General features: G+C 58.7%; 86 protein-coding genes, 1 tRNA gene and 1 pseudogene. 43 read left to right on the forward strand and 45 right to left on the reverse strand.

Annotation, left to right across the window (positions count from 1 at the left end; translation table 11 throughout):
- The first annotated feature begins 313 nt into the window (after window positions 1–313).
- From BP846_RS05630 to BP846_RS05645, 4 genes are all read left to right on the forward strand, one after another.
- On the forward strand, window positions 314–757 hold the full coding sequence (locus BP846_RS05630) for a tetratricopeptide repeat protein (RefSeq protein WP_292393265.1): 444 nt from the start codon (window positions 314–316) through the stop codon (window positions 755–757).
- A 298-nt stretch (window positions 758–1,055) separates the two neighbouring features.
- Complete coding sequence (locus BP846_RS05635) at window positions 1,056–2,408, forward strand: mannose-1-phosphate guanylyltransferase/mannose-6-phosphate isomerase (protein ID WP_292393267.1); 1,353 nt, start codon at window positions 1,056–1,058, stop codon at window positions 2,406–2,408.
- A 128-nt stretch (window positions 2,409–2,536) separates the two neighbouring features.
- A tRNA-Gln gene (locus tag BP846_RS05640) sits at window positions 2,537–2,609 on the forward strand.
- A 383-nt stretch (window positions 2,610–2,992) separates the two neighbouring features.
- The gene (locus BP846_RS05645; RefSeq protein WP_292393269.1) at window positions 2,993–4,180 is read left to right on the forward strand and encodes a cation:proton antiporter; all 1,188 of its coding nucleotides are present in this window, start codon (window positions 2,993–2,995) and stop codon (window positions 4,178–4,180) included.
- A 154-nt stretch (window positions 4,181–4,334) separates the two neighbouring features.
- On the opposite strand, the gene BP846_RS05650 is transcribed toward BP846_RS05645, so the two are convergent.
- The 10 genes from BP846_RS05650 to BP846_RS05695 all read right to left on the reverse strand — a co-directional run bounded on the left by BP846_RS05650 (window position 4,335) and on the right by BP846_RS05695 (window position 15,847).
- A complete protein-coding gene (locus tag BP846_RS05650; protein WP_292393272.1) occupies window positions 4,335–4,802 on the reverse strand; it encodes a ferritin-like domain-containing protein in 468 nt (155 codons plus the stop codon).
- Window positions 4,803–5,004: 202 nt separating this feature from the next.
- Complete coding sequence (locus BP846_RS05655) at window positions 5,005–6,840, reverse strand: threonine--tRNA ligase (protein ID WP_292393274.1); 1,836 nt, start codon at window positions 6,838–6,840, stop codon at window positions 5,005–5,007.
- Window positions 6,841–6,986: 146 nt separating this feature from the next.
- Window positions 6,987–7,544 (reverse strand): dCTP deaminase, encoded by a 558-nt coding sequence (dcd, locus tag BP846_RS05660; protein WP_292393276.1) that lies wholly within the window; start codon window positions 7,542–7,544, stop codon window positions 6,987–6,989.
- Window positions 7,545–7,571: 27 nt separating this feature from the next.
- A complete protein-coding gene (locus tag BP846_RS05665) occupies window positions 7,572–8,273 on the reverse strand; it encodes an RNA methyltransferase (RefSeq protein ID WP_292393278.1) in 702 nt (233 codons plus the stop codon).
- Between the two features lie 3 nt (window positions 8,274–8,276).
- Window positions 8,277–8,969: a phosphoglycerol geranylgeranyltransferase gene (locus BP846_RS05670; RefSeq protein ID WP_292393280.1), complete on the reverse strand. Its 693-nt coding sequence runs from the start codon at window positions 8,967–8,969 to the stop codon at window positions 8,277–8,279.
- Window positions 8,970–8,974: 5 nt separating this feature from the next.
- Window positions 8,975–11,770 carry a DNA topoisomerase I gene (locus BP846_RS05675; RefSeq protein WP_292393283.1) on the reverse strand — a complete coding sequence of 932 codons (2,796 nt, stop codon included), beginning with the start codon at window positions 11,768–11,770 and terminating at the stop codon, window positions 8,975–8,977.
- A gap of 6 nt (window positions 11,771–11,776) precedes the next feature.
- Entirely contained in the window at window positions 11,777–13,192 is a 1,416-nt protein-coding gene (gatB, locus tag BP846_RS05680) for an Asp-tRNA(Asn)/Glu-tRNA(Gln) amidotransferase subunit GatB (protein WP_292393284.1), read from the reverse strand.
- Window positions 13,189–14,490, reverse strand: coding sequence for an Asp-tRNA(Asn)/Glu-tRNA(Gln) amidotransferase subunit GatA (gene gatA, locus BP846_RS05685; RefSeq protein ID WP_292393286.1), 1,302 nt, complete (start codon window positions 14,488–14,490; stop codon window positions 13,189–13,191). The genes gatB and gatA overlap by 4 nt, the downstream gene beginning before the upstream one ends.
- Entirely contained in the window at window positions 14,491–14,760 is a 270-nt protein-coding gene (gene gatC / locus BP846_RS05690; RefSeq protein ID WP_292393288.1) for an Asp-tRNA(Asn)/Glu-tRNA(Gln) amidotransferase subunit GatC, read from the reverse strand.
- The gene (locus tag BP846_RS05695) at window positions 14,750–15,847 is read right to left on the reverse strand and encodes an asparagine synthase C-terminal domain-containing protein (RefSeq protein WP_349680757.1); all 1,098 of its coding nucleotides are present in this window, start codon (window positions 15,845–15,847) and stop codon (window positions 14,750–14,752) included. Before BP846_RS05695 ends, gatC begins: the two co-directional genes overlap by 11 nt.
- Window positions 15,848–15,975: 128 nt before the next feature.
- On the opposite strand from BP846_RS05695, the gene BP846_RS05700 reads away from it, so the two are divergent.
- From BP846_RS05700 to BP846_RS05720, 5 genes are all read left to right on the forward strand, one after another.
- Window positions 15,976–16,266, forward strand: coding sequence for a nucleoside recognition domain-containing protein (locus BP846_RS05700; RefSeq protein ID WP_292393290.1), 291 nt, complete (start codon window positions 15,976–15,978; stop codon window positions 16,264–16,266).
- A 232-nt stretch (window positions 16,267–16,498) separates the two neighbouring features.
- Window positions 16,499–16,936: an FKBP-type peptidyl-prolyl cis-trans isomerase gene (locus BP846_RS05705; protein ID WP_292393292.1), complete on the forward strand. Its 438-nt coding sequence runs from the start codon at window positions 16,499–16,501 to the stop codon at window positions 16,934–16,936.
- Between the two features lie 170 nt (window positions 16,937–17,106).
- On the forward strand, window positions 17,107–17,775 hold the full coding sequence (locus BP846_RS05710) for a flavodoxin family protein (RefSeq protein ID WP_292393294.1): 669 nt from the start codon (window positions 17,107–17,109) through the stop codon (window positions 17,773–17,775).
- A 289-nt stretch (window positions 17,776–18,064) separates the two neighbouring features.
- Window positions 18,065–18,340 carry a ferritin family protein gene (locus BP846_RS05715; protein ID WP_292393296.1) on the forward strand — a complete coding sequence of 92 codons (276 nt, stop codon included), beginning with the start codon at window positions 18,065–18,067 and terminating at the stop codon, window positions 18,338–18,340.
- A 251-nt stretch (window positions 18,341–18,591) separates the two neighbouring features.
- Window positions 18,592–18,993, forward strand: coding sequence for a cupin domain-containing protein (locus tag BP846_RS05720; protein ID WP_292393298.1), 402 nt, complete (start codon window positions 18,592–18,594; stop codon window positions 18,991–18,993).
- Between the two features lie 185 nt (window positions 18,994–19,178).
- Here the strand turns inward: BP846_RS05720 and BP846_RS05725 are convergent, their stop codons facing one another.
- Both BP846_RS05725 and BP846_RS05730 read right to left on the reverse strand, forming a co-directional pair.
- On the reverse strand, window positions 19,179–19,442 hold the full coding sequence (locus BP846_RS05725; protein WP_292393300.1) for a hypothetical protein: 264 nt from the start codon (window positions 19,440–19,442) through the stop codon (window positions 19,179–19,181).
- 118 nt (window positions 19,443–19,560) lie between these two features.
- Window positions 19,561–20,649 carry an AI-2E family transporter gene (locus BP846_RS05730; RefSeq protein WP_292393301.1) on the reverse strand — a complete coding sequence of 363 codons (1,089 nt, stop codon included), beginning with the start codon at window positions 20,647–20,649 and terminating at the stop codon, window positions 19,561–19,563.
- Between the two features lie 179 nt (window positions 20,650–20,828).
- Here BP846_RS05730 and BP846_RS05735 point away from each other — a divergent pair, with 179 nt between their 5' ends.
- A complete protein-coding gene (locus BP846_RS05735) occupies window positions 20,829–22,325 on the forward strand; it encodes a potassium/proton antiporter (RefSeq protein WP_292393303.1) in 1,497 nt (498 codons plus the stop codon).
- A 74-nt stretch (window positions 22,326–22,399) separates the two neighbouring features.
- Here the strand turns inward: BP846_RS05735 and BP846_RS05740 are convergent, their stop codons facing one another.
- Both BP846_RS05740 and BP846_RS05745 read right to left on the reverse strand, forming a co-directional pair.
- Window positions 22,400–24,928, reverse strand: coding sequence for a PAS domain-containing protein (locus BP846_RS05740; protein ID WP_292393305.1), 2,529 nt, complete (start codon window positions 24,926–24,928; stop codon window positions 22,400–22,402).
- A gap of 370 nt (window positions 24,929–25,298) precedes the next feature.
- A complete protein-coding gene (locus BP846_RS05745) occupies window positions 25,299–26,069 on the reverse strand; it encodes a DUF169 domain-containing protein (protein ID WP_292393307.1) in 771 nt (256 codons plus the stop codon).
- 198 nt (window positions 26,070–26,267) lie between these two features.
- Between BP846_RS05745 and BP846_RS05750 the strand changes: the two genes are divergently transcribed.
- From BP846_RS05750 to BP846_RS05795, 10 genes are all read left to right on the forward strand, one after another.
- A complete protein-coding gene (locus tag BP846_RS05750) occupies window positions 26,268–26,714 on the forward strand; it encodes a hypothetical protein (RefSeq protein ID WP_292393308.1) in 447 nt (148 codons plus the stop codon).
- A gap of 140 nt (window positions 26,715–26,854) precedes the next feature.
- The gene (locus BP846_RS05755) at window positions 26,855–27,475 is read left to right on the forward strand and encodes a hypothetical protein (protein WP_292393309.1); all 621 of its coding nucleotides are present in this window, start codon (window positions 26,855–26,857) and stop codon (window positions 27,473–27,475) included.
- A complete protein-coding gene (locus tag BP846_RS05760) occupies window positions 27,475–27,603 on the forward strand; it encodes a hypothetical protein (RefSeq protein WP_292393311.1) in 129 nt (42 codons plus the stop codon). Before BP846_RS05755 ends, BP846_RS05760 begins: the two co-directional genes overlap by 1 nt.
- Window positions 27,600–28,229: a DUF1673 family protein gene (locus tag BP846_RS05765; protein WP_292393313.1), complete on the forward strand. Its 630-nt coding sequence runs from the start codon at window positions 27,600–27,602 to the stop codon at window positions 28,227–28,229. The genes BP846_RS05760 and BP846_RS05765 overlap by 4 nt, the downstream gene beginning before the upstream one ends.
- Window positions 28,220–28,921 (forward strand): hypothetical protein, encoded by a 702-nt coding sequence (locus BP846_RS05770; RefSeq protein ID WP_292393314.1) that lies wholly within the window; start codon window positions 28,220–28,222, stop codon window positions 28,919–28,921. The genes BP846_RS05765 and BP846_RS05770 overlap by 10 nt, the downstream gene beginning before the upstream one ends.
- On the forward strand, window positions 28,921–29,652 hold the full coding sequence (locus BP846_RS05775) for a DUF1673 family protein (RefSeq protein ID WP_292393316.1): 732 nt from the start codon (window positions 28,921–28,923) through the stop codon (window positions 29,650–29,652). Before BP846_RS05770 ends, BP846_RS05775 begins: the two co-directional genes overlap by 1 nt.
- Window positions 29,649–30,128: a hypothetical protein gene (locus tag BP846_RS05780; RefSeq protein WP_292393318.1), complete on the forward strand. Its 480-nt coding sequence runs from the start codon at window positions 29,649–29,651 to the stop codon at window positions 30,126–30,128. The genes BP846_RS05775 and BP846_RS05780 overlap by 4 nt, the downstream gene beginning before the upstream one ends.
- Before the next feature lie 97 nt (window positions 30,129–30,225).
- Window positions 30,226–31,071 (forward strand): ABC transporter ATP-binding protein, encoded by an 846-nt coding sequence (locus BP846_RS05785; protein WP_292393320.1) that lies wholly within the window; start codon window positions 30,226–30,228, stop codon window positions 31,069–31,071.
- Between the two features lie 90 nt (window positions 31,072–31,161).
- Entirely contained in the window at window positions 31,162–32,322 is a 1,161-nt protein-coding gene (locus BP846_RS05790; protein ID WP_292393322.1) for a hypothetical protein, read from the forward strand.
- Window positions 32,323–32,389: 67 nt separating this feature from the next.
- Window positions 32,390–32,812, forward strand: coding sequence for a pyridoxamine 5'-phosphate oxidase family protein (locus BP846_RS05795; protein WP_292393324.1), 423 nt, complete (start codon window positions 32,390–32,392; stop codon window positions 32,810–32,812).
- Between the two features lie 17 nt (window positions 32,813–32,829).
- On the opposite strand, the gene BP846_RS05800 is transcribed toward BP846_RS05795, so the two are convergent.
- From BP846_RS05800 to BP846_RS05815, 4 genes are all read right to left on the reverse strand, one after another.
- Window positions 32,830–33,582, reverse strand: coding sequence for an ABC transporter permease (locus BP846_RS05800; protein ID WP_292393326.1), 753 nt, complete (start codon window positions 33,580–33,582; stop codon window positions 32,830–32,832).
- Window positions 33,566–34,537: an ABC transporter ATP-binding protein gene (locus tag BP846_RS05805; protein WP_292393328.1), complete on the reverse strand. Its 972-nt coding sequence runs from the start codon at window positions 34,535–34,537 to the stop codon at window positions 33,566–33,568. The genes BP846_RS05800 and BP846_RS05805 overlap by 17 nt, the downstream gene beginning before the upstream one ends.
- Before the next feature lie 69 nt (window positions 34,538–34,606).
- Window positions 34,607–35,578 carry a 6-phosphofructokinase gene (gene pfkA, locus BP846_RS05810; protein WP_292393330.1) on the reverse strand — a complete coding sequence of 324 codons (972 nt, stop codon included), beginning with the start codon at window positions 35,576–35,578 and terminating at the stop codon, window positions 34,607–34,609.
- The gene (locus BP846_RS05815; protein WP_292393332.1) at window positions 35,575–36,786 is read right to left on the reverse strand and encodes a phosphoglycerate kinase; all 1,212 of its coding nucleotides are present in this window, start codon (window positions 36,784–36,786) and stop codon (window positions 35,575–35,577) included. The genes pfkA and BP846_RS05815 overlap by 4 nt, the downstream gene beginning before the upstream one ends.
- 724 nt (window positions 36,787–37,510) lie before the next feature.
- Between BP846_RS05815 and BP846_RS05820 the strand changes: the two genes are divergently transcribed.
- Window positions 37,511–38,533, forward strand: a complete 1,023-nt coding sequence (locus tag BP846_RS05820; RefSeq protein WP_292393334.1) for a PIG-L family deacetylase — start codon at window positions 37,511–37,513, stop codon at window positions 38,531–38,533.
- A gap of 441 nt (window positions 38,534–38,974) precedes the next feature.
- Here the strand turns inward: BP846_RS05820 and BP846_RS05825 are convergent, their stop codons facing one another.
- Window positions 38,975–39,364 carry a PRC-barrel domain-containing protein gene (locus tag BP846_RS05825; RefSeq protein WP_292393336.1) on the reverse strand — a complete coding sequence of 130 codons (390 nt, stop codon included), beginning with the start codon at window positions 39,362–39,364 and terminating at the stop codon, window positions 38,975–38,977.
- Between the two features lie 96 nt (window positions 39,365–39,460).
- Window positions 39,461–39,691: a hypothetical protein gene (locus BP846_RS05830; RefSeq protein ID WP_292393338.1), complete on the reverse strand. Its 231-nt coding sequence runs from the start codon at window positions 39,689–39,691 to the stop codon at window positions 39,461–39,463.
- A gap of 236 nt (window positions 39,692–39,927) precedes the next feature.
- Between BP846_RS05830 and BP846_RS05835 the strand changes: the two genes are divergently transcribed.
- Together BP846_RS05835 and BP846_RS05840 are read left to right on the forward strand one after the other, a co-directional pair.
- Entirely contained in the window at window positions 39,928–41,037 is a 1,110-nt protein-coding gene (locus BP846_RS05835) for a TIGR04013 family B12-binding domain/radical SAM domain-containing protein (RefSeq protein ID WP_292393440.1), read from the forward strand.
- A 3-nt stretch (window positions 41,038–41,040) separates the two neighbouring features.
- Window positions 41,041–41,682 (forward strand): metallophosphoesterase family protein, encoded by a 642-nt coding sequence (locus BP846_RS05840; protein ID WP_292393340.1) that lies wholly within the window; start codon window positions 41,041–41,043, stop codon window positions 41,680–41,682.
- On the opposite strand, the gene cyaB is transcribed toward BP846_RS05840, so the two are convergent.
- Together cyaB and BP846_RS05850 are read right to left on the reverse strand one after the other, a co-directional pair.
- Window positions 41,672–42,199, reverse strand: a complete 528-nt coding sequence (gene cyaB / locus BP846_RS05845; protein ID WP_292393342.1) for a class IV adenylate cyclase — start codon at window positions 42,197–42,199, stop codon at window positions 41,672–41,674. The genes BP846_RS05840 and cyaB overlap by 11 nt on opposite strands.
- Window positions 42,200–42,241: 42 nt before the next feature.
- The gene (locus BP846_RS05850; RefSeq protein WP_292393344.1) at window positions 42,242–43,762 is read right to left on the reverse strand and encodes an AAA family ATPase; all 1,521 of its coding nucleotides are present in this window, start codon (window positions 43,760–43,762) and stop codon (window positions 42,242–42,244) included.
- A 237-nt stretch (window positions 43,763–43,999) separates the two neighbouring features.
- Here BP846_RS05850 and BP846_RS05855 point away from each other — a divergent pair, with 237 nt between their 5' ends.
- The 5 genes from BP846_RS05855 (at window position 44,000) to BP846_RS05875 (ending at window position 50,139) form a co-directional block, all read left to right on the forward strand.
- The gene (locus BP846_RS05855; protein ID WP_292393346.1) at window positions 44,000–44,716 is read left to right on the forward strand and encodes an FKBP-type peptidyl-prolyl cis-trans isomerase; all 717 of its coding nucleotides are present in this window, start codon (window positions 44,000–44,002) and stop codon (window positions 44,714–44,716) included.
- 93 nt (window positions 44,717–44,809) lie between these two features.
- The gene (gene rqcH, locus BP846_RS05860) at window positions 44,810–46,708 is read left to right on the forward strand and encodes a ribosome rescue protein RqcH (protein ID WP_292393349.1); all 1,899 of its coding nucleotides are present in this window, start codon (window positions 44,810–44,812) and stop codon (window positions 46,706–46,708) included.
- Window positions 46,705–47,730, forward strand: a complete 1,026-nt coding sequence (locus BP846_RS05865) for an mRNA surveillance protein pelota (protein WP_292393351.1) — start codon at window positions 46,705–46,707, stop codon at window positions 47,728–47,730. Before rqcH ends, BP846_RS05865 begins: the two co-directional genes overlap by 4 nt.
- Before the next feature lie 267 nt (window positions 47,731–47,997).
- Window positions 47,998–48,360 (forward strand): hypothetical protein, encoded by a 363-nt coding sequence (locus BP846_RS05870; protein WP_292393354.1) that lies wholly within the window; start codon window positions 47,998–48,000, stop codon window positions 48,358–48,360.
- A 6-nt stretch (window positions 48,361–48,366) separates the two neighbouring features.
- Window positions 48,367–50,139: a ribosome biogenesis/translation initiation ATPase RLI gene (locus BP846_RS05875; RefSeq protein WP_292393356.1), complete on the forward strand. Its 1,773-nt coding sequence runs from the start codon at window positions 48,367–48,369 to the stop codon at window positions 50,137–50,139.
- Between the two features lie 61 nt (window positions 50,140–50,200).
- On the opposite strand, the gene BP846_RS05880 is transcribed toward BP846_RS05875, so the two are convergent.
- From BP846_RS05880 to BP846_RS05945, 14 genes are all read right to left on the reverse strand, one after another.
- Complete coding sequence (locus BP846_RS05880; protein WP_292393358.1) at window positions 50,201–51,394, reverse strand: hypothetical protein; 1,194 nt, start codon at window positions 51,392–51,394, stop codon at window positions 50,201–50,203.
- Window positions 51,379–51,870 (reverse strand): chemotaxis protein CheD, encoded by a 492-nt coding sequence (locus tag BP846_RS05885; protein WP_292393360.1) that lies wholly within the window; start codon window positions 51,868–51,870, stop codon window positions 51,379–51,381. Before BP846_RS05885 ends, BP846_RS05880 begins: the two co-directional genes overlap by 16 nt.
- A 17-nt stretch (window positions 51,871–51,887) precedes the next feature.
- Window positions 51,888–52,502: a chemotaxis protein CheC gene (locus BP846_RS05890; RefSeq protein ID WP_292393363.1), complete on the reverse strand. Its 615-nt coding sequence runs from the start codon at window positions 52,500–52,502 to the stop codon at window positions 51,888–51,890.
- A 12-nt stretch (window positions 52,503–52,514) separates the two neighbouring features.
- Window positions 52,515–54,455 carry a chemotaxis protein CheA gene (locus BP846_RS05895; RefSeq protein ID WP_292393365.1) on the reverse strand — a complete coding sequence of 647 codons (1,941 nt, stop codon included), beginning with the start codon at window positions 54,453–54,455 and terminating at the stop codon, window positions 52,515–52,517.
- Window positions 54,448–55,482, reverse strand: a complete 1,035-nt coding sequence (gene cheB / locus BP846_RS05900; protein WP_292393367.1) for a chemotaxis-specific protein-glutamate methyltransferase CheB — start codon at window positions 55,480–55,482, stop codon at window positions 54,448–54,450. The genes BP846_RS05895 and cheB overlap by 8 nt, the downstream gene beginning before the upstream one ends.
- A gap of 2 nt (window positions 55,483–55,484) precedes the next feature.
- Window positions 55,485–55,847, reverse strand: coding sequence for a response regulator (locus BP846_RS05905; RefSeq protein ID WP_292393369.1), 363 nt, complete (start codon window positions 55,845–55,847; stop codon window positions 55,485–55,487).
- A 69-nt stretch (window positions 55,848–55,916) separates the two neighbouring features.
- Window positions 55,917–56,723, reverse strand: coding sequence for a CheF family chemotaxis protein (locus BP846_RS05910; protein ID WP_292393371.1), 807 nt, complete (start codon window positions 56,721–56,723; stop codon window positions 55,917–55,919).
- Between the two features lie 31 nt (window positions 56,724–56,754).
- Window positions 56,755–57,807: a hypothetical protein gene (locus tag BP846_RS05915; RefSeq protein WP_292393373.1), complete on the reverse strand. Its 1,053-nt coding sequence runs from the start codon at window positions 57,805–57,807 to the stop codon at window positions 56,755–56,757.
- Window position 57,808: 1 nt separating this feature from the next.
- Complete coding sequence (flaJ, locus tag BP846_RS05920) at window positions 57,809–59,407, reverse strand: archaellar assembly protein FlaJ (protein ID WP_292393375.1); 1,599 nt, start codon at window positions 59,405–59,407, stop codon at window positions 57,809–57,811.
- A 2-nt stretch (window positions 59,408–59,409) separates the two neighbouring features.
- On the reverse strand, window positions 59,410–61,263 hold the full coding sequence (locus BP846_RS05925; RefSeq protein WP_292393377.1) for a type II/IV secretion system ATPase subunit: 1,854 nt from the start codon (window positions 61,261–61,263) through the stop codon (window positions 59,410–59,412).
- A 3-nt stretch (window positions 61,264–61,266) separates the two neighbouring features.
- Entirely contained in the window at window positions 61,267–62,004 is a 738-nt protein-coding gene (locus BP846_RS05930) for an ATPase domain-containing protein (protein ID WP_292393379.1), read from the reverse strand.
- An 11-nt stretch (window positions 62,005–62,015) separates the two neighbouring features.
- Window positions 62,016–62,489: a flagellar protein FlaF gene (locus BP846_RS05935; RefSeq protein WP_292393381.1), complete on the reverse strand. Its 474-nt coding sequence runs from the start codon at window positions 62,487–62,489 to the stop codon at window positions 62,016–62,018.
- Window positions 62,490–62,491: 2 nt separating this feature from the next.
- Window positions 62,492–63,001 carry a flagellin gene (locus BP846_RS05940; RefSeq protein WP_292393383.1) on the reverse strand — a complete coding sequence of 170 codons (510 nt, stop codon included), beginning with the start codon at window positions 62,999–63,001 and terminating at the stop codon, window positions 62,492–62,494.
- 3 nt (window positions 63,002–63,004) lie between these two features.
- On the reverse strand, window positions 63,005–63,796 hold the full coding sequence (locus tag BP846_RS05945; protein ID WP_292393385.1) for a hypothetical protein: 792 nt from the start codon (window positions 63,794–63,796) through the stop codon (window positions 63,005–63,007).
- A gap of 487 nt (window positions 63,797–64,283) precedes the next feature.
- Here BP846_RS05945 and gmd point away from each other — a divergent pair, with 487 nt between their 5' ends.
- The 14 genes and pseudogenes from gmd to BP846_RS06015 all read left to right on the forward strand — a co-directional run bounded on the left by gmd (window position 64,284) and on the right by BP846_RS06015 (window position 79,690).
- Window positions 64,284–65,315, forward strand: coding sequence for a GDP-mannose 4,6-dehydratase (gene gmd, locus BP846_RS05950; protein ID WP_292393387.1), 1,032 nt, complete (start codon window positions 64,284–64,286; stop codon window positions 65,313–65,315).
- Window positions 65,316–65,490: 175 nt separating this feature from the next.
- On the forward strand, window positions 65,491–66,426 hold the full coding sequence (locus tag BP846_RS05955) for a GDP-L-fucose synthase family protein (protein WP_292393389.1): 936 nt from the start codon (window positions 65,491–65,493) through the stop codon (window positions 66,424–66,426).
- Window positions 66,423–67,688, forward strand: a complete 1,266-nt coding sequence (locus BP846_RS05960; RefSeq protein ID WP_292393391.1) for a UDP-glucose dehydrogenase family protein — start codon at window positions 66,423–66,425, stop codon at window positions 67,686–67,688. The genes BP846_RS05955 and BP846_RS05960 overlap by 4 nt, the downstream gene beginning before the upstream one ends.
- Window positions 67,688–68,554: a UTP--glucose-1-phosphate uridylyltransferase GalU gene (gene galU, locus BP846_RS05965; RefSeq protein ID WP_292393393.1), complete on the forward strand. Its 867-nt coding sequence runs from the start codon at window positions 67,688–67,690 to the stop codon at window positions 68,552–68,554. The genes BP846_RS05960 and galU overlap by 1 nt, the downstream gene beginning before the upstream one ends.
- On the forward strand, window positions 68,551–69,477 hold the full coding sequence (locus BP846_RS05970) for an NAD-dependent epimerase/dehydratase family protein (RefSeq protein ID WP_292393396.1): 927 nt from the start codon (window positions 68,551–68,553) through the stop codon (window positions 69,475–69,477). Before galU ends, BP846_RS05970 begins: the two co-directional genes overlap by 4 nt.
- Window positions 69,474–70,310, forward strand: coding sequence for an ABC transporter permease (locus tag BP846_RS05975; protein ID WP_292393398.1), 837 nt, complete (start codon window positions 69,474–69,476; stop codon window positions 70,308–70,310). Before BP846_RS05970 ends, BP846_RS05975 begins: the two co-directional genes overlap by 4 nt.
- A gap of 1 nt (window position 70,311) precedes the next feature.
- Window positions 70,312–71,559 (forward strand): ABC transporter ATP-binding protein, encoded by a 1,248-nt coding sequence (locus BP846_RS05980; RefSeq protein WP_292393400.1) that lies wholly within the window; start codon window positions 70,312–70,314, stop codon window positions 71,557–71,559.
- A gap of 95 nt (window positions 71,560–71,654) precedes the next feature.
- Window positions 71,655–72,848, forward strand: coding sequence for a CapA family protein (locus tag BP846_RS05985; protein ID WP_292393402.1), 1,194 nt, complete (start codon window positions 71,655–71,657; stop codon window positions 72,846–72,848).
- Between the two features lie 29 nt (window positions 72,849–72,877).
- Window positions 72,878–74,494 (forward strand): hypothetical protein, encoded by a 1,617-nt coding sequence (locus BP846_RS05990; protein WP_292393404.1) that lies wholly within the window; start codon window positions 72,878–72,880, stop codon window positions 74,492–74,494.
- Window positions 74,495–74,722: 228 nt separating this feature from the next.
- The gene (locus BP846_RS05995; protein ID WP_292393406.1) at window positions 74,723–75,376 is read left to right on the forward strand and encodes an FkbM family methyltransferase; all 654 of its coding nucleotides are present in this window, start codon (window positions 74,723–74,725) and stop codon (window positions 75,374–75,376) included.
- 418 nt (window positions 75,377–75,794) lie between these two features.
- Window positions 75,795–76,730, forward strand: coding sequence for a glycosyltransferase (locus tag BP846_RS06000; RefSeq protein ID WP_292393408.1), 936 nt, complete (start codon window positions 75,795–75,797; stop codon window positions 76,728–76,730).
- Window positions 76,727–77,968, forward strand: coding sequence for a glycosyltransferase family 4 protein (locus tag BP846_RS06005; protein WP_292393410.1), 1,242 nt, complete (start codon window positions 76,727–76,729; stop codon window positions 77,966–77,968). Before BP846_RS06000 ends, BP846_RS06005 begins: the two co-directional genes overlap by 4 nt.
- 61 nt (window positions 77,969–78,029) lie before the next feature.
- Window positions 78,030–78,314: pseudogene (locus BP846_RS06010) on the forward strand (glycosyltransferase); the annotation flags it as partial.
- Between the two features lie 116 nt (window positions 78,315–78,430).
- Entirely contained in the window at window positions 78,431–79,690 is a 1,260-nt protein-coding gene (locus BP846_RS06015) for a glycosyltransferase family 2 protein (protein ID WP_292393412.1), read from the forward strand.
- Between the two features lie 2 nt (window positions 79,691–79,692).
- On the opposite strand, the gene BP846_RS06020 is transcribed toward BP846_RS06015, so the two are convergent.
- The 7 genes from BP846_RS06020 to BP846_RS06050 all read right to left on the reverse strand — a co-directional run bounded on the left by BP846_RS06020 (window position 79,693) and on the right by BP846_RS06050 (window position 86,026).
- Entirely contained in the window at window positions 79,693–79,839 is a 147-nt protein-coding gene (locus tag BP846_RS06020) for a hypothetical protein (RefSeq protein WP_292393414.1), read from the reverse strand.
- A 168-nt stretch (window positions 79,840–80,007) separates the two neighbouring features.
- Entirely contained in the window at window positions 80,008–80,904 is an 897-nt protein-coding gene (locus BP846_RS06025) for a glycosyltransferase (RefSeq protein ID WP_292393416.1), read from the reverse strand.
- Entirely contained in the window at window positions 80,885–81,604 is a 720-nt protein-coding gene (locus BP846_RS06030) for a class I SAM-dependent methyltransferase (RefSeq protein ID WP_292393418.1), read from the reverse strand. The genes BP846_RS06025 and BP846_RS06030 overlap by 20 nt, the downstream gene beginning before the upstream one ends.
- Window positions 81,594–82,646 (reverse strand): polysaccharide deacetylase family protein, encoded by a 1,053-nt coding sequence (locus BP846_RS06035; protein WP_292393420.1) that lies wholly within the window; start codon window positions 82,644–82,646, stop codon window positions 81,594–81,596. Before BP846_RS06035 ends, BP846_RS06030 begins: the two co-directional genes overlap by 11 nt.
- Window positions 82,647–82,666: 20 nt before the next feature.
- Window positions 82,667–83,788 carry a DUF354 domain-containing protein gene (locus BP846_RS06040; RefSeq protein ID WP_292393422.1) on the reverse strand — a complete coding sequence of 374 codons (1,122 nt, stop codon included), beginning with the start codon at window positions 83,786–83,788 and terminating at the stop codon, window positions 82,667–82,669.
- Window position 83,789: 1 nt separating this feature from the next.
- Window positions 83,790–84,938, reverse strand: a complete 1,149-nt coding sequence (locus BP846_RS06045; protein WP_292393425.1) for an N-acetyl sugar amidotransferase — start codon at window positions 84,936–84,938, stop codon at window positions 83,790–83,792.
- Between the two features lie 137 nt (window positions 84,939–85,075).
- Window positions 85,076–86,026 carry a glycosyltransferase family 2 protein gene (locus tag BP846_RS06050; RefSeq protein WP_292393427.1) on the reverse strand — a complete coding sequence of 317 codons (951 nt, stop codon included), beginning with the start codon at window positions 86,024–86,026 and terminating at the stop codon, window positions 85,076–85,078.
- A 570-nt stretch (window positions 86,027–86,596) separates the two neighbouring features.
- Here BP846_RS06050 and BP846_RS06055 point away from each other — a divergent pair.
- Window positions 86,597–88,423 carry a hypothetical protein gene (locus BP846_RS06055; protein ID WP_292393429.1) on the forward strand — a complete coding sequence of 609 codons (1,827 nt, stop codon included), beginning with the start codon at window positions 86,597–86,599 and terminating at the stop codon, window positions 88,421–88,423.
- A gap of 527 nt (window positions 88,424–88,950) precedes the next feature.
- On the opposite strand, the gene BP846_RS06060 is transcribed toward BP846_RS06055, so the two are convergent.
- Window positions 88,951–89,637 carry an archaellin/type IV pilin N-terminal domain-containing protein gene (locus BP846_RS06060; protein WP_292393431.1) on the reverse strand — a complete coding sequence of 229 codons (687 nt, stop codon included), beginning with the start codon at window positions 89,635–89,637 and terminating at the stop codon, window positions 88,951–88,953.
- An 11-nt stretch (window positions 89,638–89,648) separates the two neighbouring features.
- The gene (locus tag BP846_RS06065; protein WP_292393434.1) at window positions 89,649–90,230 is read right to left on the reverse strand and encodes an archaellin/type IV pilin N-terminal domain-containing protein; all 582 of its coding nucleotides are present in this window, start codon (window positions 90,228–90,230) and stop codon (window positions 89,649–89,651) included.
- Window positions 90,231–90,272: the final 42 nt, after the last annotated feature.

The raw sequence follows: 90,272 nt of genomic DNA on the forward strand, positions 1-90,272 counted from the left end.
GCCGGAATAGGGTGGGCGTTACCGGAGCCCGATAACGGAAATTTTCGGTAGTGCTCCAGTATATAACTGATAATTGATTTTGAGAGGATCCGACCGAATTACGTTGGGCAACAACCTGTACTCATGACAAAAACTCGCACGGCAAGAGTGTTTCTATTATCAGTTGTTTTTTAGAGCACTACCAAATTTTCGGTCGGATCCACCGAGATCGATTATCAGTTCTATGCTGGAGGCACTCCCCTCACTCCAGGGCGCGATGGGTGCAGGAACTTATATATTGTCACTCCGCAGTATGGGTGCGAGGTGCCAACGTATGCCCCAATTGGTTACACCGGATATACCCCGGAAAGGTGATGACAGAGACGCGTTACGGGCGTACAACGACGTAATGGCGGAGGACCGGCACGATCCCACAGCCCTGAACAACAAGGGTGTGGCGCTCGAACGGCAGGGCCGCTACGAGGAAGCACTGGCCGCGTTCAGTGCGGCGCTCCTCTACGACAACGATGATGTCTACGCCTGGAACAACCGGGCTGTGATCCTCGCCCGGCTCGGTCGCCCTCAGGAGGCGGTGCTTGCGTGCAGACAGGCGCTCGCGGTCGACCGGTCGTGCATCTTCGCCTGGGTTACCTACGGCATGGTGCTCGGCAGGATTGGAAGATATCAGGATGCTGAATCGGCTCTTGCGGTCGCAGAAGACCTCGACCCGCAGGCCCGGGCGCTCTACCCCGGAAACTCGACGATGACCCGGGCGTGAGCGGAAACATCATCTTTTTTGAACCGCGACGATGCAGCCGACAGGCTCCCCTTCCCGATGCCGTGATGAGGGTTGATGCATCGCCGGGCGCTATATGTGCTGTTGCCCCCGGGTCCGGGAGGTCGATAGTCTTCTTAAGCGCCGGTCCTGTACGTATCGCTCCCGACCAGCCCGGATCGGTTCGTTCATATCGTCGGGCCGCCGGGTTCGTTCGGACCCCTCTGGAAACCCTACGCTTTTATCTTCCTTATCGTAATAGAGTAATACAATCGAGTGCCCTCCGGCACGGAGTCATCCCATGAAGACGCTCATTCTTGCAGGCGGGAGCGGCACCCGCCTCTTCCCGCTATCGAGGGAACACTACCCGAAACAGTTCATCCCGCTGGTCGACGACGAATCCCTCTTCCAGAAGACGGTGAAGAGGGCGCTCCTCTTCTCCTCCCCGCAGGATATCGCCATCGTCACCAACACGGAGCACAGGTTCCTGGTCCGGGACCAGCTTGCCGCCATCGGATGCGACTCACGGGTCCTCGTGGAGCCGGTAGGCAAAAACACCCTGCCGGCGATCTACTACGGCGTCCGGGAGGTCACCCGGGAGGGCGAATCCCAGACTGTCGCGGTGCTGCCCTCGGACCACCTGATCACCGCGACCGGGCCGTTTCATGAGGCGTTCCGCCGGGCGGAGCGGCTCACAAAAGACTATCTGGTGGTCTTCGGGGTGCGGCCGACATCGCCCCACACCGGCTACGGTTACATCCGCCCGGGTGAGCCTCTCCGGGACGGCTCGCTCGTGGACGCCTTTGTGGAGAAACCCGACCTTGCGACCGCCGAGATGTATGTCGCCGACGGCTACCTCTGGAATTCCGGCATGTTCTGCTTTGATGCCGGTCTCTTCCTTGCCGAGTGCGAGGCGTGCGCACCTGAGGTGGTCCGGGCGTTCGAGCACCCCATCGAGGAGGCATACAGGGCAGCCCCCGCCCTCTCCATCGACTACGGGATCATGGAGAGGACCCGGCGGGCGGCGGTCGTGCCGCTTGAAGCCGACTGGAACGATGTTGGGAACTTCGACGCTCTCTACGCCACCCTGCCGAAGAACGGAGACGGCAACGCCGTCAGGGGCGAGCATATGGGTATTGACTCCTCCAGGAATCTGATCATCGCCGACCGATTGATCGCCACCGTCGGGGTCCATGACCTTGCTATCGTCGAGACGAAGGACGCGATCCTGGTCGCCGCCCGGGATGAGGCCCAGCGGGTGGGTGAGATCGCAAAGGCTCTCCGCGAGAAGGGGGACTCCCGTGCGCTCTTCCACACGCAAGTCCACCGGCCCTGGGGCTCCTATACGAACCTCGAAGAGGGGCAGTCCTACAAGATCAAGCGGGTCACCGTCCCCCCGAAACGCCGCCTCTCCCTCCAGATGCACCACCACCGCTCCGAGCACTGGGTGGTCGTCACCGGGTGCGCCGAGGTGACGATCGCCGACGCGACCTATCTCCTCCGGAACGGCGAGTCCACCTTCGTCCCGGCGGGAACGGTCCACCGGCTCGCGAACCCAGGCCTCCTGCCGCTTGAGCTGATCGAGGTGCAGATCGGGGAGTACACCGGCGAGGACGACATCGTGCGGTTCGAAGACGACTTCGATCGGACGTGAGCGCCGGGCATCCCGGTATCCCCCCTCCGGCTCTCCGTTTACCCACGACCAAACCGATATAATCCCGGAATGCATAGAATATAAGGACTGGTACCTATGGTCTCCGGCGGTCCTGGTCTGTTTCTGTCACCCCCGTAGTGTAGTGGTCAATCATGCAGGACTTTGGATCCGGCGACGGCGGTTCGAATCCGCCCGGGGGTATGCGAGTGTCGTATTCAGTATCTCTAGTGCATCGATTCCAAATTATCGGACTTATTTAGTACTCGTCTCCCCTCCCGATGGGGCTGGTGCCGGATCCGGATCTTCCCCGGGCTCTCCCCCTGCGGTGGACCGTGGTGGCTATCGCCATGGGGGGAGAGGCTGACGGGGAGGGGGCCTGCTCCCTCCCCTGTCTCCACTCTCCAGGTATGCCGGTAAACCCCACCCCGCCCGGCCTCCGGCCTCCTCCCCCGCCCTGGGGGCGGGGGAGACCTCCTCGAAACTCTCCGAGTTTCTCATGCTCCCTTCGGTCGCACTCCCCGGCCCTGCAACTTCCCCGGGTTCCACGCAATTCTTAAGGTCTCCCTCCAAAATCATGGATAACCATGGAAAGCGCCGCCCTAGCAATTGAGATCCAGATGAGCCTCCTCCTCTTCCTCGCACTCGCCGGCTACCTTGTGGCATCCCGAATCAACCAGTCAGCGACGATCGGGGCCATTCTCGTGGGGGTCCTGGTCGGGCCGAGCGTGCTCGGCCTGATCACCTACACGGACTTTGTCCAGAGTCTGGCCCACCTCGGGGCGATCATCCTCCTCTTCGTCATCGGTTTTGAGTTTAATATAAGGGATATCATTGATGTGCGTTACGGTGTCATCGCGTTACTCGGCGTGGTCATACCGTGGATAGGTGGCTATGCCACCACCGTCCTCTTTGGGTTCGACTTCGCGAGCGCGGTCTTCGTCGGCACAGCGCTGACCGCGACGAGTATTGCTATCACCGCAAATGTCCTCAAAGAGATCGGTGTGCTCCAGACCGGGGTAGCGAAGGCGATCATCGGCGCCGCGGTCATCGACGATGTCCTCTCCCTCCTGGTGCTCGCCATCGCCACCGACCTGGTGGTGACCGGGGATGTCTCCGTGGTGTCGGTTGTCCTGATGCTCGCGAAAGCCGTGGGATTCATCGTCATCGCCGGTGCTGTCGGCTACTTCGGGATACGAAAGGCCATTGAGCGGATGGACGCAACTTCTCTGGCACGGAAGTATCCTGAGTTCATCTTCATCTTTGCCCTGATGATGGCGTTCCTCTACGCAATGCTCGCCGATCTTGTGGGGCTTTCGGGGATCATCGGCGCGTTCATCGCCGGAGTCGCCTTCGCCGGCGTCGAGCTCCAGCAGAGCAAGGGTGTCAAGGAGGGCGCCGAGTATTTCCAGATCATATTCGCCTCGATCTTCTTCGTATCGCTCGGGATCCTCGCGGATGTCCGTGCACTCACGCCCGACATGGTTCTCTTCCTCCTGGTGCTGACTCTCGTTGCCATCGTCACCAAGGTCATCGGGTGCGGCCTGCCGGCCCGGATGATGGGGATGTGCCGGGAAGACTCCCTCATCATCGGGTTCGGGATGGCGCCGCGGGGCGAGGTGGCGATGATCGTCGCGCTGATAGGGCTGAATTCAGGGCTTATCGGTCAGGGAGTCTTTGTGGTGGTCGTTCTGATGAGCCTGCTGACCACCATCATCACACCGATTGTCTACCGGAACTGGTTCTTCAAGGGCGCGTACTGCGCCACGGAGTAAACCGGGCCGGTCGCCCGAAGCGGGGCGCGGGAAGGAGGAGGTTAGGAAGGCGCCCGCCTGAACGCGCCCCCTATTTCTCTTTTGATAATCGCAGGGCTGGGGGCGGCACGCCTGCTCCCGGCAGGAAAAAGAGAGGCGGGATTGCAGCCCCGGATCACCAGGCTTCTGGAAACGCCATGTTGGTATAGATATCCTCGAGGCGTGCCTTGTGCCCCCGCTCCATCGAGGCGAGGCTCTCGAATAACTCGATCTGCTCTGGATCCACGCTCAGTCCTGCAAGCTGGGTGTACATCTGCATTGCGTCGAGTTCTTTCCGGATAGCGATAACGAGGCCGTCGAGCGGTTTTAAGTCGGCCGAGAGCGGGGGGGTCGCGAGGGCGTCGGCGACCTTGTAGTCCCGCTTCGTGTTGAACCCGAGTTTTGCAGGTTCTTTCAGGAGAAGGCCCTCAAGAGTCTTTCTGTGTTTGCTCTCCTCACCGGCAAGCTCGTTGAAGAGGTCTTTTAAGCTCTCATCCGTGACCTTCTCCCTGACCGTGCGATAGAAGGTGTAGGACTCAATCTCTCTCTCGATGGCGTTCGATATGATAGAGCGGTACTCTTCGGTATCCATGACTTCATGCACCGGTGGGCAGTAGTCTCCGGAGGCTTTAATCTTTTGGGGCGGCCCGCGCTGTATCGCGCCGCTATGGGGGTGGGAGCCGGATGATACCCGCCCTGAAACGTCACACTGGGGAGATGAGTCCGGACTGAGTGGGTGCTGAGATAAACAGGAGATGAGGGGGCCTTGCCCCAAAGGCAATGCCCGGGCTACGAAAAAAGGGTGGTTAGATGAACCGGGGCTTCTGGGAGAGGAGCCGTGGGGTGTAGAGCGGGCGGAAGGGTTTTCCGGCGGTCTCCATCTTCACCGCCTGGATGAGTTCGTCCTCGCTCATAATCTCCTTGTAAGGCTTCTTCTTCTCCGAGAGTTTCCGGATGGTGACCGTGAGCCTGCCGGTCTCGGCCTCCTGGTCGCCGATCACCGCGACGTAGGGCGCCCAGTCCATCCCTGCCTCGCGAACCTTCTTGTTCACGCTCTCTTCCCGGTCGTCGACGTCCGCCCGGATGCAGGCAGCGTTCAGGCGGGCACCAATCTCCTCGGCGAAGCAGATATGCCGCTCCGCCACCGGGACCAGCCTGACCTGCGTCGGGGCGAGCCAGGTCGGGAACGAGGGGACCTCCTGGACCCCGGTCTTCTCGAGCAGCGCGCAGATCACCCGCTCGATCGAGCCCGTCGGCGAGCAGTGGAGGATCGGGGGATGGACCTCCATTCCCTCCGGGGTGTAATACTTGATATCGAACCGGTCTGCGCTCTCGACGTCGATCTGGACCGTCGGGTTCTCGATTGGCCTGCCCTGTGCATCGATCGCCGCGAGGTCTGCTTTAGCGATCCAGTAGTGTGTCCGCTCCGAGAGGACCTCGATCAGCATCGGCACACCTGACTTCGCGACGATCCCCTTCACCCAGAGTTCATACTGGTCAAAGAAGTCCCGGGTGCACCGGAAGACCCCCACGAGCGGGGTCTCGAGGTCCTCGCCGCTCTTCCAGCCTATCGCGAGCTGCTCCTCGAAGGCCGCAAGTGCGCCGTCCGCGTCCCGGCAGAGGGTGTGCATATCGGGCATCGTGAAGGCGCGGAGCCGCTTGAGTCCGATCACTTCCCCCTTCTGCTCGTGCCGGAACGAGTAGGTCGAGAGCTCGTAGAGCTTCATCGGGAGGGTGTTCGGTGAGATATGCATATCGTGCATGATGGAGAACATGCCGAAACACGCCGCGAACCGGAGCATCATATCGCGGTTGCCGCTCTTGAACCGGTACTGCCGTTCCCCGAACTTGGCGGCGTGCTCCGCGATCGCCTGGTCGCCGAGGTCATACATCACCGGGGTCTCTACCGGCATGCCGCCGTACTCGAGCACCCGTGCAAGGACGTAGTCAGCGAGGAGATCCCGGATCAGCTTGCCCCGGGGCATCCAGCGGAGGTTCCCGACGTCCGAGCGCGGCTCGTACTCCACGAGTTCCTTGGCCCGCATCAGGTCCACGTGGACCGGCTCGACCCCTTCCGGCCCCGGATACCCGAGTTCCTTCCGGATCAGGGAGGCGAGGGGTGTGTTCTCCTCCGCGTAGATGGCCGCATCTTTGCGTTCCCCTTCGGGAGTGAAGACGAAGAACTCATGCTGGATCTCTTTCTTCGGGGCAGCCGCTGCTTCGCCGGGCACGATCGTCCGGGAGAGTTCCGAGAGCGGGTGGCCTTTGCAGGAGAGCGAGAAGGCCTTATACCAGCCGAACGGGGCCCGTTTCACAACAAAGTCGCCCTCCCCGGCAACGGTCTCCTCGATACCCCGGAGAGCGCTCACCGCCGCTTCCGGCGATGCAAGGTCGGAGGAGAGGTGGGCATAGGGGTAGATCATGATATTGGTAGTGCCGAGCTGCCGGGCAGTGGTGATGATCTCGTCCGCCGCCTGCCTGACGGCATCCCCGATATTCTCCTCATCGACAGACTCAACCGCACAGAAGACGGCGAGCGCCTCATCAAGGGCGTCTTTTGGGACGACGTCCTCTTCGGCGACCTTCGTCTTCTTCCGGGCCTCGTATTCGATATGATCAGAGTGGATTAGAAGGAGTCGCATTGTTATCCCCAGTTGAATCGTTCAATATCTGTTTTCCTGCTATATAGTGCATAACGCTCTCCGGGCGGGAGCACATGACGTCCCGCCCGCCCCCTCAGCGCCGGGAGGCGGAATGCGCGAGTTTGCCGGACTCCCGGTGGTATGCATCACGCGCGGCGCGCATTCTCGTGGTAGCGGGAGAGGGTCGCCTGCTGCTGGTCCATGTACTTCGCATCCCTCTTCATGTTGTACGGGCGCGCGGCGCGATCCGTGCGGTAGAAGACTAACTGCCCGATCGGCATCCCTGCGTAGACCCGGACCGGCCGTGAGTTCACGTTGCACATCTCGAGCGTGATCGTCCCCCGGAACCCCGCGTCGATCCAGCCCCCCGTCTGGTGGAGCTCGATCCCCAGGCGGGCGATGCTGCTCTTCCCCTCGATGCTTGCCACGACGTCGTCGGGGAGTTCGATCGTCTCCAGGGTCTCGGCGAGGAGGAACTGCCCCGGAGCAAGGACGACAGAGTCGCCCACCATCTCCTCAACGTTCGAGCAGACGCTATCCTTCTCGTAAGGGTCGATCACGGTCTCCCCCGGGACATACCAGACGAAGTGCGAACCGAGCCTGATATCCAGGGAATTGGGCTGGATCAAGCCGGGATCATAAGGTTCCACCCGGATATACCCGCGCCTGATGCGATCTTCTATCTGCCAGTCGACAAGAATCATGCTCCTAGATCTCTCCTTTAAGCCGGTTTATTCTTTGTTGTTTTCGAGATGCCACTCCGTCCGGCGCATCAGCCCGTGAAGTGTGCTCACCTCGCGGATGGTCAGTTTCGTTCGGCCGAGCACCCGGCGGAGGATGATCATCGTGTTCTCCCGCTTGAAGTCCGGGTGGTCTATCCGGTCGAGGAACGCACCGAAGTGCCGGTAGAGCGAATCCATCTCCACCGGCCCCGCGAGGGGATAGGCTCCGCGGGGCAGGTCCGCAAGTTCGTAGCAGAGGATGCCCACCGCGTGGGAGAGGTTCAGGATAGGGTACACATTCGATGTCGGGATGGTACAGATCAGATTTGCCCGCTTCAGTTCCTCGTTTGCGAGGCCCCAGTTCTCCCGCCCGAAGAGGACCGCGACCGTTCCGTCGATATCGGCGACGGCCTCCCGGACCTCCGCCGGCGCGTAGTAGGGCATCCGCATCGGGGTGCAGACGGACTTGCTCACCTCGCCGGTCGTCGCGACAACGAAGTCAAACTCGCGGTAGACCTCGTTGACCGTCATCCGGCGAGCTCCTTCCAGGACATCCCGGGCATGAGAGGCGCGCATCACGGCATCGTTGCCGAGCGGGCAGGGGTTGACCAGCACCAACCGGGTAAACCCGAAGTTCTTCATCACCCGGGCGGTAAACCCGACGTTCCCCTCGTAGAGGGGCTCGACCAGGACGATTGAGACCTCAGGCATGCCTCACTGCACTGCCCGGACCGTCGCCCGGAGCACATCAACCCCTTCCTCGTAGACCGCGTTACCCACAACAATCGTGTCGGCAATGCGGCCCATCTCCGCCGCCTGCTCCGTCGAGCGGATCCCGCCGCCATAGTAGAGGGTGGCATCCTCGATCGCTTCGGATGCCGCCTGCACGATTCTCGGGTCCCCGTAGGTCCCGCTGTACTCGATGTAGACGATTGGGAACCGGAAGTAACGGTCCGCCACCTCCACGAACGCGGCCACATCCTCCTTCGCGAGGGTGCAGTCCGCCCCTGTCACCCGTCCGACGGCGGAGTTCGGGTTGAGGACGATGTAGGCCTCAGGCACCACCTTCTCCCAGTTAACGCTGCTCGCATGGCGAAGCCAGGCGTAGTGCTTCCCGATGATCCAGCGGACGTCATTCGTGTTCATTACGCTCGGCACGAAGAGGTGGTCGATCGCCCCGTCGAATATGGCGCAGTCGGGGCTCGCCGGCTCCACTACCAGCGGCAGTCCGTAGGCAGAGACCAGATCCAGGAGTTCGCGGAGGTTCTCCTGCGTCACGTTCAGGGTGCCCGAGAGCATCAGGGCGTCGGTCCCGCTCGTCACGATCTCCTCGACGACGCCCGGCGGTAGGTGTTTGTCGGGGTCCAGTTTCGTCACGTGTGCCCAGGTCTTCCAGTTCGCGTGCATAAGTGTCACTTCAGATGGCTGATGTAGTCGTAGAGTCTGGCCTTTGCTATACCGGAGATGGAGGAGACCTCCTCCGGGTCGGCCTCACGAAGCGTGGCGGCGTCATAGATTCCCGCAAGGTAGAGCCTCTCCACGGTCGCCTCCCCGATACCCGGAACCTCCAGGAGTTCTTTTCGCCCGCGTTCGAGCGCCACCCTGGAGATTTTTGCCGGGGTGGGGCGCCCGAGGTGCCTGCAGACCGTATCTACATGTTTATGTACGGTCTCCGGATTAATGCCGGTTTTGCTTGAGAGGTAGGGAATGGGGAGGTAGCAGAGGTCATCGGGACTCGCGACGCCTGCGGCCTGGTACTTCTTCAGGCTGACCGCGGGCATCCCGGCCTCCCTGAGGACGCGCTCGTTGCAGAGTCCCCGGGCTGCCTCCAGGAGCTCGCTCGCCCCGGCATCGCCGATGCCGGCCTTTTTCAGGGCGGCGGGATCCACCCGGGAGAGTGCGCGGATATCCCCGATCCCCTGCTCGAGGAGACTTCTCGCGATCTTCGCGTGGCTTCGGCCCTTCCTCGGCGGGACAATCTTCCGGATGAACTTCCTGAGTTCCGAGCGGCGCCGGAGGACCTCAAGCGCATCTTCTGCCTCCTGGATGAGCCGTCCGGCCCCTTCGGCGTCGACACCGACGATCGCCGCGAGATCTCCGGGTTGCATGCCCGCGATCTCGGAGACCGTGTAGATATGGTGCTCATGCAGACGCTGCACGATGTCGTCGGCCATCGAGGGCATCATCCGGAGTGCCTCGACGTTCGAGGCGATATGGCTGCAGAGCGGACAGCCTATTGTCCAGGGCGGGGAGCCCTTCCGGATCAGGCGGACGTGGGAGAGCCCGTGCTCCGGGCAGGTCTCTTCAATCCGGATCGCCCGTCCCCAGGTGCTGCCGGGCAGGCTGATGTTGAACCGGCACTCCGGGTAGCCGGTGCACCCGATGAACTGCGAGACGCCAAGGTGCCGGATCCGGAGATCGTGGCCGCAAGCGGGGCAGGGGCCGAGGGTATGCTCCTCTGCGGTCTGCTCCATGATCTCCCCGCCGATCTCCTTCTCATGCGCCTCAAGTTTGTCAAAGACCCGGTGGAGCATCTCCCGCGACTCGCCGATGACATCGTCACGAGAGCGCTGGCTCTGCTTGATGAGTTGCATATGCTCTTCAAGCGTCCGGGTCATCTCGGGCTCCGTGATCGTATCCGCGTGGTTGTCGAGCGCGTCCGTGACGGCTCGCCCAACGAGCGTCGGGCGGAGGGGGTTCCCCTCCACGTAGCGGCGGGAGACGAGTTTGCCGATCACCTCGTGCCGGGTGCTCTTCGTGCCGAGACCGAGTTCCTCCATCACCTGGATCAGCCGGCTCTGGGAGTAGCGCGCCGGTGGCTGCGTCTGCTTCTCCTCGAGGTTCACCTTCTGGATCGGCAGCCGTTCGCCCGGGGTAAACGCCGGGAGAATATTCTCCTTCGCCTCCGAGTAGGGGTAGACCCGGCGCCACCCGGCGGAGAGGAGTCGGCCGCCCGTAGCCGTGTAGGGTTCTCCGGATGCGTCAAACGTGCATTTGGTGGTCGTCCACGTCGCGTCGGGGGAGAGGGTCGCGAGGAACCGCCGGACAATGAGTTCGTAGACCTTCCACCGGTCCTGACCGAGGGCCTCACGGGTCGCCGCCCCCGCAGGATGGATCGGCGGGTGGTCGGTGCTCTCCTTCTTGCCCCGGGTCGGGACCTCTCGCCGGTGCTGCTGCACCCAGGCAACATCCGCATCGAAGACCCCTCCCCGGAGCGTCTCGAGGACCCCGTTCAGGTCCAGGGACTTCGGATAGACCGTGTTGTCGGTCCTCGGGTAGGATATGTACCCGTTCATGTAGAGGTCTTCGGCGATCCGCATTGCGTTCGCTGCCGAGAGACCCAGGCGACTCGCCGCGACGATGAAGGTCGTGGTGTCGAACGGTGTTGGCGCCCGGTCGTTCTTCTGTCCCTCTTTCACGTTCGTGACCACAAGCGGCTCTTTTGTTCCCGCTTCTGCAGCGAGGGCCGCCTCGTGGTCGGTGAACCGCCCGGCAGTATGCCGCGCCTCCACCGGTTGGCCGTCCTTCTCGGTCGCAAGCGAGAGCATCCAGTAGGTCTGGGGGACAAAGTTCTCGATCTCGCGCTCCCGGTCAACGATCATGGCAAGCGTCGGGCTCTGGACGCGGCCGACGGAGAGGATGTCCCTGCCGCCCCGCCGGGCAGCGAGGCTGATGAACCGGGTCAGCGACGCCCCCCACATAAGGTCGATCGCCTGGCGGGTCTCGCCGGCTGCCGCGAGAGCGAAGTCGAGGTCGGTCAGGTTCTCGAAAGCGGACCGGATCTCCGCCGGCGTTATAGCGGAGAAGCGGGCCCGGTTGATCCTGACCGAGGGGTTCACCGCACGGACGAGCTCGTAAGCCTCCTTACCGATGAGTTCCCCTTCGGTATCGTAGTCGGTAGCGATGGTGACGAGATCTGCCTTCTTTGATAGTTTCTGGATAAGACTGACTATCTTCTTCTCGGTCGGCTTCTTGACGGTGCCCGCATCGATGAGGCTTCTTGGGGTGTTGATCTCGCTCCTCCAGTTCGTGTAGCCTGGCTCGAAGTCCACCTCCACCACGTGCCCTTTGAGGCCCACCACCGTCTTGTTATCGAAGGAGTAGGTGGATACGCTCCCCTCTTTCACCGCCCTCACCTTCTCATTGCCCGCGAGGAGCTGCGCGATCCGGTTTGCCGATATATTCTTCTCTGCGATGATCAGGTGCACTGCGGATTACACCTCGCCTATATCGATTGATTCAGATACGATTCGCCCGAGTTCCCGCGGGTCCGCCCGACCGCGGGTCTCCTTCATCACCTGCCCCACGAGGAAGTTTAAGGCGCCTGACTTCCCGTTACGGTAGTCCTCCACCGCCTGCGGGTTGGCGGCGATAACCGCCTGCACGGTCGCGGTGAAATCGTCTCCCATGGTCTTGCCGAGGTTCTCACGCTTCACGATCATGGCAGGCATCTCACAGGGCCTGCCCGCGGCGCAGGCATCCAGCATCTCTCGTAGCACCTGGACGCCGGCCGCATCAGTGATGGTCTCCGACTTGAGGAGCCCGAGGAGTTCCGCAATGCGGCCGGGCGGGACGGCGGCGATGCTCATGTTGCGGTAGTTGAGCTCCCCGAGGAGGATATCGGCCACCCAGGTGGCGGCGAGCGCCGGATCGAGATGAGCGACCTCCTCATAGAAGTCGGCGAGTTTCGGATCGCCGGTCAGGGTCCGGGCGTGGTTGAGCGATATGCCGTACTGCACCATGAACCGGTTCTTTCGGGCGACAGGAAGTTCCGGGAGGTCGATCTCCGCCACCCACCCCGCGACACGGAGCGGCCGGAGGTCTGGCTCGGGGAAGTAGCGGTAATCGTGCTCCTCCTCCTTGCTGCGGGAGGAGGTGGTGATCCCGCGCCCCTCCATGAAGTGCCGGGTCTCTCTCGTCACCGTCTGCCCGCGCCGGAGCAGGTTCTTCTGCCGGGTCACCTCGAAGGTGAGCGCCTTCTCGACACCCCTGTAGGAGGATATGTTCTTGACCTCAACCCGGACTGAGCCCTCGAGCGATATGTTTGCATCCACACGGAGGGACCCCTCCCGGTCGCCGTCGAAGACACCGAGGTACTCGAGGATCGTCCGGAGTTTGTTGAGGAACCGGCGGGCCTCCTGCGGGGAGCGCATATCCGGCTCGGTGACGATCTCAAGGAGCGGTATGCCGGACCGGTTGTAGTCGACGAGCGAGTATTTCGATCCGCCGCTGACATGGACGAGCCTCCCCGGGTCTTCCTCGAGGTGCACCCGGGTGATCCGGACGATCTTTTCGTGCCCCTCATCGTCCTCGATCTCGACTGTGCCGGCGACCGCGAGCGGCTTGTCGTACTGGGTGACCTGGTAGGCCTTCGGGAGGTCGGGGTAGAAGTAGTTCTTCCGGGCGAACTCTGACTCCTCCAGCACCTCCATATCGAGGGCTTTTGCCACACGGAGGCCGTACTCGACCGCCTTTCGGTTCAGGCGCGGAAGCGCCCCGGGAAGCCCGAGGCAGACCGGACAGCAGTGGGTGTTGGGCTCGTCGTCGCGGTAGTCCGTCGAGCACCCGCAGAAGAGCTTCGTCGCTGTCGCGAGCTGGACGTGGATCTCAAGTCCGACGATCGTCTTCATCTCCTCACCTCCTGCTCGTAGGCAAAGGCAGCGTCGACGACACGCTCGTCCTCAAACTGCCTTCCCATCAACTGGAGGCCCACGGGGAGGCCGTCCACCCTGCCGCATGGGACTGATATTGCCGGGATTCCGGCGAGGTTCGCCGGTGCCGTGAGTATGTCGGCGAGGTAGAGCGAGAGCGGGTCGGTCTTCTCACCGAGCCGGAAGGCCACAGTAGGCATCGTCGGGCCGGCGATGACGTCTGCGTCGCGGAGGGCCCGTTCGAAGTCCTGCCGTATGTTCCGGCGGGCCACCTGCGCCTTCGCGTAGTACCTGCCGGCGTAGCCGGCCGAGAGGGCGAAGGTGCCGAGCATGACCCGGCGCCGGACCTCGGTCCCGAAGTTTGCCTGCCGGAGTTCCTGGTAGGCCTCGTGCCAGGTCTTTCGGGTATCGACCGCCGGACCGTAGCGGACGCCGTCGAACCGCGCGAGGTTCGAGGAGGCCTCGCCCGTGCAGATGACGTAGTAGGCCGCAAGCGCATACTGCATGCCGGGGATGCTCACCGGGACTGTATCGGCCCCGAGGTTATCGAGGACGCCGATGGCGTCCCGGACCGTCTCCGCGACACGGGGGTCCACACCCTCCCCGAAGTACTCCTCAGGTATCCCGATCCGCAGGCCCGCAATGTCGGCCGAAGGCTGGTGGTCATACGGCCGGTCGAGCATCGTCGAGTCGCGCGGGTCGTACTTCGCAATCACCGACATAAGTCTCGATGCGTCCTCCACTGTCCGTGCCATCGGTCCGATCTGCTCAAGGGAGTTTGCGTAGGCGACGAGGCCGTAGCGGGAGACCCGGCCGTAGGTGGGTTTGAGTCCCACGATCCCGCAAAATGCCGCGGGACAGCGGGTGGAACCACCGGTGTCGGTGCCGAGCGCCATCGGGACGAGGCCTGCGGCGACTGCGGCGGCGCTCCCGCCTGATGACCCGCCGGGTACCCGTTCCGTGTCCACCGGGTTCCTGGTGGGGCCAAACGCGCTCGTCTCGGTGGTGGAGCCCATGCCGAACTCGTCCATGTTGGTCTTGCCGACGATCGCGGCCCCTTCTCTCCGGAGGAGTTCCACGACGTGGGCGTCGTAGGGTGGGATGTAGCCCTCAAGGATTCGCGACCCGCAGGTGGTCTGTATGCCCGCCGTGGATATGTTGTCCTTGACCGCGACAGCAACGCCGGCGAGCGCACCGTCGCCGAACGGTGCCTCGCGGCAGGTGGTTATGAAGGCGTTGTAGCGGTCGTCCGGCAGGAAATTCAGGGATCCTGCCACTCACATCACCCTCGGGGCCTTGATGAACCCGTTCTCGGTCGACCCGGCGTTTGCGAGGACCGCCTCCTGCGAGAGGCAGGGCCGGGGTTCGTCCTCCCGGAAGACGTTCGTGATCCCGGCGTCAGGGGCGTTTTCTCCCTGTACAGCGTCGAGAACCTCAAAGTATTCCAGGATCGCGTTGAACTGTCTGGTGAATTCCGGCACCTCATCTTTCGATATGCCGATATCCGCAAGTTCTGCTATATGCTCAATATCGCTCTCAGTTATCATGTTCCGCCCTACTGATCTCCGTTAAGTACCCTTGTACCGACTTTTTATAACCATTTTGACGAGAGAGGCGTTGTATCGTCATCCATATTCCGCTACCGTATTGCATCGCTTTCTTCTCGGCCCGGGCAATTTCCGCGGGAATGTGCCGTTCTGCGACAACCCGCAGGGGATGCTTTCTCACCCCTCCGCGCACCTTCTCGCCCGCCGGGATAGCCCGTGCTGCGCGCACCACCCGGACGTCGATGTAGGGCATCGAGAAGTATACCCCATGGAGCGCCGCCACCGCCTGGTCTCGCGCTCTCTGGCGTGGGTGGTCCGCAACGTCCCGCTCGAGTTCCACCGCGAGGTCCGGCGAGGAGAGGTAGCGGGCGTAGCCGCCGAAGAGCTCGTCGGCCCCCTGCCCGGCGAGGATCCGGGTATAGCCGTGCTCGGCGGCCCGGGCAGCGACAAAGAAGAGGGTCGTCGCGATCGATGCCTCGACCGGATTTGTCGGATCGGGAATCACCCGGACCACCCGGGCGAGCGCCTCTGCGACCTCCTCGTTTGTCGGGGTGACGATCTCAAGGTCAAGCCCCATCATCCGGGCTGCTTTCCCAGCCCATGCGATGTCGTGCGACCCCTCGGTCCCCACCGCCACGCAGGGGAGGCGGGCAAGCCCGGCGATGAGGGCCGAGTCGACGCCGCCGGAGAATGCTACTGCCCCCTCGTCGCTCCGGAGGTTGACCGCAGTGATTATCGCCTCCTCAAGGCTGCAGGGCAGGGGATCCGGGGCTATCCGGCCCACCTCGCGACCGCCGCAGCAGACGGTCCCGGGCGGGACCGGGCCGGGCATGATGCCGAAGGCGTCGCGGGCGGTGCAGTCGTTCCAGGTGAGCAGGAACTCGCCGCCGCACCGGGAGAGCGCCTCCGGCCCCGCCTCGAGCATCCGCTCCACGTCGGCAGGGGAGAGCCCCACCCCGTCACGTTCTATCCAGCCCTTCAGGTTCATGGTCGGTGTATCCTGTAATCCGGCAGGTGGTTGCCATGAGGCGACGGCAGTGCCGTCCGCCCCAAAAAACGGATCATCGTCTGTGTTTGCACTGGTCAACTATAAATATACCCAAAATGTCCGGCGCAAAATGCGCGGCATTCAAGCGATTCCGGCCGGATATGCCCCTCCCCACCGGGCGGAGACATAGACCCGGACCAGGCGCAGGGTTACGGACCCGATCCCGGTTGCTCCGGAGGAAGGCGCTCCGACGGGTCGTCCCCGTCACCCTGGCCGCGCTGATCGTCTTATCACTCCTCTCCGCAACGGGGGTCATGGATGGCGTCGCCGCCGCGTTCGACCCGCTCCTCAGGGCCGTTGGTCTCCTGGGCGAGAGTGCCGCGGCGCTCGTGGCCCAGTTTGTTACCCTGAAGGATGAGTATCCTGCACTCTGGTTACTCGTTCTGGTGATACGTGGTATGTCATTATTCAGGCAGAACAGATCGTTTCTGAGCCAAAACGTGAAGGACGATCGGTAGGTATCGACGTTGGCCTGAACTCATATGCGGTCGATAGTGATGGTGCAGTAATCGAAAATCCTCGCTTTTATGAACAATCGTTAGGCAAGATCAAGAATATTGTCCATGATAGCCGGGAAGCCCCGCCCGAGAGCGCGGGGTAGTTCACCAGCGGTCATTTAGGGGCATGCTCCGGAGATCCATTATTTTCGAATGAATTAAAGCACCGCCCCGACAAACCGATCAGACACCTATGGCACCCGTGACAGACGGCGACACCCTGCTCCTGCATTTCACCAGCACCCGCCCGGACGGTGAGGTTTTTGAAGATACCCGAATGCGTGAGCCGGTTCAGGTGACTCTCGGAAAGCGCCAGATCAACCCCCTCTTTGAGGAGGCGCTGATTGGAAAAGAGCCGAACGAGATGGTAACCGTTGTGCTGCCTCCTGAGAAGGCCTACGGGAAATTTCGCAGGAAACTCGTGGTCACGATAAAGCGCAAGAAGCTGAAACTCGACCACGAACCGGTACCCGGGGAGTTCCTCAGGGTGGAGGTGATGGGAAAACCCTGCCTGGTGACCGTGGTCGACGTGGACGAGAAGAGCGTGACGGTCGACGCCAACCATCCGCTTGCGGGGGAGACGATCACTTATACGATCACGGTCGCGGCAATCCTTCCCCGGATAGGCTAGGTCCTCGTGGAAGCGCCGCTCGACCGGGCTATGAGGATGCTCCTCCACAAGGAAAACGTTGCATCCGGCGAGATCGCCTCTCTGACCCGGAAAGATATGCAAGCCGGAACCTGCTGACAAGTTTCATAAGCCCGTGCGATCGTTACGCGCCATCGTTCGGAGTTGTCACCATGAAAATAATCGGTATCAACGGGAGCCCCCGGGGCGAGAGAAGCGCTACCATGCGGCTCATCGCAGCGGTCCTTGAAGGCGCGGAGGAGAAGGGTGCAGAGGTCGATGTCGTGAACCTCATAGACCTCGACATCAGGTTTCGCAACGCCTGCAGCGCCTGTTTCCAGGAAGGCAGGTGCGCCGAGGAGGACGATTTCCCGGGACTGTACCAGAAGATCAAGGCCGCCGACGGGCTCGTGCTCGGGTCGCCCGTGTACTTCGATCTGGTCACCGGCCAGATGAAACTGCTCATCGACCGGATGGCCGACGGGATCCAGTGCCAGGCGCTCTCCGGGAAGTATGGGTGCTCGGTCTCCACATCGGGCGATCACGCCGAGCAGACGGTCGTCACGTACCTGAACCATGTTCTCCAGATGCTCGGCGCGACGCCGGTCGGCGGCGTGGGGGTCGCGACCGGGAAGGACCAGCATGCCCTGATCCGGGCGGAAGAGGATGCACGTGAACTCGGGAAGACACTCGCCGAAGCGATCCGGACCCGGCGACAGTACCCGGAGATCGAAGCATTCCACCAGCGGTTCCAGAAAAAGTTCAATGCGGTCATCACCGGGGCAAAACCCGAATGGCCGGGCGATTACGAGCACTGGGTCGACCAGGCATGGGTCTGGTGAACCCGCGACAACTCGAAATTCGTCTCGGATCGTTGGTCCCGTGCATCACCCGGGCCCGGCCCGCCGACCCGTGTTGCGGGTCAGCGCTGGCCCCTTCCGGAAAGCTGGGGGAGGACAGGTCCTCCCCAGGTGGTCCCCCTCCAGTGACGGCCGCGTCAACCGCCGCCCCAACGTATATAACGCTTGGGTGCATGAGCCCCGAAGAGAGACCCGCTCTGTCGGGCCTCTGAGCAGCCATAGGAGGTCATGAGGTATGCCTGATTTTACAAACCCGTTTGCCGGAAACCACATGGAACGCAGACTGGACCGGGGAGAACTTATCCGGACGATCCGGTTCTCGATCGCCGCCGAATACGAGGCGATCCAGTTCTACGACCAGATCGCTGAATCGACCGACGACCCGCTGGTCCAGAAGGTGATGCGTGATGTCGCAAACGAGGAGAAGGAGCATGCAGGAGAGTTTCTGCGACTTCTCCGGGAGATCGAGCCCGCCGAGGATGAGTTCTATCAGCACGGCTACGCTGAGGTCGAGGAGATGATCGAGGAGTTGAAGGGCGGGAAGTGATCAGCGTTCCCGGTCACCTCTATGCCGGGATCACCCAGCCGCCCGGCCGGGAAACGTTGAACGCCCATCCACAATGAAGGCAGGTCGTTTCCGCCCGCAGCCAGAACGCCGGTGGGTGAACCGTCTGTCGGGAACCGCCCGTTGAGCATTCCATGCCCCGCTTCAGTGCAGTGACCAAAATAATGAAATACTGGGGGTACTCAAGATTGGAGCGTTAATGATCACCCCCGACAATCGGGAGGCTTGTGAAGATGAAGAAAGGATTTGTAGCAGATATCGAGAAAGAAACCGTAAAGAACACTGATTTCCGCAGGGTCCTCTATACGGGGAAGTTCAGCCAGCTCGTGCTGATGTGCCTCAAGCCCGGTGAGGAGATCGGCGAGGAAGTGCATGACGACGTCGACCAGTTCTTCCGGTTCGAGGAAGGGGAAGGGGCTGTCGTGATCGACGGCGTGAAGCACACCGTCAAGGACGGCAGCGCCGTGGTCGTGCCGAGCAGCGCGAAGCACAACGTGCTCAACACCTCAAAGACCGCCAACCTCAAGCTCTACACGATCTACTCCCCCCCCGAGCACCAGGACAAGGTCGTGCGAAAGACTCGTGAAGAGGCCATGGCCAAGGAAGAGCACTTCGACGGGAAGACGACGGAGTAACTCTTCCCCGAGAGACTCAAACGTTCAATCCCTATTTTTAGCAGTCGTTACCTCGACGTCAGCGCGAATGTGCCCCTCCGTTCAGGACGGTTCCCCCGCACTGGCACGCTGTCTCCTGGAGGTGCCCGTCCCCTCCCTCCCGGGAAAGAGCAAGCCTACGGCCTGCTGCCCCAATGATGAGATAGTCACTCCCGTTCGATCTCGCCGCCTGCCTCCCGGATCGTCGTCTCGATGTGCCGGAGCAGGTCGGCGTCGTGGGTGGCGAAGTCGAGCATGGGAAAGCCCGCCACGAGGGGGATGGGCTTGAAGATCGCAAGCGGCGCTTCTCCGCCCTTTTCCGGGCTCTCGCCCGGGGCGATGACGGCGGTCGTCCCATCAGCCCAGACGGCGAGGTTCCCGTAGCCCTGTGCATCCCAGATCTTCCGAATAATCTCACGCGTGTAGAGCATCCTCTAGTCCCGGAAGAGAGCTGCCCGGAGAAGATATCAACCTTCCGTGACGGTAGCGCCGGGCATAGCAGGAAGAGCACCCCTATCCCCGGCAAGGGTGGGGGTCTTTAGAGGATACTTACCTGGCCGGCGGCGCGTCGCCCACCCTGCTCTCTATAGGGGGCGCTTGCTCTCCTGCAAAGAGATGGTCGACACCCAGGATCGTGTTCACCCACGCCCAGTCGTCGCTCGACTGGATGACCGAGAGAACGATGAGCGTGAGCGGAACGGCGAAGATCATCCCCGCAACACCGAGAATCCATCCCCAGAAGATGACCGAGAGGACGACCACAAGGGCAGGGATATCGAAACGCCTCGATGCGAAGTGCGCAAAGATCGGGTTCTCCACGAGCGCATTTAAGACAACGACGGCGGCAATCACTGCGACCGCCCCCCAGAGCCCAAACTGCAGCCAGGCAAAGAAGATCGCCGGGAGTGCCGCGATGATCAGGCCGATGTAGGGGATGTACGAGAGCAGGAACGTCAGCACTCCCCAGAGAACGGCTGAATGCACCCCCATAACCCAGAGGAACGCACCGAAGAGGAAGCCGTGGACGAGGTTTGCCTCGGTCCTGACGATGACAAAATCGATCAGAAACCTGCTCATGCGAGAGAACGCCTCGACGCTCTCGGACCTGATTCCCGTCACCTTCCGTATACGGCCGGGCACCCGCGGTACCTCAAGGAGCATAAAAAGGGTCGTTACCGCTATGAAGAAGAGGTAGAGGAGAAGGTCTGCGAGGCTTATGGCGGATGAAGAGAGGATTCTGGCAAATCCCTGCAGGTCGATCGAACCTGGGGAGATCGAGCCCGTGCTGACCCCGAATCTCTCGAATACGGCGAGGATCTCCGAGATTCTTATGGTCAGCACCTGCTGGTAAAGGGGGAGACCCGATATCAGGCTTTCAAACGAGAAGAAGACAAGATAGCAGACCAGCAGGACTGCAAGGAAGGCGATGACGGCGACCACGCCGACGGCGGCGACTTCGGGGAGGCCCCTCGAGCGGAGCGCTTTCGTCGCGGGATACGCGAGCATGGCGAGGATCAGCGATACGGCGACGATGGTGGCGATGTACGAGATCAACTGGACTCCGACGATGAGGAATACCGCCGCCGTCAGCAGGAGTACGGTGCTTGCGGACCGGGAAAGAGTTGGAGTTTCTGCCATCCTGAGTGACGTGTTTTAACGGCGACTATATGAATGCAGCGAAATGCACCGGAACCCCCTGCCGTATCGATTCTCCGTGGAAGCGTCAAGGTTCGCCGGCAAAACCGTAGTTCAGCGTACCCGCTCAAAACAACGAGGAGTCAATATTAAGGCGCCTTGAGCATGAGTTATATCCACAGATGGTGCTCACCCTCGAAATCATATTTCTCGGCGTATCGTTGCTCTTCCTGATCAGCATCATTGCAAATAAGTTCTCAGAGAGGCTCGGCGTCCCTGCGCTCCTCATCTTCCTCGTCGTCGGTATGCTGGCGGGTTCCGAAGGGCCGGGCGGTATTCCGTTCGACGATCCGGTGATTGCCCAGACGATCGGGGTTATTGCACTTGCATACATCCTCTTCTCCGGCGGCCTCGACACCCGGTGGGAGCAGATCCAGCCTGTTCTCTGGCCGGGGATCGCCCTCTCCACGGTCGGCGTTGTCCTGACCGCGGTCCTGCTCGGCGCATTTGCCGTCCTGGTCCTTGGCTTATCCCCGCTTACGGGCTTCCTTCTCGGGGCGGTTGTCTCGTCCACCGATGCGGCAGCGGTCTTTTCGGTCCTCCGCATGGCAAGAGCACGCCTGCAAGGAAACCTGCGGCCATTCCTCGAGTTTGAGTCGGGGAGCAACGACCCCATGGCGGTCTTTCTCACTACCGGTATCATCGCTCTGATCCTTACTCCGGGCTCATCGGTGCTTGCTCTCATCCCGATGTTTGTGCAGCAGATGGTAGTCGGAGGCCTGCTCGGCTACGGGCTTGGCAGGTTCGTCGTATTTCTCATCAACCGCCTTAAACTGGAATCCGAGGGACTGTATCCGGTGCTCAGTCTCTCCATGGTGCTGCTGACGTACGGACTGACCGCTACCGTTGGGGGAAACGGATTTATTGCGGTCTACGTCGCCGGGCTTGTCATGGGCAACAGCATCGTCGTCTATAAAAAGAGCCTGATCCGGTTCCACGACGGGATTGCATGGTTGATGCAGATCGTTATGTTCCTTGCGCTCGGCCTGCTCGTCTTCCCTTCAGAGCTTGTACCGGTGATCGTTCCCGGCGTTCTCACCGCCTTCTTCCTGATCCTGGTTGCACGGCCGGTTGCCGTCTTGCTCACACTTCTTCCCTGGAAGATGCCGATGAACGAGAAGGCCCTGGTCTCCTGGGTGGGGCTGCGGGGGGCCGTCCCGATCATCCTCGCGACCTACCCCCTTGTTGCAGGAGTGCCGGACGCAGATATGATCTTTAATATCGTCTTCTTCATCGTCCTCGTCTCGGCGCTTGTTCACGGGACATCGATCCCCTCCGTCGCCCGGTGGCTCGGCCTTGCCGCTCCTCTCCAGGAGAAGCGCAAACTCTCCCGGGAGTTCGATGTGGATCCCGATACACCCAGCGAACTGATCGAGCTCGTTATACCTCCCGACGCCCCGGCTGTCGGGAAGCAGGTCGTCGACCTCGGGTTACCAAAAGGCGCGCTCATCATCCTCATGCAGAAAGGGGATGAACGGTTTGTCCCGGGCGGCAGCACCGTCATCGAGGCCGGCGATACGCTCCTCCTGCTGACGACCGACGACCTGGTGGAGAATGTCCGCGCCAGATTCTCGAGCGAAGGGGAATCAAACGATACGTTCCGCTCCAGAGCAGGCTGAATGGGTGAAGGGGCGTAAGGCTGTCCGACGTCGCCGGATGATGCCGGACGGTCACCGACCCCCCTGTGTTGGATTCATCCCGGAATGCTATCGGAAGCTGCCCGCACGGGGCCGGGGGGGCGAGGACCTCTGCGGTCATTCTGGAGATCTCGATCCCGCTCCGCCAATTTGAGCGTGAACCTGAACGCCGCCCCCTCACCCGGGCATCCCCGGAGTCGGTCCTCGATCCAGATCCGTCCACCGTAGCGCTCGGTGAGCGTCCTGCAGATGAAGAGGCCGAGCCCATCGCCCCTCCCCCGGGCTTTCCCCCGCTCGAACCGGTTGAAGAGTTTCTCCTTCACGTCGTCGGGCACGCCAGGTCCGTTATCTTCCACCGAGACCAGCACCTCATCGTCCCGCTCCTCCGCCCTGACGACGATCTCCACGTCAGGGCTGCCGAACTTGACGCTGTTGCCGATGAGGTTCGTAAAGATCGTCGGCAGGAGGTTGTCCGCCAGGACCTCGAGCGGCGGAACCTCCTGCCGTATCGATGCTCCACGGAAGCTTCTGATCTCCTCCCTGACGATCGCGTTGAGGTCCACCGGCGATAATCCCGCCGATCTGGTGTGAATCCGCCGGATCGTCGCCACGTTCATGAGAATCTCAGTGCTCCGCGCGATGCTGTCGTGGAGTTTCCGGGCGTAGGTCTTCTCGGTGCCCTCGAGCAGGTCGAGCATGAGATCAGCGTAGATCCCGGAGACATTGTTCGCGTTCCTGATATCGTGCGTCATGATGTCCAGGTAGAGGTTCGCCTCCCGGTGGGCCTCTTCGAGACTGGCGATCAGCCTGTTCCGCTCCTCCTCAGCCTGCTTTCGGTCGGTGACGTCACGTGCGTTCACGATGAACCCCCGCTCGTTCCCCTCCCGGAGCAGGTTCGCACCCGTAACGTCGAGGATGATCCACCGGCCGGCAGAATCCCTGACCCTGACCTCGAAGGTGAGTCTCACCGAAGGCCGGGCCGCTCCGGTTCTCATCGCCTCCACCACCTCTGGTGCGTCATCAGGATGCGTAAGGTCGAGTACGTTCATGCCGATGAGGTCATCAGGGTTGTAGCCTCCGATCCGCTCCACTGACGGGCTCGCGTAGGTGATCCGCCCTCTCATGTCGAGGAGTACGATGATATCCGACGCGTTCTCGATGAGGGAGCGAAAATGCGCCTCGCTCTCCTGCAGAACCCGGTTAAGGCGCGCCAGTTCGTCGCTTTTCTCCAGGAGCTGCTCGGCGGCATCATGCAGGTCTACGTTCTGGACCTCTAACTCTTCGGCGAACCGCTGCAGCTGCTCCAGGAACTCCTGCCTCTGCGCTTCCGCCCGCTTCAACTCCGTGATCTCTGTTCCGACGGCTATAACTCCGGTGACGTCTCCCTGCGCGTCCCGCAGGGGTGTCTTTGTGGAGTAGTAGATCCGGTCGCCGACCGCTTCCTCGAAGGTCTCGGTAGTCCCGGTCTCCATAACGCGCTGTTCGTTGGCCACGACGGGTCCGCCGATCTCGGGGCCGAGGAGTTCAATCTTCGATCTGCCGAGCACCTCGGAGGCGGGTCTGCCGATCGTCCTGAGCACGGCAGGGTTGCACATCACGACATGGCTCCGGCGGTCGGTGGCGTAGATGGGCGCCGGTGTATTCTCGCAGATGGCACTCAGGATTGCATTAGTCTTCGCGAGTTCGCCCGTGCGCTCGACTACGCGCTGTTCGAGCGTCTCGTTTACCTTCTGCAGTGCCTCCTCGGCCCGCTTACGCTTGGTGATGTCTATGCCCACCTCCAGTATGTGGGATGTACCATCCGCGTCGGTGAAGGGGAAGTCGAAGATGTCGTAATCGCGTCCGTCCGGACCGGTCCACTCCCAGTGGTGGGGCGCTCCTGTCTTCATGACGCGGTATGATTCGCAGTTCTCGCAGGGCTCCGTGCGCCCGAAGAGGTATTCGAAGCAGCGCCGGCCTTCGGGTTCCCCGAACTGCTCCCGGAAGAAGCGGTTGGCAAAGGGCATGTGATAGTCCGGCGACAACAGGATCACATATACCGGCAGCATCTCCAGGACGCTATAGAGATGTTCCCGCTCTGCTCTCACCGCCTCCTCTGCGGGAGCGCGCTCGGTGATCTCGGCCTGCAGGGCCTCGTTGGTCTTCTGGAACTCGAGGGTGCGTTCTCGGACACGCATCTCCAGTTCGTCGTGAGCTCTCTGCAGCGCCTCTTCGGCCTGCTTGCGCTCGGTGATATCCTGCCCCTGGGCGATGACTGAGGCGACTGTTTTCCGATCGCTCTCATACAGGGTGGCGGAGTTCCACAGGACGGTCCTGATCCTACCGTCTGCCGTGAGTATGGGGATCTCGACGACCTCCCATCGCTCCCCGGCCGTCGTCTTCCGGACGAGGTCCATCAGTTCTTCCCGTCGGGCAGCGGGGAAGAAAACTGCCGGGGGCTGCCCGATGACCTCGTCCGCGGCCCGCCCCGTCAGCCGTTCGAAGGCGTTGTTGAACCTGGTGATCCTGAGTTCCGCATCCCAGACAATGATAGGGACGTTGGCGTACGCGATCAGGCTTTCCAGGTGTTGGGCCATTTCGTCCATTTCTTCGAGTGATTCGCAATTGAATGTCAAAATATGGATTCTCCTTCAGAAGATGTATCACCGGGAGTCCGCATCAACTGCCCGGAACGTTTGCCGGTTCTATCGTTCTCCGTTCCAGTGTACCACATCTTCGCTCTCGGGCGTCGCGTGGATTCGCTCTTCTACGGGCAGTATTCTTCTGCTGCATAATGAGTGTCTTCATACATCCGGGATCCCCGATTGCGATCCCGGATAGAAGAGTTCCGCCTGGTACGGCTTCCCCTGATCCGGGGGGCAGTTCTCACAGGGCCCTGCCGCAGGGGATGCCTACGGGAAGATGGTTGCGTTCTTCGACCGGGTGGCCGGCTGACCTCATCACCCTGCCACCTTTTCAGGGCGCATGAAGCACGTTGCTCCGGGCGATCTTCTTCATCACCTTCTCCCAGGAGCCCGTTGTGAGGAAACTCTCTTCCATGAAACCGATCGCCCGCTCAAACTTCTTCATGGGGAAGGCCATCGTCAGGATGTCTGGTGGGACGCAGGGCCGCGCCGAGGGGTCGAACATACCGAGCACCGCCTTTGGGTTCTCTTCCTGCTGCTCAAGCCAGGGGTAATAGAAGACCGAGCTGCACCCGGCGCCGAAGGGGCAGATGACCCCATTCGGGTCGCTCTGGTCGAAGTTTGCGAGCGTGAAGAGGCCGGAAAGCACTTCCGGCCGGGCGAAGAAGACCACGGCGTCCGGGTTGTCCGCGTCCGCGAGGTTATCCCAGCGCTTGAAGACGATGCTCCTGCCCTTCGTGGGTATCCGGACGGTTCCCCGGTCGAGTTCGTCCACGATCTCGGGCGTCTGTTTGTAACGTTCCCCCTCGATGACCCCGGGCTTCCCGGAGGAGAGGAAGTAGCGGAAGTCGGGGAACCGTTCGGCTTCGTAGCCGAGGTAGAACCTTCCTCCGCGGCACCCGATCGAGTATTCGTCGAAGATGAGGCTCGCTCCTTTCCGGACCTTCACGAGGTCGCATACGAAGCACCTCCAGCCTTTTGGGGTTGGGACTTTCTCCGCCCCAACGATTGCGCCCCCGACCTCGAACGCGATCGGGAGCTCCGTCCCCGGAAAGTACCGCTCATGGAGCCGGATGTAGGCGTCACGCAGTGCTGTGTCCATATGGCCCTGTTCTGGGGCGGTGGGGATTAATATTCTGATCCGTCTTCCGGCTGGAGCGCGTGCAGACGGCGACCGTTCGTTGGTTCGTCCGGGAAGGGGGGTGCGGATGAAGGGATATCCGGTGGCCGGGCATCGTACATGGCGCCGGTTCAGGAATAAATCGCAACGTATATATTGTCAACCCCATAATGTTGACTCATGCCTCTCCCCCTGAACGACAGGCAGTTTGCGTTCTGGAGACTCCGGCGCAGTGGTCTCCCGAACATCCAGATCGCAGACCGCTTCAGCATATCCCGCCAGGCGGTCTCGAAGGCGCTCATCACCATGGACCGGAAGGTCGAGGAGACGCTCATCGAGATGGCGCAGGCAAACCAGATCGACGCAGAAAGCCTGAACGCAGAGATTGGGGTCCTCTTCGGGCGTTCGGTTCCGTTCGATGCGGGCGCGATCGTCTTTGTGTCGGCAAATCACGGGGTGCAGGTCTGGTACGAGCACGAGGGCGACTGCGGCGCATGCCCCCGGTATGCCCGGTGCATCGAGCTCCTCTGGGGCTACGCGGATGAACTGGGCGTCACGCTGACGAGGACCGACGATCCGACACGGATGGCCGACGAACTCTTCGCAAAACTTCGGGAGAGGGTATGATGTCCCTTTTGAAGACGATCCGGACCTACCTCGGGTGGTGTCCCGCAGAGGGGCGGGTGCACCGGCAGGTGCAACCGGACTCTGGCATACATGGGGATATTCCGCATGGCGGCCGACGGCACTGGGGCGCAGGTATGGAGATGGATGCTATCGTCAAAGAGGAACTCTGGCGCTCGATTGGAGCGGTTTACTGGATATCATTTCTTGCCATAGGGTTTCTCATCCTGGGCGGCTACCTCCCGATATCGATCTCCTATGCATTTCCCCTGGCAGTGGTTCCTACTGTAGCGCACTTTCTCGTCATGGTGTGGTATAGACGAAAGGAGCAGCTGACCGACCCCAACCCCATGAGTATCCTCCGCCACGCCCTCAGGTCGGGGGAACAAAGAGAGGAGGGCACGAAGCAGAGAAGAGTCGTCATTGAGAAGGCGGTCGATGCCACCATTCTCGTCACTGTCTTCCTGATCTACCTCTACGCATCCCTTGCATACTCCATCAGCCAGATCTACTGGTTTCCCACCATCATCGTCATCGGCATACTCCTGGCGCGCATTATCTTCACCGACGGCGGCGAGCAACGGGTCACCCTCGCAAGATCGATCGTCTTCTACCTCCTGGCGGTCGGGCTCACCGTCCTGCGCTATCTGGCGCTGGGGTATCCCGTTCTCCCTCTCCTCCAGGTAATCGCGCTGATCGGGGTTGTTTCCTTTGCTATCATCTTCATCTGGAAGCGGCGGCGCACACCGGAGGGGACAGATTGATGATGGCCCATGGAGCGATGGATCTGCTCTGCATATCCATCCGGGACAAATTCGGGGTGGAGTTCCACAACGAGCCCCTTTTGACGGAGTCGCCAGAGGATGCACAAAAACTCGGGGAGAGGGTATGATGCCACTTCTGGAGACGATACGGGCTTACCTCGGGTGGTGTCCCATGAGGGATTCGATGCGGCTGGATCTCGCGGTGCGGCCGGCGACGGCCGCGGCACCGGGCGGGCGGGACGGGCCCCTCCGGGTTCGACCCGGGTGGTGGAGCCGCTACCACAACCAGCTGCTCATCGCGGCGCTAGCTTTCTCGGCGGCGGCAGCGATACTCTTTCTCCTGGTCGAGGATGTGTGGGGGTATCCGGCTGTGGGGACGGGCCTTGCCATCGGGGCGGGAGGGGCCCTCGGCTTCCTGCTCGGTTACCGGAAGCAGTATGCACGGGTTGCCGCCGGGGAGTTCATCAGAGCCAACATGAGCCGGAGACTGCGCATAGCAAGGGACCTGAGCTGGCCGGTAGCCTTCATTCTTCTTGCTGTCTGCATGGCGTATTTCGTTCGGAGCGGCATGTTCGGCCATATTCTCGGGTTCATGCTGGCCTTGAGCCTCATGGGCTGGATTTCGTACGGCGTTACGATCCTCTGGGAGCGGCGGCACCGCACAACCCTGATCGCGGAGAACGGGTCGATGTACACTCTGGATACGGCGATGCAGGGCGAATGCGGCGGGGAGGAGGGGGTCGTATGGCGATGAGGTTCTCCGGGGCGATACGGAGGCTGATGGGCTGGTGCCCGAACGCGGCAATGGCCGGCACCGTCCGCCGGCGGTATGCCGCGCCGGACGGCGAGGTCGGGCTCGGGGCGGCGGGAGAGGGCAGCCGGGAGGTGGTGGAGGGTGCACTGGTGGATTACGGACTGATCGGCACTCCGGGAAGGTGCCTCATTCTGCTCGTTGCCGGCGCTCTCCTCATCGGCGGCCTCGCCATGGCAGCCCCCGCGAGCCGCCTTCTTCTGCTGGCTATCATGCTGGCTTACTCCGGCATGGAGTTCTACGGGGCCGTGCGAAGGGGCCGCGTCGAGATATCTTCGGACACGATCACCATCAGGCGGCCGCTCTTCCGGCCCATCGTCATCCCGAAAGATGCCGTCGTGAAGGCGGAGGTGGGAGAGAACAAACTCCCTATCCCCTCGTGGCTCCTTGCGGTGGCACTGGCGGCGCTTCTTGTATCGGCGGCCGGCAGTATATATACTGGACTGGATAATCCTGCCTCCATGCGGTTTCTCTTCGGCGTTGCCGCCGCGATCTTCTTCCCGGTGATCTTCTACCGCACCTACCTGCGGACCCGTTTCCTGCGAGCCCTGACGATAACGACCACGGGGAAGAGGGTCGCTGCGATCTACACCGATGACTCCGAACGGATAGTCCGGGCGCTGGAGCGATTCTGATGACGGTCTTCATGGAGTATATCCGGAAGAAACTCGGGTGGTGCCCGAACGCGGCAGCGGCCGGTACCGGCAGGCGGCGGTATGCCGCACCGGACGGCGAGGTCGGACTCGGGATGGCGGCAGGGGGCAGCCGGGAAGTGTTGGAGGGCGTATTCGTGGATTACATCAGTCCTCGTTTCTTACCGATCTCGATTCTTGTCTTCGGCGGGCTCTTCGCGGCAGCCTTCCTGATCCCTTCCTTGCGCGCCGGGTTCTATATTCTCGCGAGCCTCTCCTTCATGGCGTTTGCCGCAGTGCATCTCTGTTTCGATACAAAACGAGGTGTAATAGAGTCATCCGGAAATACCGTCATCGTCCGAAGGCCACGTTCCCGGCCGCTCATCTTCGGAAAGGATGCCTTTAGGTCGGTCGTGGTGAAGGAGACGTCTCCTCTCATCCTTCGCCGGGCGTTTGCGCTGCTCTTGATCCTCATATATGCGGGGTTCTTCTTCATCTGGGTGTGGGCTGGGTGGATGCCGTATCCGGGCGGCCAAACTGTCGACCCTGATTTCGTTTTCCGTGCCTTCTTCAAGGTCGGTTTTGCAGTGTTTATGCTGGAGTTGCTCTATCGCGCATTACTCGGTCTGCAGTATCCCGGCCATCTCAAGGTGACGCTGGAGCCAGCCGGGTTCCTCCACATCTATACTAATGACCCCGAACGGGTAGCCCGGGCGCTGGAGGCAGTCAAATGACGGTATTTCTGGAGTATATCAGGAAAAAACTCGGGTGGTGCCCGAACACGGGCGCCATCAGGCCGCCCCGGCAAACAACCGCGGAAGCAGGCTACGAGAGCGCGTGGAAGGGGCGGGGCCCGGGAGCGACCCCCGCCCCGGAGCCGGTTGGTACCGCGGGAGGAGACCGGAGCGGCTACCAGGACAACATGCTGCTGATCCTCATTGCCCTGGCCTGGCTTCTCCCGGTCGTGTACGACCGCGAGTTCCTCCCGATCATCCTCGTTCTCTCCGCCGTTGCGATGTTTTACGACGCACAGAGTATCCGTGCCGGGGACAACTTCGAGAAGGAGGCGCTACTTGGGGATATCGTCACCTGGCGGCCGATAACCTGGGGAGCGGCGACGCTTGTCGGCGGGGTCATCATTATGGTGATCTACCTCTTCCACCGGAGGGAGATCTACAACGCCAACAGCAGTGCAAGGGCTCCGTGCTGAGGAGTATGGGATAACCTTCAAATCTCCTCCCATCAGCTCATGTACGGGGTCCGGTGGGTCGGCGGGATGGACCGCACGGCCCGTCCGGATGGACGGCATGAAAGATGGGCAATCATCTGGCAGAGCAACAGGGCACGACCCGGCGGGGCGGGAGTCTCCCCCGCCCCTGATCGAGTTTCGGAATCTCACCGTCGTCAGGGGCGGGAGAAAGCTCCTCGACTCGGTATCGCTCACGGTTCGCGAAGGGGAGCATATCGCTCTCCTCGGGCCGAACGGTGCCGGGAAATCGTCGCTCATCCGGGCGATCGCCCGGGAGTACTACCCTTCGTACCGGGGACCGGGCGTCACGTTCCGGTTCCTGGGCCGGGACCGGTGGGACGCCTTCTCCTTGAGATCCCACATCGGGCTTGTCTCCGGCGACCTCCAGCACACCTTCACCCGGGGAATATCGGGCCGCGAGGTCGTCCTCTCGGGGTTCTTCTCGAGTGTCGGGCTCTTCCTCTCCCACGAGGTGACTCCCGGAATGGAGCAGAAGGCGGATGAAATCCTTGAATTTCTCGGTGTCGCCCATCTCGCAGACCGCCCAATGACGGAGATCTCCTCCGGCGAAGCGCGGAGGCTCCTGATCGGGAGGGCCCTCGTCCACGACCCGGGAACCCTCCTCCTCGACGAGCCCACAACCAGCCTCGATCTGCACGCGCTCCACTCCTTCCGGACGACCCTCAGAAAGATTGCGCGGTCGGGGACGGGGATCATCCTGGTGACCCATAACCTCCACGATATCATACCTGAGATATCCCGGGTCATCCTCATGCGGGACGGTGCCATTCAGGAGGACGGCCCGAAAGCGGACGTCCTGACCGATGATGCTGTCGGTGAACTCTTTCGCGTCCCGGTGCACGTGAGGGAAGAGGACGGCTACTACTACGCGACGGGCTACTGACCGCGGTGGATGCCGGTATCCTGCCCCTCATGAGCTCCCGGGAAAATCTTATTCCGGGTGGCGGGAAGTATGCCCCCGGACAGAGGAGCCATGACCGAGAACGCAACCACCACAACCGTCCGGGAACTCATGGCGGAGTTCGCCGGCCTGACCGGACTCGATCCCCCTTGCTCCCCCCCACGGCGTTACCTCTGGACGGACGCCTACGCTGTCTGCAACTACCTCGAACTCTTCCGCCGGACAAACGACGGGGCCTTCCGTGACCTCGCGCTCGCCCTCGTCAGCCAGGTGCACCACACCCTCGGCCGGCACCGCGACGACGACCAGAGGGCCGGCTGGATCAGCGGTCTTCCCGAAGGAGAAGGCGAGGCCCACCCGACCCGGGGCGGCCTCCGGATCGGGAAACCGCTCCCCGAACGCAGGCCCGGCGAGCCGTTCGACGAGCGCCTTGAGTGGGAACGGGACGGGCAGTATTATCACTACCTAACTAAATGGATGCACGCGCTCAATCGGGTGAGTCGGGTCACTGGAGACCCGACCTATCTCAGGTGGGCGGTGGAACTTGCAGAGGCTGCCCATGCCGCGTTCACCTACACGCCCTCCTCCGGCGGCAGGAAGAGGATGCACTGGAAGATGAGCATCGACCTCTCCCGGCCGCTCGTCCCTGCCATGGGCCAGCACGACCCGCTCGATGGGTTCGTCACCTATAGCGAGCTCCAGGCGGCTGCCGGGAAATCGCCGCACCTCGACCTCTCGCCCGAGATCGCCGATATGGCCGGCATCTGTCAGGAAGGAAACTGGGCCACGGACGATCCGCTCGGCATTGGCGGCCTCCTCTTTGACGCTGGAAGGATAGCACAGTTGATGGACCGCGGCGGGTCTGCTCACGTCAACCTGCTCCGCTCCGTCCTCGACGCAGTTCTCGCAGGTCTCGCCGCCTTTGCGAGGGGCGGCAGCCTCCAGCACTCTGCGGAGTATCGCCTCGCCTTCCGGGAGCTCGGGCTCGCGATCGGCCTTGCGGGTATCCAGGGGCTCGCCGGACGGATCCGAGAGAACCAGGGCCTCTTCGGGCCAGGTTCCCTGGAGCGGCGGGCGGAAGCCCTCGTGGATTACGTGCCGCTTGCGGATGCTATCGTAGAGTTCTGGATGGACGACAGAAATCTGGAAACCGGCACCTGGACCGGGAACCGTGCTATCAATATGGTGATGCTCGCCACCGCTCTCGCTCCTGGGGAGTTCCTGGCGGTCTGAGATGGGGTCCTCCCAGGGGGACTTCGGAACCCATACTCTTTTATGCAGGGACGATAAGGCAGAATTCATGGTGCCAGCCAAACTTATGGACTACTTCAACAAACAGCCGAGGATCGGCGTCCTCAGCACCGCGAGCAGAGACGGAAAGGTCGATGCGGCAGTCTTCGGCTCGCCGCAGATGACCGACGAGAAGACCGTCGTTATGGCGCTCGGAGAGAACCGCACGTTCAAGTACCTCCGGGAGAACCCGAACGCGATCTTCACCATCGTGGAGCAAGGGGAGACGATCATGGACTGGAAAGGGCTCCGGGTCTACCTGAGGATGAAGGAGTATGCGACATCCGGGGAGATGCTGGATACCTACCAGAGGGAGATCGCCCGGGTTGTGGGCGAGGAGGCTGCGGCGATGATCCATGCCGTGGTGACGTTCGAGGTCGGCGAGGTCCGGCCCCTCGTCGATATGGGCCAGGGCTGGGAGAGTTCCGTCTAACCCGGGAACCTTACGGCCTACTCCCGCGACCTCCGGTAGAGGAGGGCCCCGACGGCCTGGAAGAGGACGGTCGCCAACACCAGGACGGCAGTATCGGCGACCGGGCCGAAGAGCGTCGTCCCGTCGAACGCAAAGAGTATCAGGTCGTGAGCGTAGGTGAGGGGGGAGAGGAGGGCGATGGTCTGTCCCCATGCCGGCATGCTCGCGAGGGGGATGAAGACCCCGCTGATGAAGAGGAGGGGCAGGCGGACGAGGTTTAAGAGCGACATCACCTCACCCACGTTCTCTGTGCGGTAGGCGGCAAAGAGCGTGCCCATCGTCGAGAAACAGAGGGAGGTGAGCGCGAGCCCGGCAAGAAGCGCCACGATGTGGATGATTCCCGTGCGGAAGGCGACCAGGCCGATCGCGGTCGTCGCGATGCCGATCGCAGACGCGAATACCGCGCCGCTCAGGCTTGCCCCGAGGACGATCGCCCGGACCGATACCGGGGCTGCGAGGAGGCGGTCGAAGGTCTTCGTCCTCCGCTCGATTGGTATGGAGACCGGCTCGATGGACGAGGCGCTGAAGAGGAGAGTGATAGCGAGGAGACCGGGGAGCAGGGTTCCGGCCGGGGCGTTCCTCCCTATGGCGAAGGCGAGGAACATAACGAACGGAAAGAGCAGACTGGATACCAGGATGGAGGGTTTGATGTAGTAGATCTTCATGTCCTTCCGTGCGATTGCCCATGCGGCGCCGAGATCACAGGAGATCTGCTCAAACCAGCCCGGCATCGGCTTCCCCCGCCTCCTTCTTCGTGCCGACGGAGAGCCCGGTGAGGCGGATGAAGACCTCCTCCAGGCTCGGCCCGCGGGTGGTGATGCTGATGGGGCGCAGGTTCTGCTCCTTTGCAAACGCACAGAGGGAGCCGAGGACCTCCGGGGGGTCCGCGGTGTAGAGCCGGAACTTATCCCCCTCTTTCTGGACGGCGTTGACCTGCGGGAGCGTCCGAAGCGCCTCAAGGAGACCGGGTCGCGCGGAATCAAAGGAGACCTCGACCGACTGGAGGCTCTCAAAGGTCTGCTTCAACTTCTCCGGCGCATCGATCGCAGCGATCGTCCCCTGGTTGATGATGGCGACCCGGTCGCAGGTGACGTTCGCCTCCTCGATGTCATGGGTTGTCAGGAAGATAGTGACGTTCTCCCGGGCGAGGTCCTGGACGACGTCCCTGATGAGCCGTCGGCTCTGGACGTCGAGCCCGGATGTGGGTTCGTCGAGGAAGAGGACCCCTGGACTGTTCACGAGCCCCATGGCAAGCGTCAGGCGGCGTTTCATCCCCTTCGAGAACCCTTCTGCGGGCTCGTGGCGCCGTCCGTAGAGACCGAAGGTCTCGAGGAGATCCCGGGCGTTCCTCCGGATCTCCGCCTTCCCGAGGTGATAGAGCCGGCCGGTGAAGACGAGGTTGTCCCAGGCGGAGAGCTCGTCGTAGACGTTCGATGTCTCGGAGACGATGCCCATCAACCGTTTCGCGGCCAGGGTATCGCGGACGATGTCGTGGCCGTGGATCAGGGCACGGCCGCTTGTGATCCCGGTCATGCCGGTGAGCATCCTAATGGTGGTGGTCTTGCCCGCCCCGTTCGGGCCGAGAAACCCGAACGTCTCGCCCTCCCTCACCCGAAACCTGATTCCGTTCACGGCGATGTTGTCACCGAACCGTTTGGTGAGGTCGATCACCTCGATAGCGTCCATGGGATCAACCCTTCCTCTGATCCCCTCCGGCGGGATAAAAGAGATCCATGGGAACCCCACTCTCCCGGCCTACCCGGATAGGATAGCAAATATCCGCCGTAAGTTCTCGTTGAGCGATTTTTTCTCCCGCCAGGTCTCTTCGAGCGGCGTGCACGCGAGGGCTCCCCCTGCCTCTCCCACCATGCACCCGCTCCGGCCCTCGAGCAGCGCCTCGACGGCGGCGACACCGAGGAGGCTCCCGAGCACCCGGTCGCGGAGCGTCGGCGGCCCGCCCCGCTGGAGGTGACCGAGAACGACGACACGGGAGTCCAGATCCAGGTGCTCTCTGACCTCCCGGGCGATCTGGAAGGAGACGCCCGGCGTCTTCCCCTCTGCGACCACCACGATCGCGCTCTTCTTCCCGATGGTAAAACCCTCACGTATATGCTCGCTCATCCGGGCGACCGATAGCTCTTCTTCCGGTATGACCAGTTCCTCGGCGCCGCCGGCGATGCCGCTCTCGAGCGCCAGGAACCCGGCCGTCCGCCCCATCACCTCGATGAAGAAGAGGCGCTCGTGGGACCGAGCCGTGTCGCGGATGCGGTCGACCGCCTCAACCGCACAGTTTGCCGCCGTATCGAACCCGATACAGTAGTCGGTCCCGTAGACGTCGTTATCGATGCTCCCGGGCACCCCCACAAGCGCCACCGTATCGGCATCGGCGGCAAGCAGGCTTGCACCGTGGAACGTCCCGTCCCCCCCGATCAGGACCACGCCGTCAAGCCCCATCCGCTCGATGGCCGCTGCTGCCCGGAGCCTCCCTTCCTTTGTGTAGAAGTCCTGGCTCCGGGAGGTCTCGAGGATGGTGCCGCCCAGGTGGATGGTGTTCCGGATCGCCGCCCGGTCGAGCGGCACCGCATCGCCTTCGATGAGCCCGGTGTACCCCCGGCGTATCCCGGCGACGGCAAGGTCGTTTGCAAGCGCTGTGCGCACCGCTGCCCGGATGCAGGCGTTCATCCCCGGGGCGTCGCCGCCGCTGGTCAGGATGCCGATCCGCTTCATGGCTCCTCCGTATCCTCGAGCGCCTCAACACCCGGGAGCGGTTTTCCCGCAAGCATCGTGAGCGCGGCCCCACCGCCGGTCGAGACGTGGGTCATCCGGTCGGCAAGCCCGAACCGTGTCACCGCATCCGCGGTCGATCCCCCGCCGACAACCGTTGTGCCGTGGAGCGTGGCGAGGGTTGCGGCAATCCGGCGCGTCCCCTCCGCAAACTCCGGAATCTCGAAGACCCCCATCGGCCCGTTCCAGACGACCGTCCGGCAGTCTCCCAGTTCGCGGCAGAACTCGCTCGCCGCCGCGGGCCCGATATCGGCGATGATCCGGTCGTCCGGTATCTCCGCGGCAGGCACAACCCGGGCCCGGGTGCCTGCCTCCAGGCTCTCGGCGACGACGACGTCCCGGGGCAGGAGGAGGCGGACGCCGCGTTCCGTCGCCGTCGCCGAGATTCCCCGGACATCGTCCAGGCTGTCGGTCTCGACGTGCGATCGGCCCGTCCCGTACCCGCGGCTCGCAAGGAACGTCGCCGCCATGCCGCCCCCGATGATGAGGAGGTCCACCCGGGATATGATGTTCTCGAGGACCTCCAGTTTGTCGCTCACCTTGGCCCCGCCGATGACGGCCGCAAACGGCCGTTCGGGGTCCTGCAAGATGCGCGTGAACGTTTCCACCTCCTTCGCGAGCAGGAGCCCGGCTACCGCCGGCAGGTGCTCCGGGACGCCCGCGATCGATGCATGGGCCCGGTGGGAGGCTCCGAAGGCGTCGTTGACGTAGATGTCAGCCAGGCGGGCTAGGTCCTCCGCGAAGGCCGGGTCGTCCGTTCTCTCCTCGGGGTGGAACCGGAGGTTCTCGAGGAGGACGACGTCCCCGCCGCTCATCCCGGCTACCGCGCTCTCCACCTCGGGGCCGATGCAGTCCTGGAGCGCGGCGACTGGCCGGTCGAGGAGCACGGAGAGCCGGTTTGCCACGAGGGCGAGACGTAACCGCTCCACCACCACACCTTTTGGCCGGTCCAGGTGGGAGCAGAGAATGACCCGTGCGTCCCGCTCGCAGAGGTAGCGTATCGTCGGCAGGCTGGCCCGGATGCGGGTGTCGTCTTCAATGGCGCCGTTTTCGTCGAGCGGCACGTTGAAGTCGGCGCGGACGAGTACCCGCTTATCTCTCACGTCGATATCCCGGATGGTCTTCTTTCGTCTTGATATCACCTTCTGCATACCGGCACACCTCCCTGAACAGCGAAGAACGGTCGGGCTTCTGCCGGGTGTACGGGCGGCTGCGCCCACGGTTCGGCTTCCGGCCGTTCTCCGCAGCATCACGGTGTTTCACTGCATGCGTGCGTTGGCATATATAGTGTTCGCCACGGCATCCCGGACGTGGGATCTCCGGTTGCCCGGGCTTTGAACCCTTGTGGGCACTCTCAATCGACCTGTTACTGTTAATCCCGGCGTTGGAAATTTCCGACCGGCACACCCGGTGATAAGGTCTGCCTGTGCCTTCTTCTGCGCCAGGCGAACGACTGACCATGGTTCTCCCCCGCCTTCAGGTTGGGGATACCTGCCATACCGAAGCACCGTGAATATTACCGGACAGCCGCAGGCCCGTGGTCGGCCTGCTCTTCTTGAAGGTTTACCGTGCCATTCCGGGAGAGCGAGGTCGGCAAGCTGCTGCTTCCAAGAGGACACCGGCCTGAAACATCTATGATCGGCGGGACGTCTTTTGTTCTGCCGACCGTCAGACTCCCTTCCGGGTAAAGGCCATCTTATGGTTCGAGTACTCCCAAAGGGGGATAAGGCCTTGTTCCGGGCGGAATTCCATTGGACGAGCATCGTTCAACAATTAAAACGATTCTACCCAGCCTCGCCCTAGCAAAGGTTCGGGAGAGGAATCTGGAGGGGCCACCATAGTTTATTGTCTGACAGGTGTCAAGGGTCACTCATAATGAGACAAGTTTATCTTGCCGTTACCATCGCGATATTCCTCCTCACATTGCCGGCCGGGGTGAGCGCAGTGGATAATAATACATTGGCCGTATACGTCGGAGCCCATCCCGACGATATCGATATCGGGATGTCAGGTTCGCTCTACAAGTACGATCTTAACAGGCATCCGATTCTCTGGATCGTTGTGACGGATGGAGGAGCTGATTGGCGCGAGTATGGCCTTGAATCGAATACCTCAAGGGCGTGGATAAAAGAAGATGGAATGGATTCCAGAGATTGGGTTGCTCCCAACGGCCAGATATTTAATAGAGGCTTCTATTCAAACGATCTCTCCAGAAAGAGATGCGGGCTTAACGGCTCTTACCAGCATGAGTTCCTCGATAACTCAAGTATAATACAGGAGTTGGACTGGAGATCCCGAGTCGATGCCCGGGTCGGCTCCGGTGTGGTTAGAAAAGTTCAAATGAGTTATCCTGATTCCTCGAATCCGTCACAATCATATCTCTATCCGGACGGAGGTCTCCATAACGGCACGATGAAGAACATATACAGCGAGAAACTCGCAGAGGGTCTTGCGGAAACAATCTACCAGACGATAATCTCCGGAAACTACAGTAAAGACACGATTCTTATAAATTCACATGCGCCGGTTCACATTGCGAGAAACTCCCATGAACATCCGGATCATGAGATAACTGGAAATGCTGTTCTCGCAGCTATCGATCTTTTAATTGTTAAGTACGGTATCAAAGCAGTTGATACAACCTGGTACACTATTTATAAACCCATCCGCCCGGGGCTGGGTTATGTTCAAACAAAAGAGGATATCGTGAATTATAAAAACAGCAAATCGAATTTGGTTAAAACTGACTGGGAGACGGCATATAATGTCCAGACAGGACGAAAGTTCTACTGGATCGAGTTTCCGAACGATCCCGGGGATTTCGAATATGTTGTACGTGAGGATTACCCGCAAAAGCAAAACCAGTGGAACTTGTATACATCGCGGAACTATGTATGATGTCGCTCCGCGTATATCCGGGATTGCAGGCCTCCTCCGTTCGGAGGATCCTGACCCACGGTGTAGCAATAGGCCATAATTGAGGTTTTTAACATCGTGTTTCCGGCCTTTCTCTCTTATGATGCCTTTTATGGTTTGTGTATCGGGTCTCTCTCGTTTTGTCGCTACGCCGATCACAGCCCTAAATTCACACCGGAGAGCACTGGCCCTAGCATCTTACCCGGAGTGCCAGTATGGGCAAATATGGGGCCTGGTCCGGCATTTCCCGACATCATGCCCGCCTTAACCCGGCGTGTCGGCCGGACAGCCCCATGCAAAACAGGTCTTCCCTGCGCAGTCATCTCCGGGGTATCCTCATCTGCCCCGGGATATTATCGCCAATCGTGGGCCCGGCTCTGCACACGGGCCCGCGGCCGGTTGGTCCCTGCTCTTCCGGCAGGCTCACCGCTCGGAGCGGCGCTCCCAGTAGGGGGTATACCCGTAGTGGCTGTACATGCCGGTGAGCCACTCACGCTCGGCGGTCGTCGGCCAGTTGTCCTTATCGAAGCCCGGCGCGTTCTCCAGCCGCTCTTTGGGCACATCCAGGACGAAGGAGTCATCGGTCGCGTTGTACCGAAGAGCCGCCCAGGGGATGGCGAAGAGCTTGTCGCCGAGTCCCATAATGCCGCCGAACGAGAGGGCAGCGTAGGCGATGCTGCCTTCGTTGATATCGATCACGACGTCCTTGATACTCCCGAGGTCTTCACCCTGCGGGTTCCTGACCGAACTATCCGCAATATCCTTCCCTCGTACAATATTTCGTGTCTCCACCTGCGTGGCAGTTCCTCTCATAGGTATCTCATCTCCTGGATTGTGGAACATGCCGTTCCACGGCAAGAGAGTCAATACAGGCCGGGCAATATTTAATTCTTGTGCCAATATATTGTATTAAAAATATAATTGCGGACGCCCTCCGGGCGATTGCCGTCTCAGGCAGCCTATCCGGTAACCTGCCGCTTCGCTGCTCCCTTCCCCGCCATTCACCCCCGGCCCCTTCTCGTAGACCTGCTCCACCGCTGCCCGGGCGGCCTCTCCGGGGGTCGGTATGCTGCTCCCGGGCGCTGTTGAACGCTTCACGATGGATATCCCGGCCGTCCTCGGGAGTAGATCCCTCACCATGTAGGGCAGGTCTTCGTTGTGAACGATTCCTACCTGCCGGGGCCTCTTTCGGGGAGGGTGGGGTTGGTACGGTATGACCGGGGCCGGCCGGACACACCGTCTGGCCTGATCCGCTGGAGGGGGCGAATCGTCACGTTAATTGCATCTCCGGGAGAAGTTAACGATGTTCAATGCTTGTGCAGGTAAGAGGCGCCGCCACCCGGAGAGCGCCCTGCACGGTCCGGAACCTTACACCCATGAAAGTCCACTGGCGACATATCGCTTCAGCAAACAACTCCTTCGCTGCGCTCGCCGCTGCATGTGAAGTGCACGGATACAACCTCGAGGTAGCCCGGCGCCCCCGCCCCGACGTCACCTGCTACAGTTTAAACTCCATCACCGGGCAGGGTTACCGTGACGAGATAGCGGGAGCGGACTGCATAACCATTGTCGGGGGCCCCCACGCCTCCGCCTGCTACCGTGAGGTGGCGCAGTATGCTGATTACGTCGTCGTCGGGGAGGGCGAGTACACCCTCCCCGCGCTCCTCGCCGCCATCGAGGAGGGGCGGGACCCGCCTCCCGGCGTCGCTACCGCCAAAGGTTACACGCCGGCACGCCACACCGTCCTCCTCGACGGCTATCCTCCCTTCTCGGAGGTGAAAGGCTACATCGAGATCACCCGGGGATGCCCGTTCTCCTGCGGCTACTGCCAGACACCGCGCCTCTTCGGGCGGTGCATGCGCCACCGCTCCGTCGACGAGATCAGCCGGTACGCCGCGCGGTTCCGCGACATCAGGTTCGTCACACCGAACGCGTTCGCTTACGGCTCCGATGGCATCCACCTCCGGCTTGATCGAGTGGAGCGGCTCCTCCAGAGCCTCGACGGCCGGATCTACTTCGGCACATTCCCCGGCGAGGTGCGCCCAGAATGCATATCGCAGCAGTCCATCGACCTCATCCTCGACCACTGCGCCAACACCCGCCTGCACTTCGGGGCCCAGTCCGGCAGCGACCGGGTTCTCCGCCGCCTGCACCGGGGGCATACCGTCGAGGACGTCGTCCGTGCCGTCGACCTCTGCCGGGAGAACGGGCTCATCCCGGTCGTGGATTTCATCCTCGGGCTGCCGTTCGAGAGCGATGACGACCAGCGCGCAACCCTCGATCTCGTGAAATTGGTCACCCGGGCGGGGAAAGCCCATATCCACTGTTTCATGCCGCTACCCGGAACTCCGCTCTGGAAGAGCCGGCCACGCAGTCTCCTCCCGGAAACAGAAAAGGTTCTTGGCAAACTGGCACTCGGGGGGAGAATAACCGGTTCATGGATGGATCATGAGATAAGGTTTTTTAGACGCACTTCTCACTTATAGTGCATGACGGATGTGCTACTCTTAGCAGATCTGCACGGTAACTACGGAAAGCTTGACGCTTTTCTCAGCTACGACTACGATGCAGTCATCATTGCAGGCGACATCACCAACTTCGGTCCACTTGAGCCTGTAGATTCGGTACTCTCCAACTTTGAAGTACCATGTTTCGCAATCCCCGGCAACTGCGATCCCCGCGAGATCATCGACGTGCTTGAACGTTCAGATGCGGTCTGTCTGCACAACTCGTGGATCGCCCTTGGCAAGATAACGCTCGCAGGTCTTGGAGGTTCGAACAAGACCCCCTTCGACACGCCGTTTGAGCTGACGGAAGAAGAGATTGATAAAGAACTCACCCGAATTGTCAACCACATGGACAAGAACGTCCACAACGTCCTGCTCAGCCACGCCCCACCATACGAAGCCCTGGACACCGTCGGCGAGGATCACGTCGGGAGCCGGAGCATCAGGAAGCACATGAACCGGTTCGACCTCGTCTGCTGTGCCCATATCCACGAGGCACGGGGCATCACTGAGGTCGACGGTGTCACCGTCGTCAACCCCGGACCCGCTTCAGACGGGTACGGCGCTATCATCCACTTTGGGAAGGAGCCAAAAGATATTCATATTGACCTCATCACCGTTTAGATAACAGCATCTCAAGATACGAGGTGTAGATCGGTGGGCCATCTACACCCAATCCTTTTGCAATTTCTCCGATCCGGTCCGCAGCATCCTCTTTATCGTCTTCTGTCAGGATCTCGATCTCGACAAACGTCCCGAGACCCTCGACGTCGTCGAGTGTCACCGTCACGTCTCCCATCTCGTAGAACTCCCGGGTTTTTGAGACCGTGGCGGCCCGCCGGAACCCGAGACGGGAGAGGATCTCCTCAAGCGTTTCCCCCGAGGCCACCGCCAGGTTGAACTCCTCGCGGGCCTTTGCGCTCCCGACCCGGACCTTCGGCCCTTTGTAGGTCGCGGTAACCCCGGTATCGTCATACCTGACCCGCAACGCCTCGTCGGTCTTCCCGAAATCGCGGTGAGGGGCGTTGTAGTAGACGTCGTGTTCCCGCTGTCTTCTGGTCATCCGGACTTCCTGCCGGTTGAGCCGTGCCCTGACTTCTCCCGGGTCAGGGACCGCAAACTTTGCTTCTACCTCAAGCATAGCAATTCGCGTCAGATCTCTCTTTCAAGCGATGATAAACCCTCACCGCACGGCCTCGACCGGGCCGGCTATCTTCTGCCGGATAAGATCCCTCTGCTGCCGTGCAGCGGCGAGGAGGGCGTCATCCCCGATATGCTCGGCAGAGGTGACCGCCCGCTGTGTCAGCACCAGTGCCGTATCGTAATCCTCACGGTGGTAGAACCGGAGCCCCAGTTCCAGGTTCAGGTCCGCGGCCTTCCCATACTCCTGCGCGTTGAAGAAGTGGCAGGCAAGCGAGAGGAGGACGTGCAGTCTGCCGGAGAGGCGGTGCATGGTGCGTTCGAAGCAGTCGGCCGCACGAGCATTGAGCGCTGTCCGCGCACCAGTGGAGAGTTCACGCCTGCAGTGCTCCTGCAGGAGGGGATGGGCGAAGGCGTACTCACCGCCGGGGAGCCTCCGGAATATGCCGCTCTCCTGCATCCGATCCGTAATTAGCGCAACACTCATCCCCTGGAGTTTTAGCATGCAGGCCATGACCGGGACCGCAAAGGGGGGGTTTAAGACGCAGAGTTCCTCCGCCCATGCCTTCCCGGGCTCGTCGAGCACAGCAAAAGCAAGTCCTGCCGGCTCCCCGGCTCCGGCGAGCACGTCCGTTATGTTCTCGGGGGAGGGTGCGAGCCCCCGGTGGCGCAGGGTGTTGAAGCAGGCCATGAGACTGAACGGGTCGCCCGAAGCCTCTTCGAGCATGCCGGCGGCTCCGTCGCCGACGGAGAGATCGAATCGCCTCTTCGCCATCTCCCGGATCTCATGGGCGCGCATCCCCGGGAGTGGCACTTCAGGAGAGCCGAGATCCCGGATCTCTTCCTGCATCGTCGCGTACCCGGAGCCAGCCCCATCCTCTGTCCGGCAGGTGAAGGCGAGGAGGATGCCGGGGGGGAGGTCGTGCACGGTATCCCGGAGGAGGCGTCGGTCAAGGCTCGAGGCGAGATGGACGTCGTCGAGCAGGACTGCTGCGATACGGCCGGTCCCGGCCATAAGCCTCCCGAGTTCCCAGAGCAGTTCCCCAAACGCCTGGCGCACCCGGTCATACCCGACCTCAGGTGACCGGGCGAAGATGCCGATGATCTCCTCGCCGGTCTTTGAGAGCAGGCCGACCGGCTCCACCGGGGCGGCGTACTTCGCGAGCACGTCGTCGGCATACCGGATTGCCTCCTGCATGCCTTCGCTCCCGAGGATATCCCCAAACCTGCCGGACGTGGCGTGGTTGTGCAGGTCTTTCTGCAGTTCCCGGAACGCCGAGAAGATCATCCCGGGGAGATCGAAGATCTCCCCCCTGAGGACGGGAGACTGCATCCCGCCGGGACGTTCCTGGACCTCGTATGCGAGCCAGGTTAAGAGTGAACTCTTTCCGATGCCGGGCGGGCCGGAGATCATCACTGCCTGCCCGCGCTCCCCTGTCCGCGAGAGGATGGCCGAGAGTCGCTCGCGCTCCTCCTCTCTGCCGCAGAACTCCTCCGGGGGAGAGGGGGCATACGAGACGCCCTCTGCCTGCTGCTGCACCTCGTCCATGATACTGCCCGGCACGATCGGGCCAGGTGTATTTCAACGTTTTGGCGGGGTGCCTCCCTGAAAACGTATGGCTACGGCCAGGTTGCCCACACCCGCCGGCCTTCTGCAGGAGTCCTTGCCCGCCGCCCTTCTGTAAATACTATAAATACCATTCCATCCAAATAAATTAGAACAACGAGATGCAGGCATGCGGCGTGCCGGTACGGAAGGCGTACCGGAGCCGTAATGGATCTGCTATCCAAGGAGAATGGCATGGCACTTCAGGAAGGAGATTTTATCAGGCTCAGATACACCGGCCGCGCCGGTGAGAATATCTTCGATACAACAGATGAGGAGAACGCAAAGGAAGAGGGGATCTACAACCCGCGGGCAGAGTACGGTCCTGTCACCATCCGCCTGGGGAGCCACCACGTCATCATCGGCCTTGAGGACGAGCTCATCGGAAAGGAGGTAGGTGCCGAGGGAGAGGTCGATGTCCCGCCCGAGAAGGCGTTCGGGGAGCACGATGATGAGGGTATGAAGTCCGTCGCGACCACGCAGTTCCGCGAGAAACCGAAGCGGGGAACAAGGATCGAGGTTGAGGGCCGCGAGGGCGTCGTTGTCGATGTCATAGGAAAGCGTGCGGTCGTCGACTTCAACCACCCGCTTGCCGGGAAGACCCTGAACTACTCCTACGCGATCCTCGAGAAGGTCGAGGACCCGGTAGAGCAGATCCAGGGACTCATCAAGCTCTTCTCGGGCCGGACCGACATCGGCATCAGCATCGTCGACGGGACGGTCGAACTGGCGCTTCCGCCCGCGATCGCATACGACCGGCGCTGGATGGTCTGGCGGGGCACCCTCGTCCGCGAGATCTTTGAATACTACCCCGATATCGCAGACATCGTCATGAAGGAGACGATATCGCGCCCGGTCAAGCCGGAGGATGCGCCCGAGATCCCTGAGATTGAGGAAGAGCTTGAGGAGTAATCCTCCTCGCTCTCCATTGTTGCCTTTTTTGAAGAACGTTTCCCGCCGGCAGTACTCTTCTTTAGGTACCGGGCCGAATGTATTCTGGAATCAATGGCGACACTACAGGGAATGAGCGGTGTCGATCTCCGGGCGCTGGTGGCGGAGGCTGCCGATCGTCTCCCGCTCTGGGTCGGCAAGATCTACCAGTTCGACGCGAAGACCCTCGGTATCAGGTTAAACGGGGAAGATCGGGCAAAATATCTGTTGCTCGTGGAGACGGGACGGCGTGCTCACTTCACCACAGAGTTCCCCGTACCGCCGAAGAACCCGCCGAGTTTTGCTATGCTGCTCCGCAAGCACCTCGACGGCGGGAAGGTGCTCGGCATCCGCCAGCCCGGGATCGAGCGTACTCTCTGCATCGATGTCGGGAAGAGGGATACGACCTACCATCTCATCTTCGAACTCTTCGACGAAGGAAACGCGGTCCTCTGCGACGAAGGGTATACGATCATCAAGCCCCTCTGGCATCACCGGTTCAAGACCCGGGAGGTGGTCCCGGGCGCAGTCTACGCCTTCGACGGGACCGACTGCTCGGCTCTCTCTTCCGTTGAGTTTCAGAAGATGCTCGCCGGGTCCGACCGCGACATCGTCAGGACGCTCGCCGTCGGGTGTATGCTCGGCGGCGCGTATGCCGAAGAGGTCTGCCGGATAGCGGGCGTCGAGAAGAGCGCCGCCGCCGCCGAGGTGGACGCGGCGGCGGTCCGGGACGCCTTTGACCGCCTGATGACCGATGTCGCGAGGTGCCGGGAGCCGGTGATAACGCCGTCCGGATGCTGGCCGGTTGTGCTTGCCGGCGAGGAGGTCCGCGAGCGGTTTGCGACGTTCAGTGAGGCCCTGGATGCGTTCTACCCGAAGGTGACGGGCGAGAAGGAAGAGGCCGCCGCCGAAAAACCCCGCCTCTCCCAGGAGGAGGTGATCCGCCGGCGCCAGGCGGAGGCGATCAAGGGGTTTGATAAGAAGATTGAGCGGTATGAACGGGTTGTGGAGGTGCTCTACGAGAACTACGCTCCCGTCACCGGGATCATAACGACGCTCGACGAAGCGAGCAAAAGCCGATCATGGCAGGAGATCGAGCAGATCCTCAAATCGAACGGTGGGAATGCGGCGGCAAAGATGGTCCGTGCGGTCCATCCGGCTGAGGCGGCGGTGGAGCTCGACCTCGGAGAGGAGCGGGTGAAGGTCTTTGTCCACGAGACGATCGAGCAGAACATCGGCCGCTACTACGACCTGATCAAGAAGTTCAAGAAGAAGAAGACGGGCGCACGCTCGGCCATGGAGCGGATGATCGCCGAGAAGCCCCGGCGGAGACAGAACCTTGCCCTCCAGAAGAAACGGTGGTATCACCGGTTCCGCTGGTTCACCACCACGGACGGCGTCCTCGTCATCGGCGGCCGGGACGCCTCCCAGAACGAGGAACTCGTCAAGAAGTACATGGAGGGGGGGGATCTCTTCGTCCACGCCGACGTCCACGGGGGGAGCGTCGTCATCGTGAAGGGCACGACCGAACACCTGGATGAAGCCGTTCAGTTCGCCGCATCCTACTCCAACGCCTGGAAAGCCGGGCATTTCACGGCGGACGTCTATGCCGCCCGCCCCGACCAGGTGAGCAAGACACCGGAGTCCGGCGAGTACGTGGCCCGGGGCGCCTTCATTGTCCGTGGAGAGCGGCAGTACTTCAGGAACGTCCCTCTCGGTGTGGCGATCGGCCTCCAGATGGCGCCCGAGGTCGCCGTCATCGGCGGCCCGCCCGGAGCCGTCACCGGGCGCACGAAAGCACGGGTAGAACTCCGGCCCGGGCAGTATGAGCCCAACGACACCGCAAAGAAGGTTGTCCGGGCACTCAGGGAGAAACTCTCGGAGGACGAGTGGAAAGGGCTCAAGAACGCCTTAAACACCGAGGCAGTCGCCGCATTCGTCCCCCCGGGAGGCTCTGATATCGTTGAACCATGAAGGCTGAAGTTCGGGAACTGAGGAAACGGTTCGGGGAGATACGCCTCTTTCCGGAGACGCTCGACGACATCTGGCACCTCTCGCACCTGGTTGGACCAGGAGACCTCGTCTTCGCGACGACCTTCCGGAGCGTGGAGGCGGCAACCGATAAGCTCCGGCCGGAGAAGGTGGAGAAGCGGCCGTTCCGGCTCGGGATCCGGGTCGAGAAGGTGGAGTTCCACCAGCATACGAACCGCCTCCGCATCGGCGGGGTCATCGAGAGCGGTGTGGATGTCACCGCACATCACACCCTCAACGTCGAGCCGGGGTTCGAGCTATCGGTCATCAGGGAGTGGCGGCCTGTCGACTGCGAACGGATACAGCGGGCCGTCGATGCCTCCGCATACGGCGTTGTCCACGTCGTGAGCGTCGAGGAGGGGGAGGCGCAGGTCTACCGCCTGCGTCAGTTCGGCCCGGAGTGGGTGACCACCGTCACGGCCGGGAGCAGCAAGGGTGCGGAGGCCGGCACCCGCTCGGTGCTCTTCGAGAAGACGCTTGATGTGCTCGCCGCGGTTACGGGGCCTCTCGTCGTCGCGGGCCCGGGGTTCGTGAAGGACGAGTTTGCGGATTATGCGAGAGCCCACGTGGACGACCTCGCAGGAAGGATGGTCGTCGTCGAGACGCGGCGTATTGGGCGGGGCGCCGTGCAGGAGGTGATCGGGCAGGGAATCCTCGAGCGGCTGCTCGGCGACCTCCACCTTGCACGGGAAGTCAGGCTGATGGACGAAGTCCTTCTCCGGATCGCGACCGAAGGGGCCGTCGCCTACGGTATCGGCGAGGTCCGGAAAGCGATTGCCTACGGCGCGGCGGAGACGGTGCTGGTCTCCGACACCCTGCTCCGGGACGAAGAGGCTACGGCCGTCATCGAGCGGGCCGAGCACGTCAACGCATCGGTCGTGGTGCTGAGCACTGAGTTCGAACCCGGAGAACGCCTGGCGGCCCTCGGGGGCGCTGCGGCCCTTCTGCGGTATAAGATCGAGTGATACCCGGGCGCCGGGTGAGGTGCGGACCGTGCTCTCCCGACAGCACTGCCCTCCCGTAAGGCCGCGCGTAAAGAATTGTCACAAATCCACCGCCGATCCGCAGGAGAATCGATTCCACAGGGCGGGAGGTACCTACCTTTATAAGCGGAGAAGACCCTATTATGTAGTAATTCCGTCGATCCGGAGGGTGGCCGGGAGCTTGTTCTTTACCGGGCCGTCGTCCCCGGGCGACCTCCTTTCCAGGAATGGCGTAACACTGGTGTCACGATGAGCGATAATGCGGTAGCCGCCGAGGTTGATAAGACACGGCCGCGGACACGTGCCGAGAAACAGGTCGAGCACAGAGGTCGGATAAAACGGACACTTGTAGCCTGCTTCATGGGCATTCTGGTCGGAGGACTCTCGTTCTACCTCTCCGGCACCCCGGACCCGGTGAGCGGGCTCCAGGCGAACGCCATCATCGGCCTGCTCCTTCTCGCGGCGGGCGTCGTCTTCCAGAAGTACGTCTTTATGCTCCTTGGGATCGACTACATGGAGCTGACCGGCAAAGACTGGTTCTACCAGAGTTTCATGACGTTTGCGCTCTGGTTCATGACCTGGACCATCCTCTTAACCACCACCGTTCTGTGATCTCCCATGCGTATTGCTGTTGTACACCGTGATCGGTGTCACCCCGTCAAGTGCGGCACCGAGTGTATCCTCTACTGCCCGCGTGTCCGGACCGGTGACGAGACCGTCGTCATCGGCGAAGACCAGAAAGTCGTCATATCCGAGGAGCTCTGCGTGGGCTGCGGTATCTGCGTGAAGAAGTGCCCGTTCGAGGCCCTCGATATCGTCAACCTCCCTGAACAACTCGACCAGCCGACCCATCGCTACGGCCAGAACGGGTTTGTCCTCTACGGTCTCCCGATCCCCGTCGAGGGGAAGGTCACCGGCGTCCTCGGGCCGAACGGTATCGGCAAGAGCACGTCGGTGAAGATCCTCTCGGGCACGCTGGTCCCGAACCTGGGGAGGACCGAGGCCGCTGTCTCCTGGAAGGAAGTTCTCGACCTCTACCAGGGGACCGAACTCTTCGACTACCTCCAGTTGCTCTCGCAGAAGAACATGAAGGTCGCCACAAAGCCGCAGTACATCGACCAGATCCCGAAGGTCTTCTCCGGGTCGGTGCGCGACCTCCTCGCGACCACCGACGAGCGCGGCAGACTCGACTACTACATCGACCGGCTATCGCTCCGTGCGGTCATCGACCGGCCGATCGCGAACCTCTCCGGCGGCGAGCTGCAACGGGTGGCGATCGCCGCGTGCCTTGCGCGGGATGCCGACTTCTACTTCCTCGACGAGATCACGCCCTACCTCGACGTTTACCAGCGGATGGCCGCTGCAGACCTGATCCGGGAACTCGCCCAGGAGCGGCCGGTCGTGATCGTCGAGCATGACCTCGCCATCCTCGATATGCTTGCCGACACCGTGCATATTGCCTACGGAGAACCGGCGGTCTTCGGTGTCATCACCTACCCGAAGGGCGTCCGGGTGGGGATCAACCAGTACCTGGAAGGCTTCCTCCCGGAAGAGAATGTCAGGTTCAGGGATTACCCGGTGACGTTTGATATCCGGGCGCATGCCGCTGAGGCGAATCGGGAGGTGCTGCTCGCGTTTCCGGCGATGACAAAGCAGTTTGCGCAGTTCTCGCTCTCCGTCGGCGGCGGGGAGATCCGGAGCGGCGAAGTCCTCGGGGTCCTTGGGGCGAACGGCATCGGGAAGAGCACGTTCGCCGGGCTCCTCGCCGGGGTGCTCCCCCCCGACACCGGGTCGATGGACACCCGGGTGCGGATCTCCTACAAGCCGCAGTATCTCAAAGGGGACTCGGCGGCGAGTGTCGAGGAGGTCCTCCGGCAGACGACGACGAAGTTCAACACGTCGTTCTACCAGCACGAGATCTTAGAGCCCCTCTCTCTTTCGCAGCTCCTCCAGGCGCCGGTGAACACGCTCTCCGGCGGCGAGCTGCAGCGGGTGGCGATCGCTGTCTGCCTCTCACGCGACGCCGACCTCTACATACTGGATGAACCGAGCGCGCACCTCGACGTGGAGCAGCGGGTGAAGATATCCCGTATGATCCGGAAGCATGCCGAGGGGCACGCCGCGAGCACGCTCGTGATCGACCACGACATCTACCTGATCGATATGATCAGCGACCGGATCCTTGTCTTCGAGGGAGAGCCGGGTCTGCACGGTAAGGCCACAGGACCGTTCGATATGGCGGCGGGCATGAACCGGTTCTTAAAAGCGCTCGGGATCACCTTCCGGCGGGACAAGAGCGGGCGGCCGCGGATCAACAAGCCCGGGTCGTTCCTGGACCGGGAGCAGGTCGCGGCCGGGGAATACTACTACGCGGATATATCGAAGTCCTGAGCGGCACCGGGAGATAGTTCCCATTTTTCTGGCGGGCATGCTCCCTCCCCACTCCGCGACCTCAGGCCCCGGTCAGCCGGGCGCCCACCCCGCCGATCCATTCCGCAAAGGACGCCCACGCTCCAGAAAGCATCTCTGGTATCCCGGCGGGCTCGCCGGCGGGGATATCCGGCGTCGGGGTCTCGCTGGAGACGTTGACCGTGACCTCCGGTTCGTATGGCACCTGCACGGGAACGGCTTTCAGGTCGAGGGTAGCCGGCCCCGTCATCGGCGGGATGTAGCCCACGTTTCCGGGGACAACGAACCAGCACCGCCCGTCGGCATCGATGAAGAGTTTCTTGACAACGTTTGCGCGAATACCGTCGCCGGAGGTGATATGCAGGGTGAACCCCGACGAGTTCCAGCCGTATATGCCGTTATCGGAGGCGATAAGGAGCGTTCCTTCGGGCGTTGCCGCAATATCGTTGATGGCGACCGGGAACGCGCTCAGGTCACCGGCGTCGAGGACCGCCGTGACCCCCCCGTCCGGTGTGTAGTGGAGGACCGCCGTGCGGTTGAAGAGGTAGACGCCGCCGAACGGATCGACCCGCACCGCGGAGACCCCCCGGACCGGCTCGCCTTCGCGGGTTACCTGCTCGAATCGGACCTCTCCGGTCCTGTTCTTGAGCACCCGGATGCCGTCGTGCTCGGACCCGATGACGAGCGCATCGCTCGCGGCATCGACCGCCATGCTCACGACGGTGTAGCACCCGAGACCTTCGGGCCCGAGCGGCTTATACCACGTCCAGGCACCGTCATGGTAGCGGTGGAGGCCCGCCCGCCCGGTGGCAACCCACATATCGTCCCCCCACCGCGCTATGCAGCCGATGTTGCGGTTCTTGAGGAACTGCTGGTCCTGTATGGCCCGGTATCCTTTCCCATCCCCGATCTGCAGTCCGTTCGGGTAGCCTATCCAGAGGTGGCCCCTCGCGTCGAGGGCGATCGCGGACACCATGGTATCAAGGGGCGCGAGCAGTCCGTAGGCCGTCTCCCCCGGGTGCCTTGCATTGACCGAGTGCCAGGTGCCGTTTGCCGTATACATCGAGATGCCGCTGTCGGTCGCAAATATGACGTCCCCGTGCCGACCGTTGATCGCGTCCGTCACCCCGGCGGATGCGATCCCCGTATCAAAGTCGGGCACATCGATGGAGATAGCCGGGGATGGAGAGATGAGGAGGAAGAGCAGAGCGACGGAGAGGATCAGAGCGCGGTGCATGTCCCGTCCGCCCTCTTGATGATGAGGCGGCCCTTCCCCTCCGGCCAGTAGTACACGGACCGCCCAACCTTGCCGCCGGTCTCCTCATGCTCGATCCTGATGCCCAGTTCGTGGAGCAAGTCTTTCACGGCGGCAGCGTTTCTCTCGCCGATATTCAAGGAGGTCGCCGAGAACTCAAACATGCTCGCACCGCCGACGACGGTTGCGGTGATCGAGAATTTCGTGCTCCCGAGCCTCTCCATCCCATCGAGGAGGGCGCTCGTGGCGGTGTCCGCAAACTTGCCGGGACGGTCGGTGTTTCCGTGGCTTTCCGGGAGCATGATGTGGGCAAGCCCCCCAAGAGACCGCCTCTGGTCGTGCAGGATGAGCGCGATGCAGGAACCGAGCCCGATCGTCCCCATCGGGCACGTTCCGACCCTGAGTTCACCAAGACCCAGGATAATAGCCGTCTCCTCTCCAAAGAAATTGTTCTCCATAGTATCCCGGAGATCGGTTACGAGAGCGGCATCATCAGGCGTTCCAGCATAAGGAATAACTGTTGCATGAGCTCCGGGTTCGGGAGCATGTATATGCTCCCGTAGACGGGCGGCGCCTCGCTCGTGAGCTCGGTGTTGAAGATCAGGACGTCGTTCACGTCGCCGGCCACCTGCGCGACGATGGACTCAAAGGCCGCATGCTCCATGTCGATAGCCAGCGCCGGGGGGGACGGCAGCATGACGATGCCCAGAAGCTCGGCGGTCGCATCGAGGAACGCCGATATCATGATGTTCCCGATCTCGATTGCGGCGCTCCGGTCCATATCGTTGAGCTCGCGGTCGGAATCGGTGGTGCCGAGCATCTGGTTCGTCAGCTGGATGACGGTCTCCCGGGGCATGCTGACGACGATATACCCTCCGTCCGCGACCTCTCCCTGGATCTGGAAGACGACCACGGCCGATACCTCGCTACCTATGTAGTTATGCATATCAGCGATATCGATGGCCTGCACTTCCGGCACCGTCATCTCAATCGGGCTCATCAGCATCTGTGAGAGAGTTGTCGCCGCATGCGCTGCACCGATGTTGCCAAACTCCGCCAGCGCGTCTATCTGAATCGGGTCCAATTCCATGAAATACCTCACTTAAATCATTGTGTTTACGTCGAGGACCGGCACAACGTCGCCGTCCCCCGGAATGGTGATCCCGCTGATCCCGCGGCAGTTGCCGGCAAGTCGGGAGAGCGGTTTCACCACCACCTCCTGCTGACCGTCCACGGTATCGACGACGATACAGCATCTTTTGCCGCTATTCTGCAGCACAACCAGCGTATCGCTCCTCTGTGCCCGGCCGAACATATCCTCCAGGCGGTGCATGGGGAGGATCTGGTCGCGGAGCAGGATCGCTTCACTGTTCCCGATCCGGTGGATCGCGTCCGTTCTGATCTGTGCCACCTCGACGACGTTGCTGATCGGGATAGCGCACCGTCCTCCGTTGATATGCACCATCATGACGTCGATGATCGCCATCGTCGGGGGCAGCACCAGCTCGAACTTTGTTCCTCTTCCTAACTCGGATTCGATCTTGATCGTTCCCTTGAGCGACGTTATTGTTTTTTTGACCACGTCGAGCCCGACGCCCCTGCCGCTGATATCGGTGATCGCCTCGGCCGTGCTGAACCCGGGCTCGAAGAGCAGGTTGATGAGGTCGTCTCGCGTTGCGGCCGCCGCCGCCTCGGGTGTCATGGCGCCTCTGCTGACCGCCTTCTCCCGGAGCCTCCCGGGATCGATGCCGGCACCGTCGTCCTCGATCTCGATGACGACGTTATCCTTATCCCTCCGCGCCGTCAGCCGGAGCAACCCTTTCCGCGGTTTTCCGTTGGCTTCACGGATCTCCGGGGTCTCGATGCCGTGGTTCACGGCGTTCCGGATGATGTGCAGGAGCGGGTCGGAGAGGCCGTCCATCATACTCCTGTCGAGCTCGGTCTCGCCGCCCTCGATGACGAGTTCGACCTCTTTGCCATCGTGGTTCGCCACGTCCCGCACGACCCGGGGGAGGCGGTTGAAGATACGCTCGAGCGGCATCATCCGGATCCCCATCATGAGGTTCTGGAGGTCGGAGACCGAACGGCCGACCATGGAGAGCGCCTCGTCAAACTCCTTGATGCCGTGCTTCTTTGCGATCTGCTCGAGCCGTCCGCGATTGATCACCAGGTCCTCGACCAGGTTCATCATCCTGTCGAGCCGCTCTATATCGACACGGATGTTCTTGATCTCCCGGCTCTTCTCGCTCTTTGCCGCCCTCGGCACATGTGGCGTTTCGGTCTCCTGTTTCGGGGCCGGTTCAGGTTTCCGGGCTGTCTCCGCCACTGGCGGTGATGCCGGAGAGGATATCCCGAGAAGTGATATCTCGGTGCCGGAGGCGACGGTCCTGAGCGCATCCTCCCCTGCCTCGCTCTCGATGAGGATCTCAAACGACCCGTCGAACCTCCCGTCCTCGATGAGATCCCGCGAGGGGGTTGTCGAGATGATCGTCCCGATATCCTCCAGGTTCTGCAGGAGGAGCATGGCCCGGATGTCCTTCATGGTGCAGGACGGGTCGACAGCGACCGAGAGCGTATAGAGCGGACGGCCGTCGGCCTCTCCTGCCGCTTCGGCAGGGACCACCACTCCGGATGGCTCCTGCTCATCCGGGAGCACTTCTTCTTCCGTAAACGCCCGGAGTTCCTGCACCAGGCTCGCGGACTCCTCGTCCGACGGAACTCCTCCTGCCTCGATAGAATCCAGCATCCCCTCGATCGTGTCGGTGCAGGTGAGGAGGAGGTCGGTGAGCGATGCGGTCACCTCCCGCCGGCCGCTCCGGATGAGCGAGAAGATGTCTTCCATCGAGTGACAGAGGTTCTCCATCGCATCAAAGCCCATCGATGCGGACATCCCCTTGAGCGTATGGGCAGACCGGAAGATCTCATCGATGGCGGTCTGCTGGTCTTCCCCGCTCTCCAGAGCAAGGAGATTGTTCACGATGGCCTCATGATTCTCCCTTGATTCCTCAACAAACAGCTTCCGGTATACCTCTTCATCAAACATGGTTGACCTCAAGCCGGCTGACGGCCCTCCCGATCTCACGCGCAATATTCCTGAGCGGGACCACCCTGTCGACACAGTCCCGGGCGAGAGCAGACCGCGCCATGCCGTATACGAGGCAGTCCTCTTCAGCGCAGACCATCGTGGTGCCGCCCGCGGTCTTCACCGCGAGAGTCCCTTCGCCGCCGTCGCTCCCCATCCCCGAGAGGATCACGGAGACGGTGCGCGGACCAAAGACGCGCGCTGCGGAGGTGAAGGTCGTGTCGACGGCAGGCCGGACCGCATGCAGGGGAGGGGCGGTCGAGTGGACGACCCGCCCATGGGTTCTCCCGGCGCCTGCATAGACCCCCGAGATCACGGTGTGGTAGCCGGCCTTTGAGACCAGGACCGAGCCGGTCTGCAGGGTATCGCCGTTCGCGGTCTCTTTCACCGGGAGAGGGGAGATCCGGTTCAGGCGCTCGGCGAGCGATGCGGTGAACCCCTCGGGCATATGCTGGGTTATGACGACCGCTGCAGGGAGGTCTGCGGGGAGTGCGGAGAGGAGCGAATCAAGCATCGGCGGCCCTCCGGCCGACGAGCCTATCAGCACAACCGTATCGGCCTCGCTCTTTTGGGGCTCAGGCGATCGCACGACCGCCGGGAGCGAGACGAGGTTTCTGATCTTCTGGATGAGTTCCCGCTCGATACCCCTGACGTTCGGGACGTCCCTTGGTTTGAGCATGAAGTCGTCCGCCCCGAGGCGGAGCGCCTGGTGGGTCATGTCGGCCTGCCGTGACGTCAGCGTGCTTAAGACGATCACCTTCGGCCCCACGCTCTTCCCTTGAAGCGCTTCAAGCACTCCAAGGCCGTTCATCCGGGGCATCTCGATATCGAGGGTGATGACGTCAGGCCTGAGTTCCGCAATCTTTCCGAGGGCGTCGATACCGTTGACCGCCGTCCCGACGACCTCTATATCCGGGCTGTCTTTGAGGAGATCCCGGAGAATCGTCCGGATGAAGAGCGAGTCGTCGACGATCAGAACCCGTATCATAGTCACGCACTGAGGACGTTCTTGACTTCTTCGAGAACCTTTGGAGCCTGGAACGGTTTGACGATGTAGCCTCTCGCCCCGCTCTTGACGGCGAGTTTGACCATCTGCTCCTGGCCGACCGCCGTGCACATGATGACCTTTGCCGCCGGATCGGCGGCCTTGATGGCCTTGAGCGCCTCGATCCCGTTCACCTTCGGCATGACAACGTCCATCGTGACGAGGTCGGGCCTGAGTTCCTGGTACCTGGCAACAGCTTCCGCCCCGTCGGCCGCCTCACCGACGATATCGTGCCCGCCGGAGAAGAGAATATTCTTCAGTAGCGTCCTCATAAACATTGTATCATCGACGATCAGGATTCTCCCCATCGAACACCACTCAATGTCTATTTGGAGAATGCGCTATATAGGCTTTCTTATTCTGAAAAAATAATATTATTAATTTGTTGGGGATTTCATTGCGTTAGAGATGTACCGGACACCTTTCGCGGTCAATTGTACTTCTTTTCTGACGTGAAGCACCTCGGCAAGCCCCGTGCCGAGGAGCCGCTCGTAGATGGCGTCGAGGTCTTTATGCGAGAGTTTGAGCATGTTCTCGATGGCACTCGAATCCATACCGCTGTAGACCAGCATGGCCACCTGCCCGGTCAGGGGGTCAATCTCCTCGCTGACCTCAGAGTCATGCGTTGCCTCCCTGAGGAAGTTGTAGAGGACCTGGAGCGTCGTCATCGGGCAGAGGACGAAACTTGTCACGACCTCATTCTCGCCGAGGTGGTCGATCTTCACGACATCGAGATTCTTCTCCTGGATCTCCCGGGATGTGAGTTCGATGCCGGCCACATCCTCGATGGGGATGCAGACCTGGCTCTCCTGGCTGACGAACCAGATGCCGGTCTTCAGGACGGCGATCGCCCCTTTCTCCCATTTGGCGTCCTGGACGAGCACCCCCCCGCGGACTGCGGGCGACATGAAGAAGGCGTTCAACCGGTAGGCGCTGCACTGGATGATGATGAACTTTTTTAAGACCGAGAGGACCTTCTCCACCGATGCGATGCGGTAGACCAGTTCTCCCTCCGCACCGGCGGTGATCACCACCTGGTTCTTCTTCTCCTCGAGATCGACCACGGACTTGTAGGGGATCTCGCAGTCGAGGGGAGCATCGATCCGGATACGGTCCTCACCGATACCCAATGTCGTCGGGACCCATTTGCCTCCGTGCTCGACCTTTACTGGAACTGATTTCATCTTCTCTCTACCTTTATCCCATAGGAGACCATCATCGTTGTGATCTCATCGCCGCGAGGATCCCCTCAAGCTCCGCTGCAAGATCTTTCGCGCCGTATTTTTCTCCTTTCAACTCGCGGATCAGGCTGACGTCCTCCACAAACTTCTTCTTCTTTGTGTCTGCCTTGATCGCGGTGATCAGGTCGTCGTCGACCGTGCCGCCGGATGCGAAAGAAACCATATCGAAGTCTTCTTCCAGCTCCTCCTCCGGCTCCTCAGGGGTCACCTCACCCGGGCCGGGCTCTCCCGCGTCGACCTCTTCCTCCTCGCCCTCGATCTCGATATCATCAAGGTCCAGGCCGTCGAGTTCGGAGAGTTCCTCGCTCAGGGCGCTCATATCCGGCATGCCGCCGCCCCCCGGCAGTCCCGGAGCACCGGCGGCTATCGAAGGGAGGGTCGCGGCGGGTCCGCCGGTGAAGTCAGGGCCGTCAAGGTCGCTCTGGTGCGCCTTGAGGATCTCCGATACGGCGTCTGCCTCTTCCCCGGAGAGGGGAGAGATCTGGTCGGGCTCAAATGCCGTCCCGGGGCCGGGGAGATCGCCATCGAGGTCGAGGTCCGCGAGCGAGTCGAGGTCGAGATCCGCAAGCGAGGCAAGGGGATCGGTCGTGTGTGCTTCGGGCTGACCGGGGGCCGCGCCGTCGACCGCCTGGTCGAGCATGGCGTCGATACTCTCGATCCGGTTCTTCTTCTCGCCTTCGGGGGCGCGGGCATGCGCGATCGTCTCCCGGATCGATGCCGTGAGGGTCCCGAGCATGCCGGGCAGGCTGATCCCGGCGGGTGCGAGTTTCCGGATGAGGGACGGTTTCTTTGCCGCGGCATCCGGTTTTTTCGTCTCCGGAGCCTTCGGCCGCTCCCGGAGCGCTCTGCGGAGCCGTGAGGGTTTCAGGTCCGCAAGATCGAGCGCCCCGGTGATGATGAGCGCGAGAAATCCCGCGAGGACGGTGCCCGCGACGATGACCTCGACCGGGGCATCGACAAGGATGATCAGGGAGCCTGTACCGACGGTGATCAGGAACAGCAGCGGACGACGCAGGTTTTCTCTCACATTACACCCCCACAACTGTTGGGATGGTAAAGAATATGCTCACAAGCATCGGTGCAACGATGTATATGACGCCGGTGGTCACAGAGAGCAGGCTTGCAAAGAAGTAGTACAGGTACCGGTCACCGCCCATGACAATCTTTCCTGCAAGCATGTTTGCAACGGTCAGCATTAAGAGGATCGTCACCACGTAGGCTCGCATCGTATCTTCCGGGAAGTTTGCGAAGATGTTTAACGATGATCCCATGGTACTGCCGATCGTGGACGCACCTCCCGAGAGTGCGGCCGAGGTCTCTGCAAAGTGGTTCATCACCTCTGTCACTGCACGGGACATGGTGAGGAGGATCTCGAAGAGGAAGACGAAGATGCCGATCATCGCCCCGTGCATCGGGATGAGCAGGACGACAAACCCTTTCACCATCATATCGCGCTTCCTCCGGAGCAGCACCTGCTCGAGCATCGACGAACCGACGATCTTTCCTATCTGGTCCGGGGACCCGCCGAGGGCCACGGCGTCGCGGAAGATGTTCATGTACTTGTAGATCAGGTAACTGCCGGTCTCCCCGATGAACTTCGTCCAGCTCCTGGCCTCATCGAGCCCGAGGTTCAGCTTCGACGAGACCGAGTCGATGAACGGCTCCAGGTAGGGGAGTGATCTTCTGTCCACTTCCTGAAGCGCGTCCCCGGTGGTGATGCCCTTGCCGCCCATCACCGACCCGAGGCTCCGTATGAACGTGGCGAAATCGTTGTCACGGTTGACGACGTTGGCGTCGTCGATGTAGCCGATGACCCCGAGCGGCATCAGGAGGAGGCCGGCGAGCAGGAAGATGATGCCGGCGTTGACGCCGATGAGAATGAGCAGAAGCGTGATTGCGGCGACGATCGGCACGACCAGGCGTTCCAGTCTCCTGATGATGCCCTGCTCCTTCGAGCAGACCCCGGCAAGCCCGTGCGTCCGGGGATCGTCGGGGACGGCCCGGTACATGATCGTGAGGCCGAAGATCGATATCGCGAGGATGATCGCGTAGGAGGAGTTCAGCGCTGAATCGATTCCGTCGGGAGCGTAGATCGCCACCGATATCATGATGATGATGGCGACGAGTGCTCCCGAGAGGAGCATCGCAATGTAGGCGTCGCCCCACTTCTTCAGGAGCTCGATCCCCTGCTCGAACGTGTTTCGATAGATGCTCCGGATGCTTGAGAGTTCCGTGGCGATGAAGTCGTCGTCCGGGACGCCGGAGTCGATCGAGTTTGCGTAGCGGTTGAGCATGCTCTGGAGGGTTTTGTTCCGGCACCTCTCAGCGATAGCCCGGAGCGCCCCGGCGTAACTGTGGCCCCACCCGGCGACCAGGCGCTGCACCTTTGCTATGTAGCGCGACGGGACATACTCGAACCGCTCGGATGTGTACTGGAAGATCTCGGGCCGGGTCACGGCCGACGTGGTGATCGCGGCCATGTAGGTGTACATGAGGAGCAGGTCCTGCTCCATCTTCTTGTTCTCGAGGATGGAGGACCGGAGGTCGGTGAGGTACTCGATCTGCTCCTCAAACGGCATCTTCCCCTGGTTTGCCTCTCGCAGCCGCTCGGTCACGCCCTCGAACAACGTCACACCTCGATGGTGAGCAGGCCCTGCTTCTTGATCTTCGTGGTCATGTGGAAGAGGTCCCAGAACTGGGTATACCCGGCCTTATGGAGCCTCTCAAGAATGCTGGCACGCTTATCAATCTCGTTGTAAATATCGGACCTGCGGTTCTCGGGGATGCCGAGCATCGTTGCGATCTTGTTCTCAAGGAGGTAACTGCTCCCCCTGCCGGTGAAGGTGAAGGAGTCGGTCGCAGGGTCCCAGACGAACGCCGCCATGAAAGAGAACCCCTGGGTCTCGGGGTCGTAGCCCACGAGTTCGTTGACGCTGAGCATCCGCCGGACGGTCCCCCCATGGGGGAGTTTCACGGCGCTCTGGATGATGACCAGATTCAAGTTGTCGACGTAGGTCTTTGGTATGTTGATCGGGTCGCCGCAGAGACGCTGGATCAGTTTCTCGACGGATGCGGCGTGGAAGGTGCTCATCACCGGGTGGCCGGTCTGCATCGCGGAGAACGCGACGGACCCTTCCACGCCGCGGATCTCACCGACCAGGATCTGGTTCGGGCGCTGACGGAGGGCGGCTTTCAAGAGGTCGAACATCGTGATCTCTGAGCCTTCGCCCTCGCCCTTCCCCTTGGCTTTCGCGACCTCGCGGGTCCAGTTCCGGTGGGGGACCGTCAGTTCCGGGGTATCCTCGATGGTGACGATCTTGTTCTCGGGCGGGAGGAACGTGGTGAGGGCGTTCAAGGTCGTCGTCTTGCCGCTCGCGGTCTCGCCGGAGACGAACATCGACATGCCGTACTCGAGGCAGATCCAGAGGTAGGCAGCCATCATGTAGTTGCATGCCCCGCTCTCGATCACCTGCAGGATGCTCAGGGGGACCTCGTTCACCTTACGGATGGTGAAGTTGCTGCCGTGTTTGCTGATCTCGGTCCCGTAGACGATGTTGATACGCGAGCCGTCGGGGAGGGTCGCGTCCACGATGGGGCTCCTGTAGGTCAGCGGCCGCTTGATCCGTTCGGCGAGTTTGATGACGAAGTTGTCGAGTTCCACTGAGTCCTGGAACCCGACGACCGATTTTAAGCCTTTGAATATCTTGTGCTCGATGAAGATCGGCCCGACGCCGTTGCAGGTGATATCCTCGATATACCGGTCGGAGAGGAAGGGTTTGAGTGTCCCCATCTCGATCTTGTCGCGGATCATCATGTATTCGAGCGCCTTGTACTCCTGCTGCGAGAGGATGAGCCGTCCGTCGGCGAGCGCGGGATGGCCGGATGCCTGCGGCTTTGCCGGCGCACCGACCTCGGAGGTGAGGAAGGTCTTGATCCGACCCTTGATGTCTTTTGCCGTCCCGCCGGCGAGCAGAGACTCGTCGATCACCTCGTCCGGCTGCTTGATGTACACTAACTGCTGGATGAAGTTTCGGAGCACATCGATACGCGCCTGCTCGGTCACCGGCTCCTCTTCGAGGGCGTCGATCATATCGATCAGCTTCTCCTCGATCACCGGGAGGATCTCTTTTACGGAGTGGAGGAACGCGGGTTCGATCGGTATGTACCAGTTCCGGACGTCGTTTGGGTCAGGGAAGATGTGGATGAACGTCGTCTCGTTGACCGGGTATATGATGTTCGGGTTCTCCATCGATTTTAAGTCCCGTTTCAGCTCCGAGAGGAAGAGCGGGATCCCGACGGTGTTGACCGGCAGGATGTGGAGGTACTCGAGGAGGTGAGGGCTCTCTTTGACGTAGTCTTTCGCGTTTGCCGGGAGCATACGGTAGAGGGCGCAGGACTCGACGTTGTTGTAGCAGTCGTTCCCCTCGTCGATGAACTCGGGTTCGAAGGGGAGGATCACCGTTGCTTCCAGAGCCGATCCCATACCTCACACCTTCGCGATTGAGACGGGGATGATCTTGATGCCGTACCCGGGGTGGACCTCGAAACTGATGATGTTTCCTGTGGTCTTTCGTGCGCCGCGGACCTTGACGACCTCGAGCATCATGACATACTTGCCGCCGACGAGTGCTTTCTTCATGAAGAGGTGGGCGTCGCAGATCGAGCGGATACGGACGAGGGAGTCCTCGACGAAGGCGTAGGTGTGCAGGGTGATCAGGATGGTCTTGCCGTGGTCGACGAGGTTCTTGCAGTTCGTGAAGAACGTGAGGACGGTATCCTGTTTGGCGTACTCGGTGAAGAGGGTGAGCGAGTCGATGACGATCACGTCTGCTCTGCTCTGCTCCATGTAGTGGATCATCCGTTCGAGCGTCCCCTGCATCTTCTCTTTTGTCCACTCGAACCCGACGACGTGCATGGGAAAGACCCGGAGGTAGCCCCAGGCGAAGTAGTCGGAGACATCAAGGCTCATCGACTCCATCTGGGAGAGGAAACTCTTGCTCGTGTTCTCGGTCGAGAAGAGGTCGACGTTGAACCCCTGCTTCAGGGCGCCCCAGACAATCTGCTGGGTCAGCACGCTCTTTCCGGTGTCGTTCTCGCCCTCGATGAGGTTGAGGGAACTCAAGGGGAGGCCGTCGGCGAGCTTCTTGTCGAGTTCGGAGTTCCCGGTCGAGAGGATCGTCCGATCGGGTAACTCGGTAATGCTGCTGTCTTCGCTCGTGGCCATTCCTGTTCTCCTCATAGGTATACGGAACTCGGGACCCCGTTTGGGGTGACGACCTGGACCCAGATGGGTTTTGCGTCTTTCTCGTGGGTGATCGAGAGGGTGAGGGTTTCGCCGGGGTCAAGCTCGCCGGGGTGAATATGGTCCGGGTCTATCCCCGTATCGTTCCAGTAGTTCACACCCTCCTTCTTGTAGGGGACATAGACCGGAGCGTTCCCGATGTCGATGTAGACGTCGATCAACGGGATATCGACGATCGGTTCGCTCCCGGTGTTCTTCACGTCGACAGAGAGGGTCTGGTTGTCGACGATTGTCGTGTTCTGGATCTCGATCGCCGTCCGCATCCTGGCTTCCTGATACATGACGAGGTTGCTCTGCGCTTCGACGACCACTTCCGTAGTTGCGAGGGTGCCGCCGACCAGGATGTAAGCGGTGGCGACCAGGAGGAGGATGCCGATCCCGGATGCGACGAGGGGTCCTGCACTCATGGTTATGTACCTGCGGTGAAGGTGGTCGACCGTGAGAGTCCCGTGGAGAGGACGAACTGGATGTAGACGACCTCACCTGTCTTTGGGATGGCGTCGCTATAGCCCCGAATGTAGAGGGTCTCGCCGGGGTCCCAGTTGTTGTTCTTCTGGGTATCCTCAAGGATCTCGTAGGTCCACTGGTTTGGTCCCGGTGTGCCTGGTGGTAAAACCAGGCCGAGCCGGGTGAAGTTCCCCGGGGCCCCGAGGAAGACGTCGGCCTTCCCGATGTCTGATGGGGATATCCTGGATGTTCCGACGTTCTTTAACCAGATTCTGGCTTCTTTGCTCCCTCCGCTGGCATACGTCGTGACGATCTTTACATCGTTACTCAACCGTTCATCCACCTGGTGGGAGGACGACGAGATCGTGCCTGCGAGGGTGTAGATCACCGGGAAGACTGCGTTAATGAGGACGCCGGCCGATACGATGGCGGCGATGAGGAACATCGCGGTGGTGAAGGCTTCGCTCGACATCCATCATATCCTGTCCAGGAGCTCGATCCAGGTATCGCCGGCATCCTGTTCCCGTGAGGATGTTCCGGCGCTCTGCTCCCCCTGGCGGCGGCGGGCGAGCATCAGCACCTCGATCATGTCCCGGTCAAGCGTGGCGTCCTCGGGGTCGAGGATGCGGTTTAAGACGTAGAGTTCCGAGACGAACTCGTTCGGGCCGATATCCGCGACGTCTCTCCTGGTCTCGGGGGCCATCCGCATGATATCGCGGATCTGGTCGGAGACCTCCTGGGTGATGTAGTCCATCGACCGGTAGGCGTCGATCATGATTGTCATGTGCTCGTGCCCGTACTTCGAGCACCCCTGGTGCACCCACGCAAAGAGCCGGTGGACCTTCTGGAGCTTGAGTTTTCCCGCGGGTTTTGCCCCCGGGAGAGAGGGTGTGCCGTCCGGGGGAGGATAGGCCGCTCCGAGGTCGGGCGGGAAGAGCCCACTGGCGAGGCCCTCCGGGAGCGCATGCAGCTCCGGCGCACCGAGAACGGCAGGGAGAGCGTCGAGCGCCGGCATCTCGCTATCTGCGTCCTCATCGTCCGCAACGAGAGCCGGCGGCTCGAACCGGTTCCCTGCGTACGACGCGGCGGCGGTGGTGAACGGGTTGTCCAGTTCGTTCATGCGCTCCCGGAGGTCGATAAGCAGCCGCTTGATCGAAGTCTTGACGAAATCCAGCTCCTTCTCAAGGGTATCGAGACGGGCCTCCGGGTCGTCGGAGGACGCGCCGGAGAGTATTTTATCGATCTGAGTCTGGTCTACCCCCACCATAATATTGAATTATATTTATGTCATGGTTAATAAATGTTGTTCATGAGAATATTGGTTTTCTAGACGATTTAGTGTCTTCTGAACATTATGATGGTGCGGTTTGAGGAAGAAAGAGCCCCTGATAGCGGCAGTATGGTGTACCCCGGCCGCTCTCCAGATTTTTCCCACCGGTGACCGGATAGATTCCCGATCGGTTGCTGTCGGGTTTGCAACTGCGCCGCCGGATCACAGCCCCGTGCCATAGGGAATTCCCGCATGAGCGCTCCGGTGCAGGCGTCCGGAACCATGTCATGCTCCTGCCGGGAATCCGCTCAAAGGGCCGCCATTACCTGGTCGCAGGGGATATTAACGGTGAACTACATTTTCGTCGCAAACCAGTTATAATTTCGAATCGTTCCCTTAAAATACACAATTCATATATCAGCGGCATGCAAATTGTCTGGTAGTTGTTAACGATGGGAGGGCGAGCACTATATCAAAAAAAGCTTTGATTACCGGCATCACGGGGCAGGACGGGTCGTACCTCGCCGAGTTCCTCCTCCACAAGGGCTATGAGGTGCACGGGATCATCCGGCGGGCATCGACCTTCAACACTGCCCGGCTTGAGCATATCTACACCGATCCCCACGATGCGGGCGCACGCCTCTTTCTCCACTACGGCGACCTCTCCGATGACGAGCAGATCTCCCATATCATCTACAATATCAAGCCCGACGAGGTCTACCATCTCGGGGCCCAGAGCCATGTGCGGGTCAGCTTCGATACCCCCGAGTATACCGGGAACGTCACCGGCCTCGGGACGACCCGGCTCCTCGAGACGATCCGGAAGAGCGGGAACGGTATGAAGTTCTACCAGGCCTCAAGCAGCGAGATGTTCGGCGCGACCCCCCCGCCGCAGAGCGAGACCTCCGCCTTCCAGCCGCGGAGCCCCTATGCCTGTGCGAAAGTCTATGCCTTCTTCATGACGAAGAACTACCGCGACGGCTACGGCATGTTCGCCGCGAACGGCATCCTCTTCAACCATGAGTCTCCCCGCCGGGGGGAGACGTTCGTGACGAGGAAGATCACCCGGGGTATCAGCCGGATCCTTGCGGGGAAAGAGAAGTGCCTCTACCTCGGGAACCTGGAGGCGCGGCGGGACTGGGGGTTCGCTCCGGAGTACGTCGCGTGCATGTGGAAGATCCTCCAGCAGGAAGTGCCTGAAGACTACGTCGTCGGGACCGGGGAGAGCCATTCTGTAAGGGAGTTTCTTGAGATGGCCTGTGCCTACGCCGGGCTTGATTGCGAGGAGCACGTGCGGATCGATCCGCGGTACTTCCGGCCGACCGAGGTGGAGAGCCTGATCGCCGACACGGAGAAGGCGCGTATGCATCTTGGCTGGAGACCGCGGGTGACGTTCCCTGATCTCGTCCGGATCATGGTCGATGCCGACATGCGGGCGGCAGGGCTTCCCCCCATTGGGGAGGGGGACGAGGTGCTCCGGAGGAAGTTCCCCGGCCGGTGGTGGGAGGGGGACTAGAGTCCCTGCTGTCAGCCGGGATGCGGCCGCAGGCTCACGACGGCCGCTCCGTCTGGAACCCGGCGGTTTATGGCTGGAAAACCCGGCGAGGCTTCCGGGTGAACCTCGATCGGATCGATGGTATCTTCAAGGGGAACGGCACAAACGATTGCAGTGATACGCTCCGGGAGATTGCATGACGTTCTGGGATGAAAAGAGGGTTCTCGTCACGGGCGGGGCCGGGTTCCTCGGCTCATCTCTCGTGAGGACGCTTGAGAGGCACGGGCTCCCCGGGGAGAACATCCGGGTGCCGCGGAGCCGCGACCTTGACCTCCGGCGGTGGGAGGACTGCGTTGCCGCGGTCGAGGGCGTCGACATCGTCATCCACCTTGCGGCGAAGGTCGGCGGCATCGGCTACAACATGGCAAACCCGGGCTCTCTCTTCTACGACAACGCCGTCATGGGGATCCAACTGATGGAGGCCGCCCGGCAGGCCGGTGTGGCGAAGTTCGTCGCCGTCGGGACGATCTGCGCCTACCCGAAGTTCACGCCGGTCCCGTTCCGGGAAGAGGATCTCTGGAACGGGTATCCCGAAGAGACCAACGCCCCCTATGGCCTCGCAAAGAAGATGCTCCTTGTCCAGGCTCAGGCCTACCGGCAGCAGTACGGGTTTAACGCGATCTACCTCCTCCCGGTGAACCTCTACGGCCCGGGGGACAACTTCGACCCGGCATCCTCGCACGTCATACCGGCCCTGATCAGGAAGTTCGTCGAGGCGGTGGAGAGCGGTGCGGAGAGCGTCGAGGTCTGGGGGACCGGGGCTGCATCGCGCGAGTTCCTCTACGTCGACGACGCCGCGGAGGGGATCGCGCTCGCCGCCGAGCGCTACGATAAGCCCGATCCGGTGAACCTCGGGGCAGGCTTCGAGATCACCATCCGCGACCTCGCGACCCTCATCGCCGACCTCACCGGGTTTACGGGGGAGATCGTCCGGGACACGGCCAAACCCGACGGCCAGCCCCGGCGGTGCCTGGCTGTCTCGCGCGCGGAGCGGGAGTTCGGGTTCCGGGCGAAGGTCGATCTCCGCGAAGGGCTGGAGCGGACGATAGCGTGGTACAGGGAACGACGATGAAGATCTCCATCATCGGATGCGGCTACGTCGGTGCGGTCACGGGGGCGTGCTTTGCCGCCCTCGGGCACGAGATCGTCTTTGTCGACCTCGACCCGAGTAAGATTGCCGCGATCAACGCCGGGCAGGCCCCCATCTATGAGCCCGGGCTTGGCGGGTTACTGCAGGAGAACTCCTCACGGATCGTGGCAACGGATGACCTTGCAGACGCCGTACGCCGTACTGAGGTTACGTTCATCTGCGTTGGGACCCCTTCACGGCAGGATGGATCGATCGATCTCACCTATGTCCGGTCCGCAGCCGCCGGGGTCGGCAGGGTTCTGAGAGAGAGGTCGGGCGGCCATACTGTAGTCGTGAAGAGCACCGTCCTGCCGGGAACGACAAAAGACGTTGTTCTCCCGATCCTTGAGGCGGAGTCCGGGAAACGGGCTTTCGTTGACTTCGGGCTGGCTTCCAATCCGGAATTTCTGCGGGAAGGTTCAGCCCTCAGTGACTTTTTTGCGCCGGACCGGATCGTCATCGGGACTTGTGATGATCGCTCCCGCCGCCTCCTCGAAGAACTTTATTCGTCTATCGACTGCCCGAAGATGATCACCGCCATCCCTGTTGCCGAGATGATCAAATACGTCAGCAACGCGTTCCTCGCGACAAAGATCAGTTTTGCAAACGAGATCGGCAACATATGCAAACAGATGGAGATCGATACCGCCGAGGTCTTCAGGGGTGTGGGGATGGACCACCGGATCAATCCGGCATTCTTCCAGTCCGGCATCGGATTTGGAGGGTCGTGCTTCCCGAAGGATGTACGGGCGCTGATTGCCAGGGCAGAAGAGGTCGGGGTTGAGCCAAAGATCCTGAAAGACGTCATCGAAGTGAACGAGGAGCAGCCGCTGCAGCTTCTTAAACTGCTCAAGACGCACGTTCCCGACCTCGATCGGAAGACGATCGGAGTTCTCGGCCTCGCGTTTAAGCCGAATACCGATGACGTGCGGGAGAGCCGGGCTATCCCGATCGTCGAGACCTTGCTTCGAAACGGGGCGACGGTCCTTGCCTACGACCCTATGGCGATGGGCAACTTCAGTAAACTCTACCCGCAGATCAACTACGTTCCTACCGCTGCGGCTGCTCTCGCTGCGGACGCCGTGCTTATCACGACGGAGTGGAAGGAGTTTGAGAGCCTGAGTTACTCCGGGAAGATCGTCATCGACGGAAGAAGGATCGAGAGAGCACGGGACGGCTCGACCTACGACGGGGTGTGCTGGTAATGGCGGTTACAAAAGCTGTTATCCCCGCGGCAGGGCTTGGGACGAGATTCCTGCCGGCTACGAAATCCATGCCGAAGGAGATGCTCCCCATCATCGATGTCCCGGTCATCCATTACGTCGTCAAGGAGGCCCTGGACTCGGGGATCGACGATATCATCATCATTACCGGCAGGAGCAAGCGAGCCATCGAGGATTATTTCGACGATTCGCCCGAACTAGAGATGCACCTTGCGAATGGTAAGAAAGAGCATCTCCTCAAGATGGTGCAGGAGATCTCGTCGCTCGTCGATATCCATTATATCCGGCAGAAAGAGCCGCTGGGACTGGGGGACGCTGTTCTCCGGGCCGAGAAGCACATCTGCAATGAACCGTTTGCCGTGCTGCTCGGCGACGACATCATACGAAACGACAGGCCCTGCACCCGGCAACTGATCGATACGTTTGACCGCTACCGCTGCTCCGTCATTGCAGTTGAAGATGTGCCCAAGGAGATGGTCAGCAGCTACGGGATCATCAAGGGCAGAAGGCTTGAGGATTCTCTCTTCCTGCTTGAGGATATCGTGGAGAAGCCAAAAGCGGAGGAGGCGCCCTCGACCATGGGCGCGATCGGGCGTTACGTCTTCACCCCGGAGATCTTTGACTGTTTAAAGAGGACGACCCACGGTGTCGGGGGGGAGATCCAGTTGACGGACGGGATCCGCCTCCTGAAAGACAGCCAGAACGTCTATGCCTGCACATTTCACGGCAGACGGTATGATACCGGCGACCGGATGGGCTACATCGAGGCGATCATCGATTTCGCCCTGGAGCACGACGATCTGCGGGATGACGTCATGGCATATATGAGATGGGTGGTGCAGGCATGAGAGCCCTTGTAACCGGGTGTGCCGGGTTCATCGGGAGCACGCTCGCCGACCGGCTTTTGCGTGACGGGTATACGGTGATCGGTATCGACCGGTTCTCGGACTACTATTCCCGGGGTCTCAAAGAGCGAAACATTTCGTCCGCGGTTAAGCACCCGCGCTTTGCGCTGCTCGAAGAGGATATCCTCGATATGAAGTCCTTTCCGTCCGTCGACTACGTCTTTCACCTCGCGGCACAGGCGGGCGTCCGGGCGTCGTGGGGGGAGAGCTTTGAGGTCTACACCCGCGACAATATCCTGGCGACCCAGCGGCTGCTTGAGTTCTATAAATCCCGGAAGATCCGGAAATTCGTCTACTCTTCGTCCTCCTCGGTCTACGGCGATGCTGAACTCCCCATGCGTGAAGACCGGATGGTGCAGCCGGTCTCCCCCTACGGGGTGACGAAACTTGCCGCCGAGCACCTCTGTTCGCTGTACTGGAAGAACTACGGTGTTCCGGCGGTGTCGCTCCGGTACTTCACCGTGTACGGCCCGCGCCAGCGGCCGGACATGGGAATCAACAAATTCGTCCGGGCAGTCCTGAACAATGAGGCGATCACCGTCTACGGCGACGGCACGCAGACGCGGGACTTCACCTACATCGACGATATCGTCGAGGCAAACATCCTTGCCGCCGGAAGTGATGTTCGGGGCGAGGTCTTCAACATCGGCGGCGGGAACCGGATCAGCGTTAACGACCTGATCGGTGCTATCGAGGAGGTTGTCGGGAAGAGTGCAGTTGTCGAGCACAGTGCAGAGCAGAAGGGCGACGTAAAGGACACCCGGGCCGACACCCGGAAGGCAGAGGAACTCCTGGGCTGGCATGCCCGGACCGGAATAACTGCAGGATTAAAACGCTACGTCGACTGGATCCGGGAAGAACCATGACTGAACAGGCATCCGACTTCGAACTGGTCATCCGCCCGAAGTACGGCCTCTTTGACCTGAACTGGAAGGAGCTTCTGGAGTACCACGAGCTCCTCTTCTTCCTTGCCCTCCGCGAGATCAAGATCCGGTACAAGCAGACCGTCATGGGGGCGTCCTGGGCGGTGCTCCAGCCGCTCTTCACGATGATCGTCTTCACCCTGATATTCGGCGGCCTTGCCCAGATGCCCTCGGAGGGGATCCCGTATGCCCTCTTCTCCTACTCGGGCCTGCTTCTCTGGACCTACTTCCAGAATGCGCTGTCTGGTGCGGGGAACAGCCTGGTCGGGAACGCGCAACTCCTCTCGAAGGTCTACATGCCGAGGATATTCATCCCGACGGCGCCGTGCCTTGCGGGGATCGTGGACTACGGGATCGCCATGACGATCCTTGCCGCCATGATGGTCTATTACCAGTTTATGCCGACGGCAGCGATCCTCCTCCTGCCGGCGATCGTCCTCCTCACCCTCCTCCTCGCGGCGGGGACGGGCTACTGGCTCTCATCGATCTGCGTGAAGTACCGGGACGTCAAGTTCGCCCTCCCGTTCTTCATCCAGATGCTGATGTTCGTCTCGCCGGTGATCTACCCGGCGAGCATCCTCGGTGAGAACCTGCAGTGGCTCCTTGCCCTCAACCCCCTGACCGGCCTCCTCAACGCTCACCGGGCGGTCCTGCTTGGACATACCCCGGTGGACTACGTCGGGCTTGCCATATCGGCGGCAATCACGCTTGCGATCTTCTTCAGCGGCGTGCTGTATCTCCGCCGGACAGAGAAATACTTCGCGGACCTGGTGTGACATGACATCCCGGAACAACAAACCGATCATCGAGGTGAAGCACCTCTCGAAGGAATACCAGATAGGGATGGACCGGACCTACAAGCGGTTCACGGAGAGTTTCACGAACGCGGTGCGTCACCCCGTAAGGACCCTGCGTGGCCTCACTGGACCGAAGGAGACTTTCTGGGCCCTCAAGGACATCAACTTCGAGGTCGAGCGCGGCGAGGTCCTCGGCATCATCGGGAGGAACGGCGCCGGCAAGAGCACCCTCCTCAAGATCCTCTCCCGGATCACCTACCCGACCGAGGGCGAGATCGTGATGCGGGGCCGGGTCGGCTCCCTCCTTGAGGTCGGCACCGGTTTTCACCCCGAGCTCACCGGCCGGGAGAACATCTTCTTCAACGGCGCCATCCTCGGCATGAAGAAGCGCGAGATCGATGACAAGTTCGAGGAGATCGTGAAGTTCTCGGGCGTCGAGAAGTTCCTCGACACGCCGGTGAAGAGGTACTCGAGCGGGATGAATGTGCGGCTCGCGTTCTCGGTGGCGGCGCACCTGGACCCGGAGATTCTGCTGGTGGACGAGGTGCTGGCGGTGGGAGACGCGGAGTTCCAGAAGAAGTGCCTCGGGAAGATGGGGGAGGTGGCGAGCGAGGGGAGGACGGTGCTGTTTGTGAGTCATAATATGGGGGCGCTATCCAATATTTGTCAAAAAGGAATCGTTTTAACAGGGGGAAAGATAACATATATTGATACAATCGATAATTCAATTACGAATTATCTCAAAAGTATTAATACAAATTATAATAACGAGGTATCATTAGTTAACCATCCAAACCGCGCAAAAAACACAAAAACTAGTTTTACCTACCTCTCAATGGACCTCGAAAATGCTGTGGCATATTATGGGAAGCCACTAGTTTTCCGAATCGGATATAATTTTACAGATCCCGTTTTTGCACCACAGTTTGTTGCTAGTTTTCATGCAATAAATGGGGCAAAAATATTTACGATCAATAGCCAATGGCAAAAAAACAATTTTGGCGAATACATATCCGGAAGAGGAGAGGTAATATGCAGTATTGATTCACTACCTTTACTGCCTGGTAGTTATAGTATATATCTAAGATTGTGGCAGGTCGGAGAGAAAATCGACGATATTCAAAATGCCATGACATTTCGTGTCGAATGGTCAAATACCACAGAAAAACAGTATCAATTTTCATCGGACATGGGTATGATATATGTCAATGCAGAATGGAACATCTAAAATAGAATTCAGAGAATAGCACGAAGTTACTTGAATAATAGGTGTAGCAAAACATCCATATTTTTACCGGGATTTGGTAGGGAAGGGGAAGTAAAATGAGGATTGCACTATTTGGTGATTTTGCCCCAACAAAAGGAGTAAAAGATGCATGTACAACCTATGAACTAGGTTCAATCGATCTAGCTATCACCAATCTTGAAACGCCTGTGACAAAGATGCTTAAATGTCGCCCAAAAGCAGGCCCATCTCTGTACGGAGATAAAAAAATAACAGCCGAATATATAGATACAAAATTCGTGATTAACCTGGCAAATAATCATATAATGGATTACGGTGAAACAGGGCTTTCAGACACAATTAAGATTTGCCAAGATACTGGAGCTGAAATAGGTGGCGCTGGCAAGAATTCAAATGAGGCATCAAAACCAATAATAAAAGATATTCAAGGGATCAAAGTAGGCGTTATATGTTGTGCTGAAACCCAGTTTGGTATCGCGACCCCTTGGAAACCAGGAGTGACAGCAGTGGGCCCTTGGATCTATAAATCCATAAACGAGTTAAAAAGTAAAGTAGACATTATTATCATCTCAATACATGGTGCATCTGAGATGTCGCCTTGGCCCTCTCCTCAATGGCAGGATCTTCTCAGGAGCTTTATTGACGCAGGTGCGACAATAGTCCACGGTCATCATTCTCATGTCCCTCAAGGTTTTGAAGAATACCATAATGGGATTATATTCTATGGTCTTGGTAATTTTTTGGTGGATCCGGATATCTGGACGTCCTCCAAAAATACGCTCTGGTCTATAGTACCAGAGATCCAGGTATCAAAAAAAGGAATTGAAAAATGGGGTCCAAATACAACTGTCATTGAAAAAAATGCAGATGGCGTTGTTGTTGTGAGGAAAAGCAATAACCAAGAATATTCACTCCATAAAGAATATTTCTCAGAAGTTAACGTCCCTTTGAATGACCGGGAGCTTCTGACCGGCCTCTGGCAAGAGGTCTCAATAAGATTATATTCTCGTTATTATGCTAATTGGCTTGGATTTGAGCAGGAAAGAGGTAGATTGTGCGTAGCAGATATCATCCCTGTGACCAAAGCGGCAATATCAAAGATTCTCCGGCGTAAAAATAGAGATAAAGATCAGTTCCTGCTCAGATACCATCTTTTTGCCTGTGAGAGCCATCGGGATGCAATTGCAACGGCATTAGGTGTATTAGGTGGAGAGCAAGATGACCTGAGAACAGAAACAACACGCGAGATTGCAGATAGAATGATGCCGTAGTTTAAACAGGGCAGCGAGAGTGGTGTACCATGAATAAGTTAATTGGATTTACTGTTTCAAGGTCAACTATCGACCATGCCGGGATCGACGTATTTCATAGCGACTTAAACCGTATCGAACTGCAATACGGAGGATTTCACGTTTACCTATGGGGAATCGGAGATATATGCGAATGCATCATTAATGAGAAGTATAGTCTCTCGTTCCCTCTCGCCGAGGATCTCTTAGATAGAAACGTCCTCCTGTATTTTAAAGATGAAAGTATTATCATCGAAAATGACTGGCTGGGATCCATTCCCGTATTCTATAATGAAACGAGAGGGATCGTGTCGACGCTCTCTCTAAAGACACTGACCGACAAAGAGATCCACCCTGAAGGACTCGCTAATTTTGTTGAGTTCGGATATAGTATTTTGGAGCAGACTCCCTTCAAAGAAGTAAAATTCATGCGATATTACTCGAAATTGGTGGTCAGTCGGGAGGGGATAAAAATCCATTATAAAGAGGACCCCGTGCTAGACGAGGGTTTATTCAAAAATACATCTGATGAGACTGCAGTCTTTGACAAAATTAAAAAGTACATCGATGCAGTTGAAACCATAACAAAAGATGAAATAATAATACCTACATCCGGGGGGTATGATTCAAGGTTGCTAAACCTCTGTATAAATGACAGATCAAGGATACGATCGTATACCTATGGCATAAGCGACGACCAGTCAAAAAGTTTTGAGGTTGTGCACGCTAAAAAAGTATCCGAGATCTTAGGGACTCGGTGGAGTCAAATTGAGCTTGGAAACTTCGATCAGTACATCGATGACTGGTTCAAAATCTTTGGAATATCAACTCACCTTCATGGAATGTACCATATTGAGTTTTACAAAAAAATGAGACAGATGGATAGATTCACAAAAAATGCGACATTTGTGAGCGGAATTGTCGGGGATGCATGGGCAGGCGATATAAAAGTCGAGGAAGTACATCATTTCAATGATATCACAAAGATGGCCTATTCTCATGGAGCAAATGCGGATAAAGAACAGTTGGTAATCCGTCATAATTCTGATCTCAGGAAAAAATTTTTTTATGAAAATGAAGGATATTTAGCCGATGAAAAAATAAGAATAGTACATCTCATTCGATTCAAAATCATTCTGATATCATACATTGTCACAGTTCCCGAATATTTCGGTTTTCCTGTATGGACACCATATCTGAATTTCAATATTGTAGTAGATATGCTAAATCTCCCGGAAGAGAGACGACATAATAGAGCATGGCAAACAGACCTCTTTAGGAAATATCATTTGGACGTTGAATCTATGGATCTGCCAAAAGATAGATCTAATTCTCTGAATTATCAGGCCTATATTAATAACGACTATGAACCTTTGGATATTCAGGTCATGAGCAGTTTGTTTAAAAAGAGTTACCTCCAGAAAATAAACCAAGTTATGTCCAAGCAAAACCAATCTTCGAGGATTGAAGGTATTTTTAATAGAATATACAAAGCGCTGATGGATCTCCGGTATGTAGGATGCGGGTTAAGGCGATTAGGCATTACACAAAAGAGATCTAGCATTTTGATAGTTTATCCATATTATGTTACCAAATCGATTGAATTGGGTTTAAAGCACGGGAGGTAATATATGCAAACTTTCATCGCAAACACAGATTTACCAAGCGTTTCTGAGTCATTTCCAGTTATGGCGTTGGTCTCATATAGTGAGCAAATTCTGGAGCGTTACAATAACTCATTGGATGTCGGGGATGTTTACCCTAAAAACAAACGAAGACGTGGGAACGAGTGGGGGATATGAGGCATTTTTAACATTAATAGGAAATTAAATAGTCTGAAGGCAATTCCCGATCTATTGTACCTAAAAAATTTAAAACGTTCAAAGATCCTGAAAACTTGTCCGGGAGAGTGGTACGGATCTGATTATGGTGGATGGGTCATCTGCCCGACAGGTCTCGCAAAAACAAGTATTATTTACTCATTAGGGATAGACGAGGATATATCATGGGATGAAGAGTTAATTGCAAAGCATGGTGTGGAAGTGTTCGGGTTTGATCCCACCCCAAAATCCGCCGCATACATTCAGCAAAGAAACCCGCGTAATTTTAACTTCTTCCAGATGGGGGTGGCAGACCACGATGGATTGTTCAAATTCTATCCCCCAAGAAATGAGGATTATGTTTCATGCTCGCTATTCAGGCAAAAAGACTTGAAAGATGAGCCAATTTTAGTGAAAATGATGACTTTGGATGCAATAATGAAACAGTTAGGTCACGAGGAGATTGATATTTTAAAAATGGATATTGAGGGAGCAGAGTACGGAGTAATAGAAGATATCATTAAAAAATCGATATTCCCACGACAGATATTAATTGAGTTTCATCACAGATTTGACCCATTTAGCATAGCAGATACAAAAAAAGCAATTCATGACCTTATGTGTAATGATTACGAAGTGTTTTACATTTCTGATAATTATCAAGAGTTTTCGTTAATTTATGGGGCGTAAACAATTTTAATGCAATGTTCCTTAAGGCAGATTAGGTAGACTGAATCGGCATTCTGTGTCATATGCAGAATACCAACGGATCTATTCGGGTTCATCACTCTAAATGCGAGTCATTTACCTGCTACTGCCTTCCGGGCACTCTGCCCATCACCCCAAAATCATTGTGTTTAAAGAGGCAGGCAGGGAAAAACCGTTGCCGTCACAACCTCTGGTGGGCACGGACGCAGGACAGTTCACCCTATGCAGCCCCGACTAAAAACATAAGAATTATTGAATCTAGGTTGAAAGGTACCATAGGATTTGACATGCCCATGGAAGACCTCACAATCAATATGGATTGCTCTAAATCTCTCTACAAACAATATACCTGAGGAAGCCATGATTCTATTACGCATTTTATGCAGAAGAGGACGGGCAAATGAACGAAATTGAACCCGCTCCTATAATCCTCTTCGTCTACATCCGTCCGTGGCATACGCAGCAGACGGTGGAAGCACTACAAAAGAACGAGCTGGCGAGCGAAAGTGAGCTCTTCATCTACAGTGACGCTCCCAAAAATGAGCACGCAATAGAATATGTCGCCAGAGTCCGTGAGTATATCAGAACAATAAAGGGATTCAAAACAGTCACGATCGTTGAGCGGAATAAAAATTGGGGACTGGCCGATTCGATCATCGACGGGGTGACGAGGACTGTGAACGACTACGGCAGGGTGATCGTGCTGGAAGACGACCTCGTAACAAGTCCTTACTTCCTGCGGTTTATGAATGAGGCGCTGGAACTCTATCACGATAACCCTGAAATTATGTCGATAAGTGGCTACACCCTACCGCCAGCCTGTATGAAATATCCCAAAAACTTTACCGATGACGTCTACCTAAACTATCGGAATTCGTCATGGGGTTGGGCTACCTGGGCCGACCGCTGGAACCTTGTCGACTGGGAGCTTAAGGACTATCATCAATTCATAAATGATCCTCGTCAGCAAAAGCTGTTCAATCGCGGAGGAGATGACCTCACAGGTATGCTCAAATCCCAGATGGAAGGTAAAATCAATTCCTGGTCCATCCGATTTAGTTATGCCCATTTTAAGCAGGGGATGTACTCTGTCTGTCCTCGCCACTCATATGTTAACAACATCGGCCATGATGGAACAGGCACACATTGCGGGGAGACACGTATTTTTGAAAACGATCTCTCAAGAGCAAAGCGGACTTGCGCCTTCATAAAAGATATGCAACTCAATGAGGATGTTATGCTCGAGTTCAGGAAATTTTACCGTAAAAAATCTCTTCCTGTGCGAGGAATTAACAAGATATCAAGAATCTTGTTTAAAAGAGATGTTATACGATGAAAATCCTTATCGTTAACACATTCGACATCCAGGGCGGGGCGGCCCGTGCGGCATACCGCCTGCATCGAGCTCTACTCGACGCTGGCGTAGACAGCCAGATGCTGGTACAATCAAAAAGTAGCGGCGATGACACGGTGATCGAACTCGCCAATAAAACAAAATTTCAAAACATCATGAGCAAACTTCGGCCTAGATTGGACGCGTTACCGCTTAAACGCTACAAAAACAAAACAAGAACCCTTTTCTCTCCAGCATGGTTGCCTTTTAGCGAGGTTGTAGATGCCATTGAGACCATTGACCCGGATATAGTTCACCTACATTGGATCTGTGGTGGTATGATCCATATTGAAGACCTGGGCAGAATCAAAAAACCCATTGTCTGGAGTCTACATGACATGTGGGCTTTTACGGGTGGTTGCCACTATGACGAAGGGTGCGGTAAATACAAATCTGGCTGCTGCTCCTGCCCTGTGCTGGGTTCAAAGAAAGTGAATGACCTGAGCCAAAATGTCTTCGCCCGGAAGCGGAATACTTTTGCAAAGGTGGATAATTTGACTGTAGTCGGTCTGAGCGGTTGGCTTGCTGATTGCGTCAGTCAAGGCCTCTTGTTTTCTCATAACCCGGTAATTAACCTGCCTAATCCCATAGACACAACAAAGTTCATGCCTGTCGACAAAGGGCAGACCCGAATGGTTTTAAGTCTACCACTCAATAAAAAACTGATACTTTACGGTGCCATGTCTGCAACGAGCGATCCACGCAAAGGCTATACAGAATTGGTAAAAGCTCTTGAAACATTGCCGAAAAGCAGTGATATAGAATTAGTGGTCTTTGGCAGTTCTCGACCGGATAATGCACCAGGATTTGGTTTTGCATCTCATTATCTTGGTCATCTGGACGAAGCCTCACTTCGGTTGCTCTATTGTGCCGCAGATGTCATGGTGGTGCCCTCTTTACAAGAAAACTTATCCAACGCCATTATGGAATCGCTTGCGTGCGGAACCCCGGTGGTGGCCTTTGATATTGGTGGCAACGGAGACCTCATCGAGCATAAGCGCAACGGCTATCTTGCGGAACCATTCAGTCCAGTCAATCTGGCCGAAGGTATATGTTGGGTGCTCCATTCACCCGAATATGCGACACTTTCAAGAAACGCGAGAGAGAAGGTCCTTAAGTGCTTCGATAGTAAAGTGGTGGCCAGGCAGTATATCGAACTCTACAAAAGCGTTTTAGGATGAACCCAATAGGTCGTGAATACTTCAGTCACCCTGAAATGTTAAATATCCTCAAGAGGCCTTCCCGACCACCGTCCTCGAGGCCCTGGCCTGCGGCACCCCGGTCGTGGCGAGCGCGGTCGGCGGCATCCCCGAGCAGGTCGTGGAGGGGCGCACGGGGTTCCTGGTGCCGACGGGGGACGCCCGGGCGCTGGCGGGGCGGGTCCTCGACCTGCTGGCGGATGAAGGGCTCCGGGTGCGGATGGGGCGGCAGGCGGCGGAGGATGCGGCGCGGCGGTTCGGGCGGGAGAGGATGGTGGGGGAGTATCTTGCGTTTTACCGGGCGAACCTTAAAGAAGAAGGCATATAGGCTGAAAAGAGCCACACTCTAGTATGCGTTGCCCGACCCTTACTGATCTCCCCCCGCCCCCGAAGGGCAAAACGGGGTGGCCGTGGACCAGGGAGACACCCCGGGTGCCGGAGAGTATGCCGGACGGGAAGCCCTGGCCGAGGATCAGTATTGTCACGCCATCCTACAATCAGGGTCAGTTCATCGAGGAGACGATCCGATCGGTGCTCCTGCAGGGTTACCCAGATCTCGAGTATATTATTATCGATGGGGGCAGCACAGACGAGAGCGTCGAAATTATCCGGAAATATGAGCGCTGGATAACATTCTGGACGAGTGAACCAGACGGCGGCCAGACAAACGCCATTAATAAGGGATTCAAAAGGTCTACCGGGGAGATCGTAGCATGGCTGAACTCGGACGATGTTTATACCGCAGGCGCTCTCTGCACAGCGGCAAAGGCCTTTGCTGAACAACCGAATTCTGCTGTCATATATGGAGATATGGCTTACGTAGATGCAGGTACAACAATATTGTCGCATATAGGCTCCCGCAAGTTTGACCTGGAAGAACTGTATCGTCGTAATTATATCCGCCAGCCTGCTAGTTTCATCAGCGCAGACGCGATAAAGAAGATCGGGTTTTTGGATGAAAGATTCCACTATGCCATGGATTACGATCTCTGGATCTGCCTGGGGCAGGAAGGGAATGTAATGCAGTATATCCCCAGAACGCTGGCGTGGTTCAGGTTGCATGGGAGTTCAAAAAGCGTTTCTCAGCAGGAAGCATTCTGGCCGGAAATATTTCTGGTATTCGATAAGGTTCTTACGTGTCGCACCCCGGGGGCACCCCTTACTGAAATTGCATACTCTCGCATACTTCAGTCACTGTTAATCAATCATCTCTCTCAGCAACCACATAAAATTGTTAGATGCACGAGCAAAGGCATGCTGGATGATGGTGATGGGGAGATGTTTTACCAGAAACCACTTCAAGAAGTTTTGAGGTTTGTCGATAAAGATCATTTCCATGCAGGAGATAGTTATCTCCTCATGGAAGCCCTACATGAGATATATAAAACCCTTGAGAATGAATACAATATGGGCAAGATTAGTCCTTCTATTGGCAGCAAACCTAGATGGGTCTATATACAGTTAGCACTTTTGCCGGGTTACCTGTTACTTCTGGGGGAGAGAACGAAATCGGTTGGCCTGTATAAGACAATTTTATATATGCATCCGTTTCTCCTTAAGTATCCTCAAACATATAGATTTCCGGGAAGATATGTCATGAAGACAAATCCAATGTTCAAGAAAATTTTGAAAAACCTTCGCTCATCTAGAGTATTTTATGGTATTCGATCGATCTTTTTCGGTAGTGCAATAGGAAGTTACTGATATCACTCCCACTGCTGGAGCACCAGCAGTCGGATCATGGGGATGACATCATAGTTCGGATGACCCCCCTTGCCTGTATCGTTCGTATACAGGTCGGCGAGGTGAGGACGGAAGGCGTCCCAATCGATCAGACCCTGGATCTCCCCCAACCAGTCACCCAAAGCAGCAAGAGAGGTGTATTCACGTCGAATGGCAGAATTGGTGAATGTAATCATGAGAAAAGATCGATTGGAGGCGATAAAGTACTTTGGGTGAGGGGGAGGTTACTCGAAACCCTCAGAAGATATGAAACGTTATCCTGCCTGGCGTAGATACCCTCAGGATAATTTGATGTACTCTTTTAACCGTTTATTCCAATAATAATCTCGAATTTCGGGATCATTTATCTTTGGTGATCGTTTGAGCCACTCCAGAAGGTACCCATACAAATATGCAAGACCGATATAATAGGGTTTTTGAGTAGAATAGAAAAATGACCCCACCAGAACAAGCAATGGATGCTTATTTAAGTAGTGTGCCATTGAGCCATTTACTCGATATCCATTCCAAAGGCCTTGGGCGCCACTTGTACCTCTCAATTGTATCGCTCTAATATGCCCGAATTGCCTGATCTCCCATCGCCTTAGGTTGGCCTTGACATTTGAGATTGAATCGGGGGACGGCTCGATAGGATAGCCTCCTGTCTCAAAGAAACATTTCTTTGCCCAGAATCTTCCGCTACCGCGGGGGAGCGGGCGGTCAGGTTCATCGTTTTTGATATCAGCCCAACGAACCTCTTTGTGTGACATATCCGTTATGTGACCACTGGCAATGCCAAGCTGACTATTTCTATGAAACTCCATGCTCAGCTTTTCGAAGTACGCTGCTTCCAAAACTGTGTCTGCATCAAGTAATCCAATGAAATTATATTGTATAGCGTTCGTTTTGCAGAGTTGGATAGCATAATCAAAACCGCTTTTACAGACATACGAGTAGTGAAAAGTGATATCCCTTGGGTGCGGAGGCAACTGTATGGATTTTATCCAGATGTATTGATCTTCAAGTGTTCTTATTATATCAGGCGTCCTATCTGTGCTGCCATCATCTACGATAACCCATAGGATAGGAGGCACGTTTTGTGTGATCACCGCTTCTGCAACCTTTGGGAGGTGCTCTTCCTCATTTTTTGCAGGAGTTACTATAATATACATATCATCATCCCATTTTTGAACCACACGCAATAAGGCATCCACTAAACCTCTTCAACAAGAAGCTATCTCCGCATATCTTCTCAATTTCTCTAGACAACGCTTCTTCAAGAAAAGAATACAAAAAGGGATTCGAAAAAACTGCATTGATAACTTTAACATTAACTAATTCCAAATCATCCTCCAAAATCGTTTTTAGTTCACTCTCGTTAAATAGATGCACACCCGCTTCTTTTCTTTGTAGCGGGGTGTTATTCTGATGAATAACAACAACTTTATCATTTGATACCCGTTTCATTTCATTTAAGACTTTGATCGCAGTTCCATCGGAAATAAACGTGTCCAAGTAAATTAAAGGCAAATTTCGTTCCAATACAACATTAAATGAATTATCCTTAAATGGAATTTTTTTTGCATCAGTTAAAGCATAGAAGATGTTTTTATTGTCACGAGCCTTTTGTTGGATAACTTTAATCATATACGGGTTAATGTCAGTAACAACAATATTGCGTGTATAATTGGCATATTTAAGGATTAATTCGCCGGTTCCTCCCCCAATCTCAAGAATGTTATCATTCAATGTAATATTAGAATTTTTAATCATTTTGTTACAGATTGATGACATTTTGGAATACCCAAAATCAGTATCATATCTTAATGTCGAATCAAAATTGGATGTGTTTCTCTTATACTGATCCGGACTTTCTGAAGTAATTTCAAGACTCATTTGTATTCCATCCATTCATAATAATTTGTGCATTGTCCATCCATGCATTCTTCTTATGACAATAACCCAATATCTTTTCATACATCGCATACCATAAAGCCCGGAATGGACAGTTAAAGTTGTTCGTATGCCAATTAAGGGTCAAAACACCATTACAGGATGCCACAGTATCAATTAACCTCTTTGCTACATCCCATGCCTCATCATAAGACCTCACAGAGTCAAACAGCGTACCGTCCATTATAACCAGCGGAATCTCCAAGATGTTGACTTCCGTCTCAGTACGCAGATTATAGGGCATGAACGGGTGGCACATACCATTCCTGAAGCCAACCATATCAGGGTAACCCAGAGTCGTGTCGTACCTGAACCCTGCCTTCTCCAGGATCTCCCAGGAATCAGGTACCTGAAACCGCAGGTAATGATTTCGGTAACCGGTAACTTTTCTGCCCAGTACCTGTTCCAGCCGCCCCTTCTCCCGTGCAATCTCCTCAAGGTCATTGCAGGCATAGTAACCGCCGTGAAGCCCGACTTCCCACTCCCGGTCTACAATCCGGCCCAGTTCCCCTTCCAAATCCTCTATGTTGTATCTGAAACGCCTGATGTCAGCATCTGTAGCGAGGAAATAAAAAGAGGACCGTGCACCATACTTCTCCTCCAGGTCCATGATCTCCTGGAAGTTCCAGTAGGGGCTCTGCTCCTTTCCACGCAGTTTCCAGAAAGCCTGTTGTTTGAAACCGCTGATGTCCAGCCCCTTGAGACAGGTCAGGGTGGATAGCAATGTGTGCTTGAGAGGGGGGTAAATCTCATCAACGTCGTGGGTGAGACAGACGGCAAATTGCTTACCATCTGGGTATTCTATTTCGTATCCGTTGTCTACGAGATGTTTCGAAACCCTTGGCTCAAGGATATCCCGGTTTGTGCTATGTGCATATACAAAGCGCCCATAGCGGTCCAGTTGCTGGGGAGAGTACTCCTCTTTTCGGGTGTAGAGGTCCCATAACTCCTTATTTTGCCTGATATCATCATAACGGTGAACCATTGCTGTTTCTTCTCCCGACGTCAACTACTTTGAGAAGACGTTTGGGCCAATGGTGCATCACCAGAAGTCAAAGCACAGGAGTACTGCACCTCGGGGTGCTCCTTCATCTCAGTAAAACTCCGGGGATAATTCTCGACGAACCAGACCATGAACGCGGTCACGTCGATCTTATCCGCCAGCAACCGCTCCCGCTTGACCCGCCAGTTCTCCCGGCTCGCAGGATCCTGCAGGATCTCAATCGCCCTGCCCAGTGCTGCACTACTGTCGGTAAAACTATGGAGAAGGTCGTAGGTCTCCTCAAGTTCGATGAAATTGCCCATCGTACCTACAAGTGAAGAGACATAGATCGATGGTGTCCCAAGGATCGCTGCCTCCGACGCTGTCGTCCCCCCCTCCCCCACGTACAACGTCGCATAGTACAACAGATCATGCAACTTCTCCGGCGAGACCCGGATCTGGTAGGGCTGCAACTCATCAGGCAGCGCCCCCTCCGAGGTGATCAGGACACGGCCGTAACTCTCCAGCGCCTTCACGAGCCCGACCTTGTCGCGGATGCCGCGCTGGCCAACGTCGTGGCTCGCCTCCCAGGAGACGAAGCGGACGATGATGAAGGGGTCGCCCTCGGCAAGATCGAGCTCGGCGAGGACGGCGGGGTTTGGGGTGAAGCGGTTGGGGTGGAGAGAAGCGAGTTCCATGTAGCCATTGAACCTGGCCTGTTTTTTCCCAATATCCCTGTGGAAGCAACTTGGTGTCAGGATCACATCGGAGAAAGGAGCATAGAGACGGCGTTCCCAAACCGCATGTTCTGTGTCGTCAAAGATGACAGCAGGCACGCCTAGAACTTTAGATACATGCGCGGCCCGGATTGAGGAAAAGCCAAGGAGAATGTCCGGGCGGAAATTCTTCACCGCTCGATACATCTTTACATCCATTATCGGGACATTAATCACTTTTTTGAGCAACGAAGACCCATAACTTCCGAGATCGATATACTTTAACCCGTATTGTTGGAGCAACTGGATTGCCACGTCCTTGTGACTTGCTGTAATCAAGACCTCATGGCCCCTCTGCTCCATCTCCCGGATAAAAGTCTTGAAGTAGTGTACATGACCTGGATGGTTAATATCGACAACAACCCGCATATTACACATGCGCCCCCAGATACTTTTCATAGAAGATCCTCGGAATGAGGTTCAGAGAGCAGGCCAATTTGATCGGCCACTTCAGGACTCTAATCAGAGGATAACTAGTAGAGTAGTCAAGGAAGGTCTTTGGAGGGAGGGAGAGAATCTCTCCGAACTCTTCTTCTGTAACCCCGATCTTCCCAAGAACAATCCCTGTGACCTCCGGATCACCGCTTGGAGGGGCCTTCAGCACCTCAAGTGCCTCATATCGGGTTAACTTCCCGGAACGCACCGCGGCAGACAACTGAACCTTTCTCTTGTCTATCCGGAACTTGTTCCAGAGGATATCTGTGATCACAAAACGGGTATAGAAAGATTCAAAATGATGTCCCCCATAGTCGGTCCAGTCTACCTCACGCTTGAGGATATCCTTGGTTTCTTCCTTACTGTAGTCCATGTAGGCAAGAAGAGGGACGGTCTTGATGCCCTTAAAGAGAGAGAAGTTGATCATGTCGGAGATTGTCAGGTTGGGATACATCACGAGAGGGCGACGACCATATTCTTCCTGTACGCTCCGGACGTACCTCCCATCCGTATAACTCCATTTAAGGGGCTGTATGCCTTCTGTGCGGAAGTTCATTCCGTTGATGATCCACTTAACGCCATTCTCTGCGGCGGTACGGTGGAGAACTGCATGAATGGCAAGATCCGTCGGGGTCTCGGCATCTGGAACAGACGCCTTCAGGAAGGAGCGTTGAATGTCACAGAATTCCTCAAAATCGGCTGTAATCCACTTTAGATCGATTTCGAGCTTCCTGATAGCGTTTTTAATATTGGATACGGAGGCTTCTGAGTTCCATCCGTTATCAAAATGAACTGCTAGAGGTCGCAATCCCAGCTTTTTTGCCATATAAAGGCAGAAGGTGCTATCGGCACCTCCACTGATACCCACTATACAGTCATACTTCTGGGCTTGACCATCTTTTTGTATCTTTTCTACTATTTGATTCAGTTTCTGCTCCCCCCTGCCATCAAGAGGGAACTGTTTATCAAGGCTATCATGAATCTGGCAGAAATTGCAGATGCCCTTCCCGTCAAATTGTATATCGGGAATGGTCGTATCTGAGACACATCGGGAACAGATCTGATAGGTATCACTAGAATTCATCGTTAAGCACCGCAAAACACAGGGGCACCCATATTTTTCGGGACAAATGCGCTCAAAAATGTCCGGGGCGCATGCCCGGTGTTAAGTGCTACATGGGCAAGTTCCTGATACTTTTCGAGTATGAGATTCCATAACAATCAGTACCACCCGCCATTCTTCTCTGCCTGCATGTCAAACAGCATCGCAAAGAGGAGAAACTGGGCCCCTAGGCCAAAGATGAGGAGTGTGATTACCGCCGGGACAAAGACGGAATTATCCTGTACAAATTTGAAATACAAGGAGTAGATCCCCATGAGGACGCTGATAACACTGAAAGCGACCCCAAAGAAGTAGAAGAACACCAGCGGATGGAACCCCATGACGACGTACTTCGTCTTCAGCCTCCAGAGAAAGTCCTTCAGGAGAAGCCCGGAGAGCCGTAGGATGTAACTACTGTACTTAATGTTCGACCGCTCAAGCCCGTAGCGCGCAGGGTGCGGGACGTTCGTCACGCGGAACCCGTAGACGTTGAGCCGCACGAGGATATCGTTGCAGTAGCCGTACCGCGGGTAGACGGCATCGAGCGGGATCGTCTCCAGCGCCCGCCGCGAGATCGCCGTGTAGCCGTTCTGCGGGTCGACCAGCTGCCAGTAGCCCGACGCGATCTTGGTGAGAAGCGTCAGCGCCGCGTTCCCGGCAAAGCGCCACCGGCTCATCCCTTTCCGGAACTCCGGATTGATGAGGCGATTCCCAACCGTATAGTCTGCTTTCCCGTCGACGATCGGGTCCAGCAACTTCGGGAGGAACGCCGGGTCCATCTGGTTGTCACCGGCCATGACGGCGACGATATCGAGATCGTCCAGAAGTGCCGCCGTATAGCCGGTGATGATCGCGGCCCCGACGCCGCAGTTCGTCTCATGCCGGAGGAGGACGATGCGCGGGTCCTTCGCCGCCCGTTCCCCGATCCTCGGGGATGTCTGATCCGCCGAACAGTCGTCCACGACGTAGACCCGGTCCACAAACTCCGGCATGGTATCGAGCGTCGGCCCGATCAGGAGTTCCTCGTTGTACGCAGGGACGACTACTGCAATCCGGCGCTCTCGGTACATGGCGACACAGCTCCATCGCACCCGCCCGGGCAAAGTGGGAGAGGCTTTCCGGCTGCGGTTGCCCTGCCGGGGGTGCATTGCTTGCTGACTAGTATTCTCTTGCAGTCAGGGATAATTATATCGCTCTTCAAAGCAGTGCATACGTTCCCTGTTCGTAAAAATGGCGTATCCCGACAGGCCATGACGATTAAGGTGCCGATATAGGCGATAGGGCGCGGGCCGGGGAGATGCCGTGCGATCGGACGCCGGTATAAGTCCCCCGGATCTCCAGTGTTCTCCGGGAAAATGCGCATGCTACCCCCGGGCTGTTCTGGATTACTCCCGGGTGTTGAGCCGGCACCTCCTGGCATCTTCAAAACCTGCTATATATCCCTTTCTCATTCGAGCCGGAAAATTATTACGAAGATATAAAAATTGATGAGCCTAAAACATACTGATCTATAAACCGACTTCTCCTTACGTGGTATCAGGGCGATAAAAATGGGTTCACGACGACGAGGGTCAACAACGAAGCCTCAGCCGGATAGGGCGGACGAGGGCCGGCCGGAGCAGGAAGCGGTCTCCTGCTTCATGGAGAGAAACCTTATCCCGGTGCTTATCTTCCTCTTTGCGCTCTTCTTCATCATAACGTTCTCAAACCCGGCGCTCTTCATAAACGACGAGTGGATCACGGTCAACCAGCTCCACCAGCTCGGGGAGGGGCACCAGATCATCGTGAACGAGGGGAAGTACGGCACGTTCCAGAACGGGACGCCGGGACCCTACTTCCAGGCCCGCCATAACCTCCTCGGCTACACGATGATGCTCCCCGCCCTCTCGCTCCCGGCACTTACGTTCTTCAACCTCTTCGGCGATCAGTTCAGGATCGCGGTTGTGCTCCTCTGGTCGCTCCTCCCGGTTGCGATGGCGGTGCTGGTCGACGCCTATCGCCCGGAGTACGCCCGGTGGCGGGGCGTCCGATGGACGTGGCTCGTGATCGGCGCCTCGTTCCTTGCGCTGCTTGCGAACCTCGCCTTCTACTACCCCTGGCCGTTCGCCGCGCCGGACGCACCTATCGAGGCCGCGGCGGTGGTCTTCACGAACCACCTCCTCTTCGCCGCGCTCGCGGTGATGGTCTACCTCACCTGCAGGACCATATTTGAGGATACCTGGTTCTCCATCTTCGGGACGATCGCCTGCATATCCTGTTCATCATACATCTTCTGGGCGTCGAACGCGAAGGATCACATGCTGTTAGCAGCAATGACCGCGGCGGTCATCCTCTTTCTGGTGCGGTATATCAAGGAACGGCGGTGGAGTGATGCCGTCATCGGGTTTGCGTTCATCGGGCTGCTCGCGTGGGCAAGACCTGAGGTCGGGTTTACGGTCTTTGTCTTTGCCACGCTCTACTACGTCGGGCTTCTGGTCTCCCGCGGAGATCTCCGGCAGAAGCCTGCAAAGGAGGTGGTAAAAGCGCTCTGCACGCCCCTTGCCACGCTCCTCGGGGCCGTGCCGCTCCTCATCAACAACGCCCACGTGACCGGAAACCCGCTGGTGCCGGCGTTCTACGTCTATGAGAAGAGGCTCCTTGCCGGCGCCTCGGGGGAGGAGATCATCGGCGCGGCCGAGGCTGTGAACGGCGTCGTCCAGGCGGTCCCCGCACCGTCGGGAGGGGTCACGGGATTTCTTTCCGTCCTCGCAAACCACTTCACCCCGTCGTGGTCGACCCTGCCCGGGGATGTTTTTGGTATCCTCTTCGCCCCGGCGTCCGGGAACATGAGCCTCGTCGCGGTATCGCCGCTGATCGTCCTTGCGGTCATCCTCCTCCCGGTGCTCTACCTGGACTACCGGAGGGGGGAGCGGTCGCAAAACCTCGCTGTGGTGATCTTTCTCGTCGTTGTGGCCTGCGCCGTCTGGGTCGCCTACGCCCGGAGCCTCCCCGGGCTGAGCGCAAGCCACGGTATTATCCCCGACATCAGGTATCTCAGCCCATTCTATCTGCCGGCGGGGCTGCTCGGGGTCTACGGGATATCACGCCTCGCCAGTGCCAACCCAAAGCGGAGGGCGCTCTGGCAGGTCGCCGTCATCGGGGTCGCCGCTCCAGTGCTGCTCCTTGCCCTGATGCTTATCCAGCCCTACGGGGGGCAGTACCCCGGCTACACGCTGTTCTTTACCCGGATCACGTTCGTGATGCTCGCTGTAACCCTCATCCTTATTGCAGTGAGGAAGCGGTTTAGCATACCCGGCACCTGGCTCACGGCTGCCCTGCTCCTCCTCATCGCCGTCCCGTTCGCGTGGCAGGTGATGATGGTCTTCCTCTACTCAGTGGCGAAGTTCAACGGCTATCCTCTCTGGATCCCGCTCGTGGAGACGCTCTACCAGCACTGTATTGGGGTCACCGGATTGGAAAGCCTCTGAACTCTGACTTTTTTCCGGACGCCCCGGGAACCCATCAGATCGGTATTTGATAGCATCTCCTCAACTTCCGGTCATTCGGCGGTTATTGGGCTTTCCACAGTAAGAACTCCGGCCCGGCATTTTTCTCACAGCCCTCGTTGAATCAGAGTACAGGGTCAGCAACAAGGCTTCTCGCGTTACCGCGAGGGAGGTAGATGAGCGGTGCAGCCCACTTCGCGTGAGGCAACGATGCACGTGAGATGTCAGATGCAGTGGCCCACTACCCGTGTCTTCCCCCGGGCCTGTTTCGTGCAGCGGATCGCGGTGTGCGTCGCATTCTTGGGGGAGGCCGCGTCCCCGGGCTTAACAAACAGGGCTTCCGTTTCCGGTTTCAATATTGCGGAATCATCCGTTGACCCGCAAAGGTGGGGGCATGAACACAGCAGGATGGGCATGCTGAATCGGGTTCCTGCTACAGCCCGGGATTACCCGGAACGGTGATCGCACCGGCGCCCGGATGAAAAAAAGGGTTAGTGGAGTGTTCACTGTTAGATGATGTTCACCGCATAGAGGGTCGATGGAACGGTCTTCTTGATCGGGAAGGCCGCACCGATCGCCGGCTGCAGGTTCACGGAGAACCGGGTGTTGGGTGTCAACTTAGCGTCCTCCGGGAACGCGACCTTCAGGACAAACTGCTCACCAGGTTCGAGGAGTTTGTTTCTGTTTTCGATCGTGCCAGTAGCATCTTTGCCAATGTCGTTGTAGGTCATAATGACACCCCACTTGCCGTCGGTTCCGGCGGCTATGATAGCACTATCCGCGCCGCCTGAGTTAGGGTTAGTAGCCGCGCCAATGCCTTTGATGGAGCCAGTCTCGCTAAACGGTATGACTTCTGACGTCTCTCCACAGACAAACGTCACCAGCATCTGGGTGATATCGATCGGCGAACCGCCCGCGGTATTCCCGATGGTGAACTCAATAGACTGTAAACGTGCATTTGCGGACGAGGCTTCAGTTGTCGCACCGGTTTTACCGTAAATGTTACCGATGATCTCCAGACTGGAGCTGGCCTGCTGCGAGCCTGTGTGCACAGTCCTCTGCGCCTCCTGGGTCGCGAAGAACCCGGCGCCGAGCATCACGTACGAGAAGACCGCGGCCACGACGATGAACGCGATCAACACGATCGCCGCCTCAAGCCCGGTGAATGCATCTTCGTTCTTAAGTAGTTTCATCATGCTCATTCACCTCAGTAGACCTCGTAGTTATTGTCCTTAAGTAAGTCCGGCGGTGCTATCCGGTTGATCGGGAGCGCCGCGCCGATGTCGGGCTTGACCTCTACGGTGAACCGGTCGTTCGGTCCGATCGTGGGTAATGTTTTCGAATCATGTGTATTGATATCGATCATCACCATCTCGAACTTGTCGAGCATGTCGTTCTGAGCGGTCCCGGTCTGCAGGCCCCCTTTCGCATACCACTCCTCGGTTATCTCATCATACGTGTAGGTCTCCATATCCTTAGCCGTCGATACGGTGAAGGTCACCTTCTTCATGTCAATCGATGCTCCCCCGGCAGCAAGCTGCAAGAGGAAGCTGATCTTGCCCAGGCCTGTCGTGCTTGAAGCCGTCACGATCACCGGCCCCGACAGCTCAAGGTTCGAGCTCGCCTGCGCCACGCCCGTCTGCACGACCCTCTGCGCCTCTCCGGTTGCAAAGAACCCGGCGCCGAGCATCACGTACGAGAAGACTGCGGCCACGACGATGAACGCGATCAAGACGATCGCGGCCTCGAGGCCGGTGAATGCATCTTCGTTTTTCATCAACTTACTCATGAAACGTTTCCTCCTGTTACCCATCGGCGTCAGGTTAATTTC

Source organism: Methanoculleus sp. UBA303, assembly GCA_002501655.1.
GTDB lineage: Archaea > Halobacteriota > Methanomicrobia > Methanomicrobiales > Methanoculleaceae > Methanoculleus.

Coding starts and splice junctions, on each gene's coding strand:
- BP846_RS05630 (WP_292393265.1), top strand. CDS start 314: ATGCCCCAATTGGTTACACCGGATATACCCCGGAAAGGTGATGACAGA.
- BP846_RS05635 (WP_292393267.1), top strand. CDS start 1,056: ATGAAGACGCTCATTCTTGCAGGCGGGAGCGGCACCCGCCTCTTCCCG.
- BP846_RS05645 (WP_292393269.1), top strand. CDS start 2,993: ATGGAAAGCGCCGCCCTAGCAATTGAGATCCAGATGAGCCTCCTCCTC.
- BP846_RS05655 (WP_292393274.1), bottom strand. CDS start 6,840: ATGCGACTCCTTCTAATCCACTCTGATCATATCGAATACGAGGCCCGG.
- dcd (WP_292393276.1), bottom strand. CDS start 7,544: ATGATTCTTGTCGACTGGCAGATAGAAGATCGCATCAGGCGCGGGTAT.
- BP846_RS05665 (WP_292393278.1), bottom strand. CDS start 8,273: ATGCCTGAGGTCTCAATCGTCCTGGTCGAGCCCCTCTACGAGGGGAAC.
- BP846_RS05670 (WP_292393280.1), bottom strand. CDS start 8,969: ATGCACGCGAACTGGAAGACCTGGGCACACGTGACGAAACTGGACCCC.
- gatB (WP_292393284.1), bottom strand. CDS start 13,192: ATGAAGACGATCGTCGGACTTGAGATCCACGTCCAGCTCGCGACAGCG.
- gatC (WP_292393288.1), bottom strand. CDS start 14,760: ATGATAACTGAGAGCGATATTGAGCATATAGCAGAACTTGCGGATATC.
- BP846_RS05705 (WP_292393292.1), top strand. CDS start 16,499: ATGGCACCCGTGACAGACGGCGACACCCTGCTCCTGCATTTCACCAGC.
- BP846_RS05710 (WP_292393294.1), top strand. CDS start 17,107: ATGAAAATAATCGGTATCAACGGGAGCCCCCGGGGCGAGAGAAGCGCT.
- BP846_RS05715 (WP_292393296.1), top strand. CDS start 18,065: ATGGAACGCAGACTGGACCGGGGAGAACTTATCCGGACGATCCGGTTC.
- BP846_RS05720 (WP_292393298.1), top strand. CDS start 18,592: ATGAAGAAAGGATTTGTAGCAGATATCGAGAAAGAAACCGTAAAGAAC.
- BP846_RS05725 (WP_292393300.1), bottom strand. CDS start 19,442: ATGCTCTACACGCGTGAGATTATTCGGAAGATCTGGGATGCACAGGGC.
- BP846_RS05730 (WP_292393301.1), bottom strand. CDS start 20,649: ATGGCAGAAACTCCAACTCTTTCCCGGTCCGCAAGCACCGTACTCCTG.
- BP846_RS05735 (WP_292393303.1), top strand. CDS start 20,829: ATGGTGCTCACCCTCGAAATCATATTTCTCGGCGTATCGTTGCTCTTC.
- BP846_RS05740 (WP_292393305.1), bottom strand. CDS start 24,928: ATGGACGAAATGGCCCAACACCTGGAAAGCCTGATCGCGTACGCCAAC.
- BP846_RS05745 (WP_292393307.1), bottom strand. CDS start 26,069: ATGGACACAGCACTGCGTGACGCCTACATCCGGCTCCATGAGCGGTAC.
- BP846_RS05750 (WP_292393308.1), top strand. CDS start 26,268: ATGCCTCTCCCCCTGAACGACAGGCAGTTTGCGTTCTGGAGACTCCGG.
- BP846_RS05755 (WP_292393309.1), top strand. CDS start 26,855: ATGGATGCTATCGTCAAAGAGGAACTCTGGCGCTCGATTGGAGCGGTT.
- BP846_RS05760 (WP_292393311.1), top strand. CDS start 27,475: ATGATGGCCCATGGAGCGATGGATCTGCTCTGCATATCCATCCGGGAC.
- BP846_RS05765 (WP_292393313.1), top strand. CDS start 27,600: ATGATGCCACTTCTGGAGACGATACGGGCTTACCTCGGGTGGTGTCCC.
- BP846_RS05770 (WP_292393314.1), top strand. CDS start 28,220: ATGGCGATGAGGTTCTCCGGGGCGATACGGAGGCTGATGGGCTGGTGC.
- BP846_RS05775 (WP_292393316.1), top strand. CDS start 28,921: ATGACGGTCTTCATGGAGTATATCCGGAAGAAACTCGGGTGGTGCCCG.
- BP846_RS05780 (WP_292393318.1), top strand. CDS start 29,649: ATGACGGTATTTCTGGAGTATATCAGGAAAAAACTCGGGTGGTGCCCG.
- BP846_RS05785 (WP_292393320.1), top strand. CDS start 30,226: ATGAAAGATGGGCAATCATCTGGCAGAGCAACAGGGCACGACCCGGCG.
- BP846_RS05790 (WP_292393322.1), top strand. CDS start 31,162: ATGACCGAGAACGCAACCACCACAACCGTCCGGGAACTCATGGCGGAG.
- BP846_RS05795 (WP_292393324.1), top strand. CDS start 32,390: ATGGTGCCAGCCAAACTTATGGACTACTTCAACAAACAGCCGAGGATC.
- BP846_RS05800 (WP_292393326.1), bottom strand. CDS start 33,582: ATGCCGGGCTGGTTTGAGCAGATCTCCTGTGATCTCGGCGCCGCATGG.
- BP846_RS05805 (WP_292393328.1), bottom strand. CDS start 34,537: ATGGACGCTATCGAGGTGATCGACCTCACCAAACGGTTCGGTGACAAC.
- pfkA (WP_292393330.1), bottom strand. CDS start 35,578: ATGAAGCGGATCGGCATCCTGACCAGCGGCGGCGACGCCCCGGGGATG.
- BP846_RS05815 (WP_292393332.1), bottom strand. CDS start 36,786: ATGCAGAAGGTGATATCAAGACGAAAGAAGACCATCCGGGATATCGAC.
- BP846_RS05820 (WP_292393334.1), top strand. CDS start 37,511: ATGAGACAAGTTTATCTTGCCGTTACCATCGCGATATTCCTCCTCACA.
- BP846_RS05825 (WP_292393336.1), bottom strand. CDS start 39,364: ATGAGAGGAACTGCCACGCAGGTGGAGACACGAAATATTGTACGAGGG.
- BP846_RS05830 (WP_292393338.1), bottom strand. CDS start 39,691: ATGGTGAGGGATCTACTCCCGAGGACGGCCGGGATATCCATCGTGAAG.
- BP846_RS05835 (WP_292393440.1), top strand. CDS start 39,928: ATGAAAGTCCACTGGCGACATATCGCTTCAGCAAACAACTCCTTCGCT.
- BP846_RS05840 (WP_292393340.1), top strand. CDS start 41,041: ATGACGGATGTGCTACTCTTAGCAGATCTGCACGGTAACTACGGAAAG.
- cyaB (WP_292393342.1), bottom strand. CDS start 42,199: ATGCTTGAGGTAGAAGCAAAGTTTGCGGTCCCTGACCCGGGAGAAGTC.
- BP846_RS05855 (WP_292393346.1), top strand. CDS start 44,000: ATGGCACTTCAGGAAGGAGATTTTATCAGGCTCAGATACACCGGCCGC.
- rqcH (WP_292393349.1), top strand. CDS start 44,810: ATGGCGACACTACAGGGAATGAGCGGTGTCGATCTCCGGGCGCTGGTG.
- BP846_RS05865 (WP_292393351.1), top strand. CDS start 46,705: ATGAAGGCTGAAGTTCGGGAACTGAGGAAACGGTTCGGGGAGATACGC.
- BP846_RS05870 (WP_292393354.1), top strand. CDS start 47,998: ATGAGCGATAATGCGGTAGCCGCCGAGGTTGATAAGACACGGCCGCGG.
- BP846_RS05875 (WP_292393356.1), top strand. CDS start 48,367: ATGCGTATTGCTGTTGTACACCGTGATCGGTGTCACCCCGTCAAGTGC.
- BP846_RS05880 (WP_292393358.1), bottom strand. CDS start 51,394: ATGCACCGCGCTCTGATCCTCTCCGTCGCTCTGCTCTTCCTCCTCATC.
- BP846_RS05885 (WP_292393360.1), bottom strand. CDS start 51,870: ATGGAGAACAATTTCTTTGGAGAGGAGACGGCTATTATCCTGGGTCTT.
- BP846_RS05890 (WP_292393363.1), bottom strand. CDS start 52,502: ATGGAATTGGACCCGATTCAGATAGACGCGCTGGCGGAGTTTGGCAAC.
- BP846_RS05895 (WP_292393365.1), bottom strand. CDS start 54,455: ATGTTTGATGAAGAGGTATACCGGAAGCTGTTTGTTGAGGAATCAAGG.
- cheB (WP_292393367.1), bottom strand. CDS start 55,482: ATGATACGGGTTCTGATCGTCGACGACTCGCTCTTCATCCGGACGATT.
- BP846_RS05905 (WP_292393369.1), bottom strand. CDS start 55,847: ATGGGGAGAATCCTGATCGTCGATGATACAATGTTTATGAGGACGCTA.
- BP846_RS05910 (WP_292393371.1), bottom strand. CDS start 56,723: ATGAAATCAGTTCCAGTAAAGGTCGAGCACGGAGGCAAATGGGTCCCG.
- BP846_RS05925 (WP_292393377.1), bottom strand. CDS start 61,263: ATGGGATCGGCTCTGGAAGCAACGGTGATCCTCCCCTTCGAACCCGAG.
- BP846_RS05930 (WP_292393379.1), bottom strand. CDS start 62,004: ATGGCCACGAGCGAAGACAGCAGCATTACCGAGTTACCCGATCGGACG.
- BP846_RS05935 (WP_292393381.1), bottom strand. CDS start 62,489: ATGAGTGCAGGACCCCTCGTCGCATCCGGGATCGGCATCCTCCTCCTG.
- BP846_RS05940 (WP_292393383.1), bottom strand. CDS start 63,001: ATGTCGAGCGAAGCCTTCACCACCGCGATGTTCCTCATCGCCGCCATC.
- BP846_RS05945 (WP_292393385.1), bottom strand. CDS start 63,796: ATGGTGGGGGTAGACCAGACTCAGATCGATAAAATACTCTCCGGCGCG.
- BP846_RS05955 (WP_292393389.1), top strand. CDS start 65,491: ATGACGTTCTGGGATGAAAAGAGGGTTCTCGTCACGGGCGGGGCCGGG.
- BP846_RS05960 (WP_292393391.1), top strand. CDS start 66,423: ATGAAGATCTCCATCATCGGATGCGGCTACGTCGGTGCGGTCACGGGG.
- galU (WP_292393393.1), top strand. CDS start 67,688: ATGGCGGTTACAAAAGCTGTTATCCCCGCGGCAGGGCTTGGGACGAGA.
- BP846_RS05970 (WP_292393396.1), top strand. CDS start 68,551: ATGAGAGCCCTTGTAACCGGGTGTGCCGGGTTCATCGGGAGCACGCTC.
- BP846_RS05975 (WP_292393398.1), top strand. CDS start 69,474: ATGACTGAACAGGCATCCGACTTCGAACTGGTCATCCGCCCGAAGTAC.
- BP846_RS05980 (WP_292393400.1), top strand. CDS start 70,312: ATGACATCCCGGAACAACAAACCGATCATCGAGGTGAAGCACCTCTCG.
- BP846_RS05985 (WP_292393402.1), top strand. CDS start 71,655: ATGAGGATTGCACTATTTGGTGATTTTGCCCCAACAAAAGGAGTAAAA.
- BP846_RS05990 (WP_292393404.1), top strand. CDS start 72,878: ATGAATAAGTTAATTGGATTTACTGTTTCAAGGTCAACTATCGACCAT.
- BP846_RS06000 (WP_292393408.1), top strand. CDS start 75,795: ATGAACGAAATTGAACCCGCTCCTATAATCCTCTTCGTCTACATCCGT.
- BP846_RS06005 (WP_292393410.1), top strand. CDS start 76,727: ATGAAAATCCTTATCGTTAACACATTCGACATCCAGGGCGGGGCGGCC.
- BP846_RS06015 (WP_292393412.1), top strand. CDS start 78,431: ATGCCGGACGGGAAGCCCTGGCCGAGGATCAGTATTGTCACGCCATCC.
- BP846_RS06030 (WP_292393418.1), bottom strand. CDS start 81,604: ATGAGTCTTGAAATTACTTCAGAAAGTCCGGATCAGTATAAGAGAAAC.
- BP846_RS06035 (WP_292393420.1), bottom strand. CDS start 82,646: ATGGTTCACCGTTATGATGATATCAGGCAAAATAAGGAGTTATGGGAC.
- BP846_RS06040 (WP_292393422.1), bottom strand. CDS start 83,788: ATGCGGGTTGTTGTCGATATTAACCATCCAGGTCATGTACACTACTTC.
- BP846_RS06045 (WP_292393425.1), bottom strand. CDS start 84,938: ATGAATTCTAGTGATACCTATCAGATCTGTTCCCGATGTGTCTCAGAT.
- BP846_RS06050 (WP_292393427.1), bottom strand. CDS start 86,026: ATGTACCGAGAGCGCCGGATTGCAGTAGTCGTCCCTGCGTACAACGAG.
- BP846_RS06055 (WP_292393429.1), top strand. CDS start 86,597: ATGGAGAGAAACCTTATCCCGGTGCTTATCTTCCTCTTTGCGCTCTTC.
- BP846_RS06060 (WP_292393431.1), bottom strand. CDS start 89,637: ATGATGAAACTACTTAAGAACGAAGATGCATTCACCGGGCTTGAGGCG.
- BP846_RS06065 (WP_292393434.1), bottom strand. CDS start 90,230: ATGAGTAAGTTGATGAAAAACGAAGATGCATTCACCGGCCTCGAGGCC.